Genomic DNA, 115343 nt, shown 5'->3' with positions numbered 1-115343 from the left:
CCCGACGTGATGAGCCTGGACGTGACCGGACCGCTGCAGGTATTCGCCTCGGCCAACGTCGAACGCCAGCGCCAGGGTCTGCCGCCTTTCTACCGGATACAGGTGCTCGGCGAGCGTAGCGAAGCGGTGCCCAGTTCCGCGGGCATCCGCATCTGCGCCGACCTCGCCTGGCGCGACTGTCCGCCGGAAAGCCTGGACACCCTGTTGGTGCCCGGCGGCCTCGGTGTCGAGGCGCAGACCCGCAACGCCGACCTGCTCGCCTGGCTGAAAGCCGCCGAACCGCGCATACGGCGGCTCGGCTCGGTGTGTTCGGGAGCGCTGATCCTGGCCGCCGCCGGGGTTCTCGACGGGCACCCAGCGACCACCCACTGGGCCGACGTGGCGACGCTGCGCCAGGGGTTTCCCGGCGTCCATGTGCAAGGCGACCGCCTGCACACCTACGACCCGCAGTGCCGCGACGGCGACGCCCACATCTTCACCTCGGCCGGCGTCACGGCGGGAATCGACCTGGCCCTGGCGCTGGTCGAGGCCGACCTCGGCCGCAGCCTGGCGCTCAGCGTCGCGCGACGCCTGGTGATGTTCCTCAAGCGTCCTGGCGGCCAGGCCCAGTTCAGCGCCTGGCTGACCCCGGAACCGAGCCGCACCCCGCGCCTGGCCGCGCTGCTGGAGTGGATTCCCGCCAACCTCGCCGGCGACCTGTCCCTGGAAGCCCTCGCCGACCGGGCCTGCATGAGCCCGCGTACGCTGTCCCGGGTATTTCTCCAGGAACTGGGCGTGGCGCCCGGTCGCTACGTCGAGCGGGTTCGCCTGGAGGCCGCGCGCGCCCTGCTGCAGGACGCCCAGGCATCGATCGCCACGGTGTCCCGGCTGTGCGGCTTCGGCCATCCGGAAAACCTCCGGCGGACGTTCCACAAGCATCTTTCGGTCAGCCCCCAGGAATACGCCGAACGCTTCGGCATGCTGGCCTGACGCTCCCACCGAGGACCTTCCCATGCTGGAACTGCGCCCCAACTGCGAGTGCTGCGACCGCGACCTGCCCGGCGACAGCGGCGACGCGCTGATCTGCACCTTCGAGTGCACCTTCTGCCGCGATTGCGCGACGACCCGCCTGGGCGGCCAATGCCCGAACTGCGGCGGCGAACTGCTGGCCCGGCCAAGGCGTCCGCGGGATGCGCTGGTCCGTCAGCCCGCCTCCAGCCGGCGCGTCGTCAGGCCCGGCGGTTGTCCGGAGTGACGCCATGCTGCTACGCAACCCGACCCTGCTCCTGCTGTTCTGCGGCCAGGCCCTGTACTGGTCCTGTTCGCTGATCGGCATAACCCTGACCTCGCTGGTCGGCGTCCAGCTGGCGCCGTTGAACAGCCTGGCCACCCTGCCCCTGGCCCTGCTGGTGCTGGGCAACCTGCTGGCGGTGCAGCCGTTGTCGCACTTCATGCAGCGCCACGGCCGACGTCCCGGGCTGATGCTCGGCGCCGGCGGCGGCGTGCTCGGCGGTGTGGTCTGCGCCGCCGGTGTCTGGACTGGCGATTTCCTCTGGTTCTGTCTCGGCGCGCTGGGCATCGGGGTCTACCAGGCCTCGGCCATGTACTACCGGTTCGCCGCGCTGGAGGCGGTGGATGCCGGGCGGAAAGGCCGCGCCAGCGCCTACGTGCTCGCCGGCGGGGTACTCGCCGCGCTGCTGGCGCCGAGCCTGGCGCTGTGGTCGCGCAACGCGCTGGCCCAGCCCTTCGTCGGCGCCTATCTGCTGATCGCCGCGCTGGCCCTCGCCGGCCTGCTGCTGATGGCCCTGCTCCGCGAAGGCCAAGCGCCGCGCCCGGCACGACTCGCCTGGCGCGACATAGGCGGCCTGTTGCGGCGGCCGGTGGTCCGCGCGGCCATCGCCTGCACCGCGACGGGACACGGGTTGATGATCCTGATCATGAACGCCACGCCGCTGGCCATGAGCTTCTGCGGCCTGCCGCTGGAACAGTCGAGTCGGGTCATCCAGTGGCACGTGCTGGGAATGTTCCTTCCGGCGTTCTTCGCCGGAGCGCTGGTCGACCGCATCGGCAACCGTCGCGTCGCCCTGCTCGGCGCGTTCCTGCTCGCCGCAAGTGCCGGCATCGCCCTGGGTGGACAGTCGGTCATGCATTTTCTGCTCAGTTCGCTGGCCCTGGGCAGCGGCTGGAACCTGATGCTCATCGCCGGCACCACCCTGCTCGGCGAGGGCCACGCCGAAAGCGAGCGCGGCGCCGCACAAGGATTGATGGAGCAAGGCAACAGCCTGGTGGCGGCGCTGATGTCGTTCGGCTCCGGCGCCCTGATCACCAGCCTTGGCTGGAACGCGGTGAACCTGCTGGTCTGGCCGGCGCTGCTGGTGGCGCTGACACTGCTCTGGCCGGTACGGCGAACGCGGACGCTGTCGCGCTGAAACGCCGGCAACGAAAAAGGCGACCTTGCGGTCGCCTCTTCTGCCTTACGGAAACGCCTCAGTAGTAGGCGTTCTCCTTGTTGCTGTGGTCGGTCACGTCGCGCACGCCCTTCAGTTCGGGAATACGCTCGATCAGGGTCTTCTCGACGCCATCCTTGAGGGTCATGTCGACCATCCCGCAGCCCTGGCAACCACCGCCGAAACGCAACACGGCGATGTTGTCCTCGACCACGTCGACCAGGCTCACCTGTCCGCCGTGGCTGGCCAGGCCGGGATTGATCTCGGTCTGCAGGTAGTAGTTGATGCGTTCGGTGATCGGGCTGTCCTCGTTGACCATCGGCACCTTGGCGTTCGGCGCCTTGATGGTCAGCTGGCCGCCCATGCGGTCGGTGGCGTAGTCCACCACCGCGTCTTCGAGGAAGGGCTCGCTGACCGCATCGATCCAGGCAGTGAAGTCCTTCAGGGCGATGGCGGTGTCCTCGACCTTTTCCTCGCCCGGCTTGCAGTAGGCGATGCAGGTTTCCGCGTACTGGGTACCCGGCTGGGTGATGAAGATACGAATGCCGATACCCGGGGTGCTCTGCTTCTCCAGCAACTCGGCCAGATACGCTTGGGCAGCTTCGGTAATGGTGATGGCGCTCATGGCAACTCCTCGCAAATATGCCGACAGTTTACGCCAATCGGTACTTGCGGATAAAGCCCTAGTAAATTAGTAGGAATAATTCGCGATAACCGACCCACCCCTTGCGGAGCGGGTCGCGACACTCAGAGGTTCTCGTAGCGATTCATGTCCAGCGCGCCCGCCTCGACCGGTTCGGTTTCGCGGATGTACGCCTCCAGATCGTGGAAGTAGCTCCAGAACTGCGGATTGCTGCGGCGCACGCCCCAGCGTTCGACCACCTTGTCGAAGTCCTCGCTACTCTTCGCCGCCTCCAGGGCGCCGACGAAGGCCTCGGCATCCGTCGCCGGCAGATCGAACATGAAGTTCGGATAGCTGGACAGCACGCCGGGGTAGATCGTCAGGGTGTCCAGGCCCGGCTGGTAGCGCAGCGACTCGCCGAGCATGAAGGCGACATTGCTGTGCGCGCGGTTGCGCAGCACGGTATAGATCTCGCGCTTGCCGCTGGACGTACGTATCCGCAGCATGGTCGCCTCGGGGAAGCGCTCTATGACCTTGAGGCCGGCCGCCGGCCGGCTGACCAGGCGACTGAAGGCCTGCTCGGCGTCCTGCAGTTCGCGGTCGATGCCCGGTCGATAGCAGTTGCCGTCCAGGCAGCGGTTGATCGGGTCGGGGCGCGCATTGAGGTCGCCGTAGCGACGCAGCAGTTCTTCGGCGAAGGCCTTCTTCGGCTGCTTCTCCGGCAATCCCAGCGCGCTCGGCGTGTCATCGTCGAAGGCCTGGTAGTCCATCCACATCTTCAGCTTGCCGCTGTTCTGGTACCAGTCGTCAAGCAACGGCTGGCGCGCGTCGACCGGCATCAGGCGGAGGAAGTTCTGCTCGGCGCCGTTGCGGATCAGGTCGAAGTACAGACGCGTCTGCGCCTGGTGCGAGACGTTGCCGAAGACATCGAAGTTCACCACCAACCCGTAGTAGGTTCGCTCGAACAGCGGGTAGTCCATCAGCCACAGGGTCTGCGGTACCTCGCCAAGCAGGCCCTTGCGCACCGAGGCGCTGTCGAACTGGCGGAAGATGCTCAGCAGGGCGTTGTCGTTGCCGTGCCAGATCGTGTTCCAGGTCGGCGGTGGCGCGTCGGCGTAGACGTCCTGGCGCAGGTCTTCGTACTCGTTGCGCTTGTCCCGGTAGGCGCTCCACAGGCCGAGCAGGTTCTTCAGCTCGTCGATCTGCCCCGGCAAGGCCAGCAGCGGCTCGCTCTGCGCGCGGAAGTTGGCGTCGGTGACGAACAGGTCCTGCTCGGGGTCCTGGAATACCACCCAGAAGTTGTCGCGGATCACGTCGGTGGCGATCTGTCCACGGCACACCGGCCCGCGGATGAAGGTACGGGTGAAGTACTCGGCGTTGTCCAGCATGAACTGGTAGCGCGCCCGTGGCGGGATCGCGGCGAAGGTGACGAACGGGTTGGCGCGGCTCTGCACGCCGTAGCCGGGAACCTTGTCGGTGTTCCACTGGGTGCCGAAGAACAGCTCCTGGACGCGTTCCAGCTTCTTCGCCGTCAGCGGATAGGTGATGTGCGTCTTGTGGACGATCACGCCCTGGATCGGCCAGAGGCGGTAATAGAAGCTGTTGCCCGGATCGTCGTTGGGACGCCGGGTCGGGATCGGGTCGATCGGCTGGCCGCTGGGCGTGCGTGAACGCACCAGCTGGAAGAAGTGGCCGGGCGCGCCCTGTTCCGGGAAATACAGGTGCGCCAGGAACAGGTGCTCGTAGAGCCAGCGCGAGACCAGGCTCTGCTTGGCCCCAGACTGGTTGAGGAAACGCTCCCAGCTGGCCACCTGGCGCGCCTCGGCGGCGGTCGGCCGCAACGGCTGCTGGTCGACCGGGGCGCCCGCGGCCAGCCACTTCTGCAAAGTGGCGTATTCGTCGTCGCTCAGCCCGGCCACCGCGAAAGGCATGCCGGAACCTGGGTTCTTGCGGATGAACGCATCGATGCTGGCCGGCGTCGGGCACTGGTTGGCGCGGTTGATCGAAATGTCCAGGCCTTCGGGGATCTTCGCATTCGGCTGCAACGGCTGGCTGTGGCCAAGCTCGAGCATCCGCGCCATCAGTGCGGCCTGGCCGTCCTGCGGTTCGAGCACCGACCAGAAGTCCTTGCGCCGCCAGGCGTCGGCACCGTGCGCATCGAGGTACAGGCGGGTGGTTTCCTGCGCCTTGGTCCGCGTGCCGTCGTAGACCGGCAGTTGGTTGGCGCCGCGCTGCGCGCCCTCGGCGCTGCTCAGGTTGAGCTGGCAGGGCGAATCGTAGCAGGCGTGGCAGGCGACGCACTTGGCGGTAAAGATCGGCTGGACGTCACGGCTATAGGAAATTTCAGCAGCAGAAACAGACTGGATAAAAGACGACAAAACGAAGGCCAACCCAACCAACGGTCTTGGCAACATGAACCACTCCTCACTCGGCGACGGGCGATTCTAGCAAACCCGCCTCTCTGCGCCGCACTTTCACAACGGCGGGCGAACTCGCCCCGGGCCTGAGCCGCCATTTCGCCAGCATTCCACCGGCTTCGGCCGCCACGTATGCTAGCCGGGCTCCCAGGCCCGCCCTGGCGATCAAGGACGATGACTTCGAGGAAACAGGGATATGTTTCGACTCGCCGCGCCCCATCCGCGCCCGTTCGCGTGCGCCCCACGTCCCCTCTTCGCCGCTTTCCGCCTGCTGTCGCCAGGCGGCGCTTCCGTTCGCGCCCGGCGCGGCCTGGTCCATCCTTTCGCCGCCCTGGCGGCCCAACGGAGAACCCGCCCCATGAAACTGCTCGCCGGCAGCTTCGCCGCTCTCTTCCTGAGCCTTTCGGCCCAGGCGGCGGACTGTACTTTCACCCAGCTGGAAATCGTGCCCCAGTTCGGCTCGCCGAACATGTTCGGCGGCGAGGACGAGCACGTCCGCGTGATGTTCAGCAACGAGGATCCCAACGACGACAACCCCGATGCCTTTCCCGAACCGCCGGTCTACCTGGCCGACCGCGACAGCGGCAACGATTGCCGCATAGAGGACGGCGGCATCTGGTCGCGCGGCGGCGTGTTCCTGAGCCAGGACGGTCGGCGCGTGCTGATGCATGAATTCAGCGGCTCCAGCGCCGAGCTGGTGTCCTACGACAGCGCCACCTGCAAGGTGGTGCACCGCGAGGACATCTCCGGCCAGCGCTGGGCGGTGGACAAGGACGGGCTGCGCCTGGGAGAGAAATGCTCGGGCGAATCCGTCGACAGCTGCGCGAAGATCGTGAAGCGTTCGCTCACGCCGTTCTGCCAGACCGCAAAGAAATGATCCGGGCCGGAGCGCCCCTTATCGACACGCATAGGTGATACATGGACAGTCTCGATCAATGCATCGTCAACGCCTGCAAGAACAGCTGGGACAAGAGCTACCTGGCCGGCACCCCGAACAAGGACAACTGTTCCGGCTTCGTCCAGTCGGTGGCCGCCGAGCTGGGCGTACCGATGCCCCGCGGCAACGCCAACGCCATGGTCGACGGCCTGGAGCAGAGCTGGACCAAGCTCGCCTCCGGCGCCGAGGCCGCGCAGAAGGCGGCCCAGGGCTTCCTGGTGATCGCCGGCCTGAAGGGCCGCACCTACGGGCACGTCGCGGTGGTCATCAGCGGTCCGCTGTATCGGCAGAAGTACCCGATGTGCTGGTGCGGCAGCATCGCCGGCGCGGTCGGCCAGAGCCAGGGCCTGAAGTCGGTCGGCCAGGTATGGAATCGCACCGACCGCGACCGCCTCAACTACTACGTCTACTCCCTGGCCAGTTGCAGCCTGCCCAGGGCCAGTTGATTCAGGCCGTGCTGCGAATGAGCCAGACTCATTCGCAGCACGATTCCCCACGAGCATCCCGACCCCACTCGCCCGCCCCTTCGCCGCCCGCCTGCGCACTCCGACCTCCGCATTCCGCCCGTATGCTGCGACAAAACGGCGCCAGGGGCTTTTCCGGCCCGCGGATGAACATCTTTCAACTTGAATGAAATTCATGGTCCAGCCACCCCCGGTCGGAAAGCCCCTGCCTTTGTTATGCTTTTCACCTTTCCGCCCACTGACGCCAGGTCCATCCATGTCCAGCCCGCTCACCGATCGCAGCGCCCGCCTGCAAGCCCTCCAGCACGCCCTCAGGGAACGTATCCTGATCCTCGATGGCGGCATGGGCACCATGATCCAGAGCTACAAGCTGGAAGAAGCCGACTACCGCGGCGAGCGCTTCGCCGACTGGCCGAGCGACGTGAAAGGCAACAACGACCTCTTGCTGCTCAGCCGCCCGGACGTGATCCAGGCCATCGAGAAGGCCTACCTCGACGCCGGCGCCGACATCCTCGAGACCAATACCTTCAACGCCACCCAGGTGTCCCAGGCCGACTACGGCATGCAGTCGCTGGCCTACGAACTCAACGTCGAAGGGGCGCGCCTGGCCCGCCAGGTGGCGGACGCGAAGACCGCCGAGACCCCGGACAAGCCGCGCTTCGTCGCCGGCGTGCTCGGCCCGACCAGCCGCACCTGCTCGATTTCCCCGGACGTGAACAACCCCGGCTACCGCAACGTCACCTTCGACGAGCTGGTGGAGAACTACGTCGAGGCGACCCGCGGCCTGATCGAGGGCGGCGCCGACCTGATCCTGATCGAGACCATCTTCGACACCCTCAATGCCAAGGCGGCGATCTTCGCCGTCCAGGGCGTGTTCGAGGAACTCGGCGTGGAGCTGCCGATCATGATCTCCGGGACCATCACCGACGCCTCCGGCCGCACCCTGTCGGGCCAGACCACCGAGGCCTTCTGGAACTCGGTGCGGCATGCCCGGCCGATCTCGGTAGGCCTGAACTGCGCCCTCGGCGCCAAGGAATTGCGGCCGTACATCGAGGAACTGTCGACCAAGGCCGACACCCATGTCTCGGCCCACCCCAACGCCGGCCTGCCGAACGCCTTCGGCGAATACGACGAATCGCCGGCGGAAATGGCCGTGGTGGTCGAGGAATTCGCCGCCGCCGGCTTCCTCAATATCGTCGGCGGCTGCTGCGGCACCACCCCGGCGCACATCGAGGCGATCGCCAAGGCGGTGGCCAAGTACCCGCCGCGGGCCATCCCGGAGATTCCCCGGGCCTGCCGCCTGTCCGGCCTGGAGCCGTTCACCATCGACCGCAGCTCGCTGTTCGTCAACGTCGGCGAGCGCACCAACATCACCGGCTCGGCCAAGTTCGCCCGGCTGATCCGCGAGGAAAACTACGCGGAAGCCCTCGAGGTCGCCCAGCAGCAGGTGGAAGCCGGCGCCCAGGTGATCGACATCAACATGGACGAAGGCATGCTGGACTCGAAGGCGGCCATGGTCACCTTCCTCAACCTGATCGCCTCCGAGCCCGACATCTCGCGCGTGCCGATCATGATCGACTCCTCCAAGTGGGAGGTGATCGAGGCCGGCCTCAAGTGCATCCAGGGCAAGGGCATCGTCAACTCGATCTCGATGAAGGAAGGCGTCGAGGCCTTCAAGCACCATGCCCGCCTGTGCAAGCGCTACGGCGCCGCGGTGGTGGTGATGGCCTTCGACGAGGACGGCCAGGCCGACACCCAGGCGCGCAAGGAAGAAATCTGCAAGCGCTCCTACGACATCCTGGTCGACGAAGTCGGCTTCCCGCCGGAAGACATCATCTTCGACGCGAACATCTTCGCCATCGCCACCGGCATCGAGGAACACAACAACTACGCGGTCGATTTCATCAACGCCTGCGCCTACATCCGCGACCACCTGCCCTACGCCCTCAGCTCGGGCGGGGTGTCCAACGTGTCCTTCTCGTTCCGCGGCAACAACCCGGTACGCGAGGCGATCCACTCGGTGTTCCTCTACTACGCGATCCGCAACGGCCTGACCATGGGCATCGTCAACGCCGGCCAGCTGGAAATCTACGACGAGATCCCGAAGGCGCTGCGCGACCGGGTCGAGGACGTGGTGCTCAACCGCACGCCAGAGGCCACCGAGGCCCTGCTGGCGATCGCCGACGACTACAAGGGCGGCGGCGCGGTCAAGGAGGCCGAGGACGAGGAATGGCGCAGCTACAGCGTCGAGAAGCGCCTCGAGCATGCGCTGGTCAAGGGCATCACCACCTGGATCGTCGAGGACACCGAGGAATGCCGCCAGCAGTGCGCGCGCCCCATCGAGGTCATCGAAGGTCCGCTGATGTCCGGGATGAACGTGGTCGGCGACCTGTTCGGCGCCGGCAAGATGTTCCTCCCGCAGGTGGTCAAGTCCGCGCGAGTGATGAAGCAGGCGGTGGCCCACCTGATTCCCTTCATCGAGGCGGAGAAAGGCGACAAGCCGGAAGCCAAGGGCAAGATCCTGATGGCCACGGTGAAGGGCGACGTGCACGACATCGGCAAGAACATCGTCGGCGTGGTGCTCGGCTGCAACGGCTATGACGTGGTCGACCTCGGCGTGATGGTGCCGGCGGAGAAGATCCTGCAGACCGCCATCGCCGAGAAATGCGACATCATCGGCCTGTCCGGCCTGATCACGCCGTCGCTGGACGAGATGGTCCACGTCGCCAAGGAAATGCAGCGGCAGAATTTCCAGTTGCCGCTGATGATCGGCGGCGCCACCACCTCGAAGGCGCATACCGCGGTGAAGATCGATCCGCAGTACAGCAACGACGCGGTGGTCTACGTCACCGACGCCTCGCGCGCGGTAGGCGTGGCCACCAGCCTGCTGTCCAAGGAGCTGAAGGCCGACTACGTGGCCCGCACCCGCGCCGACTACGCGGTGGTCCGCGAACGCACGGCCAACCGCAGCGCCCGCACCGAGCGGCTGAGCTACGAACAGGCGATCGCCAACAAGCCAGCGTTCGACTGGGCCGGCTACCAGGCGCCGACGCCTTCCTTCACCGGCGTCAGGGTGCTCGACGAGATCGACCTCGCGGTGCTCGCCGAGTACATCGACTGGACGCCGTTCTTCATTTCCTGGGACCTGGCCGGCAAGTACCCGCGCATCCTCACCGACGAGGTGGTCGGCGAGGCCGCCACCTCGTTGTTCAACGACGCCCAGGCGATGCTGAAGAAGCTGATCGACGAGAAGCTGATCAAGGCCCGCGCGGTGTTCGGCTTCTGGCCGGCCAACCAGGTCGAGCACGACGACCTGGAGGTCTACGGCGCCGACGGCGAGACCCTCGCCACCCTGCACCACCTGCGGCAGCAGACGATCAAGCCGGACGGCAAGCCGAACCTGTCGCTGGCCGATTTCGTCGCGCCGAAGGAAAGCGGCGTGCGCGACTACATCGGCGGCTTCATCACCACCGCCGGGATCGGCGCCGAGGAAGTGGCCAAGGCGTACGAAGCCAAGGGCGACGACTACAACAGCATCATGGTCAAGGCGCTCGCCGACCGCCTCGCCGAAGCCTGCGCCGAGTGGCTGCACGAGCGGGTGCGCAAGGAGTACTGGGGCTACGCCCGCGACGAGCACCTCGACAACGAGGCCTTGATCAAGGAGCAATACGTCGGCATCCGCCCGGCACCGGGCTACCCGGCCTGCCCCGACCATACCGAGAAAGGCACCCTGTTCGAACTGCTCGATCCGCAGGGCCTGTCCGGCGTCAGCCTGACCGAGCACTACGCGATGTTCCCGGCCGCGGCGGTCAGCGGTTGGTATTTCGCCCACCCGCAGGCGCAGTACTTCGCGGTCGGCAAGATCGACAAGGACCAGGTGGAACGCTACAGCCAGCGCAAGGGCCAGGAAGCCAGCGTCAGCGAGCGCTGGCTGGCGCCGAACCTTGGCTACGATGACTGACCAGGAAGGCGACGATGAAATTCCTCACTCCCGAGCAGATGGAAAAGCCGCGCAAGCGCCGCCTGCGCAAGAAACTGCGCCTGGGCGAGTTCCAGGAGTTCGGTTTCAGCTTCGAACTGACCTACGACCGTAGCGCCCTCTCCTACGACGATGCGCTGGACCATCTGATCGACTTCGTCGAGGCCCAGGGCTGGGTGTTCGGCGGTGGCGGCTCGCCGGAACAGGCGGAGATCAGCGGCTACCTGTGCCTGGCGCGGGTCGGCAGCCTGGACGAGGCGGACCGGGAAAGCGCCCGCCTGTGGCTGGAAGCCCAACCCTGGTGCAAGACCTTCGAGGTCGGCCCGTTGAGCGACTGCTGGCACAACTTCTTCGAGTGAAACCGGCGCCAGCAGGCGCGAAGCTGCGACCTACACCCGGATCAGGCGCGGTTCATGCCCCGTGTGGGCGAGAAAGGCCAACAGGTCTGCGTAGCGAATGCACTCGGTGGCGGTATTCACCAACGGGTGGAAACCGAGCAACTGGTCCTGGCGAATGGCATCGTCGAGCAACACCTCGACCCTGTGCTGCGGATCGTTGACCAGCGCGAAAGGCGTCACGCAGCCCAGTTCGACGCCGAGGTATTCGCGCAGGCGCTCGACCGAGGCGAACGACAGGCGGCTTTCGCCGATCTGTTCGGCGATGCCCGGCAGGTCGGCCTCCTTGCGCTCGTCGAGCAGCACCAGGTAGTGGCGAGTGCCCTTGCGGTTGCGCAGGAACAGGTTCTTGATGCCCTGGTCGGGCAGTTCGATGCCCTGCGCGTAATATTCCTCGATGGAGGCGATGGCCGGATGCTCGACCTGCTGGCTGTCGATGGCCAGCTCGCGGAGCAACGCCAGAAGCGCCTGCTCGTCCATTTTCGCACTCATGGGACGCGCGCCCTCAGGTGAACTGCGAACCGGAACGGCGCACGAACTTGATCGACCACTTGAAGTTCGGCTTGCGCGTCACGCTGATCGGGCGCCGGGTCACGGTATCGATGGTGATGTTCCAGAACCCGGTGCTGGGCACCTTGATCTTCGCCGGGAAGCGGTCGAAGGCGCCGCCATGGTAGCTATGCCGCCCGCCATTCTTGAAACTGCGGAAATTGGCGTCGTTCATCAGGCGGATATTGCATTGCTGCGAACACTCGATGACCACGATGTCGTCTTCGTTGAGGTGTTCGCGCTGGTGGACGAATTTCATGGAACGGTTCCGTTGCTGCGGTGGAGCGGAGCGCAACGATAGCACGTCGGCGCCGGCCATACCGCCTCAAGACGGGCAATGGTAGGATGCGCGCCCCATGCGTAGCCAAGACCTCCACCAGCGCCTCGCCGATCTCGGCGCCAAGCCCCTGCATTGCGGGAGGATCGTCCGCGCCTGGCTGCAGGGCCGCGCCCTCGATGCCTGCACCGCCCGCCAGCGGGCCGAGGACTTCCTGCCGCTGGGCGTACGCCATGGTCTGCCCCAGGTAGCCGCGGAACTGGAAGGCATCGCCCGCCTGCACAGCGAGCATCCGGCGAGCGACGGCTCGTCGCGCCTGCTGGTGGAACTGGCCGACCGACAGATGGTGGAAAGCGTGCTGCTGCCGCGCGGTGGGCTGTGCGTCTCGACCCAGGTCGGCTGCGCGGTCGGCTGCGTGTTCTGCATGACCGGCCGCAGCGGCCTGCTGCGCCAGGTCGGCAGCCTGGAGATGGTCGCCCAGGTGGTCCTGGCGCGGCGTCGGCGAGCGGTGAAGAAAGTGGTGTTCATGGGCATGGGCGAGCCGGCGCATAACCTCGACAACGTCCTCGAAGCCATCGACCTGCTCGGCACCGATGGCGGCATCGGCCACAAGAACCTGGTGTTCTCCACCGTCGGCGATCCCCGCGTGTTCGAGCGCCTGCCCCGGCAACGGGTGAAGCCCGCCCTCGCCCTGTCCCTGCACAGCACCCGCGCCGAACTGCGCCGGCAACTGTTGCCCAAGGCGCCGCCGCTGAGCCCGGAAGAACTGGTGGAAGCTGGCGAGGCCTACGCCCGCCGGGTCGACTATCCGATCCAGTACCAATGGACCCTGCTCGAAGGGATCAACGACAGCCTGGAGGAAATGGACGGCATCCTGCGCCTGCTCAAGGGCCGCTTCGCGGTGATGAACCTGATCCCCTACAACAGCATGGACGGCGACGCCTACCGGCGCCCGAGCGGGGAGCGGATCGTCGAGCTGGTGCGCTACCTGCACAGCCGCGGCGTGCTGACCAAGGTGCGCAACTCGGCCGGCCAGGACATCGACGGCGGCTGCGGGCAACTGCGCGCCAGGGCCACGCAGGGCACGGCGGAACGGCGCATCCCCGCCCGCCAGGCCTGAAGCCACCCTCCTCCCGCCAAGGGTCTAGACTCTCAGGGCAGGTATGGAAAAGGGAGGACCACCGATGGGTATCGAGACGGAAGAACCGAACCAGAAGCCGCCGACCTTCTGGCAGATGCTGCATAGCGTGATGGCTGCCGCCTTCGGCGTACAGAGCGGGCGAAACCGCGCCCGCGACTTCAGCCACGGCAAGCCCGTGCACTTCATCATGCTGGGCCTGCTCTTCACCCTGGTGTTCGTGCTGTTGCTGGCCGGGATCGTGAAACTGGTGCTGAGCCTCAGCGGCCTGTGACCTCTGCGCCGCCGAGGCGGGCTTTCACTGGTGGCTGACCCAGAACACCGCGGTAGCCACCACCAGCAGGATCAGGACGAAGGCCGCGCGGGCGTCGACCACGCTGTCGCGGTTTTCCTGGGTTTTGCTCGGCTCGCTCATGACTCCCCCTGTTTCTTGTGGGTATCGGGACGAAGACATCGAAAGGCACTCTCCAGTTAAGACCAGCGCCGCCCATCGCTCAAGAAAGGCGCCGTTGCGAAGCGGTTATGCTTGCCTGGCGACTTAGTCTTTTTGGTTCTTACCATATACTCAAACATCACTTTTACGCATAAATATGAACTGGTATCGTGCGCCCACTCCGCGTGGAGCGCGTAGCCGTGCGCGCTGGTTAACGCAGTAAGCCGCATAGCCTGACAGCAGGAATATTCATGTACGTATACGACGAGTACGACCAACGGATCGTCGAGGACCGCGTCAAGCAGTTCCGCGACCAGACCCGCCGTTACCTGGCGGGTGAATTGACCGGTGAGGAGTTCCGCCCGCTGCGCCTGCAGAACGGTCTCTACATCCAGCGCTATGCCCCGATGCTGCGCATCGCCGTTCCCTATGGCCTGCTCTCCTCGCGCCAACTGCGCAAGCTGGCGCAGATCGCCCGCGACTACGACAAGGGCTACGCCCACATCAGCACCCGGCAGAACGTGCAGTTCAACTGGCCGGAGCTGGAAGACGTGCCGGAAATCCTCGCCGAACTGGCCACCGTGCAGATGCACGCGATCCAGACCAGCGGCAACTGCATCCGCAACACCACCACCGACCAGTTCGCCGGCGTCGCCCGCGACGAACTGGTGGACCCGCGCCCCTGGTGCGAGATCATCCGCCAATGGTCGACCTTCCACCCCGAGTTCGCCCACCTGCCGCGCAAGTTCAAGATCGCGGTGAACGGCGCGGTGAGCGACCGTGCCGCCATCGAGGTGCACGACATCGGCCTGGAGGCGGTGAAGAACGAGGCCGGCCAGCTCGGCTTCCGCGTCTCGGTCGGCGGCGGCCTGGGCCGGACCCCGATCGTCGGCAGCTTCATCAATGAATTCCTGCCCTGGCAGCACCTGCTCGGCTACCTGGATGCCATCCTGCGCGTCTACAACCGCTATGGCCGGCGCGACAACAAGTACAAGGCGCGGATCAAGATCCTGGTCAAGGCGCTGACCCCGGAAGTCTTCGCCGAACGCGTCGAGGCCGAATGGGCCAACCTCAAGGACGGACCGAGCACCCTCACCGAGGCGGAAGTCCAGCGCGTCGCCGCGCATTTCGTCGATCCGGCCTACAAGGCCCTCGACGACCTCGATGAATCCCTCGCCCGGCTCGACGCGGAGCACCCCGGCTTCGCCCGCTGGCGCGCACGCAACACCTTCGCCCACAAGAAGCCCGGCTACGTCGCCGTGACGCTCTCGCTGAAGCCCACCGGCACCGCGCCGGGAGACGTCACCGACAAGCAACTGGACGCCATCGCCGATCTCGCCGACCGCTACAGCTTCGGCGAGGTACGCAACAGCCATAACCAGAACATCATCCTCGCCGACGTCGAGCAGGGCGAACTCTTCGCCCTCTGGGGCGAACTCCGCGAACTGGGCTTCGCCACCCCCAACGTCGGCCTGCTGACCGACATCATCTGCTGCCCGGGCGGCGACTTCTGCTCCCTGGCCAACGCCAAGTCGATCCCGATCGCCGAAGCCATCCAGCGCCGCTTCGACAATCTCGACTATCTATTCGACATCGGCGACATCGACCTGAACATCTCCGGTTGCATGAACGCCTGCGGCCATCACCATGTCGGCCACATCGGCATCCTCGGGGTCGACAAGAAAGGCGCGGAGTTCTACCAGGTCTCCCTCGGCGGCAGCTCGGCGCGCGACGCCAGCCTCGGGCAGATCCTCGGCCCGTCCTTCGCCCAGGAGCAGATGGCCGACGTGATCGACAAGATCATCCAGGTCTACGTGGAACGCCGGACCGAGGAAGAACCCTTCATCGACACCTTCCGCCGTATCGGTATCGACCCGTTCAAGGAGCGCGTATATGCAGCGAATCATTAAGGACCGCCAGGTGGTCGACGACCGCTGGCACTTGCTGCCCAAGGACGCGACCCTGGAAAGCGTACCCAACAGCGACGACGTGATCATCCCGCTGGCCCTGTGGCTCGAGCACGGCCCGGCCCTGCGCGGCCGCGACGGCGGCCTGGGGGTCTGGCTGGACGCGGACGAGGAGCCGGAAAGCATCGCCGGCGACCTCGACAGGTTCCAGGTGATCGCGGTGAACTTCCCCGCCTTTACCGATGGCCGCGGCTTCAGCAGCGCGCGCCTGCTGCGCGAGCGCTACGGCTACAAGGGCGAGATCCGCGCGATCGGCGACGTGCTGCGCGACCAGTTGTTCTTCATGCGCCGCTGCGGCTTCGACGCCTATGCCATCCGTGCCGACCGCAGCCCGGAAGACGCCCTGGCCAGCCTGGACGACTTCAGCGAGGTCTACCAGACCTCGGTGGAGCAGCCTCTACCGCTGTTCCGCCGCCGCGGCTGACCCCCGCCCTGACGGAAAAGCCCCGCAGCCGCGGGGCTTTTTCGTTCCCGAGGCCACGGACGCCTCAGGCCGCCCGCACGCTGTCCCAGGCCACCTGCGCCAGCAGTTCGCGACAGTCGGCCAACGCCACCCGGGTTCGCCCGGCCAGCCACTGGCGGGCAAGGTCGTGGGCCGGGCCGATCACCACCGAAGCAAAGCAGTCGTCCGGCATCTCGCGGAACAGGCCCTCGGCCCGATATCCCGCCAGCGCCGCATGGATCCGCGCGAAGTGCGCCTGGTTGTCGGCCCGCAGGCGCTCGCCCAACTCCCCCGCCTCCACTCGCCCGCGGCTGTGCAGGATGAAGCGTGCCCAGTCGGGATTCGCCACGACCCAGTCGATATAGCTGGTGACCAGCAACCTGACCATTTCCTCGGCGCTGCGCGCCCTGGCGAAGCCGGCTTCGAGCAACGCCGCGTACTGGCCGATCCCGGCCAGGTACAGTTCGCCATGGATGCGTTCCTTGTTGCCGAAATGGTGGTAGAGGCTGCCGATGCTCGCTCCGGAACGGTCGCGGATCATCTCGATGGTGGTGGCGTCTACGCCATGCTCGCTGAAGCAGGCCAGGGCGGCCTGGAGAATCTCGTCTTTGCGGGAAGAACGGCCCATGTCGGTCCTTGTCGATAATCGTCGAAACGCTGACTAGAATATTTTTCTAGAATAAATTTCTAACCTTCGTATACTGCCCCGGTGCGCACACATCTTCAATCCTGAAACGCCCGGAGTTTTCCATGAGTCAGATGATGCAGATGTACCAGCAGGTCGGCCCGGCTCAGTTCAGCGCCATGATCGGCCAGTTCGCACCCTATTTCGCCAGCATCGCCCCGCAGTTCGTCGAACTGCGTCCCGGCTATGCCGAAGTCACCTTCCCCAAGCGCCGCGAGGTGCTGAACCATATCGGCACGGTGCATGCCATCGCCCTGTGCAATGCCGCCGAACTGGCCGCCGGGACCATGACCGACGCCTCGATTCCCGCCGGCCATCGCTGGATTCCGCGCGGCATGACCGTCGAGTACCTGGCCAAGGCCACTGGCGACGTGCGCGCAGTGGCCGACGGCAGCCAGATCGACTGGCAAGCCACCGGCAACCTGGTGGTGCCGGTGGTCGCCTATGTCGACGACAAGCCGGTATTCCGCGCCGAGATCACCATGTACGTCAGCCAGGCCTGACCGCCAGGGCGCCCCGGCCGTGCTTTCGGCCGGCTGGAGGCGCCCTGGCGACCAGCCCTATTCTCGAAGCCGCGAACAGACCACGGAGACCGGCATGAACCCTCCGCAACCACGCCTCATCGATAACGGCAACGGCCATCCACTGGCCAGCCATTGGTACCGGCCTGCCGGGGAGCCGCGCGGCTATCTCCTGATCGTCCCGGCGATGGGCGTGGAACAGCGGTTCTACGCGCCCTTCGCCGCCTGGCTGGCAGAGCGCGGCTACCTGGCCATCACCTTCGACTACCTGGGCATGGGGCAATCGCGCAACGGCTCGCTGCGCGGTCTCGAGGTCGATGTGCTGGGTTGGGCCCGTCATGACTGCAGCGCCATGCTCGCCGCCGCGCTCGCCGAGAGCGGGAGCAAGCCCCTGTACTGGATCGGCCATAGCCTGGGCGGCCAGATCCTGCCCTTCGTCGAAGGGCGCGAGCGTATCGAGAGGGTCTTCAGCATCGCCAGCGGCAGTGGCTACTGGAAGGAAAACAGCCCGCGGTTGCGCAACAAGGTCTGGTTGTTCTGGTACCTCGTCGCGCCCCTGCTGACGCCGCTGCTCGGCTATTTTCCCGGGCGCCGCCTGGGCATGGTCGGCGACCTGCCGCGCGGGGTGATCGAACAATGGCGACGCTGGTGCCTGCATCCGCAGTACGCCCTCGCGGATGGCGAGGCTATCCGCCGCGCCTTCTCCGCCGTACGCACGCCCATCGTGTCGCTGTCGTTCACCGACGATGAAATGATGTCCCGACGCAGCATCGAGTCGCTGCTGGGCTTCTACCGCGAAGCGCCGAAAACCGCCTGGCGCATCGCTCCCGAGGAAATCGGCGCCCGCCACATCGGCCATTTCGGCTTCTTCCGGCCGCAGTTCGCCGAATCGCTATGGGCGGGCTACCTGTTGCCGGAGCTGGGCTCCGGCAACGCCCTCAGCCGAGGTTGACCAGCACCCGGCCGACCAGCTTGCCGGCGAGGATCTGGTTGATCGCCCCCGGCAGCTCTTCGAGGGCGATCTCGCGCGCCACCTCTTCGAGGTTGTCGAGCTTCCATTGCAGCGACAGCTTGTCCCACATGGATGCCTTGACCACCAGCGGCAGCTCCACCGAGTCCACCCCGAGCAGGTTGACCCCGCGCAGGATGAACGGCAGCACCGAGGCCTTGAAGCCGGCGCCGGCGGTCAGGCCGCAGCAGGCGACGCTGCCGCCGTACTGCAACGACTTGACCACGTTGAAGAGGATGTCGCCGCCGACGGTGTCCACCGCGCCGGCCCACTGTTCCTTGAGCAACGGCTTGTCGACGCCATCGGCCACGGTGGCGCGATCGAGGATCTGCTTGGCCCCCAGGCGGTTGAGGAACTCGGCCTGCTCCAGCTTGCCGGTGGCGGCCGCCACGGTGTAGCCGAGCTTGGCCAGCAGTTCCACGGCGATACTGCCGACCCCGCCGCTGGCGCCGGTGACCAGCACCGAGCCATGGTCGGGGCGCAGGCCGCTGCGCTCCAGCTTTTCGACGCAGAGCGCCGCGGTCAGGCCGGCGGTGCCGAGGATCATCGCCTCGCGCAGGCTCAGGCCTTGCGGGCGCTTGATCACCCAGGCCGCGGGCACGCGGATGTACTGGCCGAAACCGCCGGCGGTGTTCATGCCCAGGTCGTAGCCGGTGACGATCACCTCGTCACCGGCCGCGAACTCGGCCACCGAGGACTCGGCGACCACACCGGCGGCATCGATGCCGGGGGTATGCGGGTACTTGCGGGTCACCCCGCGGTTGCCGCTGGCGGACAGCGCATCCTTGTAGTTCAGCGAGGAATACTGCACGCGGATCAGTACGTCGCCCGCCGGCAGGTCGCCGGTATCGCGCTCGACCACCTGCGTTTCGTAAACGCCGTGGGGCGCTTCCGTCACCCACAACGCCTTGAATACAGCCATTTCGACCTCCTCTCGTGAAAACCCTGAAGACAGCGTGTTCGTCCCTGTCGGCGCCGGCCTATTGCCAGAACTTCTGCTGGTTGAGCCGCCCCCACCAGGTCACCAGCACGCGGTCGATAACCACGCTGGCGGCCAGGCCGACGCGTTCCTGCAGGCTCTTGCGCTCGACGAATTGCACCTGGTAGACATCGCGCTCCCTGGCCTGCTCGGCCAGGTACTCGTCGCTGGTCTTGAGTTCGTCCACCAGCAGCTTGCCCAGTGCGGCCTGGCCCAGCCAGACCTCGCCGGTGGCGATCTCGTCCATGTTCAGTTGCGGCCGGTAGTGGGCCACGAAGTTCTTGAACAGTTCGTGGGTCACCTCCAGGTCCTCCTGGAACTTTTCCCGGCCCTTCTCGGTGTTCTCGCCGAATACCGTCAGCGTACGCTTGTATTCGCCGGCGGTAAGCACCTCGAAGTCAATATCGTGCTTCTTCAACAGCCGGTGGACGTTGGGCAACTGCGCCACCACGCCGATCGAGCCGAGGATGGCGAAGGGCGCGGAAAGGATCCGATCGCCGATGCAGGCCATCATGTAGCCGCCGCTGGCCGCCACCTTGTCGACGCACACGGTCAGCGGCACGCCGGCCTGGCGGATGCGCGCCAGTTGCGAGGCCGCCAGGCCATAGCCATGGACCATGCCACCGCCGCTTTCCAGGCGCAGCACCACCTCGTCGTCCTTGCCCGCCATGCTCAGCACCGCAGTCACTTCGTGGCGCAGTTGCTCGGTAGCCGAGGCCTTGATGTCGCCGTCGAAATCGAGCACGTAGACCCGCGACTTCTGTTCAGGATGTTTCTTCGCCTGCTTCGCCGCCTTGCTCTCCTCCTTGCGCAAGGCCTTGAGGCTGGCCTTGTCGAGGACGCTGTGGCGGACCCGCTCGCGCAGGTCCTTGTAGAAATCGTTGAGTTTCTGCACGTCGAGGTGCCCGCCTGCGCCGCGCCGGCCGCGGCCGCGCAGGGCGACGATCACCACCAGCACCACGATGATCGCCGCCAGCACGGTCACGGTCCTGGCCAGAAAGCCCGCATATTCGGCAATGAACTCCACACAACCCCCTCTCTACTGTTGACGCACCCGTCTACGGGCGACACGATTGCGCAAGCATACCCAGGCCACCGACGGGCGGCCAGCGATGCCACTGCCTGGAGAGCCTTTGCAGGGCGCGCCCGGAGCAGCCGATAAAGGCAGCGAATGACATTCAAACAAGCGTATGTTTTTTCGTTGACAGCCCTGGGTGATCCTCATACCCTCGCGGAACTTTCACCCGCCGAGGTCCGCCCGTGGGCAGCATCTACCTGATTCGACATGGCCAGGCGTCGTTCGGTGCCGACGACTACGACGTGCTGTCGCCGACCGGCATCCGCCAGGCGGAAATCCTCGGCGACCACCTGCTGAACCTCGGCGTCCGTTTCGACCGCGTCCTCAGCGGCGGCTTGCGCCGCCAGCAGCACACCGCCCGCGCCGCCCTCGAACGCCTGGAGTCCTCCGGGCTGGCCACGCCGGAGCTGGAAGTCGATCCGGCGTTCAACGAATTCGAAGCCGACGCGGTGATCCGCGCGCACCTGCCGGACCTGCTCGAGGAGCAGCCGGAAGCCCTGCACATCCTTCGCCATGCGGCCGAGCATCGGGCCGAGTTCCAGCGCCTGTTCTCCACCATCATCGCGCGCTGGGTTTCCGGCAACCATGAGAAAGATGGGCTGGAAAGCTGGCAGGAATTCCTCGATAAGGTCCATGACGGTCTTCGTCGTCTGCTGGCGCAGGCCAGCGGCAAGGACAGGGTCGCCGTGTTCACCTCCGGCGGTACCATCACCGCCCTGCTCCAACTGATCGTCGGCGTTCCGCCGCTCAAGGCCTTCGAGCTGAACTGGCAGATCGTCAATACCTCGCTGACTCGCCTGAAATTCCGCGGCGAGGAAGTGTCCCTGGCTTCCTTCAACAGTCACGTGCACCTGGAACTGTTGAAGGCGCCGGAACTCATCACCTATCGATGAGCCGGCCTACCGCGACCGTTCCGGTCGCCGAAAAAACCCTAGAAGAAAGGAATAGAACCCATGACCACCGTTGCTGACATCGTCTCCACCATGAAAAGCAAGTTCAACGCCAGCGCGGCCGCCGGCCTGGATCTGGTGTTCCAGTTCAACATCGAAGACGGCGACAACCACTACCTGGTCGTCAAGGACGGTACCTGCGAAGTGGTACAGGGCGACGCCGAGAACCCCAATGTCACCCTGATCATGGACAGCGAAACCCTGAAGGGCATCACCAGCGGCGAGACCGACGGCATGCAGGCCTTCATGGCCGGCAAGCTGCGCGCCGAAGGCGACATGATGCTGGCGATGAAGCTGGGCGAACTGTTCCCGGTCTGACCGTTTCCGGCGCCATGCCAGAAGGAAAACCGGAGTCCCTCGCGGCTCCGGTTTTTTTCGTCCGGCATTCCTCCAGGCCGACGATCAGGGACCGTGATGGAGCGGCAACACGCTTGCCCATAACGCCCGGCGGCGGCTTGTGAGGGCCGGGACAGGGCATTAGATTAGCCAATTATCGCCGGCCACCATCATTGCGCAGCCTGATGCGCGCACCGGCTCCCGCGGCTCCGCCGTGGCACCACGAGAAGGGAACCCCATGTCGCTGACCGACCAATCCACTCGCATCCGCGCCGGCGAAGAACTCGACGCCGCCGTCATCGACCCGTACCTGAAAGCCCATATCCCCGGCCTCGAAGGCACCCCGAAGATCAGCCAGTTCCCCGGTGGCGCGTCCAACCTGACCTACCTGATCGAGTATCCGCGCCAGGAGTTCGTCCTGCGTCGCCCGCCATTCGGCCACAAGGCCAAGTCGGCCCACGACATGGGCCGCGAATACCGCATCCTGAACCAGTTGAACGCAGGCTTCCCCTACTGCCCGAAAGCCTACCTCTACTGCACCGACGAGTCGGTGATCGGCGCCGAGTTCTACGTCATGGAACGGGTCAAGGGCATCATCCTGCGCGCCGAACTGCCGCCTGAGCTGAATCTCGACGAACAACAGACCCGCAGCCTGTGCAAGAGCTTCATCGACAAGTTCGTCGAACTGCACAACGTCGACTACGCCGCCTGCGGACTGGCCGACCTGGGCCGCCCGGACGGCTACGTGCAGCGCCAGATCGCCGGCTGGACCGACCGCTACGAGAAGGCCCTGACCCCCGACGCGCCGCTCTGGGAACCGGTCAAGGCCTGGCTCAAGGACAAGCAGCCGGCCGATCACCACAAGCCGGGCATCGTGCACAACGACTACCGCTTCGACAACGTGATCCTCGACCCGGACAACCCGATGCAGATCATCGGCGTGCTGGACTGGGAACTGGCCACCCTCGGCGATCCGCTGATGGACCTCGGCAATACCCTCGCCTACTGGGTGGAAGCCGGCGACCCGGCTCCGGTGCAGCTGACCCGCCGCCAGCCCAGCCACCTGCCGGGCATGCTGACCCGCCGGGAGTTCGCCGACTACTACGCCGAGCGAGCCGGGATCCCACCGATCGACAACCTGGACTTCTACTACACCTATGGCCTGTTCCGTCTTGCCGGCATCGTCCAGCAGATCTACTACCGCTACTACCACGGGCAGACCCAGGACAAGCGTTTCGCCCAGTTCGTGCAGATGAACAAGCTGCTGGAGCAGATGAGCCTGCAGGCCATCGAGCGCTCCCGCCTGTAACCGACCACTACAAGGGGATAGCCCATGTCCAAGACCCACCTGTTCGACCTCGACGGCAAGATCGCCTTCGTTTCCGGCGCCAGCCGCGGCATCGGCGAGGCGATAGCCAAGCTGCTGGCCCAGCAAGGCGCTCACGTGATCGTCTCGAGCCGCAAGATCGATGGCTGCCAGGCGGTCGCCGACGCGATCACCGCGGAGGGCGGCAAGGCCACCGCGATCGCCTGCCACATCGGCGAGATGGAGCAGATCCAGAACGTCTTCGCACAGATCCGCGAGCAGTTCGGCCGCCTCGACATCCTGGTCAACAACGCCGCCACCAACCCGCAGTTCTGCAACGTACTGGAAACCGACCTCGGCGCCTTCCAGAAGACCGTCGACGTCAACATCCGCGGCTACTACTTCATGTCCATCGAGGGCGGCAAGCTGATGAAGGAACACGGCGGCGGCAGCATCATCAACGTGGCCTCGATCAACGGCGTATCGCCCGGCGAGTTCCAGGGCATCTACTCGGTGACCAAGGCCGCCGTGATCAGCATGACCAAGGTCTTCGCCAAGGAATGCGCGCAGTTCGGCATCCGCTGCAACGCCCTCCTGCCAGGGTTGACCGACACCAAGTTCGCTTCGGCGCTGGTGAAGAACGACGCGATCCGCAACCTCGCCCTGCAGCGCATCCCGCTCAAGCGCGTGGCCGAGCCGAGCGAAATGGCAGGCGCCGTGCTCTACCTGGCTAGCGAAGCGTCCAGCTACACCACCGGCGTGGCGCTGAACGTCGACGGCGGCTTCCTTTCCTGACGGAACGGCGAACGCGCGAAGAGGGAGCCAGGGCTCCCTCTTTTCATTTCAGGATTGCCAATGCCTCGCACCAGCGCGGGACAGGCGCCCCACGGCTATTCACCTGCGTTCTCGGGTAGCCGGACGAGTACCCCCATAGGTGTTACCCGCCGCCTCCACTTCAGTTGCCGACCCGCCAGCCACCGTTCACCGACACCACCGTTCCGGTGACGAACCCCGCCTCGGGCGAGGCCAGCCAGGCCACCGCCGCGGCGATGTCCTCGACCCGGCCGGTCCTGCCCAGCGGGGTCTCGCCGACGATGGCGGCGACCCGTTGCGGATCGAGGCCGCCGGGAAAGAACCGGGTGTCGGCGATGTAACCCGGCGCCACGCTGTTCACCGTGATCCCGCGCGAACCGAGTTCCCGCGCCAGGGCCACGCCGAAGCCATGCAGGCCGGCCTTGGCTGCCGCATAGCCCAGCGCACCGGGACTGCCGCTACCGGTCTGCGCAGCGATCGATCCGATATGGATGATCCGCCCGCCCTCTTCCGCGAAATGCGGCAACACCGCCAGCGACATGAGGAACGCGCTTTTCAGGTTGCCGTCCAGCAGCGCATCCCATTCCCGCTCGGCCTCAGCCAGCGGAGTGGTGGCGGCGATCTTTCGGGTGAACCCGGCGTTGTTCACCAGCACGTCGAGCCCCTGGAAGGTGTCGCCAACCCAGGCGGCCACCGCCTCGACAGCTTCGCGGCGGGAAAGATCGGCGGCCATCCAGGGCACGCCGCCCAACTCGGCGGCGGCGCATTGCAGGCGCTGGGAATCACGGGCCACCAGGGCGATCCGATAACCCTGTTGCCGAAGGCGCCGGGCGATGGCCAGGCCGATGCCCGACGAGCCGCCGGTGACCAGGGCGGTACGGGGGATTGGAGAATGAGTGTGCATGACGGGCTTCCTCTGTAATGGATGGAACGCCTCGTCTGGCCAGAGCGAGCGTACGGATAGATTCTCGACGGATTCGCCGCGATATATCCAATACTGTCTTTCTTAACTCACCATATCCGGGAGATATCGCAATGGCCGACTTGCGCCAGTTCCGCCAGTTCGTCGCGGTTGCCGAGGAGCTGAGCTTCCGCCGCGCCGCTGAGCGCCTGCACATGGCCCAGCCACCGCTGACCACCGCGATCCGGCGGCTGGAAGAAGAAGTCGGCGCCAGCCTGCTGGAGCGTGACAACCGTATCCACCGCCTGACGCCGGCGGGCCGCGCGTTCCTCGACGAAGCCCGGCGCACCCTGACCCAGGCCGAACGCACCCTGGCGGCCGCGCGCAGCGCCGCCAGCGGACGCAGAACGTTGCGCCTGGCGTTCGTCGACAGCACCATCAATATTCTGCTACCGCGCATACTCCAGGCGTTCCGCCAACAGCATGGCGCGCTGGACTTCCAGCTCCAGGAAGACACCACCGCAGGGCAACTGGAGGCGTTGCGCGAAGACCGCATCGATGCCGGCCTGATCGTTCTGCCGGTCGACTGCCAGCCCGGCCTGTACACACATCTACTGGTGGACGGCGACATGCGCGTGGCATTGCCCGAAGGGCATCGGCTGGCACGCCATGCACGCCTGCGCCTGGAACAACTGGCCGGAGAACCCTGGCTGCTGTTCCCAAGGCACTATGGGCCGGGCATGCACGACCTGATCGTCGCCGCCTGCGCGGCAGCCGGCTTCGTCCCGGAGGTAGTGCAGGAGGCGCGGCAGATGCAGACCATCGCCGGGCTGGTGGCCGGCGGCATCGGCGTCGCGCTAGTGCCTTCGCTGCTACAACCGTTGCGCCCGCCGGGGGTCACCTTTCGTCCCCTGCAAGGGCGGCGGGCGCGAATTCCCTACCGGCTGGCGTTGGCCTACCGCACGCCGTCGGACCTCATCGAACGCTTTCGCGAAACCGCCCAGACGATCGCCGCCGCCCCGGCTTTTCGCATGGCCTAGCGCCAGTCCCTGAGCGCCTCCTCGGCCGCCAGGTTCATCGGCTCGGCAAGCAGCCCGGCGACGCCGTAGTTCACCGCGAACACCGCCTTGTCCGCCATCGGCAGGAAAGTCACCCGCCCCGCCAGCGGCTCGAACAGGAACAGGTCGTGCTCGCCGGCCCGCAGCCAGCGCCAGAGATCGACCCCCAGCGGACTCTGCGACAAGCCCAGGCGGCGGCCCCGGGACTGCTGTTCGAGGGCCAGGAAGCGGCCGCTGAGCGCGTCGAGGCGATAGCCCGGCGCCAGACCGATCAACGCGGCCAGCCCCTTCCAGCGGAAAATCCGCGCGTCCAGTTGCCAGAGTTCGCCGTCCAGCACCACGCTGCGCTCGTTGGCGCCCTCCTGGATCAGCACCCGGTAGCGCTGCGGCCCTTCGGCCTGGAAGCTCAGGGTGGCCATCGGCTGCTCGGGCTTGAGCAGCGAATAGCTGCGCAGGTCCCAGGCGAGCACCAGCAGCAGCGCCGCCACGGCGACGAAGGCCAAGCCGCAGGTGCCGCGCAGCCAGCCGAGGAACCAGGTGCGTTCGAAGAGGATGCGCACCGCAACCAGGGCGGCCAGCAAGGCCAGTAACGCGAATGCCCAGGCCAGACCGTCGTACTGCATGCAAGCGATTCCTTCTGCGTGAAATTGCGGGCATTATGCGCACCCCTCCTCCCGACGGCCAGCGAGGCCGTTTCCCGATTGGAAGCAGGTCCGGTTTTTCATGCCTTTCGAACTCGCGATAGACCCCAGCACCCTGATCATCCTGGCCGTGGTGGCCTTTCTCGCCGGCTTCATCGACGCCATCGCCGGCGGCGGCGGCCTGTTGACCATCCCTGCGCTGCTCACCGCCGGGGTCCCGCCGCACCTGGCGCTGGGTACCAACAAGCTGAGCTCGACCTTCGGTGCGGCGACCGCCAGCTACACCTTCTACCGGCGCAAGCTGTTCCATCCCGGGAAGTGGCGCAACGCTCTGCTCGCCACCGCGATCGGCGCCGCCATAGGCGCCTGGGCGGCTCACCTGCTGCCCGCCGAGTGGCTGAACCGGATGCTCCCGGTGGTGGTATTCACCTGCGGCCTCTACATGCTCTTCGGCGGCACGCCGAAGGCGCCGCTGGACGCCGATGCGCCGGTCGGACGCAAGCGCCAGTGGCCGCAGGGCCTCGCCCTGGGCTTCTACGACGGCGTGGCGGGACCGGGCACCGGAGCGTTCTGGACCGTCAGCTCGCTGCTCATGTACCCGCTGGACCTGGTCCGCGCCAGCGGTGTGGCGCGGAGCATGAACTTCGTCAGCAACATAGTGGCGCTGGCGGTGTTCGTCGCCTCCGGCCAGGTGATCTGGTTGCTCGGCCTGTGCATGGGTGCGTCGCTGATGGTCGGCGCCTATTTCGGCGCGCGCACCGCCATCGGCGGTGGGGCGAAGTTCATTCGCCCGGTGTTCATCCTGGTGGTCCTGGCGCTGACCGCGCGGCTAGCCTGGCAGCACTGGTTCAGCGGCGCCTGAGCGGCGCGCCAGGTACAGGTCGATCAAGTGCCGGGCGATCGAGCGCTGCGCCGGTAGCGGCGGCAAGGCATCGAGGGAGAACCACTGGGCGTCCTCGATCTCGTCTTCCTGCGGGACGATCTCGCCGGACACGTACTCGGCGTGGAAACCGAGCATCAGCGAATGCGGGAACGGCCAGTTCTGGCTGCCGATGTATTCGAGATTGGCGACCTCCACCCCGACCTCTTCGCGCACCTCGCGGACCACGCACTGCTCCACCGACTCGCCGGCCTCGACGAAGCCGGCCAGGGTACTGTAGACCCCCGGCACGAAGCGCGGCGAACGCGCCAGCAACACCTCGTCGCCCCGGGTCACCAGGACGATCATGCTCGGCGACAGGCGCGGGTACTGGTGCAGCCCGCACTGCGGACACTGCATCACCCGCTCGTGGTCCTGCGCCTGCATGCGTGTGCCGCAGTTGCCGCAGAACCGGTTGTGACGTGCCCAGATGCCGATCTGGCTGGCATAGCCGAGCATGCAGAACTGATCGAAATCGCCGTGCAGCATGAACTGCCGCAACGGCGCCCAGGCCATGCCCGGCAGCTCGATCGGCTCGTCCAGTTCCAGCACGTAGACCGGCTCGCCCTGCCAATGGCCGACCCCATGTTCGGCGAGCAGCGGGAGTTCCTGGCGCTTCAGCCATTCGCGGGGGAACAGCAGGCCGTTATCGTCCTGGAGGAAGCGCTGCTGACAGTGCGCGAGCACCCAGCCGCCGACCTGGGCGGTAGCCGGCCGACCTGCCTGCCAGCGGGACTCGCCGACCATCAGGCGGCCACCGGCAGTCCGAGCGCCTTGACGCTGGCGCTGGCCAGGTCGAGGACATCCGGCTGGCCCTGCGGACGCAGCACGGCACCGCCCTCGAGATAGTATTCGAGACTGGTCAGGGCGTCGGCGAGGGTTTCCAGCATCTGTTCCGAAGGCATCTGCGCGGTCTCGATCATGCGCTGCTGGATGTAGTCGGCGCAGCCGCCGACCAGCAGCGCGGCGCGCTCCTGACCGAGGAACCAGAGACCGCCCCGGACCGCCTGCAGGCTGGCCGGGACGTTGGCCAGGTTGAGCTTGTCGCCATTGGATTCCAGGTACGCGGTGATCGCACGCTTGGCCAGGGCCAGGCCGGCCTTGGCCTCCTCGATCACCACGATGCGCGCCTCGGCCAACTGGTGCACGGCGAACGCATCGGCTTCCTGCCCGGGCTCCGCCGGAGTCGGCCGGGTGATGCGGCGCTCGCCGCGCTCGAGGTTGCCGACCATGCTTTCCACGTAGAGCACCGCATCGGCCAGGCGCAGCAACGCCGGCGGCGAATCGGCGACACCGCTGGCAGCCCAGGCGGCCACGGTGGGTAGCTGGGTCTGCAGGGCGGTGCCGGCCGAGTTCAGGCCGACCATGCCGAGGGTCTTGCTCAGCTTGCCCAGTTGCGCATGCAGGTTGGTCAGGCTGTCCGGCTGGGCCACGCCGCGCTCGATCAGGTCGAGCATGTCCTTGACCCCGGCGAGTTCCTCGCGGATCGCCGTGGACAGCGAACGCATCACCGACTGGCCGGGGCCGGACAGGCGCTGCGATTCCTCTTCCAGCAGGTGGTCGGTGAACGGCAGCGGCGCCAGCCCATGCAGTTCGCGGACCTCGCGCGAACGCGGGCCCTGGCCGTCGGACAGCGCCACCAGGTAGAGCAGTTCCTTGAGCAGATGGCGCGGCGCCTCATAGGCCGGGCCGATCAGCAATTGCTTGAGCTCGCGGTCGATGCGCGAGAACAATTGCTTGCGCGACTTGCGCGGCAACAGTTGGCCATCGACGATCGACTCGATCGCCGCGGCGCCGATCCAGCACAACCGCGAACGGGCCACCCCGCCGTGCAGGCTGTCGAGGCGCGCCAGCGCGCGACCCATCAGCTTGAGGCTGGGATAGAGGTTCTGTTCGCGGATCAGGCCGAGCAGGCCGATCTGGTACATGTGGCGCATCCGCCGGCTTTCCTCGCCCAGTTCGGCTTCGGAAGGCAGGTGGTCGATGGCAGTGCTCGGCGGCCGCGGGATATCCAGGCGGGCGCTGAAGAAGAAGCTTTCCGGCAGCGCCGGCTGCCCTGCGGCACAGCGCACTTCGTTGATCGCCGGCAAGAGCAACTCGGGGATCTCCTGGCGATTGGCCTCGACGTTCTCCAGGTAGCGGCGCAGCACGTACAGGGCGTTGCCCAGGGCTGCCAGCTGGCCGTCGCGCTCCTCGCTGACGCCGGTGGGAATGTCGGTCGCCAGCTGCAGGGCTTCCTGGGCCAGCAGCTCGGCGCCGGCCAGCTCGATCAGGTTGAGGGTGCCGCGGATCTGTTGCAGGCATTCGACGGCGTGCTGCAGCAGGCTGCCGTTCTGCCGCTCGGCAATGAACTGCTCAAGACCCTGTTCGGCCTGTTCCATGGTGGCGAACAACTCGTCGCGCACCAGACTGAGGGACGTGGCTCCTGTGACCATCGGCCTAGTGCGCCTCCCGCGCAAGAATATACAACGGCATCAATCAGCGAATTCCGGCTTCTGCTTGGCCATATGCGCGGCCATCGCCACCCGCAGGTCGGCGGACTGGAGCATGGCGGCGTTCCAGGTAGCGACGTACTCGAGGCCGTCGTCGACCCGGTGGTCGCGCATATAGCGGATCATTTCCTTGGTACCCCGGATGGCGATCGGCGACTTCGCGGCGATCTGCCGCGCCAGTTCGAAGACCCCATCCATCAATGCGGCCTGGTCCGCGTAGGTACGATTGACCAGGCCGATGCTCCGTGCCTCTTCGCCGTCGACCATGCGCCCGGTGTAGGCCAGCTCGCGCATCATGCCATCGCCGATGATCCGCGGCAGGCGCTGCAGGGTGCCGACGTCGGCGGCCATGCCGATGTCGATCTCCTTGATCGAGAACTGCGCGTCGGCGGTCGAGTAGCGCATGTCGCAGGCCGAGACCAGGTCGATGGCGCCGCCCAGGCAGTAGCCCTGGATCGCCGCGAGCACCGGCTTGCGGCAGTTGTCGACCGCGTTGAACGAGGCCTGCAGCTCGAGAATCTTGCGACGCAGGGCGTCGGCGTTGCGGCCGACGTCCTTGCCCAGTTGGCTGCCGACCTGGGCCAGCAGCATCAGGTCGATCCCCGAGGAAAAATGCTTGCCCGCCCCGGACAGCACGACCACCCGCACTTCGTCGGTATCGTCGACCCAGCGGAAGATCTCGATGATCTCGCGCCAGAAGTCCTGGTTCATGGCATTGATCTTGTCCGGACGGTTGATCTGGACGTGGGCGATCTTGTCTGCCAGCTCCACACGGAATGCGTTGTACTCGGTCACGGCGATAGTCCTCGGCAGAGCAACTGCGCTGTCAGAACGCAGAGATTTTTGTTGTGCGGAAAATCCCGCAACTATAACAAGGGCGAGCCAAATGTCGATGCTGCACTATGTGATGCACGGCACGCCCATTGATACCGCAATCTCTTCGATGATTGCGCTAAACGCTTGATCCAACGAAAGTCCTGCTGGCATTTTCAGTCTTTTCCTTGCCGTGGAGTCCATCGTGAGCAGTCCCCTGAGCCAGGCTTTCGCACAGAACTTCCTCGGGCATTCGCCGCGCTGGTACAAGCTGACGGTGCTCGCCTTCCTCTTGCTCAATCCCCTGCTGCTATGGCTGGCCGGGCCGGTGACAAGCGCCTGGGTGCTGGTCGGCGAGTTCATCTTCACCCTGGCCATGGCGCTGAAATGCTATCCGCTGCAGCCGGGCGGCCTGCTGGTGCTGGAGGCGCTGTTGCTCGGCCTGGCTACCCCCGAGGCGCTCTATGCGGAGTTGCAGCACAACTTCCCGGTGCTCCTGCTGCTGATGTTCATGGTCGCCGGCATCTACTTCATGAAGGACCTGCTGCTCCTGCTGTTTTCCCGCCTGCTGCTCGGCGTGCGCTCGAAGGCCCTGCTATCGCTCCTGTTCTGCCTGCTGGCCGCCCTCCTCTCGGCCTTCCTCGACGCCCTCACCGTGACCGCCGTGGTGATCAGCGTGGCGGTGGCATTCTTCGCCGTGTACCACCGGGTCGCTTCGGGGCAGCGCGCCAGCGAGGACTACGATCCCGCCACCGACCGCCAGGTCCCGGAGCTGCACCGGGCCCATCTCGAAGAATTCCGCGCCTTCCTCCGCAGCCTGCTCATGCACGCGGCGGTCGGCACCGCACTGGGCGGCGTCTGCACCCTGGTGGGAGAACCGCAGAACCTGCTGATCGGCCACGAGGCCGGCTGGCATTTCGTCGAGTTCTTCCGCCAGGTCGCGCCGGTATCCATGCCGGTACTGGCGGCCGGCCTGCTGACCTGCGTGCTGCTGGAGAAGAGCCGCCGCTTCGGCTATGGCGCCCAGTTGCCGGCGGCGGTGCGCCAGGTGCTCGCCGAGTACGCCGCCAGCGAAAGCCGCAAACGCGGAGCGCAGCAGAAGGCCGCGCTGCTGGTGCAGGCCCTGGCGGCGCTGGTACTGATCGTCGGGCTGGCCCTGCATGTCGCCGAGGTCGGCCTGATCGGCCTGTTGGTGATCGTGCTGATCACTGCCTTCACCGGCGTCACCGACGAACACCAGATCGGCCGCGCCTTCCAGGAAGCCCTGCCGTTCACTGCGCTGCTGGTGGTGTTCTTCGCGGTGGTCGCGGTGATCCACCAGCAGCACCTGTTCACCCCGATCATCCAGGCGGTGCTGGCGCTGCCGGCGGAACGCCAGCCGGGCATGCTGTTCATCGCCAACGGCCTGCTCTCGGCGATCAGCGACAACGTATTCGTCGCCACCATCTACATCACCGAGGTGAAACAGGCGCTGGATGCCGGCCACATGAGCCGCGAGCATTTCGACACCCTGGCGGTGGCGATCAATACCGGCACCAACCTGCCCAGCGTAGCGACGCCCAACGGCCAGGCGGCGTTCCTCTTCCTGCTGACCTCCTCCATCGCCCCGCTGGTGCGCCTGTCCTACGGCCGCATGGTCTGGATGGCGCTACCCTACACCCTGGTGATGGGCGGCCTGGGCTGGTGGGCGGTCAGTCATTGGCTTTGAGCGTCGGCACTCCGTTGACCTGGTTGCGCCATTGCCGCCAGGTGTACATCGGGATACCGGCCATCAGCACCAGGAAGCCCCAGAAGATCGCCTGCTGGCCGGTGCCATACAGCGCCCATAGCGAGTAGGCGAAGCCCAGCGAGCCGATCACCAGCAATTGCCGGCGTGAACGCGGCGAGAACTCGTCCGGTCGCACCGCCAGCAGTTGCAACAGCGCGGCGGTGCAGAACGCGTAGGGGACCACCCCGGTCATGGTGCCGAGCAGGATGATCACGTTGAACACATCGACCAGGTCGCCATGCCCGTCGACCATCACCAGCGCCGTCACCAGCAGCCCCGAGGCCAGCAGGCCGTGGGCCGGCGCGCCGTTCTTGTTGAGCTGGCCGAGCGACTCCGGGAACAGCCCGTCGCGCGCCGGAGCCACCGGGATCTGGCCCTGCAACAGGACCCAGCCATTGAGCGCGCCCAGGCAGGCGATCACCGCCCCGGCAGCCACCAGGTAGTAGCCCCAGTCGCCCATCAGTATCCGCGCCGCGTCGGCGAACGGCGAGGTGGAGCGTGCCAGCACCTCCGGCGGCATCAGGCCCTGCACCGCAGTGATCGAGAGGATGTAGAGGGCCGCCGCGGCCAGCGTGCCGAACAGGGTCGCACGGGGAATGGTGCGGCGCGGGTCCTCGACGTCGTCGGCCGGCACGGTGGCCGACTCCAGGCCGATGAACGACCACAGGGTCAGCGCCGCGGTGGTGGCGATCGCCTGGGCATAGCCCATGTTCGGCAGCTCGCTGCGCGCCGGTATCGCCAGGTGCTCGGGATTGAAGTGGAACCAGCCGAGGATACCGACCAGCAACAACGGCAGCAGCTTGAGGATGGTCAGCAGGTTCTGCACCACGCTGAAGGTGCCGATGCCTCGCAGGTTGATCAGGGTGCATAGCCAGATCGCGGCGATGGCCACGCAGACCATCAGCAGCGGATCCGCCAGCGCCGGGATGAACACCCGCAGGTAGCCGACCAGGGTCACGGCGATCGCCGCGTTGCCGATCCAGGCGGCTTTCCAGTAGGTCCAGGCGCACAGGTAGCCGGCGAAGCTGCCGAAACCGTCGCGGGTATAGGCGTAGGGGCCGCCGGCGCCGGGGTTGACCCGCGCCAGGCGGGCGAAGGTCAGCGCCAGCAGCACCGCGCCGGTGCTCGACACCAGCCAGCCGAACAGGCTGAGCCCGCCGAACGCCGCCAGGCTGGAGGGAAGCAGGAAGACTCCCGAACCGACCATGTTGCCGATCACCAGCGCGCTGCAGGTCCAGAATCCCATGCCGCGCTTGCCGGCCTTCTCTCCCCCCGCCATCGACACCCCTTAGCCTGTCGGCCTCATTCTTTTATGCATTCAACGGTATAGCAGCGCCCGGACGGTCCGTCCTGATGCTGCAGGCCGTGCACATCGGAGTCGAAACCAGGGAAGGCGCGCTCGAAGGTCCGCGCGAACTCGAGATAGTCGAGGATCGAGCGGGTCGCCTCGGTGAAGCGCTCACCCGGCATGATCAGCGGGATACCCGGCGGATAGGGTACCAGCATGACGGCAGCGATGCGCCCTTCCAACCGAGCGATCGGTACCGCCTCGACCTCGCCGCGCACCAGCTTGTCGTAGGCCTCGGACGGCCGCATCGCGACCTCCGGCAGCACCGTGTACATGCGCTTCATGGCCTTCGCCGTGGCGTTGTCGCGGTAGCTGGCGTGCATGGCGTCGCTGAGGTCGCGCAGGCCCACGCCGTTGTAGCGCTTGCCGCCGGCCTGGGCCACGGAGGGCAAGACGTCGAGCAGCGGCAGGTTGGCGTCGTAACAGCGCTTGAATTCGAGCAGTTCGGTGACCAGGGTGCTCCACTTGCCCTTGGTGATGCCCATCGAGAACAGCACCAGGAAGGAGTAGAGACCGGTTTTCTCCACCACCAGCCCGCGCTCCCAGAGGAAGCGGCTGACGATGGCGGCCGGAATCCCCTGCTCGCTGAGCTTGCCGCCGGCGCTCAGGCCCGGGGTGGTCAGGGTGACCTTGATCGGATCGAGCAGCACGTAGTCTTCGGCGATATCGCCGAAGCCGTGCCAGTCGGCGCTCGGCTCCAGCACCCAGTCATGGGTGCCGACCTGATCGGTGCCCTCCACCTGCTCCGGCTGCCAGACGCCGAACCACCAGTCGTTCCGGTCCAGGTTCTGCCGTACGTTGGCCAGGGCCCGGCGGAAGCTGAGGGCCTCGTCGAAGGTTTCCTGGATCAGCGAACGCCCGGCGGGCCCTTCCATCATCGCCGAAGCCACGTCCAGCGAAGCGATGATGCCGTACTGCGGCGAGGTCGAGATGTGCATCATGAAGGCTTCGTTGAAGCGCGCCACGTCCAGCTTCCGGGTCCCGCCATCCTGCACGTGGATCATCGAGGCCTGGCTGAAGGCGGCGAGCATCTTGTGCGTGGAGTGGGTGGCGAACACCAGGGGTCCCTCCTCGCTGCGCGAGGTGCCCATGCCATAGCGTCCGTCGTAGAACTCGTGGAACGCGGCATAGGCGTACCAGGCCTCGTCGAAGTGCAACACTTCGACGCTGTCGCCGAGGGTCTGCTTGATCAGCTCGGCGTTGTAGCACAGGCCGTCGTAGGTGGAGTTGGTCACCACCGCCAGCTTCACCTTCGGCTCGCGACCGCGCGCCAGCGGACTGGCGGCGATCTTCGCGGCAATCGACTCCTTGCTGAATTCGCTCAGCGGGATCGGCCCGATGATTCCCAGTTCGTTGCGTTCCGGAGTGAGGTAGAGCGGTATCGCCCCGGTCATGATGATCGAGTGTAGGATCGACTTGTGGCAGTTGCGGTCCACCAGCACCAGGTCTTCGCGACCGACCATGGAATGCCAGACGATCTTGTTCGCGGTGGAAGTGCCATTGATCACGAAGAAGGTATGGTCGGCGCCGAAATTGCGCGCGGCACGGTCCTCGGCCTCGGCCAGGGGGCCGGTATGGTCGAGCAGCGAGCCCAGCTCGGGGACCGAGACCGACAGGTCGGAACGCAGCGTGTTCTCCCCGAAGAACTGGTGGAAGGCCTGTCCCACCGGACTCTTGCGATAGGCGACACCGCCGCCGTGGCCCGGCGTATGCCAGGAATAGTTGGACTGCGCGGTGTGCTCGACCAGCGCACGGAAGAATGGCGGCAGCAGCCCGGCCAGGTAGTTGCGCGCCGCCCGGGCGACCTGGCGGGCGAGGAACGGCACGGTGTCTTCGAACAGGTAGAGGATGCCGCGCAACTGGTGCAGGTCGGCCATGGACTCGGCCGGCGCGTTCTCGATGGTCACCTGCTCGCCGAGGGCGAAGATCGGCAATTGCGGCGCCCGCACGCGGGCCACGCGGATCAGTTCGACCACATCCTGCAGCAGGCGCTGGTTTTCCCCGGCACCTTCGGCGGCGACCAGGATGCAGGCCAGGCCGTGGTGGGTGGAAGCGACGATGCGCCCCTCGGCGGAGCTGGCGGTGGAGAGAATGCTGAAGCCGTCCTGCTCCAGTTCGTGGGCGATGCCCCGCACGCGTTCGCCGGCAACGGTGTCGGCCTTGATGTCGCGATGGACGATGAGGACGGGAAATTTGAGGTCTTTATACATTGTTGATCCCGAGCAGCAGGCGGGCGAACCCCGCCGGTCGGCTCAGGGTAGAGACTTGCCGGCACGCGCGTAACCCCCGGCGGCTTGCCCTTGTAAGAAAAGGTCGCGGCAACACAAGTCGGCGCGCCGCGCTTGCCTCCGCTCCCGCCAGCGAGGAGCATGGACCTCTCTGCCCTGCTACGGAGCGACAACGATGCGCAGCGCTTATCGGATCGTCAGCGATCACTATGCGGCCTCTAGCCGTGGGGACCTCGCCGGAATGCTGGCGGACATGGACGAACGCACCGAATGGACGGAAATGGCCGGTTTCCCGCTGGCCGGCACCTATGTCGGCGCGGCCGCCATCGGCGCCGGTGTGTTCCAGGCCTTGCAGCGGGACTGGGAGGGCTTCAGGGTCGAGATCGAGCGCCTGATCGACGGCGGCGACAGCGTGGTCGCCGTCGGTCGATATGCAGCGACCCACCGTCGCAGCGGCAAGTCGTTCGAAGCGCGCGTGGCACACGTATGGACGGTGGAGGACGGCAGGATCCGCCGTTTCGAGCAGTTCTGCGACACCTTGCTGGTGGAGCGGGCGACGCGCTGAACGCGGCGCCCGTGGTGCATGGGCAGGCTATTCGCCGACCGGCGCTTCCAGTTGCGCCCAGAGCGACGGACCACCTGCCGACTTCTCGATCACCGCCAGCCGCGCCGCATGCGCAGCCAGCTCTTCGGCGTTGGCGCGCAGCACCGGGGTGGCGACCCGCGCCGGATCGAGCCGACGGATCGGGCTGACCATCGGCCGGCCGCTGCCGTCGCCTTCCGCGCCGCTGCCGGCCAGCGACAGGCTGGTCTGGCCGCCGGTCATCGCCAGGTAGACGTCGGCGAGGATCTCGGCGTCGAGCAACGCGCCGTGCAGGTCGCGGCCGGAGTTGTCCACGCCGTAGCGCTTGCACAACGCATCGAGGTTGTTGCGCTGGCCCGGATGGCGCTCGCGGGCCATCAGCAGGGTATCCAGCACCGAGCAGTACTCGGTCACGTCCGAGCGGTCCTGCTGGCCCAGCAGGGCGAACTCGTTGTTGATGAAGCCGATATCGAACGCCGCGTTGTGGATGATCAGCTGGGCGCCGCGGATGAATTCGAAGAAATCGTTGGCGACCTCGCGGAAGCGCGGCTTGTCCTTCAGGTATTCGTTGGTGATGCCGTGGACGGCGATCGCCCCTTCGTCGACCTCGCGATCGGGTTGCAGGTAGACGTGGAAGTGGCGACCGGTCAGGCGGCGCCCCTCCAGCTCGACACAGCCGATCTCGATGATCCGGTGACCATCGGTCACCGGCATGCCGGTGGTTTCGGTATCCAGTACGACGCTACGCATCTATAGAGCCTTTCTCTGTTTCGCTGCAGCCGTGGCTGCTGAACGCTTGTTTCGGTGTGGCCGCTCAGCGCGGCAATTCGGCGACGCCACGGTTGGCCAACTGGTCGGCCCGCTCGTTGCCGGGGTCGCCGGTATGCCCGCGGACCCACTGCCACTCCACCTGGTGCCGGGCGACCTGTTCATCCAGGGCCTGCCAGAGGTCGGCATTCTTGACAGGCTGCTTGCTGGCGGTCTTCCAGCCGCGCTTCTTCCAGTTCGGCAACCATTCGGTGATGCCGCGCATCACGTATTCCGAGTCGGTGATCAGACGGATCGGACAGGAACGCTTGAGTGCCGCCAGCGCCTGGATCGCCGCCATCAGCTCCATGCGGTTGTTGGTGGTGTCCGGCTCGCCGCCCCAAAGCTCTCGCTCGGCGCCCTTGTAGAGGAGCAACGCCCCCCAGCCGCCGCGCCCAGGGTTGCCCTTGCAGGCGCCGTCGGTATAGATCACTACCTGTTCTTTATCTGTCATGCCTAAATTTCGGAATCTCGCCGGCTGACTTTCGCCACCGGCATGGGCACCAGCTGACCGCGCGGTTCGCGCTTGCTCTGGCGCAACGGGCGCAACCCCACGACCAGCTTGCGTGCCACCAATAGATAGAAGCCGGCGCCCGAAGACTGCCAGGCGTCGCCCCAGCGCTCCAGGCGAGCCAGGCGCGATTGCCAGGCTGCCGACGCAAGCGGCGGACGATAGCACCCGAAGCGCCGTTTCTCCAGCGCGAAGCCCAGCAGGTTGAGCCAATCGCAGGCCCGCGACGGAGGAATGCAGCGGGCCTGGCGCAAGGCATCCCCGGCGAAATAATGACGGATGCCCCACAGGCTCCATGGGTTGATGCCGATCAGCAGCAGGTGGCCGCCCGGACGAACGGTACGCGCGGCTTCGCGCAGGAGACGGTGAGGCGACAGGCAGAAATCCAGGCCGTGTTGCAGCAGGACCACGTCCGCGGCATGTTCGCTGAGCGGCCAGGCGCCCTCTTCGCAGGCGATGTCCACGCCCGGCAGCGGCGGCCCCAGGCGCACGCCGCGCTGAATCTGCCCGGTGCTCGGCGGCAGTTCGGCATGCGGCCCGTAGTGCACCAGGTAGCCACCGAAGTAACGGGTCAGCTCGTCGCACAACAGGCGTCGCTCCTCGGCCAGCATCAGGCTGCCCAGCGGGCCCTGGAACCAGTCGCGCGCCCGGTTGATCGATGCCAGCCACTCGGCATCGGTCTGGGCGAAGGCTTGCGGTTCGTTCATGCGTACCTCCAGCGTCTTCCCCTTCGCGGCGACGGACGCCGGCACGACGGGAAAATAAGCAATACTATGCGCCAATGACTTCTGCTTAGCGACATCGACCCATGATACAGATCGACGCCCTGCCCGCCTTCAACGACAACTACATCTGGCTGTTGCAAGATGCGACAAGCCGTCGCTGCGCGGTGGTCGACCCCGGCGATGCCAAGCCGGTGGAAGCCTGGCTGGCCGCCCATCCCGACTGGCGGTTGAGCGATATCCTGGTGACCCACCACCATCACGACCACGTCGGCGGCGTCGCGGCCCTGAAGGAACTGACCGGCGCGCGGGTTCTCGGCCCGGCCAACGAGAAGATCCCGGCCCGCGACCTGGCGCTGGAAGACGGCGAACGGGTCGAGGTGCTCGGCCTGGTCTTCGAGATCTTCCACGTGCCCGGCCATACCCTCGGCCATATCGCCTACTACCACCCGGCGGAGACGCCGCTGCTGTTCTGCGGCGACACCCTGTTCGCCGCCGGCTGCGGCCGTCTCTTCGAAGGCACCCCGGCGCAGATGCATCATTCCCTGGCGCGACTGGCCGCGCTGCCGGCCAACACCCGGGTCTACTGCACCCACGAGTACACGCTGAGCAACCTGCGCTTCGCGCTGGCGGTGGAGCCCGACAACGCGGCGCTGCGGGAACGCTTCGAGGAAGCGACCCGGCTGCGCGAACGGGACCGCATCACCCTGCCGTCGGAAATCTCGCTGGAATTGTCGACCAATCCATTTCTTCGCGTTTCGGAAAATTCTGTTAAGAAAAAAGCCGACCAGCGGAGCGGCCAGCAAAACCGCACCCCGGAGGAGGTTTTCGCCGTCCTGAGGGCCTGGAAGGACCAGTTCTGAAGGTTGGCGAAATCTTGACCACTCTTGAGGTCATTTCTAGAATCGGCTGAATTTTTGCCCGGAACAGCACTCAGCCGATGCCGCCACAGACACGTAAAACCCCCGATCTAGACGCCCTGGCTCGCGCCGTTCGGGTGTCCATCCTGCTCATCGCCGGTGCGCTCGCCGGCTGCCAGGGCAGCGGCCAGATCAAGGGGGAGGCCCAGGCCAAAGCAGCACGTCCCGGCGCCCGAGCCGTCGACGTCCAGTTCAACCCCTCCTGGCTGCATACCCAGCCCGGCCAGAACGCCGCCTACAACGACATCTGGGACCGCATGCGCGACGGTTTCCAGCTCCAGGATGCGATCAGCACCAACCCGCGCATCGAACGCCAGCGCCTCTGGTTCCTCAGCAACCAGTCGTTCCTCGAACAATCGAGCGCGCGCGGCAGCCTCTACATGCACTACGTGGTCGAGCGCCTGGAAGAACGCAACATGCCGCTCGAACTGGCGCTGCTGCCGGTCATCGAAAGCGCCTACAACCCCTTCGCCCTGTCGCGCAGCAACGCCGCCGGCCTCTGGCAGTTCATTCCCGCCACCGGCCAGCATTTCAACCTGCGCCAGACCAATTTCTACGACGGTCGCCGCGACATCACCGCCTCGACCAATGCCGCCCTGACCTATCTCGAGCGCCTGCACGACATGTTCAACGGCGACTGGATGCTCGCCCTGGCGGCCTACAACGCCGGCGAAGGCACTGTCAGCCGCGCCATCGAACGCAACGAGAAACTGGGCCTGCCGACCGACTACTGGAACCTGCCGCTGCCGCAGGAAACCCAGGACTACGTACCCAAGCTGCTCGCCCTCTCACAGATCGTCATGGCGCCGGATTCCTACGGCATCAGCCTGAACCCGATCAACAACGAGCCCTACTTCCAGGCCGTCCGGGTCAAGCGCGGGATCGACCTGTCCAGCGTCGCCGCGCTGGCGAACCTGGACGAGGACGAGCTGTACCAGCTGAACCCGGCCTACAAGCGCCGCGTGACCATGGACGGCCCCCAGCAACTGTTGGTGCCGATGGAGAAAGCGGCGTTCCTGACCGCCTCGCTGGACACCCTCAAGCCGAAGGAAGTCACCGCCTGGCAGCAATACCGGGTGCGTAGCGGCGACAGCCTGCACAGCATCGCCAACCGCTATCGGATCACCGTAGCGGAGCTCAAGAGCGCCAACCGCCTGTCCAGCAACCACCTGCGCAAGGGCCAGCAACTGAGCATCCCCGGGCAGATCGCCGGCGGCGCCGTCAAGCCGGTCTACCAGCAACTCGCCCGACAGGCTTCCACCCCGGCCAGGACCCGCTCCTATAAGGTCAAGAACGGCGACAGCCTGTGGCAGATCGCCCGCAACAACGGCGTCGACGTCAACGACCTGAAGCGCTGGAACGGCCTGGACAAGCACGCCCTGAAGGTCGGCCAGACCCTCAAGCTGCAAGGCGGCACCCAGGCCCTGGCGGCCCGCAAGGGAAACGCCGCCGGCAAGCGCGACAGCGCCACCTACTACAAGGTCAAGCAAGGCGACTCGATGTACCTGATCGCCAAGCGCTTCAATGTCGAGATGAAGCACCTGCAGCGCTGGAACCCGCGCAGCAAGCAGGCGCTCAAGCCCGGCCAGACCCTGACCCTGTACCTGGACACCGCGAGCCGCTGACAGCCCATTGCAGGTCGTCCCGAAACGCCACGCCCGCTCCTGCCGGCGTGGCGTTTTCGCAAGCGCGGCCAGAACCCCGGACCCTAGGCCGGACAGGCCCGCGCTCCCTCTTTTTTCCTGTGCGGGCAAGGTGTTACTGTTGCCTGACGATTCGTTGTCAAAAATAGCCAAGGACCCGGACACACGCCTGATGCGTCGCCTCTCCTTCCTGATCCTCGGCCTGGCCGTGAGCCTGCCCAGCTTCGCCGCGATTACCCAGAGCCATGGTTATGCCCAATTCGGCACGCTCAAGTATCCGGCCAATTTCCAGCACTTCGACTGGTCCAATCCCGACGCCCCCAAAGGCGGCACCTTGCGCCTGATGGCCTCGGGCAGCTTCGACACGCTCAACCCCTACACCCTGAAAGGCACCAGCCCGATCGGCACCGGCGATTTCCTCCAGTACGGCGTCAATGAGCTGAACGAACCATTGATGGTGGGCACCGGCCTGTACGACCCGTCCGGCGACGAACCAGCCTCCAGCTATGGCCTGATCGCGAAGAGCGTGGAATACGCGGAAAACCGCAGCTGGGTGGTATTCAACCTGCGGCCGGAAGCACGCTTCCACGACGGCAGGCCGATCACCGCCAGCGACGTGGCCTTTTCCTATCGCACCCTGGTCAAGCAGGGGCACCCGATGTACCGCACCTACCTGCAGGAGGTGAAGCGGGTCGATATCCTCACCTCCCACCGGGTGCGTTTCGTCCTGCGGCGCTCCGGCAACCCGCTGCTGATCCTGCGCCTGGGCGAGCTTCCGGTGCTGCCGCAGCATTACTGGAAGGATCGCGACTTCCGCGCCACCACCTTCACCGCGCCGCTGGGCAGCGGTCCCTATCGCATCGTCGAGGTCGATCCCGGGCGCCGCCTGGTGTTCGAACGCGTGAAGGGCTGGTGGGGCGAAAAACTGCCGGTGAACCGCGGCAAATACAATTTCGACCGGGTCGTGGTGGACTTCTACCGGGACAACGGCGTCGCCTTCGAAGCCTTCAAGGCCGGCGAGTTCGACTTCTACATCGAGCACCAGGCGAAGAACTGGCTGAACAACTATCGCTTCCCCGCGGTTCTGCGCGGCGATGTGATCCGCACGGAAATCCCGCACCAGATCCCCAGCCAGACCCAGGCGTTGTTCATGAACACCCGTCGCGCCGTGTTCAAGGAGCGCGCGCTACGCCAGGCGCTGGGCGAGATGTTCGACTTCGAATGGACCAATCGCGCCCTCTTCAGCAATTCCTACCTACGCTCGCGCAGCTACTACCCGAACAGCGAATTCGCCGCCAGCGGCGTCCCGGAGGGCCAGGAATGGCTGTACCTGTCGCCGTACCGCAAGCAATTGCCGGCGCAGTTGTTCAAACAGCCGTTCAGCCTGCCGACCACCGAGGGGCGCGGCATTCCCCGTGAAACCCTCAGGCATGCACTCGGTCTACTGGCCGATGCCGGCTGGAAGCTGTCCGGCGACCGACTGCTGAATAAAAAGGGCGAACCGCTGCGCTTCGAAATCCTGCTGGTCAATCCGAGCCTGGAGCGTATTCTCCAGCCCTATCGCGAAAACCTCGCCAGCATCGGCATCGACGCGCGCCTGCGCACCGTCGACCGCGCCCAATACAAGCAGCGCCTGGACCAGTTCGACTACGACATGATCCTCATGACCCTGCCGCAGACCCTCAGTCCCGGCCTGGAACAGTGGCAGTACTTCCACTCCAGCCAGGTGAAGGTCAAGGGCAGCAAGAATTACGCGGGCATCGCCAACCCGGTGGTCGACGCCATGCTCAACCGCCTGCTCGGCGCCCACAGCCGCGACGAACAGGTCGCCGCCACGCGGGCCCTGGACCGGACCTTGCTCTGGCAGTACTACAGCATTCCCAACTGGTACCTCAATTCGCACCGTCTGGCGTACCGCAACCGCTTCGCCTTCGTCGCCACCCCGCCCTACACCCTGGGCCTGCGCGCGTGGTGGCAGAAAAACCTGGAGACGTCCCGATGATCCGTCCCCGCTTCACCCCTCTGCTGGCAGCCCTGCTGCTCGGCTGCTGCGGCCCGCTCCTCGCCGCCCCGAAACATGCACTGACGCTCTACGATGAGCCTCCGAAGTATCCCGCCGATTTCAAGCATTTCGACTACGTGAATCCGGATGCGCCGAAAGGCGGCATCCTCCGCCAAGCCGACTTCGGCGGCTTCGACAGCCTCAACCCGTTCATCGGCAAGGGCGTCTCGGCCCCTTCGCTGGGCCTGATCTACGACACCCTGGCCTTCCAGTCGCAGGACGAGCCGTTCACCGAATACGGCCTGCTCGCGGAGAAGATCGAGAAGGCACCGGACAACAGCTACGTGCGCTTCTACCTGCGCCCCCAGGCCCGTTTCAGCGATGGCACGCCGGTCACCGCCGAAGACGTGGTGTTCACCTTCGAGACGCTGGTGAGCAAGGGCGACCCGATGTACCGCAACTACTATGCGGACGTCGACAAGGTGGTCGCCGAGGACAAGCTTCGCGTGCGCTTCGACTTCAAGCACGCCGGCAACCGCGAACTGCCGCTGATCCTCGGCCAGATCGCGATCCTGCCGAAACACTGGTGGGCCGACCGCGACTTTTCCAAGACCGGCATGGAAATCCCGGTAGGCAGCGGTCCCTACCGCATCGCCAAGGTCGATCCGGGACGCTCCATCAGCTACGAGCGAGTCAAGGACTGGTGGGCCAAGGACCTTCCGGTCTCTCGCGGACTCTATAACTTCGACACCATCACCATCGACTCCTATCGCGACATGTCGGTCGCCCTGGAAGCCTTCAAGGCCGGCCAGTACGACGTCAACCTCGAATATTCGGCGAAGGACTGGGCCACCGGCTACGAGTCGCCGGCATTGCGCGACGGGCGCTTCATCAAGGCCAGCATCCACAACCACAACCCGGTGGGGATGCAGGGCTTCGCCTTCAATATCCGCCGCCCGGTGTTCCAGGACCGCCGGGTACGCCAGGCGATCAGCCTGCTGTTCGACTTCGAATGGTCGAACAAGCAGCTGTTCTTCAGCTCCTACAAGCGCACCAACAGCTATTTCGAGAACTCGGAGATGGCCGCCCACCAGTTGCCCAGCGAAGCCGAGCTGAAGATCCTCGAACCGCTGCGCGGCAAGATTCCCGACGAGGCCTTCGACCAGGTCTTCCAGAATCCGGTCAATGACGGCAGCGGGGTGATCCGCGAGCAGCGGCGCAAGGCCTACCAGTTGCTCACCGAGGCCGGCTACAGGATCGAGAACAACCGCATGGTAGGTCCCGACGGCCAACCACTGAGCTTCGAATTCATGCTGTTCCAGGCCAACATGGAACGGGTCATCCTGCCGTTCAAGCGCAACCTGGCCGAACTTGGCATCGACATGCAGATCCGTCGCGTCGACGTCTCGCAGTTCGTCAACCGCCTGCGCTCGCGGGATTTCGACATGACCTCGGCGACCTGGCCGCAATCCAACTCGCCAGGCAACGAACAGCGAGAGTTCTGGCATTCCAGCAGCGCCGACAAGGCCGGCAGCCGCAACTTCATCGGCCTCAAGGACCCGGCCATCGACAGCCTGGTGGAAAGCCTGATCCAGTCCGACTCGCGGCAAAGCCTGATCGACCATACCCGCGCCCTCGACCGCGTACTGTCGTGGGGCTACTACGTGGTTCCCAACTACTACGTCGATACCTGGCGGGTCGCCTACTGGAACCGTTTCGGCCGGCCGAAGGTGACGCCACTCTACGACTGGGGCCTGATGACCTGGTGGCAGACCAGCGACAAGGCGCTGCCGAGCAAGGCGCAAGCCGAAGCCGCGCAAGACGCCGAACCGGAACGGGAGTAACGCCGCATGCTCTCCTATATCCTGCGGCGCCTGCTGCTGATCGTCCCTACCCTGTTCGGCATCCTGCTGATCAACTTCATCATCATCCAGGCCGCTCCCGGCGGTCCGGTGGAGCAGATGATCGCCAAGCTGGAAGGCTTCGACGCCGCTTCCGGCGGCGCCACCGGACGCATCTCCGGCGGCGGCGGCGAAGTCGCCGTGGCCGGCTCGCAATACCGCGGCGCGCAAGGCCTGGACCCGGAGCTGGTGAAAGAGATCGAGCGCATGTACGGCTTCGACAAGTCGGCCCCCGAGCGCTTCATGATCATGCTGAAGAACTACCTGCACCTGGACTTCGGGCAGAGTTTCTTCCGCGACGCCAAGGTCACCGACCTGATCGTCGAGAAATTGCCGGTGTCGATCTCGCTCGGACTCTGGAGCACGCTGATCATGTACCTGGTGTCGATCCCGCTGGGGATCGCCAAGGCGGTCCGCCATGGCAGCGTCTTCGACATCTGGACCAGCTCGGCGATCATCGTCGGCTACGCCATTCCCGCCTTCCTCTTCGCCATCCTGCTGGTGGTGCTGTTCGCCGGCGGCAGCTACTGGGACTGGTTCCCCCTGCGCGGCCTGACCTCGAACAACTTCGACCAGCTCAGCCTCGGCGGCAAGGTACTCGACTATTTCTGGCACCTGGCCTTGCCGGTAACCGCCCTGGTGATCGGCAACTTCGCCACCATCACGCTGCTGACCAAGAACAGCTTCCTCGACGAGATCGGCAAGCAATACGTGGTCACCGCCCGCGCCAAGGGGCTGACCGAACGCCGCGTGCTCTACGGGCACGTATTCCGCAACGCCATGCTGCTGGTGATTGCCGGCCTGCCGGCTGCGCTGCTGGGGATCTTCTTCACCGGTTCGCTGTTGATCGAGGTGATCTTCTCCCTCGACGGCCTCGGCCTGCTCAGCTTCGAAGCGGCGATGAACCGCGACTACCCGGTGGTCTTCGGCACGCTGTTCATCTTCACCCTGTTCGGGCTGGTCATGAAGCTGATCAGCGATATCGTCTACACCCTGGTCGATCCGCGCATCGACTTCGAGAACCGGGAGTAATCCGATGCGCCTGTCTCCCATCAACCAGCGCCGCTGGGCCCGCTTCAAGAGCAACAAGCGTGGCTGGTGGTCGCTCTGGCTGTTCCTCATCCTATTCGTCGGCAGCCTCGGCGCCGAACTGATCGCCAACGACAAACCGCTGGTCGTGCATTACGACGGCGGCTGGTATTTCCCGGTCTTCAAACGCTACCCGGAAACCACCTTCGGCGGCGAATTCCCCCTGGAAGCCAACTACAAGAGCCCCTACATCAGCCAACTGATCGCCGAGAAGGACGGCTGGGTGCTTTGGCCGCCGATCCCCTACAGCTACGACACCATCAACTACGAGCTGAAGGTTCCCGCCCCCGCCCCGCCGTCGGCGGAAAACTGGCTGGGCACCGACGACCAGGCCCGCGACGTGCTCGCCCGGGTGATCTACGGCTTCCGCGTGTCGATCCTCTTCGCCCTGACCCTGACCGTGCTCAGTTCTCTGATCGGCGTCACCGTCGGCGCCCTGCAAGGCTACTACGGCGGCTGGGTCGACCTGCTCGGCCAGCGTTTCCTGGAAGTCTGGTCGGGGCTGCCGGTGCTCTACCTGCTGATCATCCTGGCCAGCTTCGTCCAGCCGAACTTCTGGTGGCTGCTGGGCATCATGCTGCTGTTTTCCTGGATGAGCCTGGTGGACGTGGTCCGCGCCGAGTTCCTCCGCGGGCGCAACCTGGAATACGTCCGCGCCGCCCGGGCCCTCGGCATGCGCAACAGCGCCATCATGTTCCGTCACATCCTGCCGAACGCGATGATCTCGACCCTGACCTTCATGCCGTTCATCCTCACCGGCGCCATCGGCACCCTCACCTCCCTGGACTTCCTCGGCTTCGGCCTGCCGCCCGGCGCGCCGTCGCTGGGCGAGCTGGTCGCCCAGGGCAAGTCCAACCTCCAGGCGCCCTGGCTGGGCATTTCCGCCTTCGTGGTGCTGGCGGTCATGCTGAGCCTGCTGGTGTTCATCGGCGAAGCCGCCCGCGACGCTTTCGACCCGAGGAAATGAGATGAGCGAGAACATTCTGGAAATCCGCGACCTCGCCGTCGAGTTCCTCTCCGGCGAGCAACGCCAGCGGGTGGTCGAAGGCGTCAGCTTCGACATCCGCCAGGGCGAGACCCTGGCCCTGGTCGGCGAAAGCGGCTCGGGCAAGTCGGTGACCGCCCACTCGATCCTGCGCCTGCTGCCCTACTCCGTCGCCAGCCACCCAGCAGGCAGCATCCACTACCAGGGCGAGGATCTGCTCAAGCTCCCGGAACGGCGCCTGCGCGGGATCCGCGGCAACCGCATCGCCATGGTCTTCCAGGAACCCATGACCTCGCTCAATCCGCTGCATACCATCGAGAAGCAGCTCGCCGAGGTCCTCGCCCTGCACAAGGGCCTGGGTGGCGCCAAGGCCAGCGCGAGAATTCTCGAACTGCTCGAGCTGGTCGGCATCCCCGAGCCAGCCAAGCGCCTGAAAGCCTATCCACACGAACTCTCCGGCGGCCAGCGGCAGCGGGTGATGATCGCCATGGCCCTGGCCTGCGAGCCGCAACTGCTGATCGCCGACGAACCGACCACCGCGCTCGACGTCACCGTCCAGTTGAAGATCCTCGATCTGCTCAAGGACCTGCAGGCACGCCTGGGCATGTCCCTGCTGCTGATCACCCACGACCTCAACCTGGTCCGGCGCATCGCCCACCGCGTCTGCGTCATGCAACAAGGGCGGATCGTCGAGCAGGCTTCCTGCCAGGAACTCTTCGCAGCCCCGCGACACCCCTATACCCGCGAGCTGCTCAACGCCGAGCCCAGCGGTGCGCCGGCAAGCAACCCGCCCGGTGAAACCCTGTTGGCGGTGGACGACCTGCGGGTCTGGTTCCCGATCCGCAAAGGCGTGTTCCGCCGCACCGTGGACCACGTCAAGGCGGTCGACGGGGTCAATTTCGAACTACCCCGCGGGCAGACGCTGGGCATCGTTGGCGAAAGCGGCTCGGGCAAGTCGACCCTTGGCCTGGCAATCCTGCGGCTGCTGGAAAGCCAGGGCGGCATCCGCTTCGAAGGCACCCGGCTGGACGGCCTCGCGCAACATGACGTGCGCCCGCTGCGGCGTGAGATGCAGGTGGTGTTCCAGGACCCGTATGGCAGCCTCAGCCCACGCATGTGTGTCGGCGAGATCGTCGGCGAAGGCCTGCGCATCCATAGGATCGGCAGCGAGGCCGAACAGGAGCAGGCGATCATCGACGCGCTGGTGGAGGTCGGGCTCGATCCGCAGACCCGCTACCGTTACCCCCACGAATTCTCCGGCGGCCAGCGCCAGCGCATCGCCATCGCCCGGGCACTGGTGCTGAAACCGGCACTGATCCTGCTCGACGAACCGACCTCGGCGCTCGACCGCACCGTGCAGCGCCAGGTCGTGGAATTGCTGCGGCAACTGCAGGGCAAGTACAACCTCACCTACCTGTTCATCAGCCACGACCTGGCGGTAGTCAAGGCGCTCAGCCACCAGTTGATGGTGGTTCGACATGGCAAGGTAGTGGAACAGGGCAGCGCCGAAGCGGTTTTCGCCTCGCCGCAACATCCCTATACGCAGCAATTGCTGGAGGCCGCCTTCATGGCCCCGGCAAGCGCGGAAAACTGAGTAGCAGACAAGGAACGGACCATGGGATTTCTCACAGGAAAACGCGCCCTGATCGTCGGAGTCGCCAGCAAGCTCTCCATCGCTTCCGGCATCGCCGCCGCCATGCACCGGGAAGGCGCCGAACTGGCCTTCACCTACCAGAACGACAAGCTCAGGGGCCGGGTGGAGGAGTTCGCCAGTGGCTGGGGCTCGCGGCCGGAGCTGTGCTTCCCCTGTGACGTGGCCGACGACAGCCAGATCGAAGCGGTGTTCGCCGCCCTGGGCAAGCACTGGGACGGCCTGGACATCATCGTCCACTCCGTCGGATTCGCTCCAGGCGATCAGCTCGACGGCGACTTCACCGCGGTGACCACCCGCGAGGGCTTCCGCATCGCCCACGACATCAGCGCCTACAGCTTCATCGCCCTGGCCAAGGCCGGACGGGAAATGATGAAGGGCCGCAACGGCAGCCTGCTGACCCTCTCCTACCTGGGCGCCGAACGGACCATGCCGAACTACAACGTAATGGGCATGGCCAAGGCCAGCCTGGAGGCCGGGGTCCGCTACCTGGCCGGCAGCCTGGGCGCGGAAGGCACCCGGGTCAATGCGGTTTCCGCCGGGCCGATCCGAACGCTCGCCGCCTCCGGAATCAAGAGCTTCCGCAAGATGCTGGCCGCCAACGAGCGGCAGACGCCGCTGCGGCGCAACGTCACCATCGAGGAAGTCGGCAATGCCGGCGCCTTCCTCTGTTCGGACCTGGCCAGCGGTATCAGTGGCGAGATCCTCTACGTCGATGGCGGCTTCAACACTACCGCCATGGGCCCGCTGGACGACGACTGATCACCCCGCCCATGAAAAATGGCCGCTTCGAGCGGCCTTTTTCATGGGCGGAATAAAGAAAAGGCCGCGTAAGCGGCCTTTTCTCTGCATCTCGGTCTCAGTATTTCTCGACTTCCGCCTTGTCCTGCAACTGACGGCGGAAGGCGGCGAAGTCTGCCTGTCCGCTGCGCGAAGCCAGGAAGCGGCGGTACATGGCCTTCTCGTCGTCGGAGATAGCCTCCTCCGGCTCGCTGACGCCATTCAGGCGGATCACCACGTAATCGCCATTGGCCAGGGTCACGCCAGAGAGCGAAGGCTTGTCCTTGGCCTCCGGACGCTGCATGCGGAACACTGCCTGGAGCAGTTTCGGATCGACGCCTTCCTGGCCGCGGGAGGCCGCCTCGACCACTTTCCACGACTCACCCGCTGCGGAAGAGGTACGGCCTTCACGCAGCTCTGCAATCAGGGCCTCGCCACGCTTCTGCGCCTCCTCGGCGGCCTTTTCGGCGGCCAGGCGCTCGCGGATGTTCGCCGCGACCTGCTCCAGCGGTTGCTCCTTCGGCTTGTTGTGTTCCTTGACCCGCAGCACCACCACGGTGTCCGGATCCAGCTCGATGGCGCCACTGTTGGCCGCTTCTTCCAGCACCTCGGGGCTGAACGCGGTCTGCACGATCTGGCGGTTGGCAGCGATGCCGTCGCCCCCCGAACGTCCGAACGGCTGGCTGGTCTGGACCTTCAGGCCCATTTCCTGCGCCGGCTGGCTCAGGTCGGCGGCTTCGTAGGCGGAGCTTTCCAAGTCCTTGGTAGCCTCGACGAAGCGCTGCTCGACCATCTGTTTCTTCAGTTCGTCCTCGAGCTTCGGCTTGAGGCTTTCCAGGCTCGGTACTTCCGGCGCCTGCACGCCCAGCAGCTTGATCAGGTGGTAGCCGTACGGAGTCTTCACCGGGGCGGATACCTCACCTTGCTTCAGCGCATACAGCGCCTCCTCGAACGCGGGGTCGTACACGCCGCGGCCGGCGTAGCCCAGGTCGCCGCCGGTGGCGGCCGAGCCGATATCCTGGGAGAACTCCTTGGCCAGCGCGGCGAAATCCTCGCCCTTGGCCAGGCGAGCCTTGATCTCGTCGATCTTCGCCTTGGCCTGCTCGTCGCCGACCTTGTCGTTCACCTCGATCAGGATGTGGGCGGCATCGCGCTGCTCGGAGAGGTTGGCGATTTCCTTCTGGTACAACGCCTCGAGGTCTTCCTGCTTCACCTTGACCTGGTCGAAGAAGGAGGACTTCTTCAGTTCCACGTATTCGACGACCACCTGCTCGGGAGTCATGAACTCGCTCTTGTGGCCTTCGTAGAAGGCCTTCACCTCGTCCTCGCTCACGCTGCTCTTGGACGCGTCGGCCTTGATCGCCAGGGTGGCGAAGTCGCGGGTCTGCTTCTCGAGGCGAGCGAAGGACTGCAATTCGTTGTCGGTGACGAAACCGGTGCCCGCCAGGCCGGCGCGAAGCTGGCCGATGAGCATTTCCTGGCCGAGCATCTGGCGGAACTGCATGCGGCTGTAGTTCATCTGGCGGATGACCTGGTCGAAGCGATCCGCGTTGAACTTGCCGTCGACCTGGAACTCGGGAGTTTGCAGGATCAACTGGTCCAGCGCCTGGTCGGAGAAGGCGAACTTGTCGTCCTTGGCGGCCTGGAGCAGCAGGGTACGCTCGATCAGCCCCTTCAGGGCCGCTTCCTTGAGCAGCTTGTCATCCAGCATGGACGGATCGAAATCCTTGCCCAGGCGTTGCAGCAGCTGGCGACGCTGCATGTCCACGGCCTGTTGGACTTCATTGAGACTGATATCGTCGCCGTTGACCTTGGCGGCCACGTTGGAGTGGTCGGTGGCCCGGATGATCGCGTCGAAGCCGGTCAGCGACAGGAGAACGATGATCACGCCAATGATGGTCTTGGCGATCCAGCCCTGGGAATTATCCCTGATGTTCTGCAGCATGCAGCCCCCAAAAACTGCCACGACCAGCCGTCTTGGGCGGCGCGGCGTGGGTAAGAGATGCGGATATAAGAAAGGCGCATCCGAGGATGCGCCTTCTCGTAACTGGCGGAGCGGACGGGACTCGAACCCGCGACCCCCGGCGTGACAGGCCGGTATTCTAACCGACTGAACTACCGCTCCGCAGCCAGGCCAGCCTTGGCCGACCTGGGTAGAACGAGTCCCAAAAGACGCTTAGTTGACAGCATCCTTCAGGGCTTTACCGGCTTTGAAGCCCGGGATCTTGGCAGCGGCGATCTTGATCGGCTTGCCAGTTTGCGGGTTGCGACCGGTGCGAGCAGCGCGCTCTTTGACAGCGAAGGTGCCGAAACCAACCAGCACGACGGAGTCACCAGCCTTCAGGGCGCCAGTGACGGACTCGATCACTGCGTCCAGTGCGCGACCGGCAACAGCTTTCGGGATATCAGCAGATGCGGCAATTGCATCGATCAGTTCCGACTTGTTCACTCTAAGTCCCCTTATTTCTGTTGAGTATGTTTCTATGTGTTAGGTGTAAGGAAATTCTGCGCTGGTAGGCCAACTGACTCAGCAAGTGCCGCTTTATAACAAGGGCCCAAAAACAGTGTCAAGAATACCTACCGACTAATGCGTGCTAATTCGCTCCTTGGAATCAGGCTCGCGTTTTTCATCCTTTGCAACCATCTCCGGAGCCGCATCGGGCAAGGGCTCCGGGGCGTATTGCAGCGCAATTTGCAGGACTTCGTCAATCCATTTAACCGGTTTAATAACCAGATCACTCTTAATATTGTCCGGAATTTCCTTCAGGTCGCGAACATTTTCCTCGGGAATGATCACCGTCTTGATCCCGCCGCGGTGCGCCGCCAAAAGTTTTTCTTTCAGCCCGCCGATCGCCAGCACCTGCCCACGCAGGGTGATCTCCCCGGTCATTGCCACGTCGGCGCGCACCGGGATCTGCGTGATCGCCGAAACCAGCGCCGTGCACATGCCGATGCCTGCGCTCGGGCCATCCTTCGGCGTAGCGCCTTCCGGAACGTGGATATGGATGTCACGCTTCTCGTGGAAGTCCGCCGCGATTCCTAGGCTCTGGGCGCGGCTGCGCACCACGGTCAACGCCGCGGTGATCGATTCCGCCATCACGTCACCCAGCGATCCGGTCTTGGTCAACTGGCCCTTGCCCGGTACCACGGCCGCCTCGATGGTAAGCAGCTCGCCGCCGACCTGGGTCCAGGCCAGCCCGGTCACCTGGCCGATCTGGTCCTGCTGTTCGGCGAGGCCATAACGGAACTTGCGCACGCCGAGGTAGTTCTCCAGCGTCTCGCTGGACACCACCGCCTGGATACGCTTGAGCTTGGCATGCTCCTTCACCGCCTTGCGGCAGACCTTGGCGATCTGCCGCTCGAGGCTGCGCACCCCGGCTTCGCGGGTGTAGTAGCGAATGATGTCGCGCAGGGCGCCTTCCTCGAAGGTCAGCTCGCCCTTCTTCAGGCCGTTGGCCTGGACCTGCTTCGGAATCAGGTACTTGGCGGCGATATTGACCTTCTCATCCTCGGTGTAGCCCGGCAGGCGGATGACTTCCATCCGATCCAGCAGGGGCGCTGGGATGTTCATCGAGTTTGCGGTGCAGAGGAACATCACGTCGGACAGGTCGTAGTCGACCTCCAGGTAGTGATCGTTGAAGTTGTGGTTCTGCTCCGGGTCGAGCACCTCGAGCAGCGCCGAGGCGGGATCCCCGCGCATGTCGCTGCCCATCTTGTCGATTTCGTCGAGGAGGAACAGCGGGTTGCGCACGCCGACCTTGGTCATCTTCTGGATCAGGCGGCCCGGCATGGAGCCGATATAGGTACGACGGTGACCGCGGATCTCGGCCTCGTCACGCACGCCGCCGAGCGCCATGCGCACGAACTTGCGATTGGTGGCGCGAGCGATGGATTCGGCCAGGGAGGTCTTGCCCACGCCGGGCGGCCCCACCAGGCAAAGGACTGGGCCCTTGAGCTTCTTCACCCGCTTTTGCACGGCGAGATACTCGAGAATGCGCTCCTTGACCTCTTCCAGGCCGTAATGGTCGGCATCGAGGATGTCTTCCGCCTTGGCGAGATCATGGCGCACCTTGCTCTCGGCCTTCCACGGCACGTTCAGCAGCCAGTCTATGTAGGAACGCACCACGGTGGCTTCCGCCGACATCGGCGACATCTGCTTGAGCTTGTTCAGCTCGGCAGTGGCCTTGGTGTGCGCCTCCTTGGTCAGGCCGGCGGCGTCGATGCGCTTCTTCAGCTCCTCGACTTCGTTGTGCCCTTCGTCGATATCGCCGAGTTCCTTCTGAATGGCCTTCATCTGCTCATTCAGGTAGTACTCGCGCTGGCTGCGCTCCATCTGCTTCTTGACCCGGCCGCGGATGCGCTTTTCCACCTGCAGCAGGTCGATCTCGGCATCCAGCAGCGCCAGGACATGCTCAACCCGCGACGACAGGTCGGTGATCTCCAGGATGTCCTGCTTCTGCTCGATCTTCAGCGCCATGTGCGCGGCCATGGTATCGACCAGCCTGCTCGGCTCGTCGATGCTGTTCAGCGAAGAAAGCACCTCGGCGGGGACTTTCTTGCCCAACTGGACGTATTGCTCGAACTGGCTCAGCAGGCTGCGAGTGAAGACCTCGGCCTCGCGCTCGCCGACATTGGCGTCATCGATGGCCTGGACCGCGGCACGAATGTGCCCTTCCTCCTCGATGAAGCGCTCGACCTGGCCGCGCTGCTCGCCTTCGACCAGCACCTTGACGGTGCCATCCGGCAGCTTGAGCAACTGCAGCACGGTAGCGACCGTACCCATGCGGTACAGGCCATCTTCGCCCGGATCATCGTCCGCGGGGTTTTTCTGCGCCAGCAGGAGGATTTGCTTGTCGCCGGTCATCGCTGCCTCCAGGGCCTCGATGGACTTTTCCCGACCGACGAACAACGGGATGACCATGTGCGGGTACACCACCACGTCACGTAGCGGCAGCAAGGGCAATTCGACGAGTGTTTTCATAATGTCGGCTCTACAGCGGCACTTGGCCACGAAACAGATAGGAAGACCTTTCAGCCTAAGATGGGGTTAGGCCCGGGAAAAAACAAGCGTGCCAGTCGGAAAAGAAAAGGGGCCCGAAGGCCCCTGCTCTTTCATGCCTCAGGCGCAGCCTTGGCTGGCTTTTCGCTGTTCTCGTAGATCATCAGGGGTTGCGACGAGCCATCGATGACACTCTCATCGATGACCACCTTGCTGACATCCTGCTGGGAGGGAATCTCGTACATGGTATCGAGAAGGATACCTTCGAGAATTGAACGCAAGCCACGTGCACCGGTCTTGCGTTCGAGCGCCTTGCGGGCAACCGCCTTGAGTGCGTCCGGACGGAATTCGAGGTCGACGCCTTCCATCTCGAACAGCTTGGCGTACTGCTTGGTGAGAGCGTTCTTCGGCTCGGTCAGGATCTGCATGAGCGCAGCCTCATCGAGTTCATCAAGAGTCGCGATCACCGGCAAACGCCCTACAAACTCGGGAATAAGACCGAACTTGACGAGATCTTCCGGCTCGACTTCCTTGAACGCCTCGCCGACCTTCTTGCCCATCTCCTGACTGCGCACTTCGGCATTGAAACCGATGCCGCCGCGCGCGGAACGGTTCTGGATGACCCGCTCCAGACCGGCGAAAGCGCCGCCGCAGATGAACAGGATGTTGCGCGTATCGACCTGCAGGAACTCCTGCTGCGGATGCTTGCGACCGCCCTGCGGCGGTACCGAGGCAACGGTACCCTCGATGAGCTTCAGCAGGGCCTGCTGCACACCCTCGCCGGAGACGTCGCGAGTGATGGAGGGGTTGTCCGATTTCCGGGAAATCTTGTCGATCTCGTCGATGTAGACGATGCCCATCTGGGCCTTCTCCACATCGTAATCGCACTTCTGCAAGAGTTTCTGGATGATGTTCTCGACATCCTCGCCCACGTAGCCCGCTTCCGTCAGCGTGGTCGCATCGGCGATGGTGAACGGCACGTTCAGCAGACGTGCGAGGGTCTCGGCCAGCAGGGTCTTGCCCGAGCCGGTTGGGCCGATCATCAGAATGTTGCTCTTGCCGAGCTCGATATCGTCCTTCTTGTCACGCTGGTTGAGGCGCTTGTAGTGGTTGTATACCGCTACCGCCAGAACCTTCTTGGCCCGCTCCTGCCCGATCACGTACTGATCGAGGATGGTGCGGATCTCTTTCGGCGCCGGAAGTTTGTGCCCACTACTTTCCGCCTGCGCTTCCTGCACCTCCTCGCGGATGATGTCATTGCACAGGTCGACACACTCGTCGCAGATAAAGACCGAGGGGCCGGCAATCAACTTGCGCACTTCGTGCTGGCTCTTGCCGCAGAAGGAGCAATACAGCAGCTTGCCGTTGTCCTCGCCGTTGCGGGTATCAGTCATTCGATCGATCCAATGGGTAGCTTCAAACACAAGATGAAGGCAATTGTGGGCATTTTCAAGCCCACGAGGCGGCCGAATGTCTCGACCGCCAGTATTGCGGAGCCTTAGACGGCCAGGTCGCGCTGGGTCATGACCTTGTCGATCAGGCCATACTTGACGGCTTCGTCACCGCTCATAAAGCGGTCACGATCGGTATCGCGGGCAATGACGTCCAGGGGCTGGCGGGTGTGGTGCGCCAGGATCTGGTTCAGACGCTCCTTGATGAAGAGGATTTCCTTGGCATGGATCTCGATATCCGAGGCCTGGCCCTGGAAACCGCCCAGCGGCTGGTGGATCATCATCCGCGAATGCGGCAGGCAGTAGCGCTTGCCGGCGGCACCGCCCGCAAGCAGCAGGGCACCCATGCTGCACGCCTGACCGATACAGGTGGTCGAGACGTTGGGCTTGATGAACTGCATGGTGTCGTAGATGGACATCCCGGCAGTCACCGAGCCACCCGGCGAGTTGATGTAGAGATGAATGTCCTTCTCGGGATTTTCAGCCTCCAGGAACAGCAACTGGGCAACCACCAGGTTGGCCATGTAGTCCTCGACCTGGCCGACCAGGAAGATGATCCGCTCCTTCAGCAGGCGCGAATAGATGTCGTAGGCGCGCTCGCCGCGGGCGGACTGCTCCACCACCATGGGCACCAGGCCACCGGCGGCCTGGATATCGGGAACGTGCGGAATAAAAGAGTTGCGAGACATGTCTTGCGATCACTCCCTAACAGATAGTGAAGCCTCAAAGACGCACAAGCCAGCACTAAGGCTGGCTTGTGGGATTCGAACGAGAGGAACGAATCAGGCCGCTTGCGGAGCTTCGGCCGGCTTGACCGCTTCTTCGTAGGATACCTGCTTATCGGTCACAGTGGCCTTTTGCAGGACAGTATCTACGACTTGTTCTTCCAGTACAACAGAACGGACTTCGTTCAGCTGGGGCTCGTTCTTGAAGTACCAGGCGACGACCTGCTCGGGCTCCTGGTAGGCCGAGGCCATTTCCTCGATCATTTCGCGAACGCGACCTTCGTCGGCCTTCAGCTCGTGCTGCTTGACCACTTCGGCGACGATCAGGCCCAGCACCACACGGCGCTTGGCCTGCTCTTCGAACAGCTCGGCCGGCAGTTGGTCAGGCTTGATGTTGCCACCGAACTGCTGGACGGCCTGCACGCGCAGACGGTTCACTTCGTTGCCGATCAGGGCCTTGGGCACTTCGATCGGGTTGGCCTGCAGCAGACCTTCCATGACCTGGTTCTTGACCTTGGACTTGATCGCCTGGCGCAGCTCGCGCTCCATGTTCTTCTGCACTTCGGCGCGGAAGCCATCGAGACCGGTTTCCTTCACGCCGAACAGAGCGAAGAACTCTTCGTTCAGTTCCGGCAGCTTGGGCTCGGCTACGCTATTGACGGTAACGGTGAACTCGGCAGCCTTGTTGGCCAGGTCCAGGTTCTGGTAGTCCTCGGGGAAGGTCAGGTTGAGCACGCGCTCTTCACCGGCCTTCGCCCCCACCAGCCCTTCTTCGAAGCCGGCGATCATGCGACCGGAGCCCAGCACCAGCAGGGTGCCCTTGGCGGAACCGCCGGCGAAGGCTTCGCCGTCGATCTTGCCGACGAAGTCGATGTTCAACTGGTCATCGTTCTGGGCGGCACGCTCGACCACTTCGAAACGGGTGTTCTGCTTGCGCAGGACATCGAGCATGTTGTCGACATCAGCATCGGAAACTTCGGCCTGCAGGCGCTCGACCTTGATGTCTTCCAGGCCGGAAACGGTAAATTCCGGGAAGACTTCGAAGGTTGCGATGTATTCCAGGTCCTTGCCTTTCTCGAAGGACTTGGGCTCTACCGACGGCGAACCGGCCGGATTCAGCTTCTGCTCGACCACGGCTTCGTAGAAGGTTTCCTGGATCAGATCGCCCATGGCTTCCTGGCGCGCGGAAGCTTCGTAGCGCTGACGAATGACACTCATCGGCACCTTGCCGGGGCGGAAACCTGGAATCTTGGCACGACGGGCGGTCTGCTGCAGACGCTTGTTGACTTCGGTCTCGATACGCTCGGCAGGCACACCAACGGTCATGCGGCGCTCAAGAGCGGAAGTGCTTTCAACAGAAACTTGCATGGATATTCCTCGTTGCACAGACGTAAGCCGGTCCTTCCGGCTCCCAGAATCAAGGGCATGCATTCTAGTAGAGGGAAAAGCAGAAGTCACCCCGCCAGGGTGCAGGCGGATCCCCGGGGTGTTTCCGGCCGCTTCCGCCGATCGCAGCCCGGTCTCGAACGAGTCGCTGGAGCTTCGCCGGAAGCGGGTGCATATAATGCCAGCCGATTCCGCTCCGACCGATGAAACCCTATGGACTGCCCTACCCTCAGCAAGGTATTGCTCGTCGAAGACGACCAGAAGCTCGCCCGCCTGATTGCCAGCTTCCTTTCCCAGCATGGTTTCGAAGTGCGCCAGGTGCATCGCGGTGATGCCGCGTTCGCCGCTTTCCTCGACTTCAAGCCGCAAGTGGTGGTTCTCGACCTCATGCTCCCCGGACAGAATGGTCTGCAGGTGTGCCGGGAGATCCGCCGGGTCGCGAACCTGCCGATCCTCATACTCACCGCCCAGGAGGACGATCTTGATCACATCCTCGGCCTGGAGTCCGGCGCCGACGACTACGTGATCAAGCCGATCGAGCCACCGGTGCTGCTCGCCCGCCTGCGCGCCCTGATGCGCCGGCACGCGCCCCTTCCCGCCTCCCCGGAAAGCCTGACATTCGGCAAGCTGAACATCGACCGACGGCGGCGCGAAGCGGAACTCGAAGGCCGCGGCATAGAACTGACCACGATGGAGTTCGAGCTGCTCTGGCTGCTGGCCAACCAGGCAGGGGAAATACTTTCCCGCGACGAGATCCTCAACCAGATCCGCGGCATCGGCTTCGACGGCCTGAACCGCAGCGTCGACGTCTGCATCAGCAAGCTGCGCAATAAACTGAAGGACAATCCGCGCGAGCCGGTCCGGATCAAGACCGTCTGGGGCAAGGGCTACCTGTTCAACCCGCTGGGCTGGGAACTCTGAATGCTGCGCCTGTTCCTGCGCCTCTACCTGCTGCTGGCCCTGGGGTTCGCTGCCGCGATCTTCGTGGTCGACCATGTCATCGACGCGTTCTACGACAGCATCGTCGAGAACTATCACCGCGACGCCGTTCGCGGCCAGGCCTATTCGCTGGTGGAAAAGCTGGCCCCGCTGGACCAGGCCGGACGCCAGCGACAGCTCGAAGACTGGCGTCCCCACTACGGGCTCGAGCTGAGCCTGACGGATGCCAGGCAGGCGAAGCTGACGCAGGAAGAGCAGGCCCTCCTCGACAAGAACCTGCTGGTGGTACGCGAGGACTTTACGGAATTCATCAGCCGCATCGACGCGGGTCCGCAGCTGCTCGACATCAAGCTGCCGCCGGAACCCTCGCTGACCCCACTGTTCACCGTGCTGGCCTACATCCTGCTCGGCGTGCTGGTCGGCATCGCCCTGCTGGTATGGGTCCGCCCGCACTGGCGCGACCTCGAGACCCTGCGCCTGGCCGCGCAACGCTTCGGCGATGGCGACCTGTCATCGCGCACGCGCATTTTCCGACGCTCCGATATCCGCACCCTGGCCCAGCACTTCAACCAGATGGCCGACCGCATCGAAAGCCTGATCAGCAACCAGCGCGAACTGACCAACGCGGTATCCCACGAATTGCGCACGCCGATCTCCCGCCTGTCCTTCGAACTCGAGCAATTGAACAAGCAGGTCGACGCCGAAGTACGCCACGACCTGATAGAGGACATGCGCGCCGACCTCGGCGAACTGGAGGAAATGGTCTCCGAACTGCTGACCTACGCCCGCCTGGAGCACGGCAACGTCGGGAGCCACCGGGAAATCGTCGACGCCGCGAGCTGGCTGGATAGCGTCGTCGCCGACGTCGCCCTGGAAGCCGAAGCCGCCGGAGTCACCTGCGAGATCAGCGCCTGCCAGGTCGAACAGATCCGCATCGAGCCTCGCTTCATGGCGCGCGCCGTGATCAACCTGCTGCGCAACGCCATTCGCCACGCACACTCGCGCGTCGAAATCGCCCTCCTCGATCAAGGCGACAGCTGTCAGATACGGGTCAACGACGACGGCCCGGGGATACCGGCGGACGCCCGGCAGAAGATCTTCGAACCCTTTTCGCGCCTGGACGACAGCCGCGATCGCAGCACCGGCGGCTTCGGCCTGGGCCTGGCGATCGTCCGCCGGGTCGCGCAATGGCACGGCGGCTATGCGGAAGCGCTGGAAACGCCGCAGGGAGGCGCCTCCTTCCGCCTGACCTGGGAGCGGCCCCGTTGACAGCGGAGGCTTAACAATCTTTCACAGATTGCTGACAAAGCCGTAAGGATTGCCAGCCAGGCCCGCCCTAGCATGGGACACCTAGCCTTTCCGCCAGGTATTCCATGTTTCGCGCCATGCACCTTCCCCTTCTCGGCTGCCTGCTCGGCACCAGCGGCTGCCACGGCCTGCCACCCGCCCCGCCAGCGCCGAGCGCCGCCGTGGGCAACTACGGCGAGGTCATCGACTATCTGCAACGCCACATCCGCCGGGAAATGGAAAGGCAGGACGTGCCCGGCCTGGCCCTGGCATTGGTCGACGACCAGCAACTGGTCTGGGCTCGCGGTTTCGGCTATGCCGACCGACAGCACAGGATCAACGCCAGCGAGCACACCGCATTCCACGCCGGCGACCTGTCCAAGCTACTGATCGCCAGCGCGACCCTGCAACTGGCCGAACGCGGCCAACTCTCTCTCGACGCTCCGCTCCAGGACACCTTGCGCGAGTTCTACGTACGCTCACGCTTCCATGCCGACCAGAGCGAGGCGGATCGCGCGATCACTTTCCGCCGGCTGCTCAGCCATCAGTCCGGCCTTCCTGGCGAACACCTGCCGCCCCTGTTCGGCGAACGCCCGAACTCACTCGGCCAACTGCCGACGAAAGTATCCGGTGTCTGGCTGAGCAATCCGCCGGGAACCCAGGTCGCCCATTCCAACCTTGGCTACGAACTGGTCGGCGCGGCCATCGAGCGCAACACCGGAAAGCACTTCGAGCAGCACATGCGGGAGCACCTGCTGGACCCTTTGCAGATGACTCGCTCCAGCTTCGCCAGGAACGCCCTGCCCCAGGCGCAACGCGCCCACGGCTACAGCGGCGGCGGTCGCCCCGGCTCCGCCAGCGACCTCCCGGTCAACGATCTGTGGAGCAGCCCGGTCGACCTCAGCCGCTTCGTCCGCATGCTGTTCGCCAACGGGCGCCACAAGGAGCGCCAGCTTCTCAGGAAACACTCCGTCGAGGAGATGTTCCGCCAGCAGAACGCCGGCAATGCCCTGGACTTCGACTGCCAGGTGGGCCTGGCCTGGTTCCTCAGCCCGTGCGGCTCCGCGCCGCTGGAAGGGGGCATCCGTCACTATGAGTACGCCAGCGCCACCCCAGGATTCAGCGCCCACCTGGTTCTGCTGCCGGAACAGCGCCTCGCCGCCATTGTCATGAGCAACGCCGATGACCGCGGTTCGCTCACCGCCTCCCTGGCCCGGCAAGCGGCGTCGCTCATGCTGCAGGTCAGGCAGGGCGCTCGTCGCCCCGCCGTACAGCCCACCCCCGCGCGGGCCCCCGCACTGAAGGTGCCGAGCCCGGAGGACCGGCGACAGCTATACGGTCGCTACGCAACCCGCCAAGGCCAGGTTCGCCTGCATGAGCGCCGGGGTCGCCTGTACGCAGATTTCGGCGAACAACGCGTGGAACTGTTGCGCGACACCTCGGGCTGGCTGCAGATGAGAAAAAGACTGCTGGGGTTCTGGCCCGTCGGCATGGACAGCGCCGGACAGTTGCAACTGGACGTGGTCAGCTACGGCCAACGCCGAATCCTGGTGTCCCGCCGCCACGGCCAGGCCGCCTACCTCGGCGAGCGCATCGAGCCGACACCCCTGCCCCAGGCCTGGACCGAAGCCGTCGGCACCTACCGCGTCGCCAGCACGGGCCGGCACAGCTACCTGAACGGCCTGAGCATCAGGATCGAAGACGGCTTCCTGCTGGTGCGCGGGCAAGCCGGAGGAACCCGCTCCGGCGAGTTCATCCTGCAACCCATCGACAGCGCACACGCCGTCCTGGCCGGCAGCGGCCAGGGCCTGGGAGACACCTTCAGTCGCGACTTCGACGGTCTGAACGCGCTCGGCTACCGCTTCGCCCAGCAAGACACCAAGGCACGTCCCTGGCTGCAACGGAAGGAGTCCCCATGAGAAGCCCCTCCCTGTGCCTCGCCGGCACGCTCGCCAGCCTCTGCTCCGCCGCTGTCGCCGAAGAGTGGCATGACAGCATCGGCCTGGGCGTCCAGGTGAAACACCGTTTCTGAAACGCACCGAGAGAGAATACGAACATGTTCACCGCCTTCGCCTTCCGCGGCCGCCAACCTTATACCGTTCGCCGGAACACAGCCCAGGGCGCGACCTTGCGCCCGAAACTGGCGAACCGGCCGGATGCGCCGACTTCCGCCGGGAAGTCCTGAACTGCGGAGCGTCTACGGCCTCATTGGCAACGGATCACGCCGCTGGCGATTTCGTCGTCGATGGAGCGCAGCGCATCGGCATCCTGGTGCATCTGCTCGATCACCTCGAGCAGGCGCTGCGCCAGCTTCGGATCGTTCGCCCGCTCGACGGCGCGCATGACCTCGACCGCAGCCGATTCATGATTGTTCGCCATCTGCTTGAGAGCCTTGCGCAAGCGCTGCTCGGTCCATTTCATCGACATGTCGCTTCACCCAGACTGCATATACGGACCCGCCAGGAACGACGGGCTCGCTTAAGAGCGCCGGACCCGGAACAAGTTCAACCTGCCGTCGCCCCATGAGGGCGGGTTGGGTGCCGGAAAGGCAAGCGGAGAAGAGATCGAGAAGCGCAAACGAAAACGCCAGGCACAAGGCCTGGCGCTTCGAAATATGGGGTGGACGATGGGAATCGAACCCACGACACCAGGAGCCACAATCCTGTGCTCTACCAACTGAGCTACGCCCACCATATCGTGAATCGTGCCGGACGTTCCGGCTTCAACCGCAGCGGCCGGACAAGCCGAGCCTGAAGGTGGTGCGGACGGAGAGACTCGAACTCTCACGCCTTGCGGCGCTGGAACCTAAATCCAGTGTGTCTACCAATTCCACCACGTCCGCGGGACACTGCTTGGAAATGAAAACGCCAGGCCTCGGGCCTGGCGCTTCGGAATATGGGGTGGACGATGGGAATCGAACCCACGACACCAGGAGCCACAATCCTGTGCTCTACCAACTGAGCTACGCCCACCATATTACGACTTGCGGTAAAACATCGCCTGCTTCTTGCCGATTCGCCGAATGGCGCACCCGGCAGGACTCGAACCTGCGACCATCCGCTTAGAAGGCGGATGCTCTATCCAGCTGAGCTACGGGCGCTTTATTCATCTGCATTCAATGCTGAGCGCAAACTTTAAGCTCTGGCAATCACAAAGTCAGCAACCGACTTGCATTACCTCTTACCCTGCGTCCGGCTGTGCTCGGCAAGCGGGGCGCATGTTATACAGGGGGCGAAAGGCCGTCAACGGGTTTTTTAAAAAAATTCAGCTATATAAAGGAGTTACGGCAAATCCGCGGGTCGCCTCCTTTGCCCCGGGCGGCGTCCATGCGAAAATGCGCGTCCTTTTTCCACCCGATTCGATGGTTACCCTTCCGACATGACCGCACAACTGATCGACGGCAAAGCGATCGCCGCCAACCTTCGCCAGCAGATAGCCCAACGCGTGACCGAGCGCCGCCAGCAAGGCCTGCGCGTTCCCGGCCTGGCGGTGATCCTGGTCGGCACCGATCCGGCCTCTCAGGTCTATGTGGCGCACAAGCGCAAGGACTGCGAGGAAGTCGGCTTTCTCTCCCAGGCCTACGATCTTCCCGCCGAAACCAGCCAGGACGACCTGCTGGCCCTGATCGACCGCCTGAACGACGATCCCGCCATCGACGGCATCCTGGTCCAGCTACCCCTGCCCGCCCACCTGGACGCCTCCCTGCTGCTGGAGCGTATCCACCCGGACAAGGACGTGGACGGTTTCCATCCCTACAACATCGGCCGCCTGGCCCAGCGCATGCCCCTGCTGCGCCCCTGCACCCCGAAAGGCATCATGACCCTGCTCGCCAGCACCGGCGCCGACCTGTACGGCATGGACGCGGTCGTGGTCGGCGCCTCGAACATCGTCGGCCGGCCCATGGCTCTGGAGTTGCTGCTGGGTGGCTGCACCGTCACCGTGACCCACCGCTTCACCCGCGACCTGGCCGACCATGTGTCGCGCGCCGACCTGGTGGTGGTCGCTGCCGGCAAGCCGGGACTGGTCAAGGGCGAGTGGATCAAGGAAGGCGCCATCGTCATCGACGTCGGCATCAACCGCCAGGCCGACGGCCGTCTGGTCGGCGACGTGGAATACGAGGTGGCGGCGCAACGCGCCAGCTGGATCACCCCGGTGCCGGGCGGCGTCGGGCCGATGACCCGCGCCTGCCTGCTGGAAAATACCCTGCACGCCGCCGAACACCTGCACGACTGAGGTCGCCGGTAATGAAAAGCCCCGCGTTCGCGGGGCTTTTCATTTATCGCTGCGGGTTCAGTCGGCCAGGCGCCAGGTAGTGCCGCCCTTGCCATCCTCCAGCACCACGCCCATGGCGGTGAGCTGATCGCGAATCCGGTCGGACTCCGCCCAGTTCTTCGCCGCCCGCGCCTCCAGGCGCGCCTGGATCAGCGCCTCGACCTCGGCCGCATCGACCTTGCCCTCGGCGCCCGCCTGCAGGAAGGCTTCCGGCTCCAGTTGCAGCACCCCCAGCAGGCCAGCCAACTGCTTCAGGCGCGCGGCCAGCGCGGCCGCCGCCGACAGGTCGCTTTCGCGCAGACGATTGACCTCCCGCGCCAGCTCGAACAGCACCGCGCAGGCACCCGCGGTATTGAAGTCGTCGTCCATCGCCGCGGCGAAGCGCTCGACATACTCCGCCGCTTCCGCCGGCGCCGCCTCGGGCAGCCCCTTGAGCGCGTTGTAGAAACGGTCCAGGGCCGCCTTGGCCTCGCGCAGGTTCTCCTCCGAGTAGTTGATCGGACTGCGGTAATGGCTGGCGATCAGCAGGTAACGCACCACTTCGGGGTGATATTTCTCCAGCACTTCGCGGATGGTGAAGAAATTGCCCAGCGACTTGGACATCTTCTCGCCGTTGATGGTGATCATCCCGCAGTGCAGCCAGGACTTGGCGTAGGGCTTGCCGGTCGCGGCCTCGCTCTGGGCGATCTCGTTCTCGTGGTGAGGGAACTCCAGGTCGTTGCCACCGCCATGGATGTCGAAGGAATCGCCCAGGCAGCAGGTGGACATCACCGAGCATTCGATGTGCCAGCCCGGGCGCCCCTCGCCCCAGGGCGACGACCAGCTCGGCTCGCCCGGCTTGGCGCCCTTCCAGAGCACGAAATCGAGCGGATCCTCCTTCGCTTCGCCCGGCTCGATCCGCGCACCGATGCGCAGGTCCTCGACCCGCCGCCGCGACAACTTGCCGTAGCCAGCGAACTTGCCGACCCGGTAGTACACGTCACCGTTGCCCGGCGCGTAGGCATAGCCCTTGTCGATCAGGGTCTGGATCATCGCGTGCATGCCGGCGATGTGATCGGTGGCGCGCGGCTCCTGGTCCGGCTTGAGGATGTTCAGCCGGGCCTCGTCCTCGTGCATCGCCGCGATCATGCGCTCGGTCAGCACATCGAACGGTTCGCCGTTCTCGTTGGCGCGATTGATGATCTTGTCATCGATATCGGTGATGTTGCGCACGTACGTCAGGTCGTAGCCACGGTGGCGCAACCAGCGTGTGATCACGTCGAACGCCACCATGCTGCGGCCGTGACCCAGATGGCAGTAGTCGTACACGGTCATGCCGCACACGTACATGCGCACCTGGTTGCCGACCAGCGGCGTGAAGACTTCTTTGGTCTTGCTCAGCGTGTTGTAGATCTGCAGCACGGTCTTTCCTCAGCCCTGTCCCCAGGAGTCACGCAGGGTGACGGTACGGTTGAACACCGGCTTGCCCGGCCTGGAGTCCTTCAGGTCGGCGACGAAATAGCCTTCGCGCTCGAACTGGAAGCGATCCTCCGGGTTCGCCTGGCCCAGCGACGGCTCGGCGCGACAGCCGGTCAGTACCTGCAGGGAGTCGGCGTTGATGTTGTCGAGGAAGCTGCCGCCCTCTTCCGCCTTCTCCGGATTGGCCGAGCGGAACAGCCGATCGTACAGGCGCACTTCGCACTCGACGCTGCCCTCGGCCGGCACCCAGTGGATCACGCCCTTGACCTTGCGGCCTTCCGGGTTCTTGCCCAGGGTGTCCGGATCGTAGCTGCAGCGCAGTTCGACGATACTGCCGTCGGCATCCTTGATCGCTTCGTCGGCACGGATCACGTAGCTGCCGCGCAGACGCACCTCGCCACCGGGGATCAGGCGCTTGTAGCCGGCCGGCGGGACTTCCTCGAAGTCACCGGCATCGATGAACAGCTCGCGACCGAACGGCAGTACGCGCACTCCCATGTCTTCCTTCGGATGACGCGGCAACTCGAGGTTCTCCACCTGCCCTTCGGGGTAGTTGGTGATCACCACCTTGAGCGGTTTCAGCACGCACATGGCACGCGGCGCGGTGGCGTCCAGGTGGTCGCGGATGCTGAACTCGAGCATGCCGATGTCGACCACGCCGCTGGCGCGGTTCACCCCGATCATCTCGCAGAAGTTGCGGATCGACTCCGGGGTATAGCCGCGGCGGCGATAGCCGGACAGGGTCGACATGCGCGGATCGTCCCAGCCGCTGACATGGCCTTCGTCGACCAGTTGCTTGAGCTTGCGCTTGCTGGTCACGGTGTAGTTCAGGTTGAGCCGGGAGAATTCGTACTGGCGCGGTTGCGCAGGTACCGGCAGGTTGGCCAGGAACCACTCGTAGAGCGGACGATGGTCTTCGAATTCCAGGGTGCAGATCGAATGGGTGATGCCCTCGATGGCGTCCGACTGACCGTGGGTGAAGTCGTAGCTCGGGTAGATGCACCACTTGTCGCCGGTCTGGTGGTGATGCGCATGGCGGATGCGGTACAGGATCGGATCGCGCAGGTTCATGTTCGGCGAACCCATGTCGATCTTCGCCCGCAGCGAACGGGCGCCGTCGGGGAACTCACCGGCCTTCATGCGGGCGAACAGGTCGAGGTTCTCCTCCACCGAACGGTCACGGTAAGGGCTGTTGCGGCCCGGCTCGGTGAGGGTGCCGCGGTATTCGCGCATTTCCTCGGGACCGAGGTCGCAGACGAACGCCTTGCCGGCCTTGATCAGCTCGACGGCCCAGGCATGCAACTGGTCGAAATAGTTGGAGGCATAGCAGACCTCGCCGGACCACTGGAAGCCCAGCCACTTGATGTCGGCCTCGATGGCATCGATGTACTCCTGGTCTTCCTTGGCCGGGTTGGTGTCATCGAAGCGCAGATGGCAATCGCCAGCGAATTCCTGGGCCAGGCCGAAGTTCAGGCAGATCGACTTGGCGTGGCCGATGTGCAGGTAACCGTTGGGCTCCGGGGGGAAACGGGTGACGATCTTCGCGTGCTTGCCGGCATCCAGGTCGGCTTGAACGATCTGGCGCAGGAAGTTCGGGGCGGCGGTGGTCTCTGGCTTGCTCATGGGATCCTTGGTCATGCTCTCGCCCGACCAGGGTAGGCCGGGCAAATCAAAGCGCTTATCATAGCCGAAGCTGTCAACCCCCTGACAGGCCTTCGATTTTCACGACAAAGCGGATTACCCACATGATCAAGCTGCATACCAACCATGGCGTCATCACCCTGAAGCTCGATGAAGAGAAAGCCCCGGAAACCGCGGCGAACTTCAAGGAGTACGTGAAAAGTGGCCACTACGACAACACCGTCTTCCACCGCGTGATCAACAACTTCATGATCCAGGGCGGCGGTTTCGAGCCGGGCATGAAGCAGAAGCCCACCCGCGCGCCGATCAAGAACGAAGCCAACAACGGCCTGACCAACAAGGTCGGCAGCATCGCCATGGCTCGTACCATGGACCCGCATTCGGCCAGCGCGCAGTTCTTCATCAACGTCGCCGACAACGATTTCCTCAACCATACCGCCCCCACCACCCAGGGCTGGGGCTATGCCGTCTTCGGCGAAGTGGTCGAGGGCATGGACGTGGTCAACAAGATCAAGGGCGTGGCCACCACCATGCGCAGCGGCCACCAGGACGTGCCGGCCGAGGACGTGATCATCGAGAAGGCCGAAATCGTCGAAGAATGAAGTGATGAGCGTCCTGTTCATCTCGGACCTGCATCTCGAAGCGGAACGCCCGGACATCACCCGGGCGTTTCTGTCTTTCCTCGATGAGCGCGCCCGCCGGGCCGAGGCCCTGTACATCCTCGGCGACTTCTTCGAAGCCTGGATCGGCGACGACGGCATGGACGCCTTCCAGCGTTCCATCGCCCAGTCCCTGCGCCAGGTGGCCGACGGCGGTACGCGCATCTACCTGATGCACGGCAATCGCGACTTCCTCATCGGCAAGGCGTTCTGCCGCGAGGCCGGATGCACGCTGCTGCCCGACCCGAGCGTGATCGACCTGTACGGCGAGCCGGTATTGCTGATGCACGGGGACAGCCTGTGCACCCGCGACGAGGCCTACATGCGCCTGCGCCGCTGGCTGCGCAACCCGCTCACGCTCTGGGTACTGCGCCACCTGCCGCTGGCCACCCGGCACAAGCTGGCACGCAAGCTGCGCAAGGAAAGCCGCGCGCAGACCCGCATGAAAGCCGTCGATATCATCGATGTCACACCCGAAGAAGTGCCCCGGGTCATGCGCAGGCATGGCGTGCGTACCCTGATCCACGGCCACACTCATCGGCCGGCCGAACACCCGCTGGACATCGACGGCCAGCCCGCCCGGCGCATCGTGCTCGGCGACTGGGACCGCCAGGGCTGGGCCCTGGAGATCGACGCCAACGGCCATCGCCAGGCGCCCTTCCCGCTCTGACCCACCCCAGGCCCGCCATGCGGGCCTTTCAGAAACATTATGCGATTCGCATTTTTTCCGCCGTCCATCTTGACGTTGCGGGCCACCTTTCAGCAGGATCGCGCTCCCCACCCCGCATCAAGGAATGATCGTGATCATCTCGAAGGGAAACCTGATCAAGTTCGTCGCCGCCCCCCTCGGCGTGCTCGCCCTCGGCTTCGGCCTGTTCAACGGCGTATTCTTCTATAACGAAGCCGGCTTCATGACCCACGTAAGGACCATCTTCGGCGACGAGAAGATCGTCGATGACGTCGGCTACGCGACCAAGTGGTTCGGTCGCGCCACCACCTGGAAGAAGGCCATCAGCGTGCAGTCCGTGCTGGTCATGGACGATAACGACACCAATCCGGACAACGACGGCCTCGGCGCCACCATCGAGGCTTTCCCGATCGTGTTCCTCGGCAACGTCGACGCCAAGGTCGAATCTTCCGCGCGCTTTCGCCTGCCCGGCGGCGAGCCGTTCCTGAAGATGGCCCAGGAATACCGCAACCCGGACAATTTCATCCGCACCGCACTGGTGCCGGCGATCAAGGAAACCCTCCAGGCCACCGCTTCGCTGATGAGCGCCGACGACTACTACGCCGGAGCCCGCAGCGAATTCGCCGCCGAGTTCGAGAACCAGCTCAACGACGGCCTGTACCTGATCAAGCGCAAGGAAGTCCGTGGGCCGCGCGGCGCCATTCCGCACCAGACCGCGATCCTCCAGGCCGGCACCGAGCAGGGAGCGTTCGGCGACAACAACGCCAGCCAGTTCGTCACCGAGAAGGTCACCGATGCCAAGGGCATCCCGGTACGCAAGCAACAGCAGTTCCGCAAGTTCGGCGTCGAGGTGGTGGAAGCGCGGATCACCAACGTCGATCCCAACCCGCAGTACAAGCAGCGCATGGTCAAGGTCCAGCAGGCCCTCGCCGAGCTGGCGGTGGCGCGGCAGAACCGCCTGAAGGAAGAAGAGGAAAAGCTGCTGGTCACCGCCCGCGGCGAGAAGGAAGTCGAGGCCAAGCGCCAGGAAACCCTGCGCGACCAGATCGAACGCACCACCCAGGCGGAAACCGACAAGCAATTGGCGGTGATCAACGCCGAGCGCGAGAAGCAGCGCGCCGAGATCGAGAAGCAGACCGCCGAACTGCTGCGCGACAAGGCCACGGTGACCGCCCAGGCCACCAAGATCACCGCCGACGCCGAGGCTTACGCCCGCGAAGCGGTGATCAAGGCGGACGGCGCGTTGCAGCCGAAGCTCGACGCGCTGATCGCGATCAACAAGGTCTGGGCCGAAGCCGCCGCCCAGGCCCCCGTCCCCAGCGTAATGATGGGCGCCGGCGCCAACGGCGCGGCGAGCCGCCAGGACGAGATTGGCCAGCTGATGGGCGTTCTGGCGACCAAGGCCGCCCGCGACCTGGCCCTCGACCTCAAGGTCAAGGACTGATTCAGGCAGCAAAAAAAGCGCCCCGCGGGGCGCTTTCTTGTTTCCGGCTCAGGCCACCAGGTCCACCGGGTGGCCGCTGTGGAAGCGGAATTCGTTGTCCGGACTGCTGATCAGCTCGGCCTCCTTGGCCCGCACCACCTCGATCGCCCGCTCCACGTCGGCCTCGTCGCCGTACTGGTAGGCCAGCTTCAGGTAGTCCTGGAAATGCCGCGACTCGGACTTCAGCAAACCGCCGTAGAATTTCGCCAGCTCCGCGTCCAGGTGCGGCACCAGGGCGGCGAAGCGCTCGCAGGAACGCGCCTCGATGAAGGCGCCGACCACCAGCGTATCGGTCAGCCGCTGCGGCTCCTGCTTGCGCACCAGGTCGCGCAGCGCCGAGGCGTAGCGGGAGGCGCTGACATTGACCACCGGGATACCGCGTTTCTTCAGGATCGCCAGCACCTGCTCGAAGTGGCGCAGTTCCTCGCGCGCCAGGCGGCTCATCTTGTTCACCAGGTCCAGGCGGCCGGAGTACTTGCCGATCAGTTGCATCGCCGTCGCCGCGGCCTTCATCTCGCAGGCCTTGTGGTCCAGCAGCATGACGTCCTGGCGCTCCAGGGCCGCCTCGACCCAGGCGGCGGGAGTGGAACAGGCGAGGAATTGGTCGATCTCGGGCAACATGGCGCAGGTCACTCATTCTGGAAAGGGTCTGCCACGACGCTGGTCGGGGCAGGAAAGGCGGAGCATTATACGGAAGCTGCGGTGGTCGGGCAGGCCGACCCGTTTGATATGTATCAAGAGCAGCGGCTGGATTGCGTCTAGAGTTGTTTCAGCGATAACCACAAGCACTCAGGGAGACGATCATGCAAGCCATTCGCAGCATCCTCGTGGTGATTGAACCGGACCAGTTGGAAGGTCTCGCCCTGAAACGGGCACAACTGATCGCCGGCGTGACCCAGTCGCACCTGCACCTGCTGGTCTGCGAGAAGCGCCGCGACCACAGCGCCGCCCTCAACGACCTGGCCCAGGAACTGCGCGAGGAAGGCTACAGCGTCTCGACCAACCAGGCCTGGAAGGACTCCCTGCACCAGACCATCATCGCCGAGCAACAGGCCGAAGGCTGCGGGCTGATCATCAAGCAGCACTTTCCCGACAACCCGCTGAAAAAGGCCATCCTCACCCCGGACGACTGGAAACTGCTGCGCTTCGCGCCCTGCCCGGTACTGATGACCAAGACCGCCCGGCCCTGGACGGGCGGAAAGATCCTCGCCGCGGTCGACGTCGGCAACAACGACGGCGAGCACCGCTCCCTGCACGCCGGGATCATCAGCCATGCCTACGACATCGCCGGCCTGGCCAAGGCCACGCTGCACGTGATCAGCGCCCACCCCTCGCCGATGCTCTCCTCCGCCGACCCGACCTTCCAGCTCAGCGAAACCATCGAGGCCCGCTATCGCGAGGCCTGCCGCACCTTCCAGGCCGAGTACGGTTTCAGCGACGAACAATTGCACATCGAGGAAGGTCCGGCCGACGTGCTGATCCCGCGCACCGCGCAGAAGCTCGACGCGGTGGTCACCGTGATCGGCACCGTGGCGCGCACCGGGTTGTCCGGCGCGCTGATCGGCAATACCGCGGAAGTGGTGCTGGATACCCTGGAAAGCGACGTGCTGGTGTTGAAGCCGGACGACATCATCGCCCACCTGGAGGAGCTGGCCAGCAAGGAGTGACCGCTGGTCGGACGAAAAAGCCGCCCAAGGGCGGCTTTTTCGCTGGAAACACCGCCTATCTGTCGATCGCCTGCAGGAACGAGGGCGCGATGTAGCGCTGGTAATGCGCTTCCGACAGCAGGAAGAATTCCCGGTCGATGGCATCGCGCAGGTCCGGCAGGCTCCAGTCGCGGAATTCCGGCAGCAGTGCCACGCCGTAGGCTTCGATCTGGTTGATCAGCCGGGAACCGCGGGCGATCAACTGGTAGGCCCAGCAATAGGGAGACTGCTCGGGGACGAAGCGGATCTGCCGCTGCTCCAGTTGCAGGCGCAGGCGCGCGGCGTCGAAGACTTCCAGCTTGGCGGCCATCACCTGGGCCAGCAACTGCTCAAGGCGACTCCAGACAGCTCGCTTTTCCTCGGCGTCGTAGAGGTTCCAGTTGACCACCTCATGGTGGAAACGCTTGCAGCCACGGCATACCAGGTCGCCGTATACCGTGGAGCAAAGCCCTACGCAGGGGGTTTTGATTCTTTGCGAAGACATGGCCGGGACAACGAAAACAAAGCGGCATCTTAGCCCTTTGTCTAATCAAGTTCACCCTGTGGTTCCTAGGGTTTCCGACTTAACTTTGCGTCGAGTTTCCAGTAACATTGGTCCGCCTTTTTAGGCGCCAATGTCCGTTAGAAGCTGTTTTCAAAGCGTCACGAGCACAGTTTCCGGCAGGTACGCTGGCGACGGCGCCTCCCTCAAGCGTCTCGCCAGCCCCACCCCAGCCCGCCGGCGTAAAACTTTGAAAACAGCTTCTGTCTGGAACCTGCCGATGCCCTCGTAGGTTGGTGGATTACCGTCCACCTGGGCCTGACGAGCGGATCTGCGTCGGTTCCTGGATACGTGTCCCCCGGGACCACTGATGAGGGAAATACTGTGCTTGAAGCCTACCGCAAACACGTAGAAGAGCGTGCCGCCCAGGGTGTCGTGCCCCAACCGCTGAACGCCGAACAGACCGCAGGCCTGGTCGAGCTGCTGAAGAACCCGCCGGCCGGCGAAGAAGAATTCCTCCTTGACCTGATCACCAACCGCGTACCGCCGGGCGTCGACGAAGCCGCCTACGTCAAGGCCGGATTCCTTTCCGCCATCGTCAAGGGCGAAGCCACCTCCCCCCTTATCGACAAGCAACGTGCCGCCGAGCTGCTGGGCACCATGCAGGGCGGCTACAACATCGCCACCCTGGTCGAACTGCTGGACGACGCCGAACTGGCCAACACCGCCGCCGAACAGCTGAAGCACACCCTGCTGATGTTCGACGCCTTCCACGACGTCGCCGAGCGCGCCAAGAAGGGCAATGCCGCGGCCAAGTCCGTGCTGCAATCCTGGGCCGATGGCGAGTGGTTCAAGGCCAAGCCGGAAGTCCCGGAAAAGCTGACTCTCACCGTATTCAAGGTCCCCGGCGAAACCAACACCGACGACCTCTCCCCGGCCCCCGACGCCTGGTCGCGCCCGGACATCCCGCTGCACGCCCTGGCCATGCTGAAGATGGCCCGCGACGGCATCGAGCCGGTCCAGCCGGGTTCGGTCGGTCCGCTGAAGCAGATCGAAGCGGTCAAGGCCAAGGGCTTCCCGGTCGCCTACGTCGGCGACGTGGTCGGCACCGGTTCCTCGCGCAAATCCGCCACCAACTCGGTGCTGTGGTTCTTCGGCGACGACATTCCGTTCGTGCCGAACAAGCGTGCCGGCGGCTTCTGCTTCGGCACCAAGATCGCGCCGATCTTCTACAACACCATGGAAGATGCCGGCGCCCTGCCGATCGAGTTCGACTGCACCAACCTGGCCATGGGCGACGTCATCGACGTATACCCCTATGAAGGCAAGGTCGTTCGCCACGACAGCGGCGAAGTGGTCACCACCTTCGAGCTGAAGACCCCGGTCCTGCTCGACGAAGTCCGCGCCGGCGGCCGTATCCCGCTGATCGTCGGCCGTGGCCTGACCGAGAAGGCCCGCGCCGAGCTGGGCCTGGGCGCCTCCGACCTGTTCCGCAAGCCGGAAGCACCGGCCGATAGCGGCAAGGGCTTCACCCTGGCGCAGAAAATGGTCGGCCGCGCCTGCGGTCTGCCGGAAGGCCAGGGCGTGCGCCCGGGCACCTACTGCGAACCGAAGATGACCACCGTCGGTTCCCAGGACACCACCGGCCCGATGACCCGCGACGAACTGAAGGACCTCGCCTGCCTCGGCTTCTCCGCCGACCTGGTGATGCAGTCCTTCTGCCACACCGCGGCCTATCCGAAGCCGATCGACGTCAAGACCCACCACACCCTGCCCGACTTCATCATGACCCGTGGCGGCGTGTCGCTGCGCCCGGGCGACGGCATCATCCACAGCTGGCTGAACCGCATGCTGCTGCCCGATACCGTTGGTACCGGCGGCGACTCGCACACCCGCTTCCCGATCGGCATCTCGTTCCCGGCCGGCTCCGGCCTGGTGGCCTTCGCCGCCGCCACCGGCGTGATGCCGCTGGACATGCCGGAGTCGGTGCTGGTGCGCTTCAAGGGCAAGCTGCAACCGGGCATCACCCTGCGTGACCTGGTCCATGCGATCCCTTACTACGCGATCCAGCAGGGCCTGCTGACCGTCGAGAAGAAAGGCAAGAAGAACATCTTCTCCGGCCGCATCCTCGAGATCGAAGGCCTCAACGACCTGACCGTGGAGCAGGCCTTCGAGCTGTCCGACGCCTCGGCCGAGCGTTCCGCCGCCGGCTGCACCATCAAGCTGCCGGAACAGGCGATCGCCGAGTACCTGAAGTCCAACATCACCCTGCTGCGCTGGATGATCGGCGAAGGCTACGGCGACCCGCGCACCCTGGAGCGTCGCGCCCAGGCGATGGAAGCCTGGCTGGCCAAGCCGGAGCTGCTGGAAGCCGACAAGGACGCCGAGTACGCCGCGGTGATCGAGATCGACCTGGCCGACGTCAAGGAGCCGGTGCTCTGCGCGCCGAACGATCCGGACGACGCGCGTCTGCTGTCGAGCGTACAGGGCCGCAAGATCGATGAAGTGTTCATCGGCTCCTGCATGACCAACATCGGTCACTTCCGCGCAGCCGGCAAGCTGCTGGACAAGGTCAAGGGCGGCATCCCGACCCGTCTGTGGCTGGCTCCGCCGACCAAGATGGACGCCCACCAGTTGACCGAGGAAGGCTACTACGGCATCTACGGCAAGGCTGGCGCGCGCATGGAAATGCCGGGCTGCTCGCTGTGCATGGGCAACCAGGCTCGCGTCCAGACCGGTTCCACCGTGGTCTCCACCTCGACCCGTAACTTCCCGAACCGTCTGGGCGATGCCACCGATGTGTTCCTGGCATCGGCCGAACTGGCGGCGGTCTCCTCGATCCTCGGCAAACTGCCGACCGTGGAGGAGTACATGGCCTACGCGAAGGACATCGACAGCATGGCTGCCGACGTCTACCGCTACCTGAGCTTCGACCAGATCGCCGAGTTCCGCGAAGCGGCTGCGAACGCCAAGATCCCGGTCGTTCAGGCCTGATCCAGCGACGCGTCGAACAAGCCCCGCCCCGTGCGGGGCTTTTTCTTGCCCGGCGAAAACCCCCGCGCCGCCTGGCATAGCGCTTGCTGTGGCAGCTATGGAAAAGCGCGCCGACGACGGCGCCTGCGCACTGGAAAACGGGACGGCCCGCGCCGCCCTCCCGCACTCGAGGTGGTGATGACAGACAGAGCGATACGCAGCCAGGCCTGGGCCGGCGGTTCCGACGCACCGGAAAAGAGCGCCCTGGACATCGGTTTCATGGCGCTGACCGATTCGGCCTCGCTGATCGTGGCCGCCACCCAGGGCTTCGCCCAGCCCTACGGCCTCACGCTCAATCTCAGGCGCCAACCGTCCTGGGCCGCCTTGCGCGACAAGCTGCTCAGCGGCGAGCTGGATGCCGCGCAGTGCCTGTACGGGCTGGTCTACGGCGTCCAGCTCGGCCTCGGCGGCAGCGCGGCAAGCGAGATGGCGGTGCTCATGGGACTGTGCCAGAACGGCCAGGCGATCAATCTTTCCGAACCGCTGAAGCAGGCTGGCGTGACCAGTGCGGAGGCACTGCTCCGGCATCGGCGCCAGAATGGTGCACGCCTGACCCTGGCGCAGACCTTTCCCACCGGTACCCACGCGCTCTGGCTGAACTACTGGCTGGCGAGCATCGGTCTGCATCCGCTGCACGACGTGCACAGCGTGGTGGTTCCACCGGCGCAGATGGTCGGCCATCTCCAGGCCGGGCGCATCGACGGGTTCTGCGCCGGCGGTCCCTGGGGCGCCCTGGCCGTGGACCAGGGCCAGGGCTTCACCATCGCCACCAGCCAGGCGATCTGGCCGGACCACCCGGAAAAGGTCCTCGGCACTACCCGCGCCTTCGTCGACGCCTACCCGAACACCGCCCGCGCGCTGGTCATGGCGGTCCTCGACGCCAGCCGCTTCATCGAACAGAACGCCGAGAACCGCCTGGGCACCGCGCAACTGATCAGCGGCCGCGACTATGTCGACGCTCCGCTCGGCGCGATCCAGCCGCGCTTCTTCGGCCGCTACCAGGACGGCCTCGGCAACGCCTGGCAGGACCCGCATCCGCTGCGTTTCTACGCCGACGGCGAAGTCAACCGGCCCTGGCTCTCGGATGGCATGTGGTTCATGACCCAGTTCCGCCGCTGGGGCCTGCTGCGCGAAGACCCGGACTACCTGGGCATCGCCCGCAGGGTCCAGCAGACCGCGCTGTACCGCGATGCCGCGACGGCCCTTGGCCTGCGCCTGGACGGCGCCGACATGCGCCGCTCGACGCTGATCGACGGGCGCACCTGGGACGGCAGCGACCCCGCCGGCTACGCCCGCAGCTTCCCGATCCACGCCCTGGCCGAAACCGGCCAGGGCATCGACCTCTGACCCTGGTGCGCCCGCCATGCTGCGTATCCTGCTGATCGACGACACGCCGAAGAAAGTCGGACGCCTCAGGGCCGCCCTGCTCGAGAGCGGTTTCGAAGTGGTGGACGAGTCGGGGCTGACCATCGACCTGCCGGCGCGCGTCGAAGCGCTGCGTCCCGACGTGATCCTGATCGACACGGAGTCTCCCGGCCGCGACGTGATGGAGCAGGTCTGCCTGGTCAGCCGCGACCAGCCGCGCCCGATCGTGATGTTCACCGACGAGCACGATCCGGGAGTGATGCGCCGCGCCATCCAGTCCGGGGTCAGCGCCTACATCGTCGAAGGCATCCAGGCCAGCCGCCTGCAACCGATCCTCGACGTGGCCATGGCGCGCTTCGAGAGCGACCAGGCGCTGCGCGCTCAACTGCAGGCGCGCGAGGCGCAGCTGGCCGAGCGCAAGCGCATCGAGCTGGCCAAGGGCCTGCTGATGAAGATGAAGCATTGCGGCGAGGAGGAAGCCTACACGCTGATGCGACGCCAGGCCATGAGCCGCCAGCAGAAGCTGATCCAGGTCGCCGAGCAGATCATCGCCATGCACGACATGCTCGGCGGCTGAATCCGGCTGGGCAGCTGGCGATCATATCGCCAGCCACCCTGCTGGCCCCCGGCGCAGAGCGGCGCGGCTATGCTCGTGCGCCCGGAACGGCCCTATCCGTTCTGGGAGCTACCCCCTCGCCACCCTCGACTAGCATGACCAGGGAGGCCCGCAGTGGACGCCCAGGGCTAGGAGCCGCAGGCGTCCGCCCGAACCGCACCGCCGACTCAGCGGTCAGGAGATGCTCAGCATGATCGATCTCAGCACCTGGAACCTTACCATTCCCACCGAACCCACCCCGCAGGTGATCACCACCCAGCAACTCAACAACGGCTACCAGAGCCGGTACTTCCAGCAAGGCAACGATGGCGGCCTGGTCTTCTGGGTGCCCATCGACGGCTCGCACACCGAGGACAGCACCTATCCCCGCACCGAACTGCGCGAAACCCAGGCCGACGGCAGCCTCGACAACTGGTACTACTGGCAGGCCGACAACGAATTGCGGGTGACCATGAGCGTCGAGAAGGTCCCCTCGAAGAACAAGGTGATCATCGGCCAGATCCACAGCAAGTCGCCACAGACCGACGACGGCGAACCTCTGGTGAAGCTGCAGTACTACTACAAGCCCGAGGAAGGCCTCGGCCGGGTCGAGGCGCTGGTACGCAACCACCCGGACGATTCCTATAGCCGCAACGTGTCGATCCTCGAGCAGGTACGCCTGGGCGAGCGTTTCAACTACAGCCTGCGCGTCACCTCCAGCGGCGAGTTGGCGGTGCGCGCACGCAGCCAGGACGGCGAAGAGGACGCTTACTACCAGACCCTCGGCAGCGCCTGGAACGACCAGTTGCTCTATTTCAAGGCCGGCGCCTACGTGAACGACAACGCCGGCGACAGCGGCGAAGGCAGCCGCGTGACCATCTACCACCTGAACACCGCCCATCGCTGAACCGCCGACGGCGCACGGACGCGCCGCCCCAGCCCTGTGCAAGCCCCCGACGCCTGCCACCGCGGCGTGCACGCCCGACGCCATGGTTGTCCCTGCAACCGCTCTACGCCGCGCTTTCGACAACTTGGCAAAGAGCTTGCTACGTCCTGCCTGACGGTAGCCAACGGCGGTTACCCATCCCCGACAAAGACGTCGCGCGGCCTCTCCTTCCCGGCAGAGGCCCGTGGCGTCTTCGTCGTTTCGCCCCAGCGTCGGGGCGGGTGGGTGGTCCGCTGTCGGACGCTCACCTTGTAGCGATGCAACTTCCGCCGGGCGGCCGTTCCGCCCCGATTCCGCTGGATACGAGGTGTTCGATGAACAACAGCTTCTGGAAGGCCGGCCATGCGCCGACCCTGTTCGCGGCGTTTCTCTATTTCGACCTGAGCTTCATGGTCTGGTACGTGCTCGGCCCGCTGGGGGTGCAGATTGCCGGCGACCTGCAACTGAGCACCCAGCAGCGCGCGATGATGGTCGCCACGCCGATCCTCGCCGGCGCCGTACTGCGCTTCCTGCTCGGCCTGCTGGCCGATCGCTGGTCGCCGAAGAGCGCCGGCATCCTCGCCCAGGTCATCGTCATCGCCGCCCTGGCGGCCGCCTGGCTGCTGGGCGTGAACAGCTATGCGCAGGCACTGCTGCTGGGGTTGTTCCTCGGCTTCGCCGGGGCATCCTTCGCCGTGGCCCTGCCGCTCGCATCGCAATGGTACCCGCCGCAACACCAGGGCAAGGCCATGGGCATCGCCGGCGCGGGCAACTCCGGCACCGTGCTCGCCGCCCTCTTCGCCCCCGGCCTGGCCGCCGCGTTCGGCTGGAACAACGTGTTCGGCTTCGCCCTGCTGCCGCTCGTCCTGACCCTCCTGGTGTTCGCCATGGTCGCGCGCAACGCCCCGCAGCGGCCGGCGCCCAAGGCCATGGGCGATTACCTGAAAGCCCTCGGCGACCGCGACAGCTGGTGGTTCATGTTCTTCTACAGCGTCACCTTCGGCGGCTTCCTCGGCCTGGCCAGCACCCTGCCCGGCTATTTCCACGACCAGTACGGCCTGAACCCGGTGACTGCCGGCTACTACACCGCCGCCTGCGTCTTCGCCGGCAGCCTGATGCGCCCGCTCGGCGGCGCCCTCGCCGATCGCATCGGCGGCATCCGCAGCCTGCTGATGGTGTACACCCTGGCCGCCATCTGCATCGCCGCGGTCGGTTTCCACTTGCCCAGCGCGATGGCCGCCCTCGGCCTGTTCGTGGTCGCCATGCTCAGTCTCGGTGCCGGCAATGGCGCGGTGTTCCAGTTGGTACCGCAGCGCTTCCACAAGGAAATCGGCGTGATGACCGGGCTGATCGGCATGGCCGGCGGCATCGGCGGCTTCTGCCTGACTGCCGGCCTCGGCGCGATCAAGCAAAGCACCGGCGACTACCAGCTCGGCCTGTGGCTGTTCGCCAGTCTCGGCGTGCTGGCCTGGTTCGGCCTCCACGGGGTGAAGCGGCGCTGGCGCACCACCTGGGGCTCGGCCGCGGTCACCGCCGCGCGGGTCTGAGCGTGGGGCTGCGACTGAGCATCGGCGAGGCCAGCGCCTGCGGGCCTCGCACGGAAAACCAGGACGCGCTGCGGGTGGTCACCCCGGCGCCGGCCCTGGCCGCCAGCAAGGGACACCTGCTGGCCATCGCCGACGGTGTCAGCCAGTGCGCCGATGGCGGCCTGGCGGCGCGCAGCAGCCTGCAAGCGCTGGCCCTGGATTACTATGCGACTCCGGAAACCTGGGCCATCGTGCAGACCCTGGACCGCCTGCTGCTGGCGCAGAACCGCTGGCTACAGGCCAACGGCGGCGGCCAGCCGCTGCTCACCACCCTCACCGCCCTGGTGCTGCGCGGCACCCGCTACACCCTGGCCCACGTCGGCGATTGCCGGGCCTACCTGTGGCGCGACGGCGAGTTGCTCCGGCAGACCAGCGACCACGTCTGGGAACAGCCGCACATGCAACACGTGCTGACCCGCGCCCTGGGACTGGACCAGCATCTGGTGGTCGACTATCTGGAGGGCGATCTGGAGCCCGGCAGCCAGTGGCTACTGGTCAGCGACGGCGTCTGGGCGACGCTGGGCGACAGCGGCATCCGCAGCATCCTGCGCAACGCCGAAGAGCCGCAGCGCAGCGCCGAGGCTCTGGTTCGCGCCGCCCACCTGGCAGGCAGCCAGGACAACGCCAGCGCCCTGCTGGTGCGCGTGGAAGCCGTGCCCGCAGGCAGCCTCGGCGACGCCCTCGCGCAACTGGGCCACTGGCCACTGCCGCCACCGCTGAAGCCCGACCAGCTCTTCGAAGGCTGGCGGGTCCGGCAGTTGCTCGGCGAATCCCGCCAGTCCCTGCTCTACCGGGTCGAGGATGGCCAGGGCCAACCCTGGCTGCTGAAGACCCTTCCCGCCGCACGTGCCGACGATCCGCTGGCAACCCAGGCCCTGCTGCTCGAGGAATGGTTCCTTCGCCGCGTCCAGGGCCGGCATTTCCCCGAGCTGCACGGATTGGCGCAACGCCAGCATCTGTATTACCTGATGCGCGAGCACCCCGGAGAGACTCTCGCCGAGCGCTTGCGCAACCATGGCCCGCTGTCGCTGCCGGAGTGGCTGGGGCTGGCCAACCAGCTGCTGCGCGGGCTTGGCCAGTTGCATCGACGCAACCTGCTGCACCGCGACCTCAAGCCGGAAAATCTCCACCTCGGCCGCGACGGCGAGCTGCGCCTGCTGGATTTCGGCCTGGCCTGGTGTCCGGGATTGTCGCGCGAAGACCCCCATCTGCTACCGGGTACGCCCAGCTACCTGGCGCCGGAGTGCTTCTCCGGCACCTCGCCCTCGGTGCGCCAGGATCTCTACGCCACCGGCGTCTGCCTCTACCAGGCGCTGACCGGGCGCTATCCCTATGGCGAGATCGAAGCCTTCCAGCACCCGCGCTTCGGTCGCCCCGTCCCGCCCAGCCGCTATCGCCCCGACCTGCCGGCCTGGATCGACGACCTGCTGCTGCGCGCCGTCGCCTGCGACCCCGCACAGCGCTTCGAGACCGCCGAGGAATGGCTGCTCTCGCTGCAACAGGGAGAAGCGTTGCCGGTCGCGGCGCCCCGCCCATTGCTGGAGCGCGAACCGCTGCAGACCTGGCGCGCCATCGCCCTGCTGTCCCTGGCCGCCAACCTGGCGCTATTCCTGGTCTGGCTGAAGGGCTGAGTGGCACCAGCCCGGTGCAATACGCCCCGGCACGGAGCAGAAAGACCGCGGTGAGGCCCCGCGTTATCCCTGCAAGGCCATGGAGATAGGCAATAGCGCAAGTTGGCACGGCGCCTGCTTGGGTTCTCCCGACAATCGACAACAAAGCGCCTGCCTCAACGACGAGGCGGCGTTTCCCGACCGAACGGGACCTGGACAAAGGCGTCCTGCTGGCAACAGCGGGACGCCTTTTTTGTTTGCGCCAACCTTATGCAGGAGCTACTCCGCATGAAGAAGATCAAGCTGGTGATGGTCGGCAACGGCATGGCCGGGGTCCGTACCCTGGAAGAACTGCTCAAGCTCAACTCGGACTTCTACGACATCACGGTGTTCGGCGCCGAGCCCCATCCCAACTACAACCGCATCCTGCTGTCCCCGGTACTGGCCGGCGAGCAGACCTTCGAGGAAATCGTCCTCAACGACCTCAACTGGTATGCGGAAAACGGCATCAAGCTCCTCCTCGACCGCAAGGTGGTGCAGATCGACCGGGTCCGCCGCAGGGTGGTCGCCGCGGACGGCAGCGAGGCCGAGTACGACCGCCTGCTGCTGGCCACCGGCTCGGTCCCCTTCATCCTGCCGATACCCGGCAATCGGCTGCAGGGCGTGATCGGCTACCGCGACATCGCCGACACCCAGGCCATGATCGACTGCGCCCGGCCCCACAGCCACGCGGTGGTGATCGGCGGCGGCCTGCTCGGCCTGGAGGCGGCCAACGGCCTCAAGCAACGCGGCATGGACGTGACCGTCGTGCACCTCTCCGACTGGCTGCTGGAACGCCAACTGGACCGCACCGCCGGCAAACTCCTGCAAGGCGCGCTGGAAGCCCGCGGCATCCGCTTCCGCCTGAACACCCAGACCCAGGAACTGATGGACAACGGCAGCGGCCGGGTCTGTGCCGTGCAGTTCAACGACGGCGACGTGATTCCCGCCGACCTGGTGGTAATGGCCGCCGGCATCCGCCCCAATACCGAGCTGGCCGAAAGCGCGGGCATCCCCTGCAACCGCGGCATCCTGGTCAATGACACCCTGCAGACCTACGACCCACGCATCTATGCGGTCGGCGAATGCGCCAACCACCGTGGCATCGCCTACGGCCTGGTTGCGCCGCTGTTCGAGCAGGCCAAGGTCTGCGCCAACCACCTGGCTCATCTCGGTTACGCCCGCTACCAGGGCTCGGTGACCTCGACCAAGCTCAAGGTGACCGGTATCGACCTGTTCTCCGCCGGCGACTTCATCGGCGGCGAAGGCAGCGAGACCATCACCCTTTCCGACCCCATCGGCGGCGTCTACAAGAAGCTGGTGATCAAGGACGATGTACTGGTCGGCGCCTGTCTCTACGGCGACACCGCCGACGGCGGCTGGTACTTCCGGCAGATCCGCGAGAACCACAACGTCGCGCAGATCCGCGACCACCTGATGTTCGGCGAGAACGCCCTCGGCGATGTCGGCCACCAGGGCCAGAACAGCGCCGCGAGCATGCCCGACACGGCCGAAGTATGCGGCTGCAACGGCGTCTGCAAGGGCACCATCGTCAAGGCCATACAAGAACACGGCCTGTTCAGCGTCGACGAAGTCAAGAAACACACCAAGGCCGCCAGCTCCTGTGGCTCCTGCGCGGGATTGGTGGAACAGATCCTGATCAGCACCGTCGGCGGCGCCGCCGACGTCAAGCCGAAGAGCGAGAAGGCCATCTGCGGCTGCAGCGACCTCAACCACGGGCAGATCCGCAAGGCCATTCGCGAACACCGGCTGACCAGTCTCGACGCCGCCATGCGCTTCATGGACTGGAAGACCCCGAACGGCTGTGCCACCTGCCGCCCGGCCCTGAACTACTACCTGATCTCAACCTGGCCGGGAGAAGCCAAGGACGATCCGCAGTCGCGCCTGATCAACGAACGCGCCCACGCCAACATCCAGAAGGACGGCACCTACTCGGTGGTACCGCGGATGTGGGGCGGCGTGACCAACGCCGCCGAGTTGCGGCGCATCGCCGACGTCGCCGACAAGTACCAGGTGCCGATGGTCAAGGTCACCGGCGGCCAGCGCATCGACCTACTGGGGGTGAAGAAGGACGATCTGCCGGCCATCTGGAAAGACCTCGACATGCCCTCCGGACATGCCTACGGCAAATCCATCCGCACCGTGAAGACCTGCGTCGGCAGCGAGTTCTGCCGCTTCGGCACGCAAAACTCGACGCAGCTGGGCATCGATCTGGAACACGACCTGTTCAACATGTGGTCGCCGCACAAGGTCAAGCTGGCGGTCTCCGGCTGCCCGCGCAATTGCGCCGAGGCCGGGATCAAGGACGTCGGCATCATCGGTGTGGACTCCGGCTGGGAGATGTACATCGGCGGCAACGGCGGGATCAAGACCGAGGTCGCGGAGTTCTTCGTCAAGCTCAAGACCGCCGAAGAGGTGCGCGAATACAACGGCGCCTTCCTCCAGCTCTACCGCGAGGAAGCCTTCTACCTGGAGCGCACGGTGCATTACCTGCAGCGGGTCGGCATGGAGCACATCCGCAAGGCGGTGGTCGAGGACGCGGAAAACCGCAAGGCGCTCAACGACCGCCTGCAATTCGCCCTGTCCTTCGAGCAGGACCCATGGAAGCAGCGCATCGAACAGCCGCAATTGAAGAAGGAGTTCGAACGGATTCCGCTCAAGCAACTGGAAAACGTCTGAATCCCTTGCCCGGGCCGTCCCACGGCGGCCCTCCCCCTACCGGAGTGAACCGATGAACTGGCTGGATATCTGCTCCCTCGATGAAATCAACCCGCTGGGCTCGCGCGTGGTCGCCGGCCCGAAAGGCGACATCGCCATCTTCCGCGCCGCCGACGACCAGGTCTTCGCCCTCGATGACCGCTGCCCGCACAAGGGCGGCCCGCTGTCCCAGGGCCTGATCTACGGCAAGCGAGTGGCCTGTCCGTTGCACAACTGGCAGATCGAACTGGAGAGCGGCGAAGCCGTGGCCCCGGACCAGGGCTGCGCCCATCGCCACCCGGTGCGGGTGGAGAACGGACGGGTGCTGCTCGGCCTGGACAGCGTGGCGCTGTGCGCCTGATCTCTCGCCGATAACAGGAGCCGAGCATGTCGACAGATTCCCCGCTGCGCACCACCGCTTCGACCTGCTGCTACTGCGGCGTGGGTTGTGGCGTCCTGATCGAACACGACGGCGAACGCATCCTCGGCGTGCAAGGCGATCCGCGGCACCCGGCCAACTTCGGCAGACTCTGCAGCAAAGGCGCCAGCCTGCACCTGACCGGCGACCTCCAGGCCCGCGCGCTGTACCCCCAACTGCGCCTAGGCAAGCAACTGGCGCGGGCTCGCAGCGACTGGGAGAGTGCCCTGGAACATGCCGCCGGGCGTTTCGCCGAGACCATTCGCGAACACGGGCCGGACAGCGTGGCCTTCTATATCTCCGGCCAGTTGCTGACCGAGGACTACTACGCCTTCAACAAGCTGGCGCGGGCCCTGGTCGGCACCAACAACATCGACAGCAATTCGCGCCTGTGCATGTCCTCGGCGGTGGTCGGCTACAAGCGCAGCCTGGGCGCCGACGCACCGCCGTGCAGCTACGAAGACCTCGACTGCGCCGATTGCGTGCTGATCGCCGGCAGCAACATGGCCTTCGCCCACCCGGTCCTGTTCCGTCGCCTGGAAGCCGCCAAGGCCGCTCGGCCGGAGATGCGCATCGTGGTGATCGACCCGCGGCGCACCGACACCTGCGAGCTGGCCGACCTGCACCTGGCGCTGCTGCCCGGCACCGACGTCGCACTGTTCCACGGCATCCTGCATATCCTGCTCTGGGAGGACTGGATCGACCGTTCGTTCATCGCCGAGCATACCGAGGGTTTCGCCGACCTGAAGGAACTGGTGCGCGACTACACCCCGGCCGCCGTCGCCGACATCTGCGGCATCGACCGCGCCGACCTGCAGCGCTGCGCCGAATGGATCGGCCGTTCGCCGCGCTTCCTTTCGCTCTGGTGCATGGGGCTCAACCAGTCCAGCACCGGCAGCGCCAAGAACAGCGCGCTGATCAACCTGCACCTGGCCACCGGCAAGATCGGCCGCGCCGGATGCGGGCCGTTTTCCCTCACCGGCCAGCCGAACGCCATGGGCGGTCGCGAGACCGGCAGCCTGGCCAACCTGCTGCCCGGCCACCGCGAAGCCGCCGATCCCGGCCATCGCGCCGAGGTGGCGCACTACTGGGGCGTGGAACAGTTGCCCACGTCCCCCGGTCTCAGCGCCATCGAGCTGTTCGATGCGGTCCACGACGGCCGGATCAAGGCGCTCTGGATCGCCTGTACCAACCCCGCGCAATCGCTGCCGGACCAGCGCAAGATCCACGAGGCCCTTGCCCGCTGTCCCTTCGTGGTGGTCCAGGAAGCCTTCGCCGGCACGGAAACCTGCCAATACGCCGACCTTTTGCTTCCAGCCGCATCCTGGGGAGAAAAGGAAGGCTCCGTGACCAATTCGGAACGGCGGGTCAGTCATGTCCGTCGGGCCGTTCCGCCCCCCGGGGAAGCACGCCAGGACTGGAACATCGTCTGCGACTTCGCGCGCCGCCTGGAAGGGCACCTGCGACCCGCTAAACCCGGCCTGTTCGCCTTTGCCGACAGCCGCAGCCTGTTCGACGAATACAAGCTGCTTACCGCCGGCCGCGACCTCGATCTTTCCGGCCTCAGCTACGCACTGCTCGACCGCCTGGGGCCGCAGCAATGGCCATTTCCCACTGGCGCGGAGCACGGCACCGCACGGCTCTATGCAGACGGCCGCTTCCCTACCGCCTCGGGACGCGCGCAACTGGTCGCCGAACCCTACCGCGCCGCCCAGGAAAAACGCGACGCGCGCTACCCGCTGACCCTCAATACCGGACGCTTGCGCGACCAGTGGCACGGCATGAGCCGGACCGGCACCTGCGCACGCCTGTTCGGCCATGAAGAGGAGGCCCTGGTGCACCTGCATCCCGAGGAACTGCGCCGCCGCCAACTGCAGGACGGGCAGCTCGTGCGCCTGAAGAGCCGGCGTGGCGCCCTGATCCTGCCAGTGAGTGCAGACGACTCGGTGCGCCCCGGCCAGGCCTTCCTGCCGATGCACTGGGGCGATCGCTTCCTCAAGGGCCTGGGCTGCAATGTCCTGACCCTGCCGGCGTTCGACCCCCTGTCGAAACAACCCGAACTCAAGCACGCCGGGGTTCAGGTCGAATCCGTCGAACTGCCCTGGCGCCTGTTCGCGCTGGTGGAAACCGATATCCAGGCGCGTTTCGAGGCCCTCCGTGCGCTGTGCGAAGTCTTCGACCACGCCAGCTTCAGTCTCGCCGGACGCGAGCGCCCCGCCCTGCTGGTCAGCGCCGCACACCATGAGGCACCTGGCGCAGACCTGCTGGAGCGGATAGATCGCCAACTCGAATTGCTCGACGGGCCGATCCTCGCCTACGACGACCCCCGGCGCGCCATCGGCAAGCGCGTGCGCCTCGAAGACGGGCGCATCGTCGCCGTCCGGCTCGCCGGCGAAACCCTCGCCCGCGACTGGTTGAAAGAGCTCTGGCTTACCGGCCGGGCCGATAGCGAGCTACGCCGCTGGCTGCTCGCCCCACTCGGCGCGGCACCGGGACGACCCAGCCAGGGTGCGGGCGGCAAGACCCTGTGCAGTTGCCAGAACGTCAGCCAGCAAACGGTGCTCGGCGGCATCGCCCGCGGATTGGACCTGGACGGATTGAAGCGCGAGTTCGGCTGCGGCACCGGCTGCGGCTCCTGCGTACCGGAAATCAAGAGACTGCTGGCGGCCCCCCGGCCCATGGCGGCGAATGCCTGAGGAGAACGACGATGAGCGGTAAGGTCTGGCTGGTGGGTGCGGGTCCCGGCGATCCGGAACTGTTGACCCTGAAGGCAGTTCGCGCCCTGCAGGACGCGGATGTGGTGATGGTCGACGATCTGGTCAACCCGAGCATACTGGAGCACTGTCCGTCCGCCCGGCTGGTCCGGGTCGGCAAACGCGGCGGCTGCCGCTCCACACCGCAGGACTTCATCCAGCGCCTGATGCTGCGGCATGCCCGCCAGGGACGCAGCGTGGTGCGCCTGAAAGGCGGCGATCCATGCATCTTCGGCCGCGCCGGCGAAGAAGCCGAATGGCTGGCCCGGCACGGGATAGACAGCGAGATAGTGAACGGCATCACCGCCGGGCTGGCTGGCGCCACTGCCTGCGGCATACCGCTGACCTACCGCGGCATCAGCCGCGGCGTGACCCTGGTGACCGCGCATACCCAGGACGACAGCCCGCTGGCCTGGGAAGCCCTGGCACGCAGCGGTACCACGCTGGTGGTCTACATGGGCGTCGCCCGACTCGCGGAGATCCAGGCCGGGCTGCTGGCTGGAGGCATGGCCGAGGATACGCCGCTGGCGATGATCGAGAACGCCACCTTGGGCAACCAGCGCGAATGCCGCAGCAACCTCGGCGAGCTACTGCGGGACGCCGGACGTTTCGCCTTGAAAAGCCCGGCGATCCTGGTGATCGGCGAAGTAACCCGCGACATCGTGTCGCAACCGATTTCCCTGAGCGCCTGACGAGCGGTCTTTTTCCAGGCAAAGAAAAACCCGGCCTGAGCCGGGTTTTTCCTTAGAGGCTCAGCCGATTACTTGGCTTCAGCTTCTACTTCGGCTTCAACGCGACGGTTGATAGCGCGGCCTTCAGCGGTGGCGTTGTCGGCAACCGGGCGGGACTCGCCGTAACCAACAGCGTTCACGCGACCACCTTCTACACCGTACTCGTTGACCAGTACGTCACGAACGGCGTTGGCACGACGCTCGGACAGCTTCTGGTTGTAAGCGTCGGTGCCGACGGAGTCGGTGTGACCTTCAACGGTGGTGGAAGTGGACGGGTACTGCTTCATGAAGTCAGCCAGGTTCTTGATGTCAGCGTAGCTGTTCTCTTTGACCTTGGACTTGTCGAAGTCGAACTTCACGTCCAGCTGTACGCGTACGACTTCGGCGACAGCCGGGCAGCCGTTGGCGTCAACGGTGACGTTGGCCGGGGTATCCGGGCACTTGTCGACGTTGTCGCAAACGCCGTCGTTGTCGGAGTCGGAGCAAACGTCGGCAACCGGTTCCGGAGCCGGAGCGGCTTTCGAACCACCGAAGTTGAAGCCGACGCCCAGGCCAGCCATCCACTCGCCCTGGTGACCGTTGTCACGCTTCTCCAGACCATACTGGCCGTCGAGGCTGGCCTTGGCGAAGAAGTTCTCGGTGAAGTAGTACTTCAGACCAGCGCCGATGTTGGCCATGGTCATCTGCTGACGGCCTTGGCTGTCGCTGTTGATGTTGGTGATGTTCTGGTGAGCCAGACCAGCCGACACGTACGGACGCAGACCTACGCCCGGGGTACCGAAGTGGTAGATGGCGTCCAGAGAGGTCAGGTTGCCGTGGACCTTCTTGTTGCCGGTTTCGTAGGTGCCACGAACGTCATGGTACTCACCGTAGGACAGCGCCAGCTCGACGTCGTCGGTCAGGAAGTAACCGATCGAGCCGCCGTACAGGTCCGCGTTCTTCATGTTGCGAACGCTGTCGGTGAAGTAGCGCTTGCCGAAGGCTTCGATCTCTACCGAGTTCTGGCCCTGGGCAAAGGCGTTCATTGCCGAAGCGGCAACCAGCGAGCCGATGACAACGCCTAAGGTGTTCTTCAGTTTCATCCGTTAAATCCCCATCTTGATGGTCAGTTAGTTGTCCAACAATCAGCCGCACAACTTGGGTGGCAAGTTTATCAGAACTTCCCGCATAGAGAGACAATATTTACCCAACTATGTTTCGGTCGCATCTGAAAACTTTTCGCGCAGGCGGTCCAGTGCCCGCTTGTAGCGCATTTTCGTCGCACTCAGACCCATGTGCATGATATCCGCTATTTCCTGAAACTCCAGTTCCGCTACGAAGCGAAGAACCAGAATCTCCCGATCTATCGGATTGACATGGACGAGCCAACGATCCAATCCGCCCCGCTCCTCAACCTTCGGCGACTTCTCCTCGGAAGCCTCCTCCAGCGGGTCGAGGCTGAGCGCATCCATCAATCGGCGCTTGCGGCGCTCCTTGCGGTACTGCGTGATGCACTCGTTGTACGTGATGCTATATAGCCATGTTTTGAACTTCGACTTGCCCTCAAAGTTCTTCAACCCGTACAAAACTTTCAGCATCACCTCCTGGCACACGTCGTCCGCGTCGCGGTCGTTGCCCAGGTAGCGGGCACAGACGTTGAACAGCGTGCGCTGGTAACGCCGCATCAATTCTTCATAGGCGCGCGTCACGTGGAACAGCTCCGAGTGCGCACGCTCGACCAGCTCTTCATCGGAAAGCTGGCGTGGGTCATACCGCTGTGACAGGGGGTGAGGCTTATTCAAGTGAGATCAGGCCAGTCATATCGTAAGCCGGGCCGCCCTGCAGAGCAGCCACGTCCATTATCTCTCCCGGATCAGCGGCTGGTAACTCGCTGATCGAGCAGTAGACGGTTGGCCAGCGACACAAGCTCTCCCTCTTCCGTCAGCAGGATGGTCTTGACCGTACCTATCTCTTCAATAGTGCCTTCAACGTCACCCACTTTCACCTGTTGTCCGACCTGATACAGCTCGCGGACGTAGATTCCTGCAATGATCTGCCCGGCGACCTCGCGGCTGCCCAGGCCCAGGGCCAGCGCAGCGGCCAGGCCGACGGTGATCAGGACGATGGCGATGATGTAGTTGAGCAGGTCGGTCTTGACCTCGAGCTGCCCCACCGCCACCGAGATGCTGATGATGATGACCAGCCACTGGGCGATCCGCCCCAGGCCGTTCGCGTATTCGAGGCCGACGCCGTCCGCTGCGCCGCGCACGACGCTGTTCACCAGTTGCGCCAGGAGCACGCCGACGATCAGCACCAGGGCCGCGCCGAACACCTTGGGCAGGTACAGGGCGAGGACGTCCAGCGTGGCGGATACCCGCTGCAGGCCGAGCGACTCGGCGGCGGATACGAGGAAGACGAGCAGCACGAACCAGTAGACGATCTTGCCGACCAGCGTCGAGACCGGAACCTGGATACCGACCCGGGCCAGCAGCTTGGTCAGGCCGGTGCCACCCATCAGCCGGTCCAGGCCCAGCTTGGCCAGCAGCTTGGAAAGCAGCGCATCGAGCAGCTTGGCGATGACGAAGCCGAGCAGAACGACCACCAGGGCGCCGAGCAGGTTGGGAATGAAGCCTGCCAGCTTGCCCCACAGGGTGTTCATCGCGGTCAGCAAGCTCTGGGTCCAGATATCGAATTGCATGTTCACTCAGCCTTGTCAGCAGAAGATGCGTTTTTCGCGGAAATACGGGAAACCGGCGCCAGATGCGGCGAACCGTTGTTGATGCCGATCATCAGCGCCTGCAGCCAGTGCCCCATGAGGCTGAACAGGTCACCGGCGCCGACCTGGCGATTGGCGGTCTTCAGCACCCGTCCCAGACGCGCGTCGTCGTCCGGCTGGGGAGCCGAAGCCTTGAGCAGGTCCCGCAGGGACTCTTCGAACGGATCGTGCATGCGCACCTCATGTCTGTACGAGGGAGTGACGCACTCTCCTCACCCCAGGTCACGTCAGAGCCAGCGCAGCCGACGAAATACCCACCACTGGAAGGTGGCGACCCCGCCGATCAGCAGGCAGGCCAGCCAGAACCCATGCGGTGCATCCGCCCCTGGAATGCCGCCGACATTGATTCCCAGCAGGCCGGTGACGAAGCTCATCGGCAGGAAAAAGCCGGTGATTATACCAAGGAGATACATGGTGCGGTTCATCCGTTCGGTAATTCGCCGCGACTCGGCTTCCTGCAGGACGCTGATGCGCTCCCGTATCAACTCGAGTTCTTCGAGATTCCGCGTCAGCCGGTTGTTCAGCTCGTTCCAGTAATCGGCGTCGTCCTCGACGAACCAGGACAGCTTGTAGCGCGCCAGTTGCGAGTAGATGTCCCGCTGCGGCGCCAGGTAGCGCCGCAACCCCGCCGACCGGCGGCGCAGGGTACGCAACTGGTGCTGGTCGGGACTGGCGCGCTCGTCCGCCTCGACCAGCTCCTCGACAGCATCGAGCTGGTCGGCTATCCCGCTGATCAGCGTGTCGACGCGATCGGTCAGGTAGTGCGCGAGGTAGTACACGACCTCGGATGCCGTCTTCGGCCCTTTCCCCGCCTCCAGGTCCTCGAGCAGATCGGCCACCGCCTTCAGCGGCCGCAGGCGCAGCGAGATCACCCGGCGCGCGTCGGCGAATACCCGCAGCGAAACCATGTCTTCCGGCTCCGCGCCCGGATTCAGGTTCACTCCACGGAGGAACACCAGCAGGCTTTCGGCCCCGAGATCGAGCAAACGGGGGCGGGTCGCCTCCTCCAGCAGCAGATCGCAGGCGAACTCGCTGAGCCCCGCGGAATCCCGCAGCCAGGCCTGCGCTTCCGGTACGCCGCGGTCCCAGTGCAGCCAAAGGCTCTCCTCCGGCAGCAGGTCGAGCACCGCTATCTGGTTGCGTCCGACACGGCGTCCGCCGCCGCGCCCGTTGAGGACGTAACCATAGATCAAGCCGCGCTCGTCACCCGACTCGTACGCTTGCATTGCGCTTCCCTTGGTAAAACGACCATTTCGACAGTAAAAACACAAGTCCGGCACCAGTCAATTCATGGACTTGCGGCACAACCTTAAAGCCAGTCCTGAGACCCATATGCGCGCCTCGGGTTCATTCCAGCAAAAAGCCCCGGGACGCTGCCTGCGTCACCGGGGCCGGAACGGCTGTTAAAAAGCCCTATTCGGGCATCTTCAAGGCCTGCGGAGAAACGATGATGCCGTTGTTGTCGGCATACACGAACTCGCCGGGGCGGAAGGTGACGCCGCCGAAGGTCACGGCGACGTTCAGATCGCCGATGCCGCGCTTGTCGGTCTTCAGCGGATGACTGGCCAGGGCCTGGACGCCGAGGTCGGTCTGGGCGATCACGTCGACGTCACGGATGCAGCCATATACGACGATCCCTTCCCAGCCGTTCTTCGCTGCTTTCTCGGCCAGCATGTCGCCCAGCAGGGCGCGGCGCAGCGAACCACCGCCATCGACGACCAGGACCTTGCCCTTGCCGTCCTTGTCGACCTGCTCCTTGACCAGCGAATTGTCTTCGAAGCACTTGATGGTGACGATCTCGCCGCCGAAGGAGTCGCGGCCGCCGAAGTTGCTGAACATGGGTTCGACGACCTGGACCAGCTCAGGATAGGCATCGCACAGATCGGGAGTGACGTAATGCATGGGAAGCTCCTGTGGGTGAAGGGATCGGCTCGGGCAGCTCCGGAGGATCATCGGCCGCCCGCCCCGGCGGCGCCGGCGTGACCGGAGCCGCCATTTGCGTCACATGTTAGCCGCTGATTCCGGCTTCCGATACGTCTAGCGCCTCACTCCACGCGGATTCGTCGCCCGCCGGCGATCGCTGGCGCAGCCAGCGCTCCACCAAGGGCCAGACCTCTAGCTGGGCCGCCTTGCCGATCAGCATCTCGATATGCCCGTAGTCCTCGGCGTAGCCAGCCTCGCGTCCGAGCAACAGGTATTCGCGCTCGGACGAGGCGAACTGCTCGAACAACTTGCGACAGGCCCAGGACGGGTCCTGCCGGTCCCCAGCCCCGGCGACCGCCAATAGCGGCACGTCGACCGCGGCGAGCCCCTTCCACCAGTCGTTGCCCGGCTCGCCGAAGCGGCCGAACAGCCCATGCCAACGCAGGACCTCCAGCGCCACGCCGACCGGCTCGTCTTCCGGGCCCTGCCGCCAACGGCTTCCGGATAGCGCGTCGACGCGGCGCAGCAGCAGGCGCGCGAGGATGCCTGCCATGGGCAACCTGAACAGCCAGTGCGCGGTGCTGACCTGGCTACCGAACAACGCCACGGAAGCGATCCGTGCCTGGTCCAGGTAGCCCCCGCCCAGTCCCGCCGCCAGCACCACCCCACCGAGGGAGTGGCCAATCCAGTGCGCCGGCTGCCCGCACTGCTCGTGGATGAAGGAAGCCAGCGCCGGCAGGTCGTAGCGCGCGTAGTCGGCGACCCGGTTGTCCCGGTAACCATCGTTGCGAATCGACAGGCCATGGCCGCGCATTTCCGGCAGCCAGACATCGAACCCCGCCCGCGCCAGGTAAGGACCTAATCCGAGCGCACGCGGCGAGTACCAGAAGCGGCGGTTGGAAAAACTCCCGTGCAGGAGGATCACAGGCGGTCCGCGCCGCTCGCCGGCGGCCTGCTGTCCGAGCCGGGTTACGACTAGCTCGACGCTGGCATCGGGGCTGTTGCCGGGCTTCAGGCGGTAGATGTCTTCGGTAAGGTCGGCGCGCAATTCGGCGCTGACCAGGGCGACAGGAAAGAGGCGACTACTGCTTTGCATGCTTGTCTTGTACAGGAGGCACGAAAAAGGGCGGTGTTACCCGCCCTTTCCGGATACAGCGAGGACCGATCAGGCCTGGTCTTGCCCCTCGGCGAGGAAGAACCAGGTATCCAGCACCGAGTCGGGGTTCAACGAGACGCTCTCGATGCCCTGCTCCATCAGCCAGCGGGCCAGGTCCGGGTGGTCCGACGGACCCTGGCCGCAGATGCCGATGTACTTGCCGGCCTTGTTGCAGGCAGCGATGGCGTTGGCCAGCAGCTTCTTCACCGCCGGATTGCGCTCGTCGAACAGGTGGGCAACGATGCCGGAATCGCGATCCAGGCCCAGGGTCAGCTGGGTCAGGTCGTTGGAACCGATGGAGAAGCCATCGAAGAACTCGAGGAACTCGTCGGCCAGCAGGGCGTTCGACGGCAGTTCGCACATCATGATGACCTTCAGTCCGTTCTCGCCGCGCTTCAGGCCGTTCCCGGCCAGCAGCTCGACCACCTGGCTCGCCTCGCCCAGGGTGCGCACGAAGGGCACCATGATCTCGACGTTGGTCAGGCCCATTTCGTTGCGGACCTTCTTCAGCGCACGACACTCCAGCTCGAAGCAGTCGCGGAACGACTCGCTGATGTAGCGCGAGGCGCCACGGAAGCCGAGCATCGGGTTCTCTTCTTCCGGCTCGTAGAGCTTGCCGCCGATCAGGTTGGCGTACTCATTGGACTTGAAGTCGGACAGGCGCACGATGACCTTCTTCGGCCAGAACGCCGCGGCCAGGGTGCTGATGCCCTCCACCAGCTTCTCGACGTAGAAGCCGACCGGATCGGGATAGCCGGCGATGCGCTTCTCCACGCTTTCCTTGATGTCCGCCGGCAGGCCGGCGAAGTTCAGCAACGCCTTGGGGTGCACGCCGATCATGCGGTTGATGATGAATTCGAGGCGGGCCAGGCCCACGCCTTCGTTCGGCAACTGGGCGAAATCGAAAGCGCGATCGGGATTGCCGACGTTCATCATGATCTTGAACGGAAGGTCGGGCATGGCGTCGACCGAGTTCTTGCGCACATCGAAACCGAGTTCGCCTTCGAAGATGAAGCCGGTATCGCCTTCGGCACAGGAAACGGTCACCCCCTGCCCATCCTGCAGGATCTGGGTGGCGTTGCCGCAACCGACCACCGCCGGGATGCCCAGTTCGCGAGCGATGATCGCCGCGTGGCAGGTACGCCCGCCGCGGTTGGTGACGATGGCGCTGGCGCGCTTCATCACCGGCTCCCAGTCCGGGTCGGTCATGTCGGAGACCAGGACGTCACCCGGTTGGACCTTGTCCATTTCCGACACGTCGTTGATCACCTTGACTGGACCGGCACCGATGCGCTGGCCGATGGCACGTCCTTCCACCAGGACGGTCCCCTTCTCTTTCAGCAGGTAGCGCTCCATGACCGTGGCGCTGGCGCGGCTCTTCACGGTTTCCGGGCGTGCCTGGACGATGTACAGCTTGCCGTCGTCACCGTCCTTGGCCCATTCGATGTCCATCGGGCGGCCATAGTGCTTCTCGATGATCATGGCCTGCTTGGCCAGCTCGGTGACCTCGGCGTCGCTCAGGGCGAAGCGGGCGCGATCGGCGCGATCGACGTCCACTACCTTGACCGAGCGACCGGCCTTGGCTTCGTCGCCGTAGATCATCTTGATCGCCTTGCTACCCAGGTTGCGGCGCAGGATGGCCGGACGCCCGGCTTCCAGGGTCGGCTTGTGGACGTAGAACTCGTCGGGGTTCACCGCGCCCTGAACCACGGTCTCGCCCAGGCCGTAGGCACCGGTGATGAAGACCACGTCGCGGAAGCCGGATTCGGTGTCCAGGGTGAACATCACCCCGGCGGTGCCGGTTTCCGAGCGGACCATGCGCTGCACGCCGGCGGACAAGGCGACCAGCTTGTGATCGAAGCCCTGGTGCACGCGGTAGGCGATGGCGCGGTCGTTGAACAGGGAGGCGAAGACCTCTTTTGCTGCGCGGATCACATTGTCCACGCCGCGGATATTGAGGAAGGTTTCCTGCTGGCCGGCGAACGAGGCGTCCGGAAGGTCTTCGGCGGTAGCGGAGGAACGCACTGCCACGGCGAGGTTGTCGTTGCCGTTGGCCAGGGCGGCGAAGGCCTGGCGGATCTCGCTGTCGAGACGGGCCGGGAACTCGGCTTCCATCACCCACTGGCGGATCTGCGCGCCGGTCTTGGCCAGGGCGTTGACGTCGTCGACGTCCAGGGCGTCCAGGGCCGCGTGGATACGGTCGTTGAGGCCACTCTGCTCGAGGAAGTCACGGTAGGCCTGGGCGGTGGTGGCAAATCCGCCGGGTACGGAAACGCCGGCACCGGCCAGGTTGCTGATCATCTCGCCGAGGGATGCGTTCTTGCCCCCCACATGCTCTACATCATGGACGCCGAGCTTATCGAGGGAAACTACGTACTCTACCAAGGTGATCTCTCCACTATTGAATTGGAAAAGCTCAAGCGGGGCCAGGAGCAGCTCCGCTGGATTCTGGCCTGGCCCTTAGAAATAAGTGACAATGCTGCGACAGAAAGGCCTCTGACAACGCGCGGCCTATCATAGCCAAGAATCGTTCCTACCTTAAGGCTTTCGGTGCAAATGAAACGAACCGCATTCTTCATCTCGGACGGCACCGGTATCACCGCCGAAACCCTGGGCCAAAGCCTTCTGGCACAGTTCGAGAACATCAGCTTCGTCAAACTGACGAGACCGTACATCGATACCGAAGAAAAAGCGCGCGCCATGGTACAGCAAATCAATAATGCTGCCGAGTCGGACGGGGCCCGTCCGATCATCTTCGATACCATCGTGAACCGCGACATCCGGGCGGTCCTGGCGCAATCCAACGGTTTCATGATCGATATCTTCGCCACCTTTCTTTCGCCTCTGGAACAGGAGCTTTCGGCCGACTCGTCCTATTCGGTCGGCAAGTCCCACTCCATCGGCCACAACTCCAACTACATGGATCGCATCGAGGCGGTGAACTTCGCCCTCGACAACGACGACGGCGCCCGCACCCACTACTACGACAAGGCCGACCTGATCCTGGTCGGCGTCTCGCGCTGCGGCAAGACGCCCACCTGCCTGTACATGGCCCTGCAGTATGGCATCCGCGCCGCCAACTACCCGTTGACGGAAGAGGACATGGAGCGCCTGCAACTGCCGAACGCCCTCAAGCAGTACAAGCACAAGCTGTTCGGCCTGACCATCGACCCCGACCGCCTCACCGCGATCCGCAACGAACGCAAGCCCAACAGTCGCTACGCCAGCTTCGCCCAGTGCGAATTCGAGGTACGCGAGGTCGAAAGCCTGTTCCGCCGCGAAAACATCGCCTACATCAACTCCACGCATTTCTCGGTGGAGGAGATTTCCGCAAAGATCCTCGTCGAAAAAGGCGTGGAACGGCGCTTCAAATAACCGCTCCGGGGCCAGCGGCTCGGCGCCGCCAAGGTCCCTTGCCCGCTTCCGGTAACGCTTCGAGCCCCTGGATGGAATTTCGTTTCATCCCAGGGGCAAAACCCCGACCAAGTGGTATAAGCGGCTGTCGCTGCCGAAAAACCGCGTGATAGAATGCGGCCCGCATGCGCCTGGCGGGGCGCCCGGCATGCCCGGCCTGCCGAGCGCAGGTCGATGACGCAGGGTTTTCCGTCACGGACTGGACAGCGATCGCAAGATCGACCCGCCGAACGCGACACCAACCAGGACTTATGAAACTCAAGCCCTTAGCTCCCCTGCTCTGCCTATTCATCGCCGTACCAGGCCTGAGCGTAGCCGCCGAAAAGACGGTCTACGGCCTGAACGAATACGCGCGCATCAACGACCCGGACATCCAGCTGGCCGCCAAGCTCGACACCGGCGCCAAGACCGCCTCCCTCAGCGCCCGCGACATCAAGCGTTTCAAGCGCGACGGCGAAACCTGGGTGCGCTTCTACCTGGCCACCGACAACGCCGACGACACCCCGATCGAGAAGCCCCTGGCGCGGATCAGCAAGATCAAGCGCCGCCACGGCGACTTCAACCCCGACGAGGGCAAGGCCTATACCGCCCGTCCGGTGATCGAGCTGCAGGTCTGCATGGGCAAGGCGATTCGCACCATCGAAGTGAACCTGACCGACCGAAGTGCATTCCAATACCCGCTTTTGATCGGCTCGGAGGCCTTGAAGAAATTCGACGCACTGGTCGATCCGAGCTTGAAATACTCGGCCGGGAAACCCGGCTGCAAACCTGATGCAAAACCTGCTGAGTAAACGACATGCGCTCTCTCAACCTGCATCTGAAAGTCCTGATCGCCATCCTGCTGACCCTGGGTGTGGCGATCACCGCCTATCAGATTTTCGTCCAGGGTATTCCCGTTACCGAAGCCGAAACCGATGACCTCTGGAACATCGATGCCAAGGTCGACTTCGTCGCCACGCCGAAAACCCCGGTCAAGGTGCAGATGTTCGTTCCGCCGTTGAGCCAGGACTACGTCAGCCTCAACGAAAGCTTCGTCTCCAACAATTACGGCGTCAGCATCAATCGCGCCGACGGCAATCGCAAGGTGACCTGGTCCGCCCGCCGCGCCAACGGCAAGCAGACCCTGTACTACCGCCTGGTGCTGACCAAGCGCTACACCGGCGAGAAGACCAAGGAGAAAGGCCCGATCTTCCGCGACAGCCTGCCCCTGGAAGGCCCGGAGAAGATCGCCGCAGAAGCCCTGCTGGCCCCCATTCGCCAGCACTCGGCCGACGTCGAGACCTTCGTCAGCGAAGCCATCAAGCGCGCCAACAACGGCAACGACGACAACGTCAAGCTGCTGATGGCCGGCGACACCAGCCTGGAAAAGAAAGCGCATATCGTCGAAACCCTGCTGTCCATCGCCCACGTGCCGATGGAGCGGGTCCATACCATCCGCCTGGTCGCCGACCTGCAACAGAGCCCGGAACTGTGGCTGCGCAGCTTCAACGGCGAGAACTGGCTGTATTTCAACGTGGTCACCGGCGAACAGGGCCTGCCCTCCGATCGCCTGATCTGGTGGCTTGGCGATGAGCCGCTGATGACCATCGACGGCGGCAAGAAGGCCCAGGTCAGCTTCAGCCTGAACAGCAGCGAGATGAACGCCATCCGCCTGGCCAAGCTGTCCGACGAGAACACCGAGGCGGCCTTCCTCGAGTACTCCCTGTACGGCCTGCCGCTGTCCACCCAGCAGACCTTCCAGATCATGATCATGATCCCGATCGGCGTGCTGGTGATCCTGATCCTGCGCAACCTGATCGGCCTGCAGACCCTTGGCACCTTCACCCCGGTTCTGATCGCCCTGGCCTTCCGCGAGACCGGCTTGCAATGGGGTATCGCCCTGTTCACCGTGATCACCGCCCTGGGCCTGTCGCTGCGCTCCTATCTCGAGCACCTGAAGCTGCAGATGCTGCCGCGCCTCTCGGTGGTGCTGACCTTCGTGGTGGTGATGATCGCGGTGATCAGCCTGTTCAGCCACAAGCTCGGCTTCGAGAGCGGCCTGTCGATCGCCCTGTTCCCGATGGTGATCCTGACCATGACCATCGAACGCCTGTCGATCACCTGGGAAGAGCGCGGCGGCGGCCATGCGATGAAGGTGGCCATCGGCACCCTGTTCGCGGCATCGCTGGCGCACATCCTCATGCGCATCCCGGAACTGGTGTACTTCATCTTCACCTTCCCGGCCGTGCTGCTGATCCTGGTCGCCTTCATGCTCGCCATGGGCCGCTACCGCGGCTACCGCCTGACCGAGCTGTTCCGCTTCAAGGCCCTGCTCAAGGACTGAACCATGTCGATCTGGAAGACCTGGAAAGACCTGACCGCGAAAGGCGTGATGGGCATCAACCGACGCAATGCCGATTACGTCCTGAAGTACAACAAGCGGCACCTGTATCCGGTGGTGGACGACAAGATCATCACCAAGGAACGCGCGCTCGAGGCCGGCATCCACGTGCCGGAGATGTACGGCATCATCGAGACCGAGAAAGGCATCGACAAGCTCAACGAGATCATCGGCGAGCACAACGATTTCGTCATCAAGCCGGCGCAGGGCGCCGGCGGCGACGGCATCATGGTGATCGCCGACCGCTTCGAGGGCCGCTACAAGACCGTGTCGGGGAAGATCGTCAGCCACGAGGAGATCGAGCACCACATCTCGAGCATCCTCTCCGGCCTCTACTCCCTCGGCGGCCATCGCGACCGCGTACTGATCGAGTACCGGGTGACCCCCGACCAGATCTTCAAGAGCATCAGCTACGAAGGTGTGCCGGACATCCGCATCATCGTACTGATGGGCTACCCGGTGATGGCCATGCTGCGCCTGCCGACCCGGCAGTCGGGCGGCAAGGCCAACCTGCACCAGGGCGCCATCGGCGTGGGCGTCGACCTGGCCACCGGTGTCACCCTGCGCGGCACCTGGCTGAACAACAAGATCGCCAAGCACCCGGACACCACCAACGCGGTGGACGGCGTGCAACTGCCGAACTGGGACGGCTTCATGAAGCTGGCGGCCGGTTGCTACGAGTTGTCGGGCCTCGGCTACATCGGCGTGGACATGGTTCTCGACCAGGAGAAAGGCCCGCTGATCCTCGAACTCAACGCCCGCCCGGGCCTGAACATCCAGATCGCCAACGACAGCGGCCTGGTGCACCGCTGCCACGCCGTCGAGGCGCGACTGGAAGAACTCAAGGCGAAAGGCATCGAAGAGTCCGCGGAAGAGCGCGTACGCTTCTCCCAGCAGCTGTTCGGCCACGTCCAGCAGCACCAGGGCTGACGTGCTTCCGGTATGAAGAAGCCCGGCTCCGGCCGGGCTTTTTCATGTCTCGGATTTCAACGCACCACGGCCAGCTCGAAGCCGCCCTGCCGGGCGTGCTCATGCACCTGCATACCCGCCTCGTTCACCGCCAGGTCCTGCAGCGGACGCTTGAACGGCTTGTTGTCGAGGGTTTGCAGCGAGCGGTCCTCGTCGGTGGTCAGCAGCAGCACGTAGCGCTCGCCGCGATTGGCTCGCACCGGCACCGTACCCTCGATGAAAGCGTAGCGATACCAGGTTTCCGGGTTCAGCTTGTACACCGCGTCGCTGACCAGCCGGGTCGGCCGCTTGTGCTCGTCGAGGAACAGCAGCGACGGGTAGACCACCTGGCGGTTGGCGAAACTGCGGATGCGCAGGCCGTAGACACCCTGGGAGCGCGGCAGCCGGATCGCCGCGTAGAAGCTCCTGCCCATGGGAAAGTCGAAGCTCGGCGAGAAGCGGTTCAACTCCTCGTAGCGCGGTTCGTCGGCATCCAGTTCGGTGAAGTCGCTCTCGGCGATCTGCTCGCAGCAGCGCCGTTGCAGGTCTTGGTAGAGATCGTCGATGGTCATCTCGGTGCCCTTGAGCAAAGCCTTCAGCGCATCGCTCTGCTGGCCGGCGCCATCCAGCCCGGGCAACGCCGTCGGACGTTGCTTGAACTCGATCTGCCGGCCCTCGGTGAAGGCGATCTGCGACGAAGGCGCGGCCTCCCGCTTGAAGCGCGCCGCGCGCTCCTCGGGCGGGATCTGCGAGTTGTGCATGCGGCCCTTCTCGTCCACCCAGGTGTAGTAGGGACTGCCGTTCTCGCTGCGAACGAAACCCTTGCCCTCGAAGGCCTCGGCATCGATGTATTCGGCGGAGTGCTCGCCGTTGGGCAGGACGTAGTCGGCGCGCTGGCCGGCGACCTGGGCGCCGGCATAGAAGCTGTTCTGCACGTTGCCGTTGGCATCGATCCAGGTGTAGTAGCGACGCTTGCTCTCCCCTCCGCTGCTGTTCCCCGGCCACTGCGTGGCGTTGTCCGCCTTGTTCAGCACCCGCGCCTGGTCGCTCTGGCCGATGCGCTGCCGTGCCTGGCGCTGCTGGCGGTCGAACTGGCCGTCGACGAAGGTGTTGTGCACCCCGCCATTGTCGTCCACCCAGGTCAGGTAGCGCCCGCCGGAGGCCCAGCCCGGCGAAGATGCCGGCAGCGCCAGGGAGAAGACGCAAAGTACGATGGATGCGCGCATCATGCTCCAGCCCTCAGAAGGTCGTACGGTAGGTCATGGCGAAAATATAGGCCTTCACCGTGGTGTCCACGTCCAGTCCCGCGTAGGGGTTGTACACCAGGTTGTCGAGCCCGGTGCAGTTCAGGTTGCAGCTGGTATCGGCCTTGACGCTCTGCTTGGTGACGAAGTAGTTGAAACCGACATCGATCACCGTGTCCTTGTCCCACTGGTAGCCCAGCCCCAGGCCGTAGAGATTGGCATCGCCGATCGGCACCAGGATGTCCGCCTGGCCCTTGGGGATCGCCGAAGGCCGGTATTCGTAGCCGGCGCGTAGCTGCAAACGGTCGTTGACGTCGTACTGCACGCCCATGGCCCAGCTCCAGGTATCGCGGTAGCCGCGGTCGAGGGTGATGCTGTGGCTGGTGGCGTCCTTCGAGTCGAGGTACTTGGCGATGCGCAGCAGGTCAAGCTCGCGGTCGAACTCGATCTTGAACTCGTTCCAGTCGCTGTAGCCGTTCCATTTCAGGTCGAAGTTGAATTGCCACTTCTTGAACGGGCGCAGCTTCACGCCGGTGGAGAAGGCATCCGGGTAGACCATCTTCATCGTGGCGTTGCCATGCTCTTCATCGACGTTCCCGTAGGGGAACATCTGGCCGAGGATCGCACCACCGAGCGACTTGTGCACCCCGGTCCAGAAACCCTGCCAGCCTTGGCCGTAGTCGACCCGGTAATTGCCCTTGAGCCTCATCCGCGACTCGCTCTGGTAGGTCGCGCCCCAGGCGAACCAGTCGGTGGGCTCCCAGAGCACGCCGAGGTTGAAGCTGGGCGACAGCGACTGCTGCATGTCCAGGTCGATATTGGCCAGGTTCTGGAACGGGCCGATGTTGCCGCCGCAGACGTTGAAGAACACCTCGAGGATCTCCTGCATTCCCGGCAGGCAACCGATCTCCTTGGTCTGCTGCAACAGCCCGAGCAACTGGTTCGGCGCCCGGAAATCCTCGTTCAACGCTACTGCCTGGTGGGAAAAACCCACCGACAGGCCGACCGACAGCTCGTCGTTGACCTGGTAGGCCAGGGTCGGCGAGAAGTAGGTGAGCCGCTGCAACGACACCTCGCGTCCCTGGTAGCGCGCCGGATCGCTATCGGAATCGCGGCTGTAGCCCAGCGCTTGCGGGGTGTAGACGTTGGTGGCGAAGGTGAACTTGGAACCCGGCGGGTTGATCGAGATCCCGGCCAGCGGCGCCACCAGCAACGGCACGTCGGTCATGCCGCCGAGGCCGGGCAGGTACATGGTCGGGGTCAGGGTCCGGCTGTGGCTGTTGGCGACCGGGTCGTCGCGCAGGCCGAAGGTGCCTTCGCCGTAGTTCGGCGGCGCCTTGAAGCCGGCGCGGATGTCCATTACCCCGGTGAGCAGCTTCACGGTCGCCTGGCGGCCCTTCATCTTGGTCAGCGCCGCCGGGTTGTAGTGCACCGAATCGATGCCGGTCTCGTCGGCGGTCACGGCGTTGCCGAGGGCCATGGCTTTCGGGTTGCCGATGGTCAGGTCGTTGGCCATCTGCGCGCCGGCCGGCGGAATCCAGGCCAGGCACACCCCTGCCAGCGCCAGCCAGAGCGGCGCAATGCGCATCTTCATAACAGGCCTCGCTCGCGGGTTACTGGGCCTTCAGCCCTTTGATATCGAGGGGTACGGATAACCCCAGCAGTACATCCGGCGAGTCTTCCGTGAGGCCGAAACCGGCGTTGACGTTGACGATGTAGTCCGGTGACGTCCGCAAGCCGAGCGAGAAGTTCATGATGCTACTGGTCTGTTCGGACGACTCGAACGTACCGGCAGTGGTGTGGTAGCGGTTCTTCAGCGTGTAGGCCATCTGGTACGAAGTCGCCAGCGAGACGTCGTAGGACAGCGCGTAGGCCATGCCCATGTTGAAGTTGATCGTGTTGCCGGGCGAGACCTTCTCCAGCTGGGAGTTGTCGGCCAGGGTCTGGTGCACGTCGTCCACCGGCAGGTTCCAGGTGTAGCCGAGCGAGCCGTAGAGGACCACCGGGTCGATCACATAGGACATGTTCGCGCCGAAGCCCAGGCTGTAGTAGCCGTTGCCGGTGGAGATGTCCTTGTCCAGGTTGGTCTTGTAGGGACTGTCGCCGGTCGGCAGGCCGATGGTGGTATACAGCGTGGTGACCGGCCGCCCGCGCACCGCCGCCCAGGGCTGCCAGCGCAAGGTCGCGGAAACGTCGCCGAGGCTGTAGGCGTGGGTATCCATCTCGGTGTCGTACTTGGCTACCAGCGGCAGGCGGAAACTGAAGGTGAGGTTGTCCCAGATCCCGTAGTCGAAGGTGAAGGAGTTGGTGAAGGTGTGCTGGGACTGGCTCTGCCGGCCGGCGAGGCCGTAGATCTGCGTGCCGCCGCTGGTCTTGGTCAGCGGCACCAGGGTCAGCCGCTGGTCGCGCACCAGCGCGTAGTCGAAACCGTAGGTCAGGGTCCGCTCGCCCTTCTTCAGCAAGGTGTAGCTCTTCTCGGCGGCCTGGAAGACTTCCTCCAGCGCCTTGGCGCTGTCGGCATCGTCATTCTTCTTGGCCAGCGCGTCACGGGCCTGGTCGACCGAGGCTTCCTCGGCAACGGACAAACCGCTGATAGACAGCATCAGCGCCGCCGCGCATGTGTACCCCCTGATTCTCATGGCGCTATCCCCAGAGATTGTTCTTGTTTTTGGGTATCTGCTACTTGGTGCGCAGGTGTATGACCTCGCCACCAGTGCCCAGCTCACGGACCTGGTTTTCAGTGATCTTGTTGATCTGCGGAAACTCGCGGAACGCCAGCAGGCTGACGGTGCGGTCGTCCACCAGGCGCATGTCGCGATCGTTCAGCGCCAGCGCGTTGCGGGGCTCCTGCCCACTCGGGAAGATCACGAACAGGACGTTCTGGTCCCAGATTTCCTCGAAGCGCGTCCGGGTGAAGCTGATGTTGCCCAAGGCCGGATCGGCGACGAAGACGTGATCGTTGTAGACATCGCGCACCACCACGAAATGCTTGAAGCCGGCATAGTGGATGGGGACCAGCGCCGGATGCTCGAGAGCGTCCAGGTCGCTGAACTCGGCGCGAAAACCACCGCTCTTGTAGCCCAGCGCAGCGGCGTAGCGCTTCATGTCGAGCAGCGAGAAACCGCGGCGCTGCACGATCTTATCGGCCTCGCCATAGCGCAGCAGCCCTTCCATGACCTGGCGTTCCTCGAGGTTGCGCCCGAGGTAGTAGTCCAGCAGCGTGGTAAGCGCCGCCGAGCCGCAGCTGTAGTCATAGGCCTGGCGGATGACGTTGCGGAACTGCAACTGGCTCATCGGCTCCAGTTGCACCGATTCGCGGTAGGGTCCATTGGGGGTCAGAGGCTGGCTGAGGTTGACCGTGCCCTGCGGTTGCGGCTTGGTATCGACCGTCTGGGTGAACCCGAACAGCCCGATCAGACTTCCCAGCAAAATCTCGAACATCGCCCCGTCGTACCTCTTTCGGAGAAAGACCCCGCCGATGCCTCGGCGAGGTCTTCGCGTCTCGACTCGGTTCCTGGATCAGTGACCCCAGACCTTGATGGTGGAACCGGCCATGTTCAGCCCGGAGACGGTCAGCGAGCCGATGCTGGCGGCGCTGGTGTCGCCCACCTTGATGGCGCCAACGGTCACGTCGCCGGTGATGGCCGGCAGGCCGATGGCCAGTTGCTGGGTCGACTTGCCGCCGATATCGGTGGTGACGACGTCGATGGTCAGCGGCTTGGTATCGTCGATGGTCAGCGCCGGCAGGCTGATGTTCTCCAGCCGCAGGGAGCCGCCGTTGGTGTCGGTATCGGTGTAGGTCACGGCCCCGACGGAGCCCTGGAAAGTACCGGAAATGCTGATGCCTGCCTGGCCGGTCACGTCGGACAGCGCGCCATCGTCCATGGCTTTCAGGTCGGCATGCGCCAGCAAGGGAGCAGCCAGAACAGCAGTTGCAAGGAACAGGTGCTTTTTCATTGTTATTTCTCCAGTGTTCAGGTGTGGTTTGCCCCAGGGCACTGCCGTTTGCATCCTGTCCCCGGCAGATCGACCGGCATCTCGCCGGTCTCCAGGTCCGGTACTGCTTCCCTAGGTGTCCCGGACATGGATTCGGTAGAGCCTCATGCTCTCTCGTCCTGGATTCCAAGCTACTGGGCCACCCCTTCCGCCGCCAGCCCATCCAAGGGATGGAGCGATGGCGGCTGCCGCTCACGCCTCGCTCAGCAGTCCCAGGCTTTTACCCTTTAGTACGGCTTGCGTTCTGCTCTTCACACCCAGCTTGGCGAACAGGTTGTGCAGGTGCCACTTGATGGTGGCTTCCGACAGGTGCACCGCCTGCGCGATATCGCGGTTCGACAAGCCCGCCGCCACCAGCCGCAGGATTTCCCGTTCGCGATGGCTAACATCCTGATTTTCATCGAAACTTTCCGGGTCCACGGAGAGCTTCCGGCACTGCTCGCGGAGCAGGTCGGCCAGCCCCTGCCAGGCCGCGGCACGCTTGGGCTCCGCTTCCCTCCAGCTTTCCCACATCGGCAACAGCCACAACGCGTCGTCCTGGAACAGCCGGCGATAGCCGAGATTCCAGGCTTCCTCGAGCGTGGCGAGGAACAGGCCGATGGCTTTTTCGCTGTTACCTTTCTGCCAATACGCCACAGAAAGTAACAAGGACAAACGCAGCCGCCGATCCCTCTGGTAAGCGGAAGAGTAGCCGGCCAGACAGCTTTCCAGCTTGCTCTGCGCGCGTTCCGCGTGACGCTCGGACAATGCCAGCCGAGCCTCCGCCAGGACCAGGGCGGTCTGTGCGTCGGCGTGCCGCTCGCCGGAGAGCCCGGCAAGATGCCGCTCCAGTTGCAGGCAGACCCGTTCGGCCTCGTTCGGACGGCGCAGCCACAGCAGGAACTGCACCTTGCAGCTCATGGCGTGAGCATAGACACGCTCGTAGCCGGGCGAGAGCAGACCGCTCAGCCATTCGTCGAGTTGCGCCAGCCCCTGCTCGGCGGCGCCGGAGAAGAAGCGCGCCTTGGCCATGACCAACTGGCCGCGACTGAGCAGTTCCACCGGCGTCGCGACATCCCGCCAGACCGTCGCCAGCGGTAGTTCGGCGAGCACGCCGGCATGCCGGTCCTGCTCGTAGAGCAGGTCGGCATAGGCCAGCGACAAGGGGCCGCCGACCCGGCTGCGCCGGCCGAATACCTGCTCGACCCGGTTGCGCGCCGACTCGGCGATCGCCCTGCCCCGCTCCAGATCGCCACTCTCCTTGCAGATCAGGGATTCGATCAGGCTGGTCACCACCTGCAGGTACTCGCTGTCGGCGACTTTCAGGTCCTCCCGCGCGGAACCGATGGCGCCGGCGGCCTCGGCGTAGTCGCCGAGCAGCGCATGCGCCGAAGCCTGCACGCAGAGCAGGCTGGCGCGGAACACCGGCTGGTTGCTCGGGACCATGGACAGCCAGTGACGGGCGACCTTCAGGCAGGCTTCGAGCTTGTCCTGGTAGAGCAACACCAGGGCCTTGAGCACCTGGGCGGCGGCGAGCAACTCGCCGAGCCCGAAGTGCATGACCTTGCCGCGCCCCTGCAAGAGGCGGTGGCTGACCTCCTCGATCAACGCCTCGGCCTCGGCGAAGCGTTGCTCGAACGCCAGTTGCCAGGCGTAGAAGATCTGGAACACCGGATGCTCGCGGATCACCTCGGCGGGAATGCCGTTGAGCATGCCGAGGATGCCGTACACCCGGTTACCGGCGATCAGGCGCGCGCCCTGGCGCTCCAGCAACTCGGCGGCGAACAGGTAGTCGCGGGCGCGAAGGGCGTACTTGATCGCCCGGTCGGCCAGGTCGCGCCCCTCGCACCAGCGCGCCGCCGCATGCAGCAACGGGGTCGGATCGGCATGCCGGGACAGCCGCCCCTGGAGGAACTCGGCGAACAGATGGTGGTAGCGGAACCATTCGCGCTGGTCGTCCAGGGCGATGACGAACAACTGCTCGTTCTGCAGGCGCATGAGCATGTCCAGGCCGTCGCGACGCCCGGTCAGCGCATTGCACAGTTCCGCATTGAACTCGTCGAGCACCGAGGTCTGGTCGAGGAACAGCTGCAGGTCGGCGGGCAGGCTGGCCAGCACGTCTTCCGCCAGGTAGTCGGCGATGTTCCGTTCGGTCCCGGAGAGCCCGCGGAGGAAACCTTCCCGGTCGGTATTGCGACTGAGGGCCAGGGCCGCCAGGTGCAACGCCGTGATCCAGCCTTCGGTGCGCTTGAACAGCAGCTTCAGCTCGCGCTCGCCCAGCTCCAGCCCCTTGAGGTCGAGGAGAAACGCATCGCTCTCCTCGCGCGAAAGTCGCAGGTCTTCCGCGCTCAGGCAGAAGGTCCAGGGCTTGAGGGTCGGTTCGTCGACCAGGAAGCGCGGGCGGAAGCGGGTCGAGGCCACCACCCGCACGTGATCGGGCAGGTTCTCGATCAGGTAGCGAACCCCATGCGGCAAGGCGGCGTGGCGGATGCGGTGGAAATCGTCGAGGAACAGGTACAAGGGGCCTTCCAGGCGACGCAGGTCGGCGAGGAAGGCATCCAGGATGCCCTCCAGCGGCACCGCGACGTCGGTGCCGAGCAGATTGGCGGTATTGCCGCCGAATGCCGGGACCACTCGCTGGATGCTCGCCAGCAGGTACTGGATCAGACGCTGCGGTTCGCTGTCGGTCTCGTCGCAGGACAGCCATGCCACCGCCGCGCCCTGCTCCAGCAGGCGCAGGCGCAACTGGCAGAGGATGGTGCTCTTGCCGAAGCCGGCCGGCGCGCTGAGCACCATCGCGCGTCGCCCGCGGGCCTCGTACAGGCGGTCGATCAGCGCCTGGCGGGGCAGCAGCGGCAGCCCTCCGGCGCCTGGCGGGAACAGCTTGGTCTGCAACAGCGGGATGGTGCTGGCGGGAACCCCGTCGCGATGGCCCATGGTCAGAGCAGGCTCAGCTCGCGGGCTCGCCGGATCGCCTGGGTGCGATTGCGCACCTTGAGCTTTTCGTAGATGTTGTGCAGATGCCATTTGACGGTCCCCAGGGCCAGCGACAGGCGCTGGCCGATTTCTTCGTTGGATAGGCCCTGTGCGGCCAGGCAGACCACTTCGCGCTCGCGCTCCGTCAGGCCTTCCTCGAGCGCATCCTGGGGCTTGCGCACGCCCTGCCCGGGCCAGATGCCGAGCAGGCCGCGAATGAAGGTCTGTAGCGCCGGCTGGCGCTCGGTGGATTCGAGTTGCTGGAGCAACTGGCGAATGCCGTCGCCTTCCTCGATGAAGAGGCTGCGCACCCCTTCCCGTTCGGCATTGATCAGGCATTCGCCGAGCAGGCTGTTGGCCCGTTCCTGGTAGCCCAGGCGCTGATAGCTGAGCGCCGCCAGGATATCCAGGCGCAGGCGCTGCAGGCCGTGCCAACCGGGCTGCAAGGTGCCGCGCAACTGAGTGATCTCGTGCAGCGCCTCGCTGAAATGTCCTCGCCCCTGCAACAGGCGCACGCGGCTCACGCCCAGCGACCAGTTGACCGGGTTGAAGGCCATGTTGCGGTAGTGTGCCGCCATCTTGTTCCAGTCCACGCTCTTCAACCGCTGCTCGGCGCGCTTCAGGCGGTCGGGGCCGCTGTCCTGGAGGATCAGGTTGATCTCTTCGGCCATGGCCTGGGCGAAGAAGCGCCACGACTGATTGCGCGAGGCCAGGGCCTGCATCGCCGCCAGGCTGGCCAGCGCCTCCTTCGGCCGTCCCAGCAGGCGCTGGGTGCGCGCCAGGCAGATCTGTCCCTGGGCATAGAAATCGATCGGATTGATCACATCCACATGCCCGAGCGCCCAGCCCAGGCGCTCTTCCAGCCCATCCAGCTCGATCCTGTAGTAGGCGGTCAGGGCCTCGGTGATGGTCGGCAGCGCCAGCGCGCTCCTGGACTTCTCGAACAGCGGCCGGGCGCGCTGGCGGAGCCGCTCGATGAGCAGTTGCGCCTGTTTCACCTGGCCCTGCTCGAGTGCGAGGATCACCTCGACGTTGGCCAGTTGCATGTCCAGGTAGCGCCCTTCGAGGAAATGATTGCGCTGCTGCGCCAGCCCCAGCAGGCGCCGCGCCTGGTCGCCCTGGCCACGGACCACCTGGGCCAGCGCGGCGGTGATCAACACCGCCACTTCGAGGAAGGCAGCGTTCTGCCCGAGTTGGACCTCGACCCGGCGAGCCAGGGCGATGCACAGTTCCAGATCGTCCTTCTGCAACGCCACCACCGCCTTCACCGCCAGCGCGGAGAGGTACTGGTCGCCCATCGGCCCATCGCCGCGGCTCTCCCCCCAGCGCGCCAGCAGTTCGTCGATGATCCGGTTGGCCTCGCCCAGGCTGAGGTCGCTGGCCCGCGACCAGACATCGGTAAGGACCAGGATCGGATAGCGCTCGGCGATTTCGTCCGGCACATGCTTGCGCCAACGGTAGATCAGGCTGAGCTGGCCGCGGTTGATCAGCTCCAGTCCGCATCCGTCGACCAGCGCGGCGATCATCTCCGGGTCTTCCGCCGCACAGGCATGCTCGATGGCGAACGTCGGCATGTGGTGGTTGGTGAACCACAGGCTGGCGTTGAAATGCAGTTGCTTGAAACGGTCCGGATCGGAGTCGCGCAGGCGGTTGCGGAGGAAGTCGGCGAACAGCAGGTGGAAGCGATACCACTGGCGTTCGCGATCCAGCGGCAGGAGGAACAATTGCATGGACTCCAGGCGCTCCAGCAGCGCCTGGCCGTCCTGGCGCCCGGTCAGGGCGTTGGCCAGGTCGCCGCTCAATTGGCTGGCAACGCCAAGGGCCAGCAGCGCTTCCTGCAGGTCGCCAGGCAAGCGTTCGAAGACCGCCGCCAGCAGATAGGCGCTGACCGCCTGCTTGTCGCCGTCGAGCAGGGCCATTTCCTGCACCTGCGGTTGCTGGCGCAGCCACAGGCTGACGAGATGCACGCCCACCACCCAGCCTTCGGTCTGGCCATAGAGCGCCTTCAGGCAGGGCTCGTCCAGATAGAGACCGCTGCGCTCGAGGTATTCGCGGGTTTCCTCGAAGCCGAGGCGCAGCTCCTCGAGGCCGATTTCCAGCAACAGTCCCTTGGCCCGCCAGGTAGCCAGGCTCAGCGCCGGCTGCGAACGCGTGCCCAGGGCCAGGACCAGCCCGGGCGGTGCGTACTGCACCAGGCGATTGAGGCCGGTGAAGATGTCCGGGTTGCTAACCAGGTGCAGGTCGTCCAGCACCAGCAGCAACGGCCGCGCATAGCGATCGAGATCGCCGAGCAGGCTTTCGATCACCGCCACCACCGGGACCCGCATGGTGTTCTGCAGGTAGGTCTGGGCGTCGTCTCCAAGCTGCGGCACGGCTTCGCCCAGCGCCTCGATGAGCTGCCGGCAGAAACGGGCGGGGTCGTCGTCTTCTTCGGCCAGCGACAGCCAGGCCACCGCCTGGTCTGCTACAGTGCGCTCCCTGGCCAGGGCGGCGAGCGCGCAGGTCTTGCCGAAGCCGGCAGGTGCGGAAAACATCAGAACGCGTGAATGGGGATTGCGATCCAGCAGGTTGCGGATCGCGGGGCGAAGAGAATATTCGGCTGGCACCTGAGGCGGCACTATTCTGGAGCGCGAAAGGCTGCCGGCTGCTGGATCCTGTACTGCATCCACGGCCTGTATCCCTGTGTCATTATCATTGTGGTACGGAGCCAAATCTCCGTGGGATATTTCCATAATTAGCAGATCACCCTTCTTACGTAAACTGAAGAAATGGCTCTAGGATCGACGATTCCGGCGAACTAGAATTCCTGACTGTCCCACTACCCCCACTTTCCATGCCCAGTTGTCATGTTCACCCCCTGCCCTACCATAGCGACGCAAGCTGTCTCTTTGCCATCATCCATGAGGCGCCCGGTGCGGTGATGCTCGATTCGGGTCGCCCCATCGCTACCCGTGGACGCTATGACCTTATGAGCGCCTGGCCATTGGCAGAACTGGCGCCGCTGCCCGACGAATCGGCCAACCGCTTCTTCGCCCGCCTACGCGAAGCGGCCGGAAGCCTGGGCCCCGCGCAGCTGCCAGCGCCGTACGAACTGCCCTTCGCCGGCGGTCTGCTGGGCTATTTATCCTACGACCTGGGTCGGCGCATCGAGCGCATCGGCGAACACGCCCGCGATGACCTGGGCCTGCCGCTGGCCTCCGTCGGTCTGTATGCCTGGGCGCTGATCAGCGACCACCAGGCCGGCACCAGCCAACTGGTATTCCACCCGCGATTGGACGAGCGCGAACGCCAGCGCCTGATCGCCCTGTTCAGCGAGGAAGCGCAAGGCACGGCCGGCAACTTCAAGCTTCTGGGAAAATTCCGACGGAGCATCAGCGCATCCGACTATCGGCAGGCGATCCGCCGCATCCAGGACTACATCCAGGCAGGCGACTGCTACCAGGTGAACTATAGCCAGCGTTTCCAGGCCGCTTGCAGCGGCTCGCCGTGGCCGGCCTATCGCGCCCTGCGCGAGGCCTGCCCGACGCCGTTCTCCGGCTACCTGCGACTGGCCGACGGCGCGATCCTCAGCCTGTCGCCGGAGCGCTTCCTCAAGCTCGGCAAGGGCAAGGTGGAAACCCGGCCGATCAAGGGCACCCGCCCGCGCGGCAAGACGCCCGAGGAGGACATGGCGCTGGCGGCGTCGCTGCTGGCCAGCCCCAAGGACCGCGCGGAAAACCTGATGATCGTCGACCTGCTGCGCAACGACATCGGACGCAGTTGCCAACCTGGCAGCGTACGGGTACCGGAGCTGTTTGCCCTGGAAAGCTATCCCAACGTGCATCACCTGGTGAGCAGCGTCACCGGCGAACTGGCGCCGGGCAAGGACGCCCTCGACCTGCTGGAAGGCAGCTTCCCCGGCGGCTCGATCACCGGCGCGCCGAAGATTCGCGCCATGCAGATCATCGACGAGCTGGAACCGAGCCGACGCGGCATCTACTGCGGCAGCCTGTTCTACCTCGACGTGCGCGGCGAGATGGACAGCTCGATCGCCATCCGCACCCTGCTGGTCAGGGACGGCCAGGTCAGTTGCTGGGGCGGCGGCGGCATCGTCGCCGACTCGCACTGGGAGGACGAGTACCAGGAAACCCTGGACAAGGTCCGGGTGCTGCTGGAAACCCTGGAAGGAATGGCCGGGACAGCGTCCCCGGAATAGAAAAGAGCCCGCGTTCCGCGGGCTCTTTCATCGGCGGCGCGGCTACACGCTCAGCGAACGGCTGGAAGCCTTGAGGAACTCGCGCTTGAGGTCTTCGTAGGTATGCACCGCGGGGAACTGGGGAAACTCGCGGATCACGTTTTCCGGGGCATGGAACAGGATGCCGGCGTGGGCCTCGGAAAGCATGGTGGTGTCGTTGTAGGAATCGCCGGCGGCGATCACCCGATAGTAGAGGCTCTTGAAGGCGATCACCGACTGCCGCTTGGGATCCTTCTGGCGCAATTGATAGCCGACCACGCGGTCGCTGTCGTCGATCTCCAGCTTGTGGCACAACAGGGTCGGGAAGCCCAACTGGCGCATCAGCGGCTGGGAGAACTCGTAGAAGGTGTCGGAGAGAATCACCACCTGGAAGCGCTCGCGCAGCCAGTCGACGAATTCCACCGCCCCCTCCAGCGGCTTCAGGGTGGCGATCACCTCCTGGATATCGCCCAGCTTCAGGCCATGTTCGTCGAGGATGCGCAGGCGCTGCTTCATCAGCACGTCGTAGTCCGGAATGTCCCGGGTGGTCGCCTTCAAGGCGTCGATACCGGTTTTTTCCGCGAACGCGATCCAGATTTCCGGAACCAGCACGCCTTCCAGGTCAAGACAGGCAATTTCCACAGGACTCTCCTCGAAATTTTCTGAACGATGGGGTGACGACGGACGCGGCACTCTAGCCCCTCGCCGAGGGCAAGGCAACGCCGGCTTATTCCTGGAATCAAGGTCGACAGGGGTAAATGGTTATTTAGGGCCATATGCCGCCCTTTGCTACCATTCCCGCCACAGAGCGCAACAGCGCCGCCCCGCACCAGGACCCCAGCCCGATGAGCCAGCCTTTCGACCTTCCCGCCCTCGCTTCCAGCCTTGCCGACAAATCCCCCCAGGACATCCTGAAAGCCGCCTTCGAGCACTTCGGCGACGAGCTGTGGATCTCCTTCAGCGGCGCCGAGGACGTCGTCCTGGTAGACATGGCCTGGAAGCTCAACCGCAACGTGAAGGTGTTCAGCCTCGACACCGGTCGCCTGCACCCGGAAACCTATCGTTTCATCGACCAGGTCCGCGAACACTACGGCATAGCCATCGACGTGCTTTCCCCCGACCCGCGCCTGCTCGAACCCCTGGTGAAGGAAAAGGGCCTGTTCAGCTTCTACCGGGACGGCCACGGCGAGTGCTGCGGCATCCGCAAGATCGAACCGCTCAAGCGCAAGCTCGCCGGCGTGCGCGCCTGGGCCACCGGCCAACGCCGCGACCAGAGCCCCGGCACGCGCAGCCAGGTGGCGGTGCTGGAAATCGACGGTGCCTTTTCCACGCCGGAAAAGCCGCTGTACAAGTTCAACCCGCTGTCGTCCATGACCAGCGAGGAAGTCTGGGGCTATATCCGCATGCTCGAACTGCCCTACAACAGCCTGCACGAACGCGGCTATATCAGCATCGGCTGCGAACCCTGCACCCGTCCGGTGCTGCCCAACCAGCACGAGCGCGAGGGCCGCTGGTGGTGGGAGGAAGCCACCCACAAGGAGTGCGGGCTGCACGCCGGCAACCTGATCAGCAAGGCCTGAAACCGTCGATAGAGCGTATGCAATCGGGGTAAAGTGCGGGTCGAACCCCGAGCGGAGACCCAGCATGCGCATCACCATGGTCAAGAAAGTCCTCGCCAACGGCGAGGACTGCCGCAAGTGCAAGGAAGTCCGGCAACGCCTGGAACAAGGCGGCTACCTGCCGCGCATCCATCGCACCCTGGTGGCCGACGAACGCGACCCGAACAGCGCAGGCTGGATGGTCGCCGCCCAATATGGCGTAGAGACCGCGCCGTTCTTCGTGGTTCGCCACGACGACGGGCGCGAACAGGTCTACACCGTGTTCATGAGCTTCCTCCATGAAGTCCTCGAACCGCGAGCAGAGCAG

General features: G+C 65.0%; 98 protein-coding genes and 5 tRNA genes (2 of these 103 running past the window's edge). 54 read left to right on the top strand and 49 right to left on the bottom strand.

Features of this window, described 5'->3' with window-relative positions; all coding sequences use genetic code 11:
- The 3 genes in view from VQ065_RS14510 to VQ065_RS14500 are tightly spaced (at most 22 nt apart) and all read left to right on the top strand, a layout consistent with a single transcriptional unit that may run on beyond the window.
- On the top strand, positions 1-969 hold the 3' portion of the coding sequence (locus VQ065_RS14510; protein WP_003088040.1) for a GlxA family transcriptional regulator. 36 nt of this gene lie to the left of the window's left edge; the window shows 969 of its 1005 coding nt (coding positions 37-1005); the start codon falls outside the window, past its left edge; the stop codon is at positions 967-969.
- 22 nt (positions 970-991) lie between these two features.
- Positions 992-1234, top strand: coding sequence for a DUF1272 domain-containing protein (locus VQ065_RS14505; RefSeq protein ID WP_003088038.1), 243 nt, complete (start codon positions 992-994; stop codon positions 1232-1234).
- Between the two features lie 4 nt (positions 1235-1238).
- Positions 1239-2408, top strand: a complete 1170-nt coding sequence (locus VQ065_RS14500) for an MFS transporter (RefSeq protein WP_003088037.1) — start codon at positions 1239-1241, stop codon at positions 2406-2408.
- Between the two features lie 58 nt (positions 2409-2466).
- On the opposite strand, the gene nfuA is transcribed toward VQ065_RS14500, so the two are convergent.
- Positions 2467-3051: a Fe-S biogenesis protein NfuA gene (gene nfuA / locus VQ065_RS14495; protein ID WP_003088034.1), complete on the bottom strand. Its 585-nt coding sequence runs from the start codon at positions 3049-3051 to the stop codon at positions 2467-2469.
- 122 nt (positions 3052-3173) lie between these two features.
- Positions 3174-5462 (bottom strand): fatty acid cis/trans isomerase, encoded by a 2289-nt coding sequence (locus VQ065_RS14490; RefSeq protein ID WP_003088032.1) that lies wholly within the window; start codon positions 5460-5462, stop codon positions 3174-3176.
- Positions 5463-5823: 361 nt separating this feature from the next.
- On the opposite strand from VQ065_RS14490, the gene tsi1 reads away from it, so the two are divergent.
- The 4 genes from tsi1 to VQ065_RS14470 all read left to right on the top strand — a co-directional run bounded on the left by tsi1 (position 5824) and on the right by VQ065_RS14470 (position 11204).
- Positions 5824-6342 (top strand): type IV secretion system immunity protein Tsi1, encoded by a 519-nt coding sequence (gene tsi1 / locus VQ065_RS14485; RefSeq protein ID WP_003088030.1) that lies wholly within the window; start codon positions 5824-5826, stop codon positions 6340-6342.
- Positions 6343-6383: 41 nt separating this feature from the next.
- Positions 6384-6848, top strand: coding sequence for a type VI secretion system effector peptidoglycanhydrolase Tse1 (tse1, locus tag VQ065_RS14480; protein ID WP_003088027.1), 465 nt, complete (start codon positions 6384-6386; stop codon positions 6846-6848).
- A 274-nt stretch (positions 6849-7122) separates the two neighbouring features.
- The gene (metH, locus tag VQ065_RS14475) at positions 7123-10827 is read left to right on the top strand and encodes a methionine synthase (protein ID WP_003088025.1); all 3705 of its coding nucleotides are present in this window, start codon (positions 7123-7125) and stop codon (positions 10825-10827) included.
- Between the two features lie 14 nt (positions 10828-10841).
- Positions 10842-11204, top strand: a complete 363-nt coding sequence (locus VQ065_RS14470; RefSeq protein WP_003088023.1) for a YggL 50S ribosome-binding family protein — start codon at positions 10842-10844, stop codon at positions 11202-11204.
- 30 nt (positions 11205-11234) lie between these two features.
- Here the strand turns inward: VQ065_RS14470 and VQ065_RS14465 are convergent, their stop codons facing one another.
- Both VQ065_RS14465 and VQ065_RS14460 read right to left on the bottom strand, forming a co-directional pair.
- Entirely contained in the window at positions 11235-11732 is a 498-nt protein-coding gene (locus VQ065_RS14465) for a prolyl-tRNA synthetase associated domain-containing protein (protein WP_023098679.1), read from the bottom strand.
- A gap of 13 nt (positions 11733-11745) precedes the next feature.
- Positions 11746-12108: a DUF1883 domain-containing protein gene (locus VQ065_RS14460; RefSeq protein ID WP_003122824.1), complete on the bottom strand. Its 363-nt coding sequence runs from the start codon at positions 12106-12108 to the stop codon at positions 11746-11748.
- A gap of 37 nt (positions 12109-12145) precedes the next feature.
- Between VQ065_RS14460 and VQ065_RS14455 the strand changes: the two genes are divergently transcribed.
- From VQ065_RS14455 to VQ065_RS14440, 4 genes are all read left to right on the top strand, one after another.
- Positions 12146-13186 (top strand): RNA methyltransferase, encoded by a 1041-nt coding sequence (locus tag VQ065_RS14455; RefSeq protein ID WP_003088017.1) that lies wholly within the window; start codon positions 12146-12148, stop codon positions 13184-13186.
- A gap of 64 nt (positions 13187-13250) precedes the next feature.
- Complete coding sequence (locus VQ065_RS14450; RefSeq protein ID WP_003088007.1) at positions 13251-13478, top strand: DUF2970 domain-containing protein; 228 nt, start codon at positions 13251-13253, stop codon at positions 13476-13478.
- Between the two features lie 410 nt (positions 13479-13888).
- Positions 13889-15547, top strand: a complete 1659-nt coding sequence (locus VQ065_RS14445) for a nitrite/sulfite reductase (protein ID WP_003088004.1) — start codon at positions 13889-13891, stop codon at positions 15545-15547.
- Positions 15531-16028 carry a DUF934 domain-containing protein gene (locus VQ065_RS14440; RefSeq protein ID WP_003088003.1) on the top strand — a complete coding sequence of 166 codons (498 nt, stop codon included), beginning with the start codon at positions 15531-15533 and terminating at the stop codon, positions 16026-16028. Before VQ065_RS14445 ends, VQ065_RS14440 begins: the two co-directional genes overlap by 17 nt.
- Positions 16029-16092: 64 nt before the next feature.
- Here VQ065_RS14440 and VQ065_RS14435 read toward each other — a convergent pair whose 3' ends face one another.
- Complete coding sequence (locus tag VQ065_RS14435) at positions 16093-16674, bottom strand: TetR/AcrR family transcriptional regulator (protein WP_003088002.1); 582 nt, start codon at positions 16672-16674, stop codon at positions 16093-16095.
- A gap of 122 nt (positions 16675-16796) precedes the next feature.
- On the opposite strand from VQ065_RS14435, the gene VQ065_RS14430 reads away from it, so the two are divergent.
- Positions 16797-17234 carry a hotdog fold domain-containing protein gene (locus tag VQ065_RS14430; protein ID WP_003098177.1) on the top strand — a complete coding sequence of 146 codons (438 nt, stop codon included), beginning with the start codon at positions 16797-16799 and terminating at the stop codon, positions 17232-17234.
- A 94-nt stretch (positions 17235-17328) separates the two neighbouring features.
- A complete protein-coding gene (locus VQ065_RS14425) occupies positions 17329-18204 on the top strand; it encodes an alpha/beta hydrolase family protein (RefSeq protein ID WP_003087999.1) in 876 nt (291 codons plus the stop codon).
- On the opposite strand, the gene VQ065_RS14420 is transcribed toward VQ065_RS14425, so the two are convergent.
- Both VQ065_RS14420 and sohB read right to left on the bottom strand, forming a co-directional pair.
- Entirely contained in the window at positions 18191-19183 is a 993-nt protein-coding gene (locus VQ065_RS14420; protein WP_003087998.1) for a YhdH/YhfP family quinone oxidoreductase, read from the bottom strand. The genes VQ065_RS14425 and VQ065_RS14420 overlap by 14 nt on opposite strands.
- 58 nt (positions 19184-19241) lie before the next feature.
- Positions 19242-20267, bottom strand: a complete 1026-nt coding sequence (gene sohB, locus VQ065_RS14415) for a protease SohB (RefSeq protein WP_003087997.1) — start codon at positions 20265-20267, stop codon at positions 19242-19244.
- A gap of 233 nt (positions 20268-20500) precedes the next feature.
- Between sohB and VQ065_RS14410 the strand changes: the two genes are divergently transcribed.
- The 4 genes from VQ065_RS14410 (at position 20501) to VQ065_RS14395 (ending at position 23705) form a co-directional block, all read left to right on the top strand.
- Positions 20501-21211, top strand: coding sequence for a histidine phosphatase family protein (locus tag VQ065_RS14410; RefSeq protein ID WP_003087996.1), 711 nt, complete (start codon positions 20501-20503; stop codon positions 21209-21211).
- A gap of 60 nt (positions 21212-21271) precedes the next feature.
- The gene (locus VQ065_RS14405) at positions 21272-21586 is read left to right on the top strand and encodes an SCP2 sterol-binding domain-containing protein (protein ID WP_003087993.1); all 315 of its coding nucleotides are present in this window, start codon (positions 21272-21274) and stop codon (positions 21584-21586) included.
- A 256-nt stretch (positions 21587-21842) separates the two neighbouring features.
- A complete protein-coding gene (locus VQ065_RS14400; RefSeq protein WP_003087989.1) occupies positions 21843-22913 on the top strand; it encodes a phosphotransferase family protein in 1071 nt (356 codons plus the stop codon).
- A 24-nt stretch (positions 22914-22937) separates the two neighbouring features.
- A complete protein-coding gene (locus VQ065_RS14395) occupies positions 22938-23705 on the top strand; it encodes an SDR family oxidoreductase (RefSeq protein WP_003087987.1) in 768 nt (255 codons plus the stop codon).
- A 160-nt stretch (positions 23706-23865) separates the two neighbouring features.
- Here VQ065_RS14395 and VQ065_RS14390 read toward each other — a convergent pair whose 3' ends face one another.
- Positions 23866-24627 carry an SDR family NAD(P)-dependent oxidoreductase gene (locus VQ065_RS14390; protein ID WP_003087985.1) on the bottom strand — a complete coding sequence of 254 codons (762 nt, stop codon included), beginning with the start codon at positions 24625-24627 and terminating at the stop codon, positions 23866-23868.
- 131 nt (positions 24628-24758) lie between these two features.
- Here VQ065_RS14390 and VQ065_RS14385 point away from each other — a divergent pair, with 131 nt between their 5' ends.
- Positions 24759-25664 carry a LysR family transcriptional regulator gene (locus VQ065_RS14385; protein ID WP_003087983.1) on the top strand — a complete coding sequence of 302 codons (906 nt, stop codon included), beginning with the start codon at positions 24759-24761 and terminating at the stop codon, positions 25662-25664.
- On the opposite strand, the gene VQ065_RS14380 is transcribed toward VQ065_RS14385, so the two are convergent.
- On the bottom strand, positions 25661-26305 hold the full coding sequence (locus tag VQ065_RS14380) for a hypothetical protein (RefSeq protein WP_003087981.1): 645 nt from the start codon (positions 26303-26305) through the stop codon (positions 25661-25663). The genes VQ065_RS14385 and VQ065_RS14380 overlap by 4 nt on opposite strands.
- Positions 26306-26405: 100 nt before the next feature.
- Between VQ065_RS14380 and VQ065_RS14375 the strand changes: the two genes are divergently transcribed.
- Positions 26406-27185 (top strand): TSUP family transporter, encoded by a 780-nt coding sequence (locus tag VQ065_RS14375; protein ID WP_003087979.1) that lies wholly within the window; start codon positions 26406-26408, stop codon positions 27183-27185.
- Here VQ065_RS14375 and nudC read toward each other — a convergent pair.
- Genes nudC through VQ065_RS14360 form a run of 3 tightly spaced genes read right to left on the bottom strand, consistent with a single transcriptional unit; the run spans position 27153 to position 30529 of the window.
- Positions 27153-27989: an NAD(+) diphosphatase gene (nudC, locus tag VQ065_RS14370; protein WP_003087976.1), complete on the bottom strand. Its 837-nt coding sequence runs from the start codon at positions 27987-27989 to the stop codon at positions 27153-27155. The two genes, VQ065_RS14375 and nudC, sit on opposite strands and share 33 nt — an antisense overlap.
- Positions 27989-29677, bottom strand: a complete 1689-nt coding sequence (gene fimL, locus VQ065_RS14365; protein WP_003087974.1) for a type IV pilus/biofilm regulator FimL — start codon at positions 29675-29677, stop codon at positions 27989-27991. The genes nudC and fimL overlap by 1 nt, the downstream gene beginning before the upstream one ends.
- A 39-nt stretch (positions 29678-29716) precedes the next feature.
- Positions 29717-30529 carry a crotonase/enoyl-CoA hydratase family protein gene (locus VQ065_RS14360; protein WP_003087972.1) on the bottom strand — a complete coding sequence of 271 codons (813 nt, stop codon included), beginning with the start codon at positions 30527-30529 and terminating at the stop codon, positions 29717-29719.
- 223 nt (positions 30530-30752) lie between these two features.
- Here VQ065_RS14360 and nhaB point away from each other — a divergent pair, with 223 nt between their 5' ends.
- Complete coding sequence (gene nhaB / locus VQ065_RS14355) at positions 30753-32255, top strand: sodium/proton antiporter NhaB (RefSeq protein WP_003087967.1); 1503 nt, start codon at positions 30753-30755, stop codon at positions 32253-32255.
- Here the strand turns inward: nhaB and VQ065_RS14350 are convergent.
- Both VQ065_RS14350 and ldcA read right to left on the bottom strand, forming a co-directional pair.
- Entirely contained in the window at positions 32239-33594 is a 1356-nt protein-coding gene (locus tag VQ065_RS14350; protein ID WP_003087965.1) for an amino acid permease, read from the bottom strand. The genes nhaB and VQ065_RS14350 overlap by 17 nt on opposite strands.
- Positions 33595-33617: 23 nt before the next feature.
- Entirely contained in the window at positions 33618-35873 is a 2256-nt protein-coding gene (gene ldcA / locus VQ065_RS14345; RefSeq protein WP_003087961.1) for a lysine-specific pyridoxal 5'-phosphate-dependent carboxylase LdcA, read from the bottom strand.
- 193 nt (positions 35874-36066) lie between these two features.
- On the opposite strand from ldcA, the gene VQ065_RS14340 reads away from it, so the two are divergent.
- Positions 36067-36456 carry a nuclear transport factor 2 family protein gene (locus VQ065_RS14340; protein WP_003132809.1) on the top strand — a complete coding sequence of 130 codons (390 nt, stop codon included), beginning with the start codon at positions 36067-36069 and terminating at the stop codon, positions 36454-36456.
- Positions 36457-36483: 27 nt separating this feature from the next.
- Here VQ065_RS14340 and dnaQ read toward each other — a convergent pair whose 3' ends face one another.
- From dnaQ to VQ065_RS14325, 3 genes are all read right to left on the bottom strand, one after another.
- Positions 36484-37224, bottom strand: coding sequence for a DNA polymerase III subunit epsilon (gene dnaQ, locus VQ065_RS14335; RefSeq protein WP_003087958.1), 741 nt, complete (start codon positions 37222-37224; stop codon positions 36484-36486).
- 64 nt (positions 37225-37288) lie between these two features.
- Positions 37289-37735 carry a ribonuclease HI gene (gene rnhA, locus VQ065_RS14330; RefSeq protein WP_003087954.1) on the bottom strand — a complete coding sequence of 149 codons (447 nt, stop codon included), beginning with the start codon at positions 37733-37735 and terminating at the stop codon, positions 37289-37291.
- A gap of 2 nt (positions 37736-37737) precedes the next feature.
- The gene (locus tag VQ065_RS14325; protein ID WP_003087952.1) at positions 37738-38499 is read right to left on the bottom strand and encodes a methyltransferase domain-containing protein; all 762 of its coding nucleotides are present in this window, start codon (positions 38497-38499) and stop codon (positions 37738-37740) included.
- Positions 38500-38600: 101 nt separating this feature from the next.
- Between VQ065_RS14325 and gloB the strand changes: the two genes are divergently transcribed.
- From gloB to fabI, 8 genes are all read left to right on the top strand, one after another.
- Positions 38601-39377, top strand: a complete 777-nt coding sequence (gene gloB / locus VQ065_RS14320; protein WP_003087949.1) for a hydroxyacylglutathione hydrolase — start codon at positions 38601-38603, stop codon at positions 39375-39377.
- 77 nt (positions 39378-39454) lie between these two features.
- A complete protein-coding gene (locus VQ065_RS14315; RefSeq protein ID WP_003120244.1) occupies positions 39455-41059 on the top strand; it encodes a lytic transglycosylase domain-containing protein in 1605 nt (534 codons plus the stop codon).
- Positions 41060-41249: 190 nt separating this feature from the next.
- Positions 41250-43079, top strand: coding sequence for an extracellular solute-binding protein (locus tag VQ065_RS14310; protein ID WP_023098680.1), 1830 nt, complete (start codon positions 41250-41252; stop codon positions 43077-43079).
- A complete protein-coding gene (locus VQ065_RS14305) occupies positions 43076-44923 on the top strand; it encodes an extracellular solute-binding protein (protein WP_003087944.1) in 1848 nt (615 codons plus the stop codon). Before VQ065_RS14310 ends, VQ065_RS14305 begins: the two co-directional genes overlap by 4 nt.
- 6 nt (positions 44924-44929) lie before the next feature.
- Positions 44930-46012 carry a microcin C ABC transporter permease YejB gene (locus VQ065_RS14300; RefSeq protein WP_003087943.1) on the top strand — a complete coding sequence of 361 codons (1083 nt, stop codon included), beginning with the start codon at positions 44930-44932 and terminating at the stop codon, positions 46010-46012.
- 4 nt (positions 46013-46016) lie between these two features.
- Positions 46017-47036, top strand: a complete 1020-nt coding sequence (locus VQ065_RS14295; protein WP_003087942.1) for an ABC transporter permease — start codon at positions 46017-46019, stop codon at positions 47034-47036.
- A 1-nt stretch (position 47037) separates the two neighbouring features.
- Positions 47038-48648: an ABC transporter ATP-binding protein gene (locus tag VQ065_RS14290; protein ID WP_003087940.1), complete on the top strand. Its 1611-nt coding sequence runs from the start codon at positions 47038-47040 to the stop codon at positions 48646-48648.
- Between the two features lie 21 nt (positions 48649-48669).
- The gene (fabI, locus tag VQ065_RS14285; RefSeq protein WP_003087936.1) at positions 48670-49467 is read left to right on the top strand and encodes an enoyl-ACP reductase FabI; all 798 of its coding nucleotides are present in this window, start codon (positions 48670-48672) and stop codon (positions 49465-49467) included.
- Between the two features lie 97 nt (positions 49468-49564).
- Here fabI and VQ065_RS14280 read toward each other — a convergent pair whose 3' ends face one another.
- The 7 genes from VQ065_RS14280 to tig form a co-directional block, all read right to left on the bottom strand.
- Complete coding sequence (locus VQ065_RS14280) at positions 49565-51430, bottom strand: SurA N-terminal domain-containing protein (protein WP_003087933.1); 1866 nt, start codon at positions 51428-51430, stop codon at positions 49565-49567.
- Positions 51431-51533: 103 nt separating this feature from the next.
- Positions 51534-51610 (bottom strand) — tRNA-Asp (locus VQ065_RS14275).
- 51 nt (positions 51611-51661) lie between these two features.
- Entirely contained in the window at positions 51662-51934 is a 273-nt protein-coding gene (gene hupB / locus VQ065_RS14270; RefSeq protein ID WP_003087931.1) for a nucleoid-associated protein HU-beta, read from the bottom strand.
- A 135-nt stretch (positions 51935-52069) separates the two neighbouring features.
- Complete coding sequence (lon, locus tag VQ065_RS14265) at positions 52070-54466, bottom strand: endopeptidase La (protein ID WP_003087926.1); 2397 nt, start codon at positions 54464-54466, stop codon at positions 52070-52072.
- A 131-nt stretch (positions 54467-54597) separates the two neighbouring features.
- Positions 54598-55878 (bottom strand): ATP-dependent Clp protease ATP-binding subunit ClpX, encoded by a 1281-nt coding sequence (clpX, locus tag VQ065_RS14260; protein WP_003087924.1) that lies wholly within the window; start codon positions 55876-55878, stop codon positions 54598-54600.
- A 104-nt stretch (positions 55879-55982) separates the two neighbouring features.
- On the bottom strand, positions 55983-56624 hold the full coding sequence (gene clpP, locus VQ065_RS14255; protein WP_003087922.1) for an ATP-dependent Clp endopeptidase proteolytic subunit ClpP: 642 nt from the start codon (positions 56622-56624) through the stop codon (positions 55983-55985).
- Positions 56625-56717: 93 nt separating this feature from the next.
- Positions 56718-58028 (bottom strand): trigger factor, encoded by a 1311-nt coding sequence (gene tig, locus VQ065_RS14250; protein WP_003087920.1) that lies wholly within the window; start codon positions 58026-58028, stop codon positions 56718-56720.
- Positions 58029-58259: 231 nt separating this feature from the next.
- Here tig and parR point away from each other — a divergent pair, with 231 nt between their 5' ends.
- The 3 genes from parR (at position 58260) to VQ065_RS14235 (ending at position 62191) form a co-directional block, all read left to right on the top strand.
- Positions 58260-58967, top strand: a complete 708-nt coding sequence (gene parR / locus VQ065_RS14245) for a response regulator transcription factor ParR (protein ID WP_003087915.1) — start codon at positions 58260-58262, stop codon at positions 58965-58967.
- Entirely contained in the window at positions 58968-60254 is a 1287-nt protein-coding gene (gene parS, locus VQ065_RS14240; protein ID WP_003087912.1) for a sensor histidine kinase ParS, read from the top strand.
- Between the two features lie 104 nt (positions 60255-60358).
- A complete protein-coding gene (locus tag VQ065_RS14235; RefSeq protein WP_003087908.1) occupies positions 60359-62191 on the top strand; it encodes a serine hydrolase domain-containing protein in 1833 nt (610 codons plus the stop codon).
- 286 nt (positions 62192-62477) lie between these two features.
- On the opposite strand, the gene VQ065_RS14230 is transcribed toward VQ065_RS14235, so the two are convergent.
- The 5 genes from VQ065_RS14230 to VQ065_RS14210 form a co-directional block, all read right to left on the bottom strand.
- On the bottom strand, positions 62478-62699 hold the full coding sequence (locus VQ065_RS14230) for a hypothetical protein (protein ID WP_003087901.1): 222 nt from the start codon (positions 62697-62699) through the stop codon (positions 62478-62480).
- Positions 62700-62887: 188 nt separating this feature from the next.
- Positions 62888-62963, bottom strand: a tRNA-His gene (locus VQ065_RS14225).
- A gap of 66 nt (positions 62964-63029) precedes the next feature.
- Positions 63030-63114 (bottom strand) — tRNA-Leu (locus tag VQ065_RS14220).
- 54 nt (positions 63115-63168) lie between these two features.
- Positions 63169-63244 (bottom strand) — tRNA-His (locus VQ065_RS14215).
- A gap of 51 nt (positions 63245-63295) precedes the next feature.
- Positions 63296-63372 (bottom strand) — tRNA-Arg (locus VQ065_RS14210).
- A gap of 278 nt (positions 63373-63650) precedes the next feature.
- On the opposite strand from VQ065_RS14210, the gene folD reads away from it, so the two are divergent.
- Positions 63651-64505, top strand: a complete 855-nt coding sequence (gene folD / locus VQ065_RS14205; protein ID WP_003087898.1) for a bifunctional methylenetetrahydrofolate dehydrogenase/methenyltetrahydrofolate cyclohydrolase FolD — start codon at positions 63651-63653, stop codon at positions 64503-64505.
- A 57-nt stretch (positions 64506-64562) separates the two neighbouring features.
- Here the strand turns inward: folD and cysS are convergent, their stop codons facing one another.
- A complete protein-coding gene (gene cysS, locus VQ065_RS14200) occupies positions 64563-65945 on the bottom strand; it encodes a cysteine--tRNA ligase (protein WP_003087895.1) in 1383 nt (460 codons plus the stop codon).
- A gap of 9 nt (positions 65946-65954) precedes the next feature.
- The gene (locus VQ065_RS14195; protein ID WP_023098681.1) at positions 65955-67625 is read right to left on the bottom strand and encodes a glutamine--tRNA ligase/YqeY domain fusion protein; all 1671 of its coding nucleotides are present in this window, start codon (positions 67623-67625) and stop codon (positions 65955-65957) included.
- Positions 67626-67747: 122 nt separating this feature from the next.
- Between VQ065_RS14195 and VQ065_RS14190 the strand changes: the two genes are divergently transcribed.
- The 3 genes from VQ065_RS14190 (at position 67748) to VQ065_RS14180 (ending at position 70434) form a co-directional block, all read left to right on the top strand.
- Positions 67748-68245, top strand: coding sequence for a peptidylprolyl isomerase (locus VQ065_RS14190; RefSeq protein ID WP_003087890.1), 498 nt, complete (start codon positions 67748-67750; stop codon positions 68243-68245).
- A 4-nt stretch (positions 68246-68249) separates the two neighbouring features.
- Complete coding sequence (gene lpxH / locus VQ065_RS14185) at positions 68250-68972, top strand: UDP-2,3-diacylglucosamine diphosphatase (protein WP_003087888.1); 723 nt, start codon at positions 68250-68252, stop codon at positions 68970-68972.
- A 130-nt stretch (positions 68973-69102) separates the two neighbouring features.
- Positions 69103-70434, top strand: coding sequence for an SPFH domain-containing protein (locus VQ065_RS14180; protein WP_003087885.1), 1332 nt, complete (start codon positions 69103-69105; stop codon positions 70432-70434).
- A gap of 48 nt (positions 70435-70482) precedes the next feature.
- On the opposite strand, the gene VQ065_RS14175 is transcribed toward VQ065_RS14180, so the two are convergent.
- Complete coding sequence (locus tag VQ065_RS14175) at positions 70483-71106, bottom strand: tRNA isopentenyl-2-thiomethyl-A-37 hydroxylase MiaE (RefSeq protein WP_003132826.1); 624 nt, start codon at positions 71104-71106, stop codon at positions 70483-70485.
- A gap of 170 nt (positions 71107-71276) precedes the next feature.
- Here VQ065_RS14175 and VQ065_RS14170 point away from each other — a divergent pair, with 170 nt between their 5' ends.
- Positions 71277-72140, top strand: a complete 864-nt coding sequence (locus tag VQ065_RS14170) for a universal stress protein (RefSeq protein WP_003087881.1) — start codon at positions 71277-71279, stop codon at positions 72138-72140.
- 55 nt (positions 72141-72195) lie between these two features.
- Here VQ065_RS14170 and VQ065_RS14165 read toward each other — a convergent pair whose 3' ends face one another.
- A complete protein-coding gene (locus VQ065_RS14165) occupies positions 72196-72663 on the bottom strand; it encodes a DUF1289 domain-containing protein (RefSeq protein WP_003098041.1) in 468 nt (155 codons plus the stop codon).
- 381 nt (positions 72664-73044) lie between these two features.
- Here VQ065_RS14165 and acnB point away from each other — a divergent pair, with 381 nt between their 5' ends.
- The 10 genes from acnB to cobA all read left to right on the top strand — a co-directional run bounded on the left by acnB (position 73045) and on the right by cobA (position 88394).
- On the top strand, positions 73045-75654 hold the full coding sequence (gene acnB / locus VQ065_RS14160) for a bifunctional aconitate hydratase 2/2-methylisocitrate dehydratase (protein ID WP_003087875.1): 2610 nt from the start codon (positions 73045-73047) through the stop codon (positions 75652-75654).
- A 177-nt stretch (positions 75655-75831) separates the two neighbouring features.
- Positions 75832-77040 carry a CmpA/NrtA family ABC transporter substrate-binding protein gene (locus VQ065_RS14155; protein WP_003087871.1) on the top strand — a complete coding sequence of 403 codons (1209 nt, stop codon included), beginning with the start codon at positions 75832-75834 and terminating at the stop codon, positions 77038-77040.
- 16 nt (positions 77041-77056) lie between these two features.
- Entirely contained in the window at positions 77057-77635 is a 579-nt protein-coding gene (locus VQ065_RS14150) for an ANTAR domain-containing response regulator (RefSeq protein ID WP_003087868.1), read from the top strand.
- A 229-nt stretch (positions 77636-77864) separates the two neighbouring features.
- Complete coding sequence (locus tag VQ065_RS14145; protein WP_003087865.1) at positions 77865-78560, top strand: polysaccharide lyase family 7 protein; 696 nt, start codon at positions 77865-77867, stop codon at positions 78558-78560.
- 353 nt (positions 78561-78913) lie between these two features.
- Entirely contained in the window at positions 78914-80125 is a 1212-nt protein-coding gene (locus tag VQ065_RS14140; protein ID WP_003087861.1) for an MFS transporter, read from the top strand.
- 74 nt (positions 80126-80199) lie between these two features.
- A complete protein-coding gene (locus VQ065_RS14135) occupies positions 80200-81795 on the top strand; it encodes a bifunctional protein-serine/threonine kinase/phosphatase (protein ID WP_133201998.1) in 1596 nt (531 codons plus the stop codon).
- 267 nt (positions 81796-82062) lie between these two features.
- Positions 82063-84513 (top strand): nitrite reductase large subunit NirB, encoded by a 2451-nt coding sequence (gene nirB / locus VQ065_RS14130; protein WP_003087856.1) that lies wholly within the window; start codon positions 82063-82065, stop codon positions 84511-84513.
- Positions 84514-84565: 52 nt separating this feature from the next.
- Positions 84566-84892 carry a nitrite reductase small subunit NirD gene (gene nirD, locus VQ065_RS14125; protein ID WP_003087853.1) on the top strand — a complete coding sequence of 109 codons (327 nt, stop codon included), beginning with the start codon at positions 84566-84568 and terminating at the stop codon, positions 84890-84892.
- A 26-nt stretch (positions 84893-84918) separates the two neighbouring features.
- Positions 84919-87645, top strand: a complete 2727-nt coding sequence (locus VQ065_RS14120) for a nitrate reductase (protein ID WP_003087849.1) — start codon at positions 84919-84921, stop codon at positions 87643-87645.
- An 11-nt stretch (positions 87646-87656) separates the two neighbouring features.
- Positions 87657-88394 (top strand): uroporphyrinogen-III C-methyltransferase, encoded by a 738-nt coding sequence (gene cobA / locus VQ065_RS14115; protein WP_003087845.1) that lies wholly within the window; start codon positions 87657-87659, stop codon positions 88392-88394.
- Positions 88395-88462: 68 nt separating this feature from the next.
- Here the strand turns inward: cobA and oprF are convergent, their stop codons facing one another.
- The 8 genes from oprF to ppsA all read right to left on the bottom strand — a co-directional run bounded on the left by oprF (position 88463) and on the right by ppsA (position 96652).
- Positions 88463-89515, bottom strand: coding sequence for an outer membrane porin OprF (gene oprF, locus VQ065_RS14110; protein WP_003087843.1), 1053 nt, complete (start codon positions 89513-89515; stop codon positions 88463-88465).
- 108 nt (positions 89516-89623) lie between these two features.
- Entirely contained in the window at positions 89624-90214 is a 591-nt protein-coding gene (gene sigX / locus VQ065_RS14105; protein WP_003098059.1) for an RNA polymerase sigma factor SigX, read from the bottom strand.
- A 71-nt stretch (positions 90215-90285) separates the two neighbouring features.
- Positions 90286-91110, bottom strand: a complete 825-nt coding sequence (locus VQ065_RS14100) for a mechanosensitive ion channel family protein (protein WP_003087830.1) — start codon at positions 91108-91110, stop codon at positions 90286-90288.
- A 2-nt stretch (positions 91111-91112) separates the two neighbouring features.
- A complete protein-coding gene (locus tag VQ065_RS14095) occupies positions 91113-91367 on the bottom strand; it encodes a hypothetical protein (RefSeq protein WP_003120308.1) in 255 nt (84 codons plus the stop codon).
- 48 nt (positions 91368-91415) lie between these two features.
- Positions 91416-92414 carry a zinc transporter ZntB gene (locus tag VQ065_RS14090; RefSeq protein WP_003098062.1) on the bottom strand — a complete coding sequence of 333 codons (999 nt, stop codon included), beginning with the start codon at positions 92412-92414 and terminating at the stop codon, positions 91416-91418.
- Between the two features lie 187 nt (positions 92415-92601).
- On the bottom strand, positions 92602-93090 hold the full coding sequence (gene rraA, locus VQ065_RS14085; protein ID WP_003087823.1) for a ribonuclease E activity regulator RraA: 489 nt from the start codon (positions 93088-93090) through the stop codon (positions 92602-92604).
- A gap of 106 nt (positions 93091-93196) precedes the next feature.
- A complete protein-coding gene (locus VQ065_RS14080) occupies positions 93197-94207 on the bottom strand; it encodes an alpha/beta fold hydrolase (RefSeq protein ID WP_003087820.1) in 1011 nt (336 codons plus the stop codon).
- A 69-nt stretch (positions 94208-94276) separates the two neighbouring features.
- On the bottom strand, positions 94277-96652 hold the full coding sequence (gene ppsA / locus VQ065_RS14075; RefSeq protein ID WP_003098065.1) for a phosphoenolpyruvate synthase: 2376 nt from the start codon (positions 96650-96652) through the stop codon (positions 94277-94279).
- A gap of 171 nt (positions 96653-96823) precedes the next feature.
- Between ppsA and ppsR the strand changes: the two genes are divergently transcribed.
- The 4 genes from ppsR (at position 96824) to VQ065_RS14055 (ending at position 100991) form a co-directional block, all read left to right on the top strand.
- Complete coding sequence (gene ppsR / locus VQ065_RS14070) at positions 96824-97642, top strand: posphoenolpyruvate synthetase regulatory kinase/phosphorylase PpsR (RefSeq protein ID WP_003087813.1); 819 nt, start codon at positions 96824-96826, stop codon at positions 97640-97642.
- 290 nt (positions 97643-97932) lie between these two features.
- Positions 97933-98472 (top strand): retropepsin-like aspartic peptidase RloA, encoded by a 540-nt coding sequence (gene rloA, locus VQ065_RS14065; protein ID WP_003087811.1) that lies wholly within the window; start codon positions 97933-97935, stop codon positions 98470-98472.
- Positions 98473-98477: 5 nt separating this feature from the next.
- Positions 98478-100004, top strand: coding sequence for an osmotic stress tolerance membrane protein RloB (gene rloB / locus VQ065_RS14060; protein ID WP_003087809.1), 1527 nt, complete (start codon positions 98478-98480; stop codon positions 100002-100004).
- A 3-nt stretch (positions 100005-100007) separates the two neighbouring features.
- A complete protein-coding gene (locus VQ065_RS14055) occupies positions 100008-100991 on the top strand; it encodes an alpha-L-glutamate ligase-like protein (RefSeq protein WP_003087807.1) in 984 nt (327 codons plus the stop codon).
- 56 nt (positions 100992-101047) lie between these two features.
- On the opposite strand, the gene VQ065_RS14050 is transcribed toward VQ065_RS14055, so the two are convergent.
- From VQ065_RS14050 to VQ065_RS14020, 7 genes are all read right to left on the bottom strand, one after another.
- Complete coding sequence (locus tag VQ065_RS14050) at positions 101048-102235, bottom strand: MalM family protein (RefSeq protein ID WP_003087803.1); 1188 nt, start codon at positions 102233-102235, stop codon at positions 101048-101050.
- Between the two features lie 13 nt (positions 102236-102248).
- A complete protein-coding gene (locus VQ065_RS14045; RefSeq protein WP_003087797.1) occupies positions 102249-103847 on the bottom strand; it encodes an outer membrane protein transport protein in 1599 nt (532 codons plus the stop codon).
- 19 nt (positions 103848-103866) lie between these two features.
- The gene (locus tag VQ065_RS14040; RefSeq protein ID WP_003120313.1) at positions 103867-104892 is read right to left on the bottom strand and encodes a transporter; all 1026 of its coding nucleotides are present in this window, start codon (positions 104890-104892) and stop codon (positions 103867-103869) included.
- 40 nt (positions 104893-104932) lie between these two features.
- Entirely contained in the window at positions 104933-105694 is a 762-nt protein-coding gene (locus VQ065_RS14035; protein ID WP_003087793.1) for a C39 family peptidase, read from the bottom strand.
- Positions 105695-105772: 78 nt separating this feature from the next.
- Entirely contained in the window at positions 105773-106210 is a 438-nt protein-coding gene (locus VQ065_RS14030) for a DUF6160 family protein (protein WP_003098074.1), read from the bottom strand.
- 231 nt (positions 106211-106441) lie between these two features.
- Positions 106442-109165, bottom strand: coding sequence for a LuxR C-terminal-related transcriptional regulator (locus tag VQ065_RS14025; RefSeq protein WP_003087788.1), 2724 nt, complete (start codon positions 109163-109165; stop codon positions 106442-106444).
- A gap of 2 nt (positions 109166-109167) precedes the next feature.
- Complete coding sequence (locus tag VQ065_RS14020; RefSeq protein WP_003120314.1) at positions 109168-111873, bottom strand: LuxR C-terminal-related transcriptional regulator; 2706 nt, start codon at positions 111871-111873, stop codon at positions 109168-109170.
- A 164-nt stretch (positions 111874-112037) separates the two neighbouring features.
- Between VQ065_RS14020 and pabB the strand changes: the two genes are divergently transcribed.
- The gene (gene pabB, locus VQ065_RS14015; protein WP_023098682.1) at positions 112038-113399 is read left to right on the top strand and encodes an aminodeoxychorismate synthase component I; all 1362 of its coding nucleotides are present in this window, start codon (positions 112038-112040) and stop codon (positions 113397-113399) included.
- A 42-nt stretch (positions 113400-113441) separates the two neighbouring features.
- Here the strand turns inward: pabB and thrH are convergent, their stop codons facing one another.
- Positions 113442-114059 (bottom strand): bifunctional phosphoserine phosphatase/homoserine phosphotransferase ThrH, encoded by a 618-nt coding sequence (gene thrH, locus VQ065_RS14010; protein ID WP_003087781.1) that lies wholly within the window; start codon positions 114057-114059, stop codon positions 113442-113444.
- A 203-nt stretch (positions 114060-114262) separates the two neighbouring features.
- Between thrH and VQ065_RS14005 the strand changes: the two genes are divergently transcribed.
- Together VQ065_RS14005 and VQ065_RS14000 are read left to right on the top strand one after the other, a co-directional pair.
- Positions 114263-114997 carry a phosphoadenylyl-sulfate reductase gene (locus VQ065_RS14005; RefSeq protein ID WP_003087779.1) on the top strand — a complete coding sequence of 245 codons (735 nt, stop codon included), beginning with the start codon at positions 114263-114265 and terminating at the stop codon, positions 114995-114997.
- 64 nt (positions 114998-115061) lie between these two features.
- Positions 115062-115343, top strand: partial view of a hypothetical protein gene (locus tag VQ065_RS14000; protein ID WP_003087777.1) — the 5' portion only. Its footprint extends 66 nt past the window's final position; the window shows 282 of its 348 coding nt (coding positions 1-282); it begins with the start codon at positions 115062-115064; the stop codon falls past the right edge of the window.

The sequence above is a fragment of the Pseudomonas sp. KBN10P06128 genome (assembly GCF_037574945.1).
GTDB lineage: Bacteria > Pseudomonadota > Gammaproteobacteria > Pseudomonadales > Pseudomonadaceae > Pseudomonas > Pseudomonas aeruginosa.
This window is presented reverse-complemented; position numbering and strand designations above follow the sequence as displayed.

Coding starts and splice junctions, on each gene's coding strand:
- VQ065_RS14505 (WP_003088038.1), top strand. CDS start 992: ATGCTGGAACTGCGCCCCAACTGCGAGTGCTGCGACCGCGACCTGCCC.
- VQ065_RS14500 (WP_003088037.1), top strand. CDS start 1,239: ATGCTGCTACGCAACCCGACCCTGCTCCTGCTGTTCTGCGGCCAGGCC.
- nfuA (WP_003088034.1), bottom strand. CDS start 3,051: ATGAGCGCCATCACCATTACCGAAGCTGCCCAAGCGTATCTGGCCGAG.
- VQ065_RS14490 (WP_003088032.1), bottom strand. CDS start 5,462: ATGTTGCCAAGACCGTTGGTTGGGTTGGCCTTCGTTTTGTCGTCTTTT.
- tsi1 (WP_003088030.1), top strand. CDS start 5,824: ATGAAACTGCTCGCCGGCAGCTTCGCCGCTCTCTTCCTGAGCCTTTCG.
- tse1 (WP_003088027.1), top strand. CDS start 6,384: ATGGACAGTCTCGATCAATGCATCGTCAACGCCTGCAAGAACAGCTGG.
- metH (WP_003088025.1), top strand. CDS start 7,123: ATGTCCAGCCCGCTCACCGATCGCAGCGCCCGCCTGCAAGCCCTCCAG.
- VQ065_RS14470 (WP_003088023.1), top strand. CDS start 10,842: ATGAAATTCCTCACTCCCGAGCAGATGGAAAAGCCGCGCAAGCGCCGC.
- VQ065_RS14465 (WP_023098679.1), bottom strand. CDS start 11,732: ATGAGTGCGAAAATGGACGAGCAGGCGCTTCTGGCGTTGCTCCGCGAG.
- VQ065_RS14460 (WP_003122824.1), bottom strand. CDS start 12,108: ATGGCCGGCGCCGACGTGCTATCGTTGCGCTCCGCTCCACCGCAGCAA.
- VQ065_RS14455 (WP_003088017.1), top strand. CDS start 12,146: ATGCGTAGCCAAGACCTCCACCAGCGCCTCGCCGATCTCGGCGCCAAG.
- VQ065_RS14450 (WP_003088007.1), top strand. CDS start 13,251: ATGGGTATCGAGACGGAAGAACCGAACCAGAAGCCGCCGACCTTCTGG.
- VQ065_RS14445 (WP_003088004.1), top strand. CDS start 13,889: ATGTACGTATACGACGAGTACGACCAACGGATCGTCGAGGACCGCGTC.
- VQ065_RS14440 (WP_003088003.1), top strand. CDS start 15,531: ATGCAGCGAATCATTAAGGACCGCCAGGTGGTCGACGACCGCTGGCAC.
- VQ065_RS14435 (WP_003088002.1), bottom strand. CDS start 16,674: ATGGGCCGTTCTTCCCGCAAAGACGAGATTCTCCAGGCCGCCCTGGCC.
- VQ065_RS14430 (WP_003098177.1), top strand. CDS start 16,797: ATGAGTCAGATGATGCAGATGTACCAGCAGGTCGGCCCGGCTCAGTTC.
- VQ065_RS14425 (WP_003087999.1), top strand. CDS start 17,329: ATGAACCCTCCGCAACCACGCCTCATCGATAACGGCAACGGCCATCCA.
- VQ065_RS14420 (WP_003087998.1), bottom strand. CDS start 19,183: ATGGCTGTATTCAAGGCGTTGTGGGTGACGGAAGCGCCCCACGGCGTT.
- VQ065_RS14405 (WP_003087993.1), top strand. CDS start 21,272: ATGACCACCGTTGCTGACATCGTCTCCACCATGAAAAGCAAGTTCAAC.
- VQ065_RS14400 (WP_003087989.1), top strand. CDS start 21,843: ATGTCGCTGACCGACCAATCCACTCGCATCCGCGCCGGCGAAGAACTC.
- VQ065_RS14395 (WP_003087987.1), top strand. CDS start 22,938: ATGTCCAAGACCCACCTGTTCGACCTCGACGGCAAGATCGCCTTCGTT.
- VQ065_RS14390 (WP_003087985.1), bottom strand. CDS start 24,627: ATGCACACTCATTCTCCAATCCCCCGTACCGCCCTGGTCACCGGCGGC.
- VQ065_RS14385 (WP_003087983.1), top strand. CDS start 24,759: ATGGCCGACTTGCGCCAGTTCCGCCAGTTCGTCGCGGTTGCCGAGGAG.
- VQ065_RS14380 (WP_003087981.1), bottom strand. CDS start 26,305: ATGCAGTACGACGGTCTGGCCTGGGCATTCGCGTTACTGGCCTTGCTG.
- VQ065_RS14375 (WP_003087979.1), top strand. CDS start 26,406: ATGCCTTTCGAACTCGCGATAGACCCCAGCACCCTGATCATCCTGGCC.
- nudC (WP_003087976.1), bottom strand. CDS start 27,989: ATGGTCGGCGAGTCCCGCTGGCAGGCAGGTCGGCCGGCTACCGCCCAG.
- fimL (WP_003087974.1), bottom strand. CDS start 29,677: ATGGTCACAGGAGCCACGTCCCTCAGTCTGGTGCGCGACGAGTTGTTC.
- VQ065_RS14350 (WP_003087965.1), bottom strand. CDS start 33,594: ATGGCGGGGGGAGAGAAGGCCGGCAAGCGCGGCATGGGATTCTGGACC.
- ldcA (WP_003087961.1), bottom strand. CDS start 35,873: ATGTATAAAGACCTCAAATTTCCCGTCCTCATCGTCCATCGCGACATC.
- VQ065_RS14340 (WP_003132809.1), top strand. CDS start 36,067: ATGCGCAGCGCTTATCGGATCGTCAGCGATCACTATGCGGCCTCTAGC.
- dnaQ (WP_003087958.1), bottom strand. CDS start 37,224: ATGCGTAGCGTCGTACTGGATACCGAAACCACCGGCATGCCGGTGACC.
- rnhA (WP_003087954.1), bottom strand. CDS start 37,735: ATGACAGATAAAGAACAGGTAGTGATCTATACCGACGGCGCCTGCAAG.
- VQ065_RS14325 (WP_003087952.1), bottom strand. CDS start 38,499: ATGAACGAACCGCAAGCCTTCGCCCAGACCGATGCCGAGTGGCTGGCA.
- gloB (WP_003087949.1), top strand. CDS start 38,601: ATGATACAGATCGACGCCCTGCCCGCCTTCAACGACAACTACATCTGG.
- VQ065_RS14315 (WP_003120244.1), top strand. CDS start 39,455: ATGCCGCCACAGACACGTAAAACCCCCGATCTAGACGCCCTGGCTCGC.
- VQ065_RS14310 (WP_023098680.1), top strand. CDS start 41,250: ATGCGTCGCCTCTCCTTCCTGATCCTCGGCCTGGCCGTGAGCCTGCCC.
- VQ065_RS14305 (WP_003087944.1), top strand. CDS start 43,076: ATGATCCGTCCCCGCTTCACCCCTCTGCTGGCAGCCCTGCTGCTCGGC.
- VQ065_RS14300 (WP_003087943.1), top strand. CDS start 44,930: ATGCTCTCCTATATCCTGCGGCGCCTGCTGCTGATCGTCCCTACCCTG.
- VQ065_RS14295 (WP_003087942.1), top strand. CDS start 46,017: ATGCGCCTGTCTCCCATCAACCAGCGCCGCTGGGCCCGCTTCAAGAGC.
- VQ065_RS14290 (WP_003087940.1), top strand. CDS start 47,038: ATGAGCGAGAACATTCTGGAAATCCGCGACCTCGCCGTCGAGTTCCTC.
- fabI (WP_003087936.1), top strand. CDS start 48,670: ATGGGATTTCTCACAGGAAAACGCGCCCTGATCGTCGGAGTCGCCAGC.
- VQ065_RS14280 (WP_003087933.1), bottom strand. CDS start 51,430: ATGCTGCAGAACATCAGGGATAATTCCCAGGGCTGGATCGCCAAGACC.
- lon (WP_003087926.1), bottom strand. CDS start 54,466: ATGAAAACACTCGTCGAATTGCCCTTGCTGCCGCTACGTGACGTGGTG.
- clpX (WP_003087924.1), bottom strand. CDS start 55,878: ATGACTGATACCCGCAACGGCGAGGACAACGGCAAGCTGCTGTATTGC.
- clpP (WP_003087922.1), bottom strand. CDS start 56,624: ATGTCTCGCAACTCTTTTATTCCGCACGTTCCCGATATCCAGGCCGCC.
- tig (WP_003087920.1), bottom strand. CDS start 58,028: ATGCAAGTTTCTGTTGAAAGCACTTCCGCTCTTGAGCGCCGCATGACC.
- parR (WP_003087915.1), top strand. CDS start 58,260: ATGGACTGCCCTACCCTCAGCAAGGTATTGCTCGTCGAAGACGACCAG.
- parS (WP_003087912.1), top strand. CDS start 58,968: ATGCTGCGCCTGTTCCTGCGCCTCTACCTGCTGCTGGCCCTGGGGTTC.
- VQ065_RS14235 (WP_003087908.1), top strand. CDS start 60,359: ATGTTTCGCGCCATGCACCTTCCCCTTCTCGGCTGCCTGCTCGGCACC.
- VQ065_RS14230 (WP_003087901.1), bottom strand. CDS start 62,699: ATGTCGATGAAATGGACCGAGCAGCGCTTGCGCAAGGCTCTCAAGCAG.
- folD (WP_003087898.1), top strand. CDS start 63,651: ATGACCGCACAACTGATCGACGGCAAAGCGATCGCCGCCAACCTTCGC.
- VQ065_RS14195 (WP_023098681.1), bottom strand. CDS start 67,625: ATGAGCAAGCCAGAGACCACCGCCGCCCCGAACTTCCTGCGCCAGATC.
- VQ065_RS14190 (WP_003087890.1), top strand. CDS start 67,748: ATGATCAAGCTGCATACCAACCATGGCGTCATCACCCTGAAGCTCGAT.
- lpxH (WP_003087888.1), top strand. CDS start 68,250: ATGAGCGTCCTGTTCATCTCGGACCTGCATCTCGAAGCGGAACGCCCG.
- VQ065_RS14170 (WP_003087881.1), top strand. CDS start 71,277: ATGCAAGCCATTCGCAGCATCCTCGTGGTGATTGAACCGGACCAGTTG.
- VQ065_RS14165 (WP_003098041.1), bottom strand. CDS start 72,663: ATGTCTTCGCAAAGAATCAAAACCCCCTGCGTAGGGCTTTGCTCCACG.
- VQ065_RS14155 (WP_003087871.1), top strand. CDS start 75,832: ATGACAGACAGAGCGATACGCAGCCAGGCCTGGGCCGGCGGTTCCGAC.
- VQ065_RS14150 (WP_003087868.1), top strand. CDS start 77,057: ATGCTGCGTATCCTGCTGATCGACGACACGCCGAAGAAAGTCGGACGC.
- VQ065_RS14145 (WP_003087865.1), top strand. CDS start 77,865: ATGATCGATCTCAGCACCTGGAACCTTACCATTCCCACCGAACCCACC.
- VQ065_RS14140 (WP_003087861.1), top strand. CDS start 78,914: ATGAACAACAGCTTCTGGAAGGCCGGCCATGCGCCGACCCTGTTCGCG.
- nirB (WP_003087856.1), top strand. CDS start 82,063: ATGAAGAAGATCAAGCTGGTGATGGTCGGCAACGGCATGGCCGGGGTC.
- nirD (WP_003087853.1), top strand. CDS start 84,566: ATGAACTGGCTGGATATCTGCTCCCTCGATGAAATCAACCCGCTGGGC.
- VQ065_RS14120 (WP_003087849.1), top strand. CDS start 84,919: ATGTCGACAGATTCCCCGCTGCGCACCACCGCTTCGACCTGCTGCTAC.
- cobA (WP_003087845.1), top strand. CDS start 87,657: ATGAGCGGTAAGGTCTGGCTGGTGGGTGCGGGTCCCGGCGATCCGGAA.
- oprF (WP_003087843.1), bottom strand. CDS start 89,515: ATGAAACTGAAGAACACCTTAGGCGTTGTCATCGGCTCGCTGGTTGCC.
- VQ065_RS14100 (WP_003087830.1), bottom strand. CDS start 91,110: ATGCAATTCGATATCTGGACCCAGAGCTTGCTGACCGCGATGAACACC.
- VQ065_RS14090 (WP_003098062.1), bottom strand. CDS start 92,414: ATGCAAGCGTACGAGTCGGGTGACGAGCGCGGCTTGATCTATGGTTAC.
- rraA (WP_003087823.1), bottom strand. CDS start 93,090: ATGCATTACGTCACTCCCGATCTGTGCGATGCCTATCCTGAGCTGGTC.
- VQ065_RS14080 (WP_003087820.1), bottom strand. CDS start 94,207: ATGCAAAGCAGTAGTCGCCTCTTTCCTGTCGCCCTGGTCAGCGCCGAA.
- ppsR (WP_003087813.1), top strand. CDS start 96,824: ATGAAACGAACCGCATTCTTCATCTCGGACGGCACCGGTATCACCGCC.
- rloA (WP_003087811.1), top strand. CDS start 97,933: ATGAAACTCAAGCCCTTAGCTCCCCTGCTCTGCCTATTCATCGCCGTA.
- rloB (WP_003087809.1), top strand. CDS start 98,478: ATGCGCTCTCTCAACCTGCATCTGAAAGTCCTGATCGCCATCCTGCTG.
- VQ065_RS14055 (WP_003087807.1), top strand. CDS start 100,008: ATGTCGATCTGGAAGACCTGGAAAGACCTGACCGCGAAAGGCGTGATG.
- VQ065_RS14050 (WP_003087803.1), bottom strand. CDS start 102,235: ATGCGCGCATCCATCGTACTTTGCGTCTTCTCCCTGGCGCTGCCGGCA.
- VQ065_RS14045 (WP_003087797.1), bottom strand. CDS start 103,847: ATGAAGATGCGCATTGCGCCGCTCTGGCTGGCGCTGGCAGGGGTGTGC.
- VQ065_RS14040 (WP_003120313.1), bottom strand. CDS start 104,892: ATGAGAATCAGGGGGTACACATGCGCGGCGGCGCTGATGCTGTCTATC.
- VQ065_RS14035 (WP_003087793.1), bottom strand. CDS start 105,694: ATGTTCGAGATTTTGCTGGGAAGTCTGATCGGGCTGTTCGGGTTCACC.
- VQ065_RS14030 (WP_003098074.1), bottom strand. CDS start 106,210: ATGAAAAAGCACCTGTTCCTTGCAACTGCTGTTCTGGCTGCTCCCTTG.
- VQ065_RS14025 (WP_003087788.1), bottom strand. CDS start 109,165: ATGGGCCATCGCGACGGGGTTCCCGCCAGCACCATCCCGCTGTTGCAG.
- pabB (WP_023098682.1), top strand. CDS start 112,038: ATGCCCAGTTGTCATGTTCACCCCCTGCCCTACCATAGCGACGCAAGC.
- VQ065_RS14005 (WP_003087779.1), top strand. CDS start 114,263: ATGAGCCAGCCTTTCGACCTTCCCGCCCTCGCTTCCAGCCTTGCCGAC.